We start from the raw sequence: 84,243 nt of genomic DNA, 5'->3' as shown, positions 1-84,243 counted from the left end.
CTAAAAGGGAGGGGAACGGCTTAAGCCCACCCCAAAGCCGCCACCGCGCCTCAATGCCCCGCCGTGCCCAGCCCGTCGATCTTCTTCGACTGGCGCACGATCAATCCCGGGAACCAGCGCGCGATGCGCGACAGCCGCCTGGCCATCTTGCCGACGGGCATATGCACGCGGTCGCCATGCACCGCGTCCCATGCCGCGCGCGCGACATCCTCGACCGGCGAAATCTCGAACCCGCTTGCCGACAGGCGGGTTCGCGCGGGTTCGTTGCTGTCGGCGCTGACCTGATCGAGCAGCGGGGTGTCGATGAAGCCGGGCATCAGCGAGCGCACCTTGATGCCGTGCTTGGCGAATTCGATCTCGAGCGCCTCGGTCAGCCCGCGCACCGCGAATTTGGTCGCCGAATAGACCGCGAGGCCCGCGACGCCATAGAAGCCCGACGCCGATCCGGTGTTGAGGATCGCCGACCCCGGCGTCGCCCTGAGCAGCGGCAGCGCCGCATAGATGCCGTTGACGACCCCGCCGAAATTGATCGCGATCAGGCGGTCGGCTTCGGCCGGATCCATGTCCATATATTGCCCGCCCGACCCGATGCCGGCGTTGTTGAAAAGGACGTCGAGGCGGCCGCCGCTCGCCGTGGCGAATTCGTCGAGCGCGGCCTTCCATTGGTCGCGGTCGCGCACGTCCATGACGTGGCGCGACGACGCGCCTTCGGGAAGCAATGCCGCGGTCTCGTCGATTCCGGCGCGGTTGACGTCGGCGATGCCGATGAACCAGCCCTGCCCGGCGAAATGGCGCGCGACCGCGCGGCCGATGCCCGATCCGCCCCCGGTGATGAAAATCGCCTTCCGTGCCATCCGCTCCCTCCTTACATCGATGTCAATGAGACATGGTGCGAAGTCGGTGCCGCGGTCAAGCGGCAATCGCGGCTTGGCAAGATCGGGCGCCGCTGGCTAAGAGGGCGGGAATGACCCGCGGCCTTCGCTTGATCCTCCTGTCGCTGCTGATGCTGTGCGCGGGCCTCACCACCCCGGCGCGCGCCGAAGTGGTCGTGAGCTTTTACAGCCATGATTTCGGCGATCGCTTTCCGCACGCCTTTATCGTGATGAAGGGAACGCTCGACGCGACGGGCGAGGCGGTCGACGCCAATTACGGCTTCACCGCGGTTTCGGTCAGCCCCGCGATCCTGTTCGGGTCGGTGAAGGGCAAGGTCGAATCGTCGAAACCCGACTATATCGAAAAGAGCGACCGCCAGTTCGACGTGACGGTGGACGATGCGACCTATGGCCGGATTTTGGCGAAGGTCGCCGAATGGCGCGACCGCGAGCAGCCGAGCTATAGCCTCAACAAGCGCAATTGCGTCCATTTCGTGATGGAGCTGGCCGAAGTTGTGGGCTTGCAGGTCAATCGCAAGAGTAAATTGTTCAAGAAGCCCAAAAGCTTTCTGATCGAAGTCCGCGGCTTGAACCCCGAACTGACCGACCCCGCGGCGGCGGCAGCCCCCTAGACGCGCCGCGGCTTTCACCCTATGTTCAGGGGACGGGGCGCAATATTCCACGCTCCGGACGTATAGAGGGGCGATTCTTGCGGTTGTTTTTGACCCTTTTGGCATTGCTGACCGGCTTGGCGACCGCCGACCGGGCCGCTGCCGCGCCGGCCGTTCCGGCGGCGATGGGGGCGCTGGTCCTGCTTGCCGAAACGACGGGCAAGACCGAAGCGAGCGATACCGAACGCCGCCCGACCACCAACACGGCGCCGCGACGTACGTCGAGCGGCGGCGGCAAGCCGCGCAAGGCGGCGCCGCCGCATCTTCCCGGCCTTCTCACCGGCAGCGACCGCGCGCTCGAATAGGGCGAGCTTGCCTGCGCCTGTTTCAGGGCGCCGCCCATACCGGGCCTCTTTGCACATATGCGCGACCCGATGGTTGCCAACTCAATTGATATTTCAAGGAAAAATAGATGTTTGCTGGCCTTGCCAAGAGCCTGTTCGGCTCGTCCAACGACCGTTACGTCAATTCGATCCGCAAGATCGTCGACAAGATCAATGCTTTCGAGCCCGCAATGCAGGCGCTCGATGATGCGGGGCTGCAGGCGCAGACGCAGGCATTCCGCGACCGGCTGGGCGCCGGCGAGACGCTCGACGACATCCTCCCCGAAGCCTTTGCGACGGTGCGCGAGGCGGCGGTCCGCACGCTTGGCATGCGCCATTTCGATGTGCAGCTGATCGGCGGCGTCGTCCTCCACCGCGGCGAGATCGCCGAAATGGCGACGGGCGAGGGCAAGACGCTGATGGCGACCTTGCCCTGTTACCTGAACGCGCTCGAGGGCAAGGGCGTCCATGTCGTGACCGTCAACGACTATCTCGCGCGCCGCGACGCCGAATGGATGGGCGCCGTTTACGGCTTCCTCGGCCTCACCACCGGGATCATCGTCCCCAACCTCAACGAGACGCAGCGCCGCGACGCTTATAACAGCGACATCACCTATGCGACGAACAACGAGCTCGGCTTCGATTACCTCCGCGACAATATGAAGTTCGACCGCGCGCAGATGGTGCACCGCGAATTCAACTTCGGCATCGTCGACGAGGTCGACTCGATCCTGATCGACGAGGCGCGCACCCCGCTGATCATCTCGGGCCCGACCGACGACAAGTCCGAACTCTATATCCGCGTCAACGAGGTCGTCCTCCAGCTCGGCGAAGAGGATTATGAGAAGGACGAAAAGTCGAAGTCGATCAGCCTGACCGAGGACGGTACCGAGCATGTCGAACGCCTGCTCGAAGCCGCCGGCCTGCTTCAGGGCAACAATCTCTACGACATCGAAAATACGCAGGTCGTCCATCACGTCAACCAGGCGCTGAAGGCGATCCAGATGTTCCGGATCGACACCGACTATATCGTCAAGGACGGCAAGGTCGTGATCATCGACGAGTTCACCGGCCGCATGATGGACGGGCGCCGCTGGTCCGACGGGCTGCACCAGGCGGTCGAGGCGAAGGAAGGCGTGCAGATCGAGCCCGAGAACCAGACGCTCGCGTCGATCACCTTCCAGAATTATTTCCGCATGTATCCGAAGCTTTCGGGCATGACCGGCACCGCGGCGACCGAAGCGGCCGAATTCTTCGACATCTACAAGATGAATGTCGTAAACATTCCAACCAACCGCCCGATCGCGCGCGTGGACGACGAAGACGAGTTTTACAAGAATATCACCGACAAGTTCGGCGCGATCGCCAAGACGATCCGCGAGGCGAACGAGCGCGGCCAGCCGGTGCTCGTCGGCACGGTGTCGATCGAGAAATCGGAGCTGCTCTCTTCCTACCTCGAAAAGGAAGGCGTGCCGCACAGCGTCCTCAACGCGCGCTTCCACGAAAGCGAAGCGCATATCGTAGCGCAGGCGGGCCGCACCGGTGCGGTCACGATCGCGACGAACATGGCGGGCCGCGGCACCGACATCAAACTCGGCGGCAACGAGGAATTCCGCATCGACGACGAGCTCAAGGACCTGCCGGAAGGTCCCGAGCGCGAAGCGGGCATCGCGCGCATCCAGGCCGAAGTCGCGGCCGAGCGCGAAGCCGTGAAGGCCGCGGGCGGGCTGTTCGTGCTCGCGACCGAACGCCACGAAAGCCGCCGCATCGACAACCAGCTGCGCGGCCGCTCGGGACGTCAGGGCGACCCCGGTCTGTCGAAATTCTACCTCTGCCTCGACGACGACCTGCTGCGCATCTTCGGTCCCGACACGCTCTTCTCCAAGATGATGAACAAGAATCTGGAGGATGGCGAGGCGATCGGGTCGAAATGGCTGTCGAAGGCGATCGAGACCGCGCAGAAGAAGGTCGAGGCGCGCAACTACGATATCCGCAAGCAGGTTGTCGAATATGACAACGTCATGAACGACCAGCGCAAGGTCATCTACGAGCAGCGCGGCGAGATCATCGACAGCGAGACCGTCGACGAGGTGATGACCGCGATGCGCGCCGAGACGGTCAATTCGATCGTCGCCGACGCGTGCCCCCCGGGCAGCTATCCCGAACAATGGGATGTCGAGGCGATGAAGGAGCGAGTCGCGGACATCCTCGACCTCGCCCCGCCGATCGACGACTGGATGCAGGAGGACGCGGTCGACGCCGAAATCTTCGAGGAGCGCATCCAGCAGGCGGCCGACGCGGTCGCGGCCGAGAAGGCGGGCCTCGTCGATGCCGAGACGTGGAAGGGGATCGAAAAGTCGATCCTGCTCCAGACGCTCGACCATCACTGGAAAGAGCATCTCTCGACGCTCGACGCGCTGCGCCAGGTCGTGTTCCTGCGCGCCTATGCGCAGAAGCAGCCGATCAACGAATATAAGCAGGAAGCCTTCGCGCTGTTCGAACGCATGTTGTCGAATATCCGCGAGGATGTGACGCGCACCGTCGCACGCATCGACCTGCGCTTCGAAGAGCCCGAGCCCATGCCGCTCCCCGACCTGCCCGATTTCCTGACGACGCACATCGACCCCTTCACGGGCGAGGATAACAGCGGCGACGTCGATGCGGGTGCGCTCGGCGTGATCGCGAACACGCTGCCGCCGATGCAGGTGCCCAAGCCCGATTTGCCCGAGGGCGAAAATCCCTATGCCGCACTGGAGATCAGCCGCAACGCGCCGTGCCCTTGCGGTTCGGGCCGCAAGTACAAGCATTGCCACGGGGCGATTTGATCTGCTGTCCGCCGCGCGCTTTCGGGCGCGCGGCAAGCCCTTGATGTTACCGTATCAATCGGCCCCACAAGCCCGCTTGCCAAGGTGCGCGGGCGCGATTAGCATCGCCGACATAAGCTTGACGGCCGCGTAGCCAGACAAGCGACGCAGCAGGCAGGAACGACGGGGCCGCGCACGCCCGAAGCATCGCGGCCGGACCGGTGGCATGTTGCGTGGAAAGGGCGGCGCATTCATTTTTTCGACGAGATGACGGGACAGCCAAGTCACGGGCAGGGGGGCGAGGTCCGGTCGCCCTATCGCGAATATTCGGACTGGTTCGGCCGCGAGGATGCGGCGCGCATCCAGCGCAAGGCGAAACAGGCCGAAGCCTTTTTTCGCACCACCGGCATCACCTTCAACGTCTATGGCGAGGATGAGGCCGACGAACGCCTGATCCCCTTCGACGTCGTCCCGCGCATCATCGCGGCGAATGAATGGCGGCGGCTGTCGCGCGGGATCGAGCAGCGCGTGCGCGCGCTCAACGCCTTCCTCCATGACATCTATCACCGGCAGGAGATTTTGCGCGCGGGCCGGGTGCCGGTCGAGTTGATCGCGCGCAACGAGGCGTTTCTGCCGATGATGATGGGCATGGACCCGCCGGGCGGGATCTATACGCATATCAGCGGCATCGACATCGTGCGTACCGGCGCCGACGAATTTTATGTGCTCGAGGACAATGCGCGGACGCCATCGGGCGTGTCCTATATGCTCGAGAACCGCGAGACGATGCTCCAGATGTTCCCCGAACTGTTCGCGAAGATTTCGGTGCGCGAGGTCAGCGATTATCCGCTCAAGCTCCTGAAGTCGCTCGCGGCGTGCGCCCCGCCGGCATGCGGGGGCACGCCGACGGTCGCGGTTCTGACCCCGGGCATCCACAACAGCGCCTATTTCGAGCACAGCTTCCTCGCCGACCAGATGGGCGCCGAACTGGTCGAGGGGCATGATCTGCGCGTCGTCGAGGGCCGGGTCGCGATGCGCACGACGCAGGGTTACACGCCGATCGACGTCCTCTATCGCCGCGTCGACGACGATTTCCTCGATCCGCTCAATTTCCGGCCGGACTCGATGCTCGGCGTGCCGGGGATCTGGGACGTTTACCGTGCGGGCGGGATCACCATCGCCAATGCGCCGGGCACGGGCATCGCCGACGACAAGGCGCTTTATTCGTACATGCCCGACATCATCGAATTTTATACGGGCGAAAAGGCGCTGCTGCCCAATGTGCCGACCTGGCGATGCAGCGAACCCGAGCATCTGAAGGAAGTGCTGGACCGCCTGCCCGAACTGGTCGTGAAGGAGGTGCACGGGTCGGGCGGTTACGGGATGCTCGTCGGACCCGCGGCGAGCAAGAAGGAGATCGCGGCGTTCCGCGCCAAGCTGGAAGCGAACCCGCGCAATTATATCGCGCAGCCGACGTTGTCGCTGTCGACCGTGCCGATCTTTACCAAGGCGGGGTTGGCGCCGCGCCACGTCGACCTGCGCCCCTTCGTGCTGATGTCGCCGCAGGGCATCCGTATCACGCCCGGCGGGCTGACGCGTGTCGCGATGAGCAAGGGATCGCTGGTCGTCAATTCGAGCCAGGGCGGTGGGACGAAGGATACGTGGGTGTTGGAGGATTGATGGGGTGGCGGCGATGATGTCTTTTGACTTCAGCCCCTCTCCTTCAGGGGAGGGGCAGCGAGACTTGGCAGCTTGCTGCCTAGTCGCAGCGGGGTGGGGGGTATCGGCCTTACGCCACCTCGCCAGCCCCCACCCCAACCCAGTGTCAAGTCGGTCATGCCCCCGGCATGACCTAAACTGTCCGGGGGACGGTTTACCTGACACTCCTGAAGGGGAGGGGCTTTAGGATGCTGGGAAAAACCGCAGGCTCGCTTTACTGGATGGCACGCTATCTCGAACGCAGCGAGAATAATGCGCGGCTGATCGACGCCGGTTTCCGCATCGCGCTGACACGGTCGAACACCGCCGCGGCCGAATGGCGCTCGGTGCTCGTTACGGCCGGACAGGATTATTATTTCCGGCAGGCGCATGGCGCGGATTATAGTTCGCAGCGCGTCGTCGATTTCATGCTGCGCGATCCCGCCAACCCGTCGAGCATCATGTCGGTAATCAAGCAGGCGCGCGACAATGCGCGGACCGCGCGCACCTATCTGACGCGCGAGGCGTGGGAGGCGGTCAACACGAGCTGGATGACATTGGGTGCGCTGCTGAGGCGACAGGTGCGCGAGGACGACCTGCCCGATGTGCTCGCGGCGATCCGCCAGCAAAGCGGGCTGGTGCGCGGTGCCTTCGCGGGGACGATGCTGCGCAACGACGGCTATAATTTCGCGCGGGTCGGCACCTTCCTCGAACGCGCCGACAACACCGCGCGCATCCTCGACGTCAAATATTATCTGCTGCTGCCGTCGGTCGCGCATATCGGCAGCTCGATCGACAATGTGCAGTGGGAGACGATCCTGCGATCGGTATCGGCGCACCGCGCCTATCACTGGCTTTACGGGGCCGAGATCAGCGCGCTGAAGATCGCCGAATTTTTGATCCTCTATAAACAGATGCCGCGCAGCCTGTCATTTTGCTGCGACAAGATGAACGACAATCTTGCGTGGCTGCAGCACGCCTATGGCGAGGAGACCGAGGCGGTGCGGATGGGCGCCTCGATCTGCCGCGACCGGCTGTCGCGACCGATCGCGTCGATATTCGACGGAGGGCTGCATGAATTCATCACCGATTTCCTCCGCGCCAATGCCGCACTCGCGCAGCAGATCGAGCGCGATTACCGGTTCGTGGAGTAAGGGTCCGTAATCAGTTCCAGCGGCGTCGAGGTTTGAAGCAAAATGGCCCAGTGCGAGGAGAGAAGGCGAAGATATATGTCGATATTTCGAGGCTTCTCGACGAAGCAATGGACCATTTTGATCAAATCCCTTCGGGACGTCCAAATGGCTTCCATCTCGGACCGAAAGCCGCTTGGAAAGGCAACCAGCCTTCCTGGCGCGTCTTTCGGCCCGAGCTGTTCGCCATTTGGACGCCTCGACGACGCTGGAACTGAGTACGGACCCTGACATGAGATTGCGTGTCGAACATAGCACCCATTATCAATATGACAGCCCGGTTCGCTATGCGCTGCAACAGGTCAAGCTGACCCCGAAGGAGCGGCCGGGGCAGCAATTGATCCACGGCTGGACGATCGCGATCGAGGGCGGCGGGCACCAGCTTCATTATACCGACCATCATGGCAATGGCGTCGATCTGGTTGCGGTCGACAGCGGTGCGAGCGAACTCGTCATCCGCTGCACGGGCGAAATCGAATTGATCACTTGGGACGGGGTGATCGGCCCGCACCGCGGCGCGATGCCGCTCTGGACCTTTCTCCGCCCGACCCCGCTGACGCGCGCGGGACGTGGGGTGCGCTCGCTGGCCGCCGAACTCGGCCGCGATTTCGCCAACGACATCGAGCGCGCACACGCGCTGTCGGCGCTGATCCTGGGCAGATTGCCTTACCGGATCGGTGTCACCGATGCCGAGACGAGCGCCGAGCAGGCGCTCGCCGGCGAAGGCGGGGTGTGTCAGGACCATGCGCATATATTCATCGCCGCGATGCGCCATCTCGGGCATCCGGCGCGCTATGTCTCGGGCTATCTGATGATGAACGACCGCACGCATCAGGATGCGACGCACGGCTGGGCCGAGGCGCATTTCGACCATATCGGCTGGATCGGTTTCGACGTGAGCAACGGTCATTCGCCAGACCAGCGTTACATTCGCGTCGCGACGGGGCTCGATTATCGCGACGCCGCCCCGGTTCGCGGCATGCGCTATGGCGCCGCGCAGGAAAATCTGGTTGTCCAAGTGCAGGTCCAGCAATAAGCGAGCCGGGGCGGCCGAGAATTATCCGCGGGGAAAACGGGATACGATGACTTATTGCGTTGGCATGCGATTGAACAAGGGGCTGGTGTTCATGTCGGACACCCGCACCAATGCGGGCGTCGACGACATCTCGCAGGTCCGCAAGATGCGCAGCTGGACCGTCCCCGGCGAGCGCGTGATCACGCTGATGTCGGCGGGCAACCTCGCGACGACGCAGGCCGTCGTCAGCCTGCTCGACGAGCGCACCAAGGCCCCCGAGGAACGCCACCCGTCGATCTTGGCCGCGCCGTCGATGTTCGCGGTGGCGAATATCGTCGGCGAGACGCTGCGCAGCATCGTGATGCGCCACAATGACGAAGGCCCGGCGGCCGAATCGCTTTTCCGCGCGTCGCTGATCGTCGGCGGGCAGATCAAGGGATCGGACCCGCGGCTGTTCCTCATCTATCCCGAAGGCAATTTCATCGAGGCGGGCGAGGACAATCCTTTCTTCCAGATCGGCGAGACGAAATATGGCCGCCCGATCATTGTGCGCAGCTATGATCCGGCGATGTCGTTCGAGGATGCGGTGAAACTGCTCTGCGTCTCGTTCGATTCGACGATCCGCGCCAATGCGGGGGTCGATTTGCCGATCGACCTCAAGATCCATGAGCGCGACGAGTTCACCACGGTGCGCGAGCGGCGTTTCGAGCGCGACGACGCCTATTTCCAAAGCGTCTCGCACGGCTGGGCCGAGGCGCTGGGAATCGCGCTGGCCGAGCTTCCCGACTTCCATTTCTGATCGGCTTCGGCCACCGTCGCGTCTTTCGGGACGGACGGAGAGGACGCCGATGTTGCGCCGGATTGTTGCTGCACTTGCCCTGATCGCCAGTCCGGCCGCTGCCGAGGATGCCGCGCTTGAGGCCGCGCTCCGCGATTTTCGCGAACTGCATCGCGCCGAGACCCACCGCGCCCGGATTGCGGGGAGCAGTTTCTATTTCGTGCGCGACGGGCAGACGATCGCCGCCGATCATCTGGGCGAACAGGATGCCGAGACGCACGTCCCCGTCGATGCCCGAACGATCTATCACTGGGCCTCGGTGACCAAGACGATGACCGGGATCGCGATCATGCAGCTGCGCGACCGCGGGCTGTTGTCGCTCGACGATCCGGTCGTCAAATATGTCCCCGAACTTGCGGCGGTGCATAATGTCTATGGCGACACCGGCGCGATCACGCTCCGCCAGCTGATGAGCCACAGCGCGGGGTTCCGGAGCGGTACCTGGCCGTGGCGCGAGCATGACTGGCAGCCGTTCGAGCCCAGGGGCTGGGCGCAGCTGGTCGCGATGCTTCCCTATACGACGGTCGAGTTCAAACCCGGTTCGCGCTTCGGCTATTCGAATCCCGGTATCGTCTATCTGGGGCAGGTGATCGAACGGCTGTCGGGCGAGGATTATGAAGTCTATATCGACAAGAATATCCTGAAGCCGCTGGGCATGCACGCCAGCTATTTCGACCGCACGCCGCCGCATCTGTTGCCGCACCGGTCGCACAGCTATTATGTCAGGAACGGCAAACGCGTCGCGGCGCCCTTCGACGTCGATACCGGCGTCACCGTGTCGAACGGCGGGCTCAATGCGCCGATGCCCGACATGGCGAAATATGCCGCCTTCCTGCTCGGCGATGCGGCGCGCGCGGCCGACTATGATCGAGTGCTGAAGCGCGCGTCGCTCGAGGAAATGTGGGTGCCGCAGATTTCGGCGGGCGGTGATTTCACGCAGGGCCGCATGGCGACGACGACGATGAGCGGGCTGTCCTTCTTCGTCGATCGCAGCGCCGGGGTGCGCTTTGTCGGCCACAATGGCGACCAGAACGGCTTTCGCGCTTATTTGAGCCTCTGCCCCGAACAAGGCGCCGGCAGCCTGCTCGCGTTCAACACCGAGACGAAGGGCATCGCGAACAGCCCCGCCAATCGCGACACCGCCGAATCGCGGATCGCGCTCGCCACCGACAGGCTATGCGCGGCGCTGGCGAAATAGCTTTCTCGTCACCCCGGACTTGATCCGGGGCCCAAGGAAGCGCCGTCGCAAATGGATCCCGGATCAAGTCCGGAACGACGAGGGTTGTCAGCGGTTCTTTCGCCCTTCGATCAGCCCGTCGACGAGGCTCGGATCCGCGAGCGTCGAGGTGTCGCCCAATGACCCAAAGTCGTTCTCCGCGATCTTGCGCAAGATGCGGCGCATGATCTTGCCCGAGCGCGTCTTGGGCAGCCCGGGGGTCAGGTGGATATGATCGGGGGTCGCGATCGGGCCGATTTCAGTGCGGACCTGCTGTTTCAGCGCGGCGGCAACCGCATCGGTCGGTTCGACCCCGGCGTTGAGCGTGACATAGGCGTAGATGCCCTGACCCTTGATGTCGTGCGGGAAGCCGACAACCGCGGCCTCGGCAACATCCTCGTGCAGCACCAGCGCGCTTTCGACCTCGGCGGTGCCCATGCGGTGCCCCGACACGTTGATGACGTCGTCGACGCGGCCGGTGATACGCCAATAGCCGTCGGCATCGCGGCGGCAGCCGTCGCCGGTGAAATACTTGCCCTTGTAGGTCGAGAAATAGGTCTCGGCGAAGCGTTTGTGGTCGCCATAGATCGTCCGCGCCTGCCCCGGCCAGCTGTGCGTGATGCAGAGATTGCCCTCGGCCGCGCCGCCGGTCTGCTCATCGACGAGCACGCCGCCCTCGGCATCGACAAGCTGCGGGCGGATGCCGAAAAAGGGCTTGCCCGCGCTGCCCGGCTGCATCGGATGTGCACCGGGCAGGGTGGTGATCATGATGCCGCCCGTCTCGGTCTGCCACCAGGTGTCGACGACGGGAACGCGGCCCTTGCCGACGATCTGGTGATACCAGCGCCACGCCTCGGGATTGATCGGCTCGCCGACGCTGCCAAGCAGGCGAAGCGACGACAGGTCGTGCCGCGTCACATAATCGTCGCCCTCGCGCATCAGCGCGCGGATCGCGGTCGGGGCGGTGTAGAGGATATTGACCTTGTGCTTGTCGACGACCTGCCAGAAACGGTCGTGATCGGGATAGTTGGGCACGCCCTCGAACATCAAAGTCGTCGCGCCGTTCTGGAGCGGGCCATAGACGACGTAGCTGTGTCCGGTGACCCAGCCGATATCGGCGCTGCACCAGAAGATCTCGCCGGGACGATAGTCGAAGCCGTACCAGAAGGTGCTCGCGGTCCACACCGAATATCCGCCGACGGTGTGGAGTACGCCCTTGGGCTTGCCCGTCGAGCCCGAGGTGTAGAGGATGAAGAGCGGGTCCTCCGCCCCCATCGGCTCGCACGGGCAGTCGGCATCGACATCGGCCGACAGCGCGTCGTACCAATGGTCGCGGCCTTCCTTCATCGCGACGTCGCCGCCGGTGTGCGCGATGACGAGCACCGCTTTCACCTCGACGCGCTCGAGCGCCTTGTCGACATTGGCCTTCAGCGGCACCACCTTGCCGCCGCGCAGTCCTTCGTCGGCGCAGATCACCCAGTCGCTGCCACAATCCTCGATCCGGCCGTGGATCGCCTCGGGCGAGAAGCCGCCGAAGACGACGCTGTGCACGGCGCCGATGCGCGCGCAGGCGAGCATCGCGACCGCGCCCTCGGGGATCATCGGCATATAGATGGTGACGCGGTCGCCCTTCTGCACGCCCATCTTCTTGAGCGTATTGGCAAAGCGGATGACGTCGGCGAGCAGTGCCTTGTAACTGATGTGTCGCGTTTCGCCGTCGGGCGCGTCGGGTTCGAAGATAATCGCGGTGCGGTCGCCGTTCCCCGCGGCGACGTGGCGGTCGATCGCGTTATGGCAGAGGTTGAGAACGCCGTCCTCATACCATTTGATCTCGACGGGGTCGTAGGACCAGCCCGAAATCTTCGTCGGCGGCGTGATCCAGTCGACCCGCTTCGCCTGTTCGGCCCAGAAAGTGTCGGGGTCGTTCACGCTCTGCGCATAGAGCCGATCGTAGTCGGCGGCGGTACAGTGGGTGTTCGCGGCGGCGTCGGCGGGAACGGGAACCAGCGGTTCGGACGGCGGCAACTCGGACACAGGCGACTCTCCCATTCGGGTTTGCATTGTTCGCCCGCTGCGATAACCCGCGAGCCACAAACTGCAAGGCGCATGCGTGCCAATGAAGGGACGGAATATGGTTGAATTGGGCCAAGAGGTAGGCGGGTTGCTAGACCGGCTCGGCGTCGATCGCGCGTTGTGGAGCGAAGGATCGATGCCGTCGGTGACGCCGCTGACCGGCGAGCAGATCGGCATGGTGCAGGTCGTCGAGGCGGCAACGATCGACGAGGTGCTCGATAGCGCGAGCGCGGCGTTCCGCGCGTGGCGCAACGTGCCGGCGCCGCGTCGCGGCGAGCTGGTGCGGCTATGGGGCGAGGAATTGCGCGCCGCCAAGGACGATCTGGCCAAGCTCGTCACGATCGAGGCGGGCAAGATTCCGTCCGAGGGCGCGGGCGAGGTGCAGGAGATGATCGACATATGCGACTTCGCGGTCGGGCTTTCGCGGCAATTATACGGCCTCACCATCGCGACCGAGCGACCTGGGCACCGGATGATGGAGGTCTGGCATCCGCTCGGCGTCGTGGGCGTGATTTCGGCGTTCAACTTTCCGGTCGCGGTATGGGCGTGGAACGCCGCACTCGCGCTCGTCTGCGGCAACAGCGTCGTCTGGAAGCCCTCGGAAAAGACGCCCCTCGCAGCTTTGGCCACGCAGGCGATTTTCGCGCGTGCGCTGGCGCGCTTCGGCGATGCGCCCGAAGGCTTGGCGCGGCTGCTGATCGGCGGGCGCGAGGCGGGGGAAGCGCTGGTCGATGACAGGCGTGTGGCGCTGGTGTCGGCGACGGGCTCGACGCGGATGGGCCGCGCGGTCGCGCCGCGGCTCGCGCAGCGCTTCGCGCGCGCGATCCTCGAACTCGGCGGCAACAATGGCGTGATCGTCGCGCCCTCGGCCGATCTCGACCTCGCGCTGCGCGGCGTCGCGTTCGGGGCGATGGGTACGGCGGGGCAGCGTTGCACGACGACGCGTCGCCTGTTCCTGCACGACAGCATCTACGATGGCTTCGTCGCGAAGTTGAAGACCGCCTATGGCAGCGTCGGCGTTGGCAACCCGCTGGAGAGTGAAGTGCTTGTCGGACCGCTGATCGACCGCGCGGCCTATGAGATGATGCAGGACGCGCTGGCGGCCGCCAAGGCGGCGGGTGGCGTCGTCCATGGCGGCGAGCGCGTCGGCGATGGTGCGAGCTTCTATGCGCGGCCCGCGCTCGTCGAGATGCCGGGACAGGTCGGCCCGGTGCTCGAAGAGACATTCGCGCCGATCCTCTATGTGATGCGCTATTACGACCTCGATGCGGTGATCGAGCAGCACAACGACGTCGCGGCGGGCCTGTCGTCGGCGATCTTCACCACTGACATGCGCGAGGCCGAACGCTTCCTCGCCGCGAGCGACTGCGGGATCGCCAACGTCAATCTCGGCACCTCGGGCGCCGAGATCGGCGGTGCATTCGGCGGCGAAAAGGAAACGGGCGGCGGGCGCGAGTCGGGCTCGGACAGCTGGAAAGCCTATATGCGCCGCGCCACGAATACGGTGAATTATTCGGATGCGCTACCGCTGGCGCAGGGGGTGAGCTTCGAGATTTGAGGATGTTCCCCTCCCGCTTGCGGGAGGGGCAGCGAGAGTTGCGAGCTTGCTCGCTACTCGCAGCGGGGTGGGCATCTGCCCCGTCGCTGGCGCACCCCCAGCCCCTCCCGCAAGCGGGAGGAGAGAGGTTTACACCTGCCAGCCATAGCCTTCATCAAGCGCGACGACTCGCCCTTCCGTGCCGACCGGCTCCACCTTGCCGTCGGTCAGGAATGCCAGCATCGCGGCGTCGCTCACGTCCACATGCGCGAGCGTGCGCTTAGCATCGGCCGTCCGCGCGATGACAACGCCCGCCTCCGGCGCCCCGTCGCGGTCGTAAAACACGGTATAGCTCTCGATCATCGCCGGCCCGGCATAATCCTCGACCAGCTCGGGCACCGCGCCGCGCTTCGCCTCGGCCTCGGCCTGATAGTCGAAATCCTGCGGGAAGCTGGCTGCCGCGATCGGCTTATTTCCCAGCACGATGCAATGATTGTCGGTGGCGAAACCGCCGTTGGCGAAGAGGAAGCCATAGCGGCCTTCGTTCCGCAACTTCTCGACCATCGAGACGATCGCATGGCTCATATAATTGGCGATCGGCCCTCCGCCGAAGGTCAGCCCGCCGAACACCGTCGCGGGGCGGTCCCACGGCCAGCCGAGGATACGCCGCGCCATCTTGGGGACGCAGGGGAAGCAGCTGTAGAGCTCGACGCAGTCGAAATCGTCCGCCGTCATGCCGTTGAGGTCGAGCGTGCGGGTGATCGACGTTTCCATGCTGACGCTCCCGTCGTAGCGGTCGCGGTGCAGGATGCTCGCGGGTTCCTTCGCGGCGGCGCCCATGCCGACGTAGATGAGCCGGTCTTCGGGAATGCCGCGGCGGCGCGCTTCGGCGAGGCTGGCGAGGATGAAACCTGCCCCCTGGTTCACCGACGAATTGGCGACCATCAGCTTCGAATAGGGGAAGGCGATCGGGCGGTTGCGCTCGTCGACGCGGAGGATGTCGGCGGGCGAGGCGGGTTTGCGGATCCAATCGCCGTCGTTCGCGGCGGCGACTTCCGAAAAGCGCGACCAGATTTCGGCGCTTTCGAACTGCGCATCCTCGAGGCTTTCGCCCCATGCGGCGCGCGTCGCATTCTCGTAGAGCGGATAGACGTCGACCGGCGCGGCGAGGCCGTGCTTCTGTGCATAGTTGGGCTCGCGCCGCGTCGCGACCTTGCGGATCGCATTATAGCTTTTGTCCTCGCCGGTTGCCGCCTTGGCAGCGCGGCCGGCGGCGGTGCGCAATGCTTCGCCGCCGACGATCGCTGCGAGTTTGACCTCGCCCGCGCCGATGCGGTTCGCGGCTTCGTTGAGCAGACGCACTGGGGTGTCACCGTGCGGCGCGGCGGACTGGTAGTTGATTGCGGGGCTCGCACCGATCGCGGCGGCGAGCGGCTCGCAGAGCTTGCCGAGATGATGGAAGCTGATCTGGTCGACGATCGCGAGGCTGCCGATCTCGGCGAGCGGCACGCCCGCGTCGTCGGCCGCGACCTCCAACGCCGCGACCATCAGCCCGAGCGAGTCGAGCCCCTGATCGGGGTCGCTAGGCCGGTCATTGACTTGTCCGACGCCGATGATGACGGGAGTGCGCTCGGGATCGGTCATCAGCGCGCCTTCCATTCGGGTTTGCGCTTTTGCGCGAAGGCGAGCGGGCCTTCGCGTGCATCCTCGCTGCGCATCAGCACCGAGCGTTCGCGCGTATTGTGATCCCAATATGGCGCGTCGGCCGCGATCCGGCCCTGCTCGATGCCGAGCGCGACGCGCTTCGATGCCTGCACCGACAATGGGGCGTTACTCGCGATCTTCTCGGCGAGCGCGAGCGCGGTCGGCATCAGGTCGGCGAGCGGGACGACATGGTTGACCAGCCCGAACTCGGCCGCGCGCGCGGCGGGGATCGGATCGCCGGTGAGCATATATTCCATCGCGAGCTTGCGCGGCAGCTGCTGCGCAAGGCGGAACGCGCCGCCCGCCGCGGCGAACAGCCCGACCTTGACCTCGGGCAGGCCGAACTGGGCGTGGTCGGCGGCGATAATGATGTCGCTCATCAGCGCGATTTCGCAGCCGCCGCCGAAGGCGAAGCCATTGACCGCGGCGACGATCGGCTTCGAGATCGGGTGCGACACCATGCCCGCGAAACCCCACGCCTGTTGCGCGGGATCGTCGGGATAGAGGCTTTCGCCGCGCGACAGGGCGACGAGGTCGGCGCCGGCGCAGAAGCTCTTGTCGCCCGCGCCGGTGATGATGACGACGCGGATTTCGGGGTCGGCTTCGGCCTCTTCGAGCGCGGTACCGATGCCGGTGTGGACCGCGGCGTTGACCGCGTTGCGCGCTTCGGGCCGGTTGATCGTGACGATCAGCACATGGCCGCGGCGTTCGGTGAGGATGGTGGTGTCGGTCATCGCGAATCTCTCCCTTTCGGGGGAGTATCGCGATGACTTGACGTTTACGTCAACTGTAATCCTCCCTGTCGCGCAGCGATGGGGAGGGGGACCATCCGCAGGATGGTGGAGGGGCCGCGACTCGACGCAAAAGCCCCTCCGTCAGCGGCTACGCCGCTGCCACCTCCCCATGCCTGTGGCACAGGGAGGAGTTTTTCAAATCGACTGGCCGGTCTTCGCCCAGTCGGCGAGGAAGCCTTCGATGCCCTTTTCGGTCAGAACATGCTTGAACAGCCCCTTGATCACCGACGGCGGTGCGGTCATCACGTCGGCGCCGATCTTCGCGGCTTCGAGTACATGGATGCCGTGACGCACGCTCGCGACCAGGATCTCGGTCGCGAAGCCGTAATTGTCGTAAATCAGCCGGATATCCGAAATCAGCTGCATGCCATCGAAGCCATTGTCGTCGTGGCGGCCGACGAAGGGCGAGACGAAGGTTGCGCCGGCCTTGGCGGCGAGCAGCGCCTGCGTTGCCGAGAAGCAGAGCGTGACATTGACCATCGTGCCGTCGCCGGTCAGCGCCTTGCAGGTCTTGAGGCCGTCGATCGTCAGCGGCACCTTGATGCAGACATTGTCGGCGATCTTCCGGAGGATTTCGGCCTCCTTCATCATCGTTTCATGGTCGAGCGCCACGACCTCGGCCGAGACGGGGCCGTCGACGATGGCGCAGATTTCCTTGGTTACTTCCTTGAAGTCGCGGCCCGACTTGGCGATCAGCGAGGGGTTGGTGGTGACGCCGTCGAGCAGGCCGGTCGCGGCGAGCTCCTGAATGTCGGCGATTTCTGCGGTGTCGGCGAAGAATTTCATGGGAAGGGCTTTCGTTTGGGAAGGTGATTCGGCTGTTGCGTTCGCCCTAGAGCAACAGCCGGGAAAACTGAACCGTCCTCACCCCTCTTTCGTCACCCTCGAACGAGACACGTGGCTCGTTCGACTTGATCCGGGGTCCACAACGACCGGGCAGCGATGGATGCCGGATCAAGTCCGGCATGACGAACAAGGAAACCGCTGGCGTTCCATCTTTGTTCCGATTATGCGGCGATCATGGCCAAAGCGAAACGTCAATATGTCTGCCAGAACTGTGGCTCCGCCACCTATCGGTGGCAGGGCCAGTGCGCCGACTGCGGCGAATGGAACACGCTGGTCGAGGAGGCCGCCGAAACCGCCTTTTCGGCGAAGCACGACCTTAGTCGTGGCGGGCGGACGCTCGCGCTCGAAACGCTCGATGCCGACAGCCGGATGCCCGAGCGGATGCTGTGCGGGATCGCCGAGTTCGACCGCGCGCTGGGCGGCGGCTTCGTCGCGGGGTCGGCGACGCTGATCGGCGGTGATCCGGGGATCGGCAAGTCGACGCTGCTGTTGCAAGCGGCAGGAAGGCTCGCGAAGGCGGGCAAGTCGGTCGTCTATATCAGCGGCGAGGAAGCCGCGGCGCAGGTGCGGCTGCGCGCGCAGCGGCTGGGGCTCGGCAATGCACCGGTCGCGCTCGCGAGCGCGACGTCGGTGCGCGACATCCTTGCGACGCTCGACAAGCAAACGGCCGATTTCGTCGTGATAGATTCGATCCAGACGATGCACAGCGACCTGATCGACAGCGCGCCGGGGACGGTGAGCCAGGTGCGCGCGAGCGCGCAGGAACTGATCCGCTACGCCAAGGACAGCGATGCCGCGATCGTGCTCGTCGGCCATGTCACCAAGGACGGGACGATCGCCGGGCCGCGCGTGCTCGAACATATGGTCGATACCGTGCTGGCGTTCGAGGGCGAGCGCAGCCACCAATATCGCATCCTGCGCGCGGTGAAGAACCGCTTCGGCGGCACCGACGAGATCGGCGTGTTCGCGATGGGCGAGGAAGGGCTGGGTGAAGTCAGCAACCCGTCGAGCCTGTTCCTGACCGACCGCAGCCGCGACGTGCCGGGCTCGGTGGTGTTTCCGGCGCTCGAAGGCACGCGTCCGGTGCTCGTCGAGGTGCAGGCGCTGACCGTGCGGCTTGCGAGCGGGGCGACGCCCCGTAGAGCCGTCGTCGGTTGGGACAGCGGGCGGCTCGCGATGGTGCTCGCGGTGCTCGAAGCGCGCTGCGGGCTCCAGATGGGCGCCGCCGAAGTCTATCTCAACATCGCGGGCGGCTACCGGCTCACCGATCCGGCCGCCGACCTCGCGGTCGCGACGGCGCTGATCTCGGCGTTTAGCGAGCGGCCCGTACCCGCCGATGCGATCGTCTTCGGCGAGCTGTCGCTGTCAGGCGAGGTGCGGCAGGTCGCGCACGACGCGCTGCGCCTCCGCGAGGCGGCGAAGCTCGGTTTCTCGCGCGGTTGGGGTCCCAAGGGGATGAAAGGTGTCGGCGGGATTTCGGTGACAGGCTTCGGCCGTCTTGGCGAACTCGTTGACCTGATGCTCGGGCGCGACTAGCGACCGGCAAATGGGAAGTCTGACGGCTATGGATATCATCGTGCTGACGCTCGTGGGCGGCGGTGCGGTGCTCGGTTTTTCGCGCGGCCTCGTGCAGGAAGTGACGACGCTGCTTGCATGGGTTCTGGCGATCGCGGCGGTGCGCTTTTTTCATCCGCTCGTGACGGACTTGCTCGCGGGATGGGTCGGGACCGAGGGCGGTGCGGCGATGCTGGCGTTCGTGCTGCTTTTCGGGGGCGTCTTCGCGCTCGCCAAATGGGGATCGCGTGCGATGGGACAGCGCAGCCGCGCCTCGCTCGTCGGCGGGTTCGACCGCGGGCTCGGCGCGGGCTTCGGCGCGGTGAAGGGCCTGCTGATCGCCTCTATCGGCTTCATGCTCGTGACGCTGCTTTACGACATCGGTTACGGCAATGCGCAACGCCCCGCGTGGATGACGGGCAGCCGCACCTATCCGGCGCTCAACGCGACGAGCAGCGCTATAAGCAAAGTGATCGCCGAGCGGCGCGCCGAGGCGCGCGAAGCCGAAGCCGCGAATGGCGACGCATCATGAGCGCGCCGCTCTACAATCGCGACATATTGGCGCTGGCGGTCGCGACCGCCCAATATCTGCCGCTCGCCGATGCGCGCCACCGCGTCAGCAAGCGCGCGCCGCTGTGCGGCAGCGCGATCATCCTCGATCTCGACACCGACGATGCGGGCCTCGTGACGCGCGTCGGCCTGCATGTCGAAGCGTGCGCGCTGGGGCAGGCGTCGGCGGCGCTGCTCGCACGCCATGCGCCGGGGCTGGGGCTCGCCGAAATCCGCGCCGCGCGCGACGGTATCGCGGGCTGGTTCGCCGGCGCGGGCGAACGGCCCGACTGGCCGGGCTTCGACCTGCTCGCGCCCGCGCGCGACTATCCCGCGCGCCACGGCGCAATCCTGTTGCCCTTCGATGCCGCGATCGCCGCGCTCGAGGATCAGGCGGCGGCGGCATGAGCCTGGTCGCCCTTTCTGCCGGGGCCTCCGAGGCGGCCGGGAAGGTTACCGAAACCGCGACCGATACCGCGCTCGTCGAAGGGGCGATCCTGCTCGGCGTCGCGACCTTGTTCGTATTGATTTTCCGCCGGCTCGGACTCGGCGCGGTGCTGGGTTATCTGATCGCGGGCGCGATCGTCGGGCCGCACGGGTTCGGCCTTGTCGGCGGCGGCGAATCGAAGCTCGCCTTTGCCGAACTCGGCATCGCCTTCCTGCTCTTCCTTGTCGGGCTCGAACTCTCGCCGCGCCGGCTCTGGGATATGCGCCGCGCGATCTTCGGGCTTGGCATGGCGCAGGTCGTAGTGACAGGGCTGGTGCTCACCGCGCTCATCCATCTGACGCTGGGGTTCAGTCCTGCGGCCTCGCTCGCGCTCGGCTTGCCGCTCGCGCTGTCGTCGACCGCGCAGGTTTTGCCGGGGCTCAAAAGCTCGGGTCGGATCAATTCGCCGTTCGGTGAAAAAGCCTTTTCGATCTTGCTGTTCCAGGATCTCGCGATCGTCCCGATGATCACCATCGTCGCGGTGCTGTCGCGCGCGCCGGCCAACCCCTCGGCGCCGCCGGGGTGGCAGATGGCCTTTTTCACGCTGTGGGCGATTGTCGTGCTGGTGCTGGCGGGGCGCTTCATCGTCAACCCGCTCCTGCGCATCGTGGGGCGCTATGGCGAGCGCGAACTGTTCGTCGTCGTCGGGCTGCTGACCATTCTCGCGAGCGCCGCATTGATGCACAGTCTGCATCTGTCGACCGCGCTCGGAGCATTTATCGCGGGCGTGATGCTCGCCGATTCGCCTTACCGGCACGAAATCGAATCGGACGTCGAGCCCTTCCGCCTGATCCTGCTCGGGCTCTTCTTCCTTGCCGTTGGCATGGTGCTCGATGTCGGCGCGGTCATGGAACGTCCGTTGCTGGTGCTCGCGCTGGCGCTTGGGCTGGTGGCGGTGAAGGCGTCCGTGCTGACGCTGATCGTGAAAGCGTTCGGCAAGAGCTGGCAGGCTGCGCTCGGCCTTGGTCTGCTGCTCAGCCAGGGCGGCGAATTCGGTTTCCTGCTCTTCGCGCAAGCGGCGGACGCGCTGCTCATCGACCCCGAGGCTGCGAGCCTGTTCAGCGCGGTGGTGACGCTGTCGATGGTAACGACGCCGTTTCTGATGCTGTTCGCGCGCAATCTGGAATTCTCGCCCGGCGCCGCCGAGCCCGACCTCGACGATCCCGAGGGCGCGCCGCGCGGGTCGGCGATCGTCGTCGGCTATGGCCGGTTCGGACAGATCGTGTCGCAGATGCTGCACGGCGTCGCCTGCTCGGTGACGCTGATCGACAAGAAACCGAGCCAGATCGAACTGTCGAGCCGCTTCGACACCAAGGTCTATTTCGGCGACGGGCTGCGCGTCGACCTGCTCCGCCGCGCGGGGGGCGAGGAAGCGCGGCTGATCATCTTCTGCATCGACGATTCATCGGTCGATGCCGCGGCGCTCAAGCCGATCGTCGAAGCCTTCCCGAACGCGAAGATATTGATGCGCGTGTTCGACCGCCGCCAGATGCTTGCGATCGACGGATCCGGCGTCGACGGCGTCATTCGCGAGGTGTTCGAAAGTTCGGTCGCGATGGGGCTGACGGCGCTGCGTCATCTCGATGTCGACCCGGCGGAGATGGACGACGTCGAGGCGACCTTGCGGCACCTCGACGAAACGCGGCTGCGGGCGCAACTCGACGAGGGCGACCTGTCGGCGGGAATGGATCATCGCTTCAAGCCGGGCGGCGGACGCGAGGCCGACAGCGTGCTCGAGAAATTCCGCCGCAAGCGACAGGAAGCGAAAGCGGCGCGCGAAGAGAATGAGGCGATGGGATTGACGAGCGAGAGTTAGCCGTTCCTATGCGGCACGCTGTCCGTCGAGGAACGCCGCGACCCTATCGAGACCATATTCGTCGGTGACGAAGCTTTGCCCGATACCGCGGGTGAGGATCAGCGGCAGTTTGCCGCTGCGCACCTTCTTGTCGTGCGCCATATGCGCGGCGAGTTCGACGCCGCCGGTATTCACGCCCGCGCTCGCCAAGCTGTGGGGCAGGTCGACGCTCGCAAGGTGCGCACGTACGCGGTCGGCATCCGCGGCCGGGCAAAGGCCGTTCGCGGCCGAAAATTGGTGCGCGAGGACCATGCCCGCCGCGACCGCTTCGCCGTGCAGCAGCCGGTCCGAATAGCCCGTCTCCGCCTCGAGCGCATGGCCAAAGCTGTGGCCGAGGTTGAGCAGTGCGCGGATATCCTGCGTCTCGCGCTCGTCGGCGGCGACGATGCGCGCCTTTGCCGCAACGCTATGCGCGATCGCCTTGTGACGGGCGGCACTGTCGCCCGCGAGCAACGCCGCGCCGTTCGCCTCGCACCAGGTGAAGAAATCCGCGTCGTCGATCAGGCCATATTTGACGACCTCGGCATAGCCCGCGCCGAGGTCGCGGCGCCGCAGCGTTTCGAGAGTCGTCGGGTCGATCACGACCATCGCCGGCTGATGGAAGGCGCCGATCAGATTCTTGCCCGCGGGCACGTTGATCGCGGTCTTGCCGCCGACGCTGCTGTCGACCTGTGCGAGCAAGGTGGTCGGTACCTGGATGAAATGGCAGCCGCGTTTGACGATGCTGCACGCGAAGCCGACGAGATCGCCGATCACGCCGCCACCGAGCGCGATGACATGGTCGCCGCGTTCGACGCCTTCGCCGATCAGCCATTCGGTAAGCCGCGCGAGGCCGGCCCAGCTTTTCGTGCTTTCGCCGGGATCGAGCACGAAGGAGGAAAAGGAGATATTCTCCATCGCCAGCGAGGTGCCGAGCGGGATCAGATAATGGTCGGCGACATGGGCGTCGGTGACGATCATCGTGCGCGGGCGCTTCAAGATCGGCGCGACATGCGCGCCGATCTCGCGGATCAGCCCGTCGCCGATCAGGATCGGATAGCTGCGGCTGCCGAGGTCTACGGTTAGCTTTTCCATTGCGGATCTCCCCCCTTTGACAGGGCCTCCAGGATCGCGCGCACCGTGTGGTCGTGCGGCGTGCTTGCCGAACTGACGCGCAGATGCGCCTCGGCGTAAATGGGATTGCGGACCGCCGCGAGTTCGCGCAGCACTTCGCCGGGATCGCGGTCCTTCAACAGCGGACGGTGGCTGCGGCGGCCGACGCGTTCGACGAGCGTCGGAATGTCGGCGTCGAGCCAGATGCAGAGGCTATCCTTCAGGATCAGCGTGCGCGTCTCGCCGTTGACGAAGGCTCCGCCGCCGGTCGCGAGCACCATCGGCTTCCCGGCCAGCAGGCGCGCGATCACGCGGCGCTCGCCGTCGCGGAAATGCGCCTCGCCGAAGCGCGAAAAAATGTCGGAAATCGTCATGCCGGCGGCGCGTTCGATCTCGTCGTCGGCGTCGGCGAAGCGCATGCCCAGCCGCTGCGCGAGGCGGCGGCCGATCGTCGACTTTCCCGACCCCATCAGCCCGACGAGCACGATCGACCGGTCGCGGATCGACGCGGGGATGGCAGCGGCCGGGCTTTTCGGGTTTCGCGACATGGTGCGCGCGGCTATACCGCCCGTTCGGCGCGGAACAATGGTTTTGCGCGATATGGGACGAACGGCGGGCATGGGATATTGCGCGTGCCGGGCAGATCGGGAAAAGGCTGGGTTGCGGCGTCATGACCGATCGGGCCGGAATGATTGAGGTGAATGTGATCGACAAGTTTGCCGAAGGCGCGACGCGATGAAAAAAAACACGCTGTCGTTGACGTTGGGCCTGTCGGCCACCGCGCTCGCCGCGATATTGGTGCTGCCCGCGATCGCGCAGGAATCGCTGTTGCCCGAAGGGTTCGGCGCTCCCGCCGAGACCCCCGCTCCGAAATCGTCACCGACGCCGTCTCCATCACCCACCCCGACCACTGCACCCGGTTCGCCGTCGGCGAACGGCGCCGCGCCGCCGCCGGTTGCGCCGACGCTCGATACCACCACGGTCGGCGCAGCAGATGAAGAGGACGAGGAAGAGGTCGAATCGGGCGGGCTGAAATATGACCTGCCGCCCGGCGCGCGCCGCCTGCTCACCCGCATCGGGCCGCTCACCCCCGAAACCGGCGGGCTCGCCCCCGATGCGTTCGGGGTTCGCGGGCAATATGCCGCGGCGATCATGCGCAAGACGAGCGGCCAGTTCGCATCGCGCTGGGGCCAGATATTGCTTCGCCGCGCGCTCGCGTCGGCGATCGATACACCCGATACCATCAACGGCGCGGACCTCGCGGCCGAGCGCGTGTCGCTGCTGCTTCGCATGGGCGAATCGATCACCGCGCGGCGGATCGTCCAGTCGGTCGACTACGACCGGGCAAGCCCGCGTCTCGTCGCCGCGGCGCAGCAGGTCTATCTCGCCAACGCCGATCCTGCGGGTATGTGCCCCTATGTGCCGGCGGGGCTTGCGCATGGCGACGAGCAGGCGTGGCGTCTTGCGGCCGCGATCTGCGCAGGCCTGTCGGGCGAGGCCGGGCCGGCGGGCTGGGCCGTCAGCCGCGTGCGATCGCGCGGGAAGATTTCGAACTTCGACATATTGCTCGCCGAACGCGTGCTCGGCGCGACCGGTGCGGGGCGGCGTTCGACCACGATCGAATGGGACAACATCGACCGGCTGACGAGCTGGCGTTTCGGCATGGCGACCGCGACCGCGATCGAGGTTCCCGAGGCGCTCAGGACCTCGGCACCTTATTATATGAAGGGCTGGACGGTTCTCGCGCCGATGACGGACATGGCGAACCGAGTGGCCGCGGCGCCTGAGGCGGCCGCGCGGGGCGTGCTGTCGAGCGAGGCCTATGTGTCGCTGCTCAGCGCCGCAGCGAGCGAGGAAGAGCCCGCCGAAGCCCTCGCGGCGCAGACCGATCAGCTTCGCGGTGCCTTTCGCCTCGCGACCGGCGCCGAGCGCTACGCCGCGATGGAGCAGCTGTGGGGCGCGGGCGGCAGCGCGTCGCAAAGCTATGCCGCGATGGTCGCAACCGCACGCGCGGCGGCCGCGCTTTCGCCCAGCACCGAAACAGGCGGCGATCCGTGGCAGCTTCTGGGATCGATGCTCGCGGGCGGTTATGACGCGAATGCGCTCGCCTGGGTTCCGACCGTGTCGGTGGGCAGCCGCGCGTGGGGCGTGCTCGCGGTCGGATCGCCGCGCGCGCTCAGCGGCATGAGTGCGGGCGCGGTCGAGCGGTTTTCGGACGATGACGACAGCGCCGACACCCTGCGCTCGAAATTCCTGCTCGCGGGACTTGCCGGTCTCGGGCGGCTCGATGCCGATGCGGCGGCTTCGGCGGCGGACGACCTGGAGGTCGACCTGGGCCGGCAAACGCGCTGGTCGCGCGCGATCATGACGGCAGCCGCGCGGCGCGAGCCGGGCATGGTGGCGCTGCTCGCGGCGACAGGTATGCAGGGCGAATGGTCGAAAGTGCCGCCCTATCATCTCTATTATATCGTCCGCGCGCTGCGCGAGGTGGGCCTCGACGCCGAAGCGCGCATGATCGCCGCCGAAGCAGTGGTGCGTGTCTGAGTTTCTTTTGAAGGATGCGGCTGGCGCCGCTTTCGTCAATGTCTGACGCCGCTTTAATCGGCCGCTTTCTGGAAATGATGGCAGCCGAGCGCGGGGCGTCGCGCAACACGCTGGCGGCCTATCGCCGTGACCTCGAACAGGCGGCAGAGTGGATCAAAGGCCCGCTCGGCGACGCCGATGCTGCGGCCTTACGCAAATTGATGGCGGATTATCAGCCGCTTGCGGCGAGCAGCGCGGCGCGCAAATTGTCGGCGCTGCGGCAGTTCTTCGCGTTCCTGCTCGACGAGGGCGAGCGGGCGGATAACCCTGTGCTCGATATCGCGCGCCCTTCAACGCGGCGGCCGTTGCCGCGCATCATGACGCACGCCGATGTCGAACGGCTGTTCGAGCGAGCGGAGGAGGAGGCAGCGGGAGAAGCCCCGCCCGCGAGCAAGGTGCGGATGCTGCTGCTGCTCGAACTCCTCTATGGGTCGGGGCTCCGCGCGAGCGAGCTCGTATCGCTCCCGCGCCGGGCCGTGGCGGGCGAGCGCGAATATCTGATCATCCGCGGCAAGGGCGACAAGGAACGGCTGGTGCCCCTGTCCGAGCGCGCGCGCGCGGCATTCGATCGCTGGCTGCCCTTGCTGACCGACGGATCGCCCTGGCTCTTTCCGTCGGGCAAGGCGCATGTCTCGCGCGTGCGGCTGTTCCAGATGCTGCGCGAACTCGCCGCACGCGCGGGGATCGACCCGACCGCGATCAGCCCGCATGTGCTGCGCCACGCCTTTGCCACCCATTTGCTGGAGGGCGGCGCTGATCTGCGCGCGTTGCAATTGATGCTCGGCCACGCCGATATCGCGACGACCGAAATTTACACGCATGTCGATAGCCGCCGCCTCGTCGAGCTCGTCAACAAGCGCCACCCGCTCGCCCGCATGGATGGCGTTGACCTAGCGGAGCCTTCGTCCTAGCGACTCCGCATGACAGCCTTTCTGGACTTCGAAAAACAGGTCGCCGCGCTCGATCGGCAGATTGCCGAGCTGCGCGAAATGGGCGATGATCCGTCGCTCAACATCGACAACGACATCGCACGGCTGGAGGACAAGTCCTCGAAACTGCTGCGCGAAATCTATTCCAAATTGACGCCGTGGCAAAAGACGCAGGTCGCGCGTCATCCCGACCGCCCGCATTTCAAACATTATGTCGCGGGGCTGTTCGACGACTGGATGCCGCTGGCGGGCGACCGCAATTTCGGCGACGATCAAGCGATCCTCGGCGGACTCGCGCGCTTTCGCGGCCGCCGGGTGATGGTGATCGGCCATGAAAAGGGCGACGACATCCCGTCGCGCATGAAGCATAATTTCGGCATGGCGAAGCCCGAGGGCTATCGCAAGGCAATCCGCCTGATGCAGCTCGCCGACCGTTTCGGCCTGCCGGTGGTGACGCTCGTCGATACCTCGGGCGCTTTTCCCGGCATCCAGGCCGAGGAACGCGGGCAGGCCGAGGCGATCGCACGTTCGACCGAGCAATGCCTCGCGCTTGGCGTTCCGATGGTCGCGGCGGTGGTCGGCGAGGGCGGATCGGGCGGGGCGATAGCCCTGGCGGCCGCCAACCGCGTGCTGATGTTCGAGCACGCGGTCTATTCGGTGATCTCGCCCGAAGGCTGCGCCTCGATCCTGTGGCGCACGTCGGACAAGGCGGCGGACGCCGCCGCGGCGATGAAAATGTCGGCGCAGGACCTGCTCGGCCTCAAGGTCATCGACCGGATCGTTCCCGAACCCGTCGGCGGCGCGCACCGTGCGCCCGAAGTCGCGATCGCGTCGCTGGGCGATGCGATCGAGCAGGAACTGGGCGCGCTGGCGGGGCTGCCGCAGGGCACGCTGCTGGCCGCGCGCGAGGAAAAATTCCTCGCGATGGGGCGCGCTTAGGCGGATCCCTGCCGGAACCCGATCGCGGGTCATGGCGTTCCCATTTTCAGGAAACCGACGAGCTGCGAAGGGTAGCGCGGCTTGCCTTGCCGCGCAGGGTGGATATCCCTCGGCAAGAGAGAAAATGGGAGGCATTGCGATGAGCTGGAAGACGGGAAGGACATTTGCGGCGGCGCTGGCGATGGGCGGCATCGCCTTTACTGGCGCGGCGGATGCGCAGCTGAAGGCGATCAAGACCCAGACCAATATCTCGCCCGCCGAGCGCAAGCAGGGCGACGAGGCGCATCCGCAACTGCTCCAGGAATTCGGCGGTGCATATAAGGGGCCGCAAGCGGCCTATGTGAACCGCGTCGGGCAGAATATCGCGGTGCAATCGGGCCTGTCGCGCTCGCCCAGCGATTTCACCGTCACCCTGCTCAATTCGCCGGTAAACAACGCCTTCGCGATCCCCGGCGGCTATGTCTATGTCACGCGCCAGCTGATGGCGCTGATGAACGACGAGGCCGAACTGGCCGGCGTGCTCGGACACGAGGTCGGCCATGTCGCCGCGCAGCACAGCAAGAAGCGGCAGTCGGCGGCGACGCGCAACACGATCCTCGGCGTCCTCGGCGCGGTGCTCGGCGGTGCGATCGGCGATAATGGCGGGCTGCTCGGCGGTCTCGGCGGGCTGCTCCAGAATAATTCGATGCGCGTCGCGCAGCTTGCGACGCTGGGCTTTTCGCGCAGCCAGGAATTGCAGGCCGACCAGCTCGGCGTCCAATATCTCAGCAGCGCGGGCTATGATCCGCTCGCGCTGTCGACGATGCTCGCGAGCCTCGCCAACCAGACGAACCTCGACGCGCGCCTGTCGGGCGGCGATGCGCGATCGCTGCCCGAATGGGCGAGCACGCACCCCGACCCGGCGTCGCGCGTCCGCAACGCACAGACGCTCGCCAGCCGCGTCGGCGGCCGGGGCGGAAATCGCAATGCCGACGCATTTCTCGCATCGGTCGACGGCGTGCTCTATGGCGACGATCCGGCGCAGGGGGTCGTCGAGGGACGCGATTTCCTGCACCCCGACCTTCGCCTTCGGTTCACCGTGCCGAACGGCTACGGGATGCAGAACGGAACCGATGCGGTGTCGATCAGCGGCAACGGCGGGCAGGCGCAATTTTCGACCGGCCCCTATAATGGCGACATGAACGCCTATATCTCGGCGGCTTTCCGGGCGGTTGCCGGCAATGCGTCGATCAGCCCGAGCGCGATCCAGCGCACGACCGTGAACGGCATTCCGGCGTCCTACTCGACCGCGCGTGTGAACAGCCAGTCGGGACAGGTCGACGTCACCGTCTTCGCCTATGAATTTTCGCGTGGGCAGGCGTTCCACTTCGTCGCGCTGACACAGGCGGGCCGGGGCAGCGTCTTCAATCCGATGTTCACCAGCGTGCGGCGGCTGAGCACCGCCGAGGCGGCGGCGATCCGGCCGCGGCGGGTCGACGTCGTCACCGTCGGCCGCGGCGACACGGTCGCCAATCTGGCGCGGCGGATGGCATACAGCAATTACCAGACCGAACGGTTTCAGGTGCTCAACCGCTTGACCGCATCGAGCCGGCTGACGCCGGGGCAGAAGGTAAAGGTCGTGGTCTACGCGAACCGATAGGTCCGAAGGCGCGAAAAAGGGCGGTGGGATGACCCACCGCCCTTTCCGATCTTGTTCGCGCGCCCGAAGCCGCGCAAACCAACGCGATTAGTCGAGGTTCGACGCAACCGAGTTGAAGGTGTTGCTGACGCTGTTGCCGACGAGGCCCATGGCCGAGATGCCGGCGACGGCGATGAGGGCCGCGATCAGGCCATATTCGATGGCGGTGGCGGCTTTGGTGTCGCGGACGAACTTCTTGATGAACTTCATGACTGGTCTCCTGATTTCACTTACCCTGTTGACGGTCTGGTCTGGGTCAACATCTGCGGTTTAGGGCGAATAGGTTTTGAAAATCTTAATGTGGCCGGGCCGTGAGCGGGCCAGAAATAGCCCCGAAAGGGGACAGTCGCTGCCGCTACATATTCGCGTCTGCGGCGTTCGAAACCTCGCCCCACATATTGCCGGTGGAGTTGGCTACGTTGCTGACAGCGACGACAGCCGCCAGAAAGACAAGGGCCAGGATCAGCCCATATTCGACGGCCGTGGCGGCCCTGGTCGACCGCATCAGCCTGTAAAAGTTTCGCATTGTTCCACCCCTGACTGAAATATAGTTCCCGAGGGTTCCAGCATTCGCACAGGAAGGTTAACAATTTGTCCGCGCTTATCCCCGGAAAACCGCCAAAAACATCGCTTGTCGTCGTTGCTGCGGCGCTGGTTGACCGCGATGGGAGGCTGCTCGTCCAACAGCGTCCCGAAGGGCTGGCGATGGCTGGATTGTGGGAATTTCCGGGCGGCAAGCTCGAGCCCGGCGAAACCCCAGAGCAGGCGCTGATTCGCGAGCTCGCCGAGGAGCTGGCGATCGACGTCGACCATGCCTGCCTTGCGCCCGCCTGCTTTGCGAGTGACATGCTTGGTGAAAGGCATCTGCTGCTTTTGCTTTACGTCTGCCGCAAATGGCGCGGAACGCCGATCGCGCAGCATGCGAGCGCGCTCCGCTGGGTGCGCCCGGTCGAGCTGCACGGCCTCGACATGCCGCCCGCCGACGCGCCGCTGATCGGGCTGATCGAGGCGCTGATCTGAACAAGGCGTCGCCCCGCGCAGGCGGGGGCCGCCATCGGCCTTGCGCTAACCCTCCATTGGTCCCCGCCTGCGCGGGTGCGACGTTCATTCCTTGGGCTTCAATGCCTCCGCCAGCGAGGCCGTGCCGCTGCCGCGCCGCGCGGGCTGCGGCTGATCGGGATGCGGCGCCCAGCCGCTGAAATGGACGATGCGGAAGCTTTCGGCGATGCGGCCGTCGGGGTCGGCCTGCGCCGCGAACGCCGCGGCGATCCGCGCCGCTTCGTCGCGGGTCAGCGGCGGCGGTGCGGGGGTGAGGCGGCTCGACAGGCCAGCGGCGCGCAGGTCGCGCACGAGCGCGAACCATTCGCCATAGCGCACCGTCAGCGCCTCGACGTCGACCACCGGAAGCGCGAAGCCGACGCGCTGGAGCAGATTGCCCATCGCGGCCAGGTCGATCTGGGGATGCAGCCGCGCGATCGACCGTACGCCGTCGGCCATCACCGCGCGGCGCAGGCGCGGCAGGCTGCCGTCGCCGACGAAGGCGCCGAGGAGCAGGCCGTCCGGTGCGAGCAGTGCGCGGAGCCGCACGAGCGCGCCCGGCACGTCGTTGACGCTGTCGAGCCCGCCCGGCCAGACGATGAGGTCGAAGCTGCCGAATGGCAGATCGACCGCGTCGGCTTCGACCGCGATCGCCGCCGTCCGGCTTGCGAGCCCCGGCGCCGCTTCGATGATCGTGAGGTCGGTGCCGGTGCCGCGGAGCCGATCGGTCAGCGCCGCGTCGTGTGCGCCGACGAGCAGCGTGCGCGAAAATTCGCGCGTCACCATCGTCAGCCGGTCGAGCAGGGTTTCGGCGATGATCGGCGCGAGGAAATTGGCGGTCGCGGGCAGGCGCGCCATACGGTCGCGCTGGGCACGGTGGCGGGCGGGCGAGAAGAGCGGGCGCGGGGATTGCGACATGCGCCGCTTGTGCCGTCCCGGGCGATGCTTCACAACCCGCCTATGGCAAGGACGACGGGGGAAGCCGAAAAAACGGGCGAGAGGGCCGCGGCATGGTTCGGCGGTCTGCGCGCGATCGGGCGCGCAATCGTCGATTATGCGTTGCCCCCGCGTTGCCCAGGCTGCGGTGTCATCGTCGGCGACGACCGCCAATTCTGCCTCGCCTGCTGGTCGTCGCTCGATTTTCTGAGCGAGCCGGCGTGCGCGCATTGCTCGATTCCTCTACCCACCGCCGCGCCCGGCGGAGCACTGGCGTGCGGCGCTTGCCTGGCCGAGCCGCCGCCATTCGACGGCGCGCCGGCGGCGCTCGTCTACGGCCCGGTCGCCCGCACCGTCGCGCTGCGGCTCAAATATGGGCGGCGGACCGGGCACGCGCGGCTGATGGCGCGGCTGATGGCGCGCCGCCTCGTCGCGGCGGGCGACATCGACGCGGTCCTGCTCGTTCCGGTGCCCTTGCACCGCTGGCGGCTCTGGTCGCGCGGGTTCAACCAGGCCGCGTTGCTCGCCGACGAACTGGCGCGGCTGACCGGCGCGCCGCGCGATCATCATCTGCTGCTCCGCGTCAAGCCGACCGCATCGCTGCGCGGTAAGGGCCGCAGGGAGCGCGAGCGCATCGTCGCCGGCGCCTTTGCGCTGGCGCCGGGTGCCAAGGCGCGCGCGGCGCGCAGGCATCTGGTGCTGGTCGACGACGTTCATGCGAGCGGGGCGACGCTGCGCGCCGCGGCGCGGGTGCTGCGGCGGAGCGGTGCCTCGCGCGTGTCGGCGCTGACCTGGGCGCGCGTCGTTCCGGACGCGGCCGGGGGCAACATATTTGACTTTGCTTCGTTGGATTCCGATATGCACAGCGAAAGGACGACAGGATAGCCGCATGGCCCAGATCGAAGTTTATACGAAGGCTTTCTGCCCCTATTGCACGCGGGCGAAGATGCTGCTGGGCGGCAAGGGCGCCGATTTTCGCGAAATCGACGTGACGATGGACCGCGCGGGGTTCGAGGCGATGGTCGAACGCGCGAACGGGCGGCGCACCGTGCCGCAGGTCTTCATCGACGGGAAGCATGTCGGCGGCAGCGACGACCTCGCCGCGCTCGACGCGAAGGGCGAACTCGACGCGCTGATCGGAGCCGCCTGACCCGTGATCGTGTTCGATCTTTGCTGCGCCGCCGGCGATCACCGGTTCGAAGCCTGGTTCGCAAGCAGCGACAGCTTTGCCGACCAGCAGGCGCGCGGGTTGATCGCGTGCCCGGTCTGCGGCGACAGCGCGGTGAAGAAGGCGGTGATGGCGCCGCGCGTGGGCGCGAAGTCCAATCAGGCCTCGATCGCGCCGGTTTCGGCAGCGGCGGAGCCCGAACCCGGCCCCGAACTGGTGCGCAAGCTGCTCGCTGGCATCGCGGCAAAACAGGCCGAAATGCTGCCGCAATCGCGCTGGGTCGGCCGCGAGTTTGCCGATGCCGCCCGCGCGATGCACGAAGGCCGCGCCGCCGAGGACCTGATCCACGGCCAGGCCTCGCCCGAAGAGGCGGAAGCGCTTCGCGACGACGGGATCGCCGCGATGCCCCTGCTGGTGCCGATCGTGCCGCCCGAAGCGGCCAATTGATCCAAGCCCGATTGACGCTCCGCGCGCTCCGCCGCTACACGAGCGGCGGCGCACCCGTAGCTCAGCAGGATAGAGCATCAGATTCCTAATCTGGGGGCCACTGGTTCGAATCCAGTCGGGTGCACCACTTCGGAACTAAGCTATCCGCCGCTCCGCGGTTTCGGCGGCTCCCGTGACCTGCACTTGCGGCGAGGGACCGATATGGTCGACCGAGTGGATCGAGGCCAACGGGCGCGAGGATCGCGCACCGCATAAATATGCACTTGAAGATTTCGATCTGGTCCGCTCCGATGTCGAACAAAGTTTCGCGGCCTATCGAGCCGCCTTCCTGGAGGGGAAATAGATCATGACCGAAGCCGTCAACCTCGCCGCGATCGAGGAGATCAGGCTGCTCAAGGCGCGCTATCTGCGCGCGCTCGACACCAAGGACTGGCCGCTGCTGCGCAGCCTGCTCACCGACGACATGGTCGGCGATTTCCGCGAAATGCCGGGCGGCGAGCCCGACGAGCAGTTGCTGACCACCGGCGCCGATAATTTTGTGGCGGGAGTCACCGCGGCGCTCGAAGGAGCCTCGACCGTCCATCATGTCCACAGTTTCGAAATCCGCTTCACCGGCGCGCGCGACGCCGAGGGCATCTGGGCGATGGACGACCATTTCTGGGCAGGCGAGGGAAGCGACCTTGCCGGTCGCTCGCGCCATGGCTTCGGACATTATCATGATTGCTACCGCAAGGCGCGCGGCCGCTGGCTAATCGCGAAGACGCGGCTCAGCCGCATCCGCGTCGAGCGCAGCTGACGCGTCAACGCAGGCGCCCCGGTCATTTGAGTTCGAAGAGCGTCGGCTCGTCGGGCGCGGGGGTTTCGATGACCAGCAGGCCGAGGTGCATCGCCTGCGTGATCAGGTGCGCGCGGTTGCGGGCATTGAGTTTCAGCCGCACATTTTCGATATGCCGTTCCACGGTACGCGGCGCGATATTGATCTCGAGCGCGATCTGCTTGGCCGAGCAGCCGACAGCTACCAATTCCAGTATTTGATGCTCACGAAAGGTCAAATGCGGTTCGACGTTCAAAGCATTTCGATGCACGGTGCAATCCCCTGACACCCAAGGCGTGGACACTTTGCGACCGACGAGCATCTTTTGCGCGGCAAAGCCGCCACCCACCTGCTCTGGTGAGGAGCATATCGCTTTGCGAGCTGTTTAGCAATTAACGCAAGCTAATTAAGTATATGGCGGCACTCGTTGTGCCGATACAGCTATGGTGCTGGAATCCAAATGTATATTCCCCGAAAACGCTAAGGAATTATACGTAAGTGATTCATCTAAGCCATCCTTACACACGAATTCCTAGGTCTTTCCCCGGATGGATTCGACGTCCGCAAAGGCAGATGAGACTCGCAAACGGGGTCGCCGCAAATACCAATTCCAGATTGGAGACGTGGCGTGCAAGGTCTGTCGGCAGAAGTTCATCGCGGGGCGATTCCGCAGGATGCCATCCTGAAATTTCGTAAGGGCGAAATCATATTTTCGCAGGGCGATCCCGGCGATTGCTGGTTCGAAGTCATCTCCGGCACCGTCCGGACCTGTCATTTTCACGTCGACGGTCATCGCCAGCTGACCGGCTTTTTCTATCAGGGCGACGTGTTCGGCGTCGAATATGGCGCGCGCGACGCCGCGGCCGAGGCTGTGACGAACGCCGTCCTGGCGCGCCGTCCCGCATCGAACGGCGGGCCCGACGCGCCGCGGCAGAGCCGGGCCCTCGAACGCGCGCTCGACAGCGCCAACCAATGTATATTCCTGCTCGGCCGCCGCAACGCGAACGAACGCGTCGCGGCGTTCCTGTTGATCGCTGCGAAGCGGTTGTCGGCGATCGGCAGCGTTCCCCTGCCGATGACGCGCGGCGACATCGCCGATCATCTGGGGCTGACGATCCACACGGTCAGCCGCACCATATCGGGCTTCGTTCGCCAGGGCCTGATCGAGCTCGACGGCCCGCAATCGTGCCGGCTGCTCGATCCGGGCGGACTGCGCGCCATTGCCGGCGAAGAGGCGGGGATGGCGATCGACAGGATGGGAGGAATGCGGATGCGGCCACCCTTCGCCGGGCAGGAGTTGGGAGCATGAGCATCGTGTCCGCCCCGCCCGCGCTGCGCCATTTGGGCGTGGCGGCCGCCGGCTTTTCGGCCGTCTTCATGCCCGCGCAGGCACGCGCGCATGAGGCGCCGGCGCTCGAATGCCTTTGCGAGACGCTGCCGTTCCTCGACACCGCGCCGACCTGGCGCGCCGCGGCGTTGGCACCGGCAGGCGCTGCCGCGGGCGATCCCGCCGCGAGTTCCGAGAGCGAGATCGACGCGCAGCGCCGGATCATCGCCGAACAGCGCGCGCTGATCGACCGGCAGAGCGCCATGATCGCCGAGCAGGGAGAGCAGATCGCGAAGCTCCAGCAACAGATCGTGACCCAGCAGGCGCAGGTCGACCGGCTTTCCTCCTTCGCGCTCGCCGAAGCGCCGCTCGACATCTTCCGCGGCACGGGCATGGGGGGTGTCGGGGGGCAGGGCGTCGGCGCCGGACCCGCGCTTCCCGGCCCCGGCAGCGACGCGGTCGCGCTGCCCGATGCGCCGGTCGGCGAAGCGCCGCCGCCGGAAGAGCCACCCCAGCAACGCGTCGCGGCGGTTCCCGAAGGGCAGGGCGTGCTCACGCGCGCCGGCGAACTCTTTTTCGAACCCTCGTTCGAATATACGCGCTCGTCGACCAACCGCCTCGTGTTCCGCGGGATCGAGCTGATCCCCGGCATCCAGATCGGCCTGATCGAGGCGACCGACGCCGATCGCGACACGCTCGTCGGCACGGCGTCGCTGCGTTACGGGATCACCGACCGGCTCGAAGCCGAAGTGCGGCTGCCCTATTTGTATCGCAACGACCGGATCGAGGTCGTCCAGCAGCGTGACGAAGGCATCGTCCGGCAAATCGCGTTGCGCGAGGACGGATTCGGCGACGCCGAATTTTCGCTTCGCTATCAATTCAACCGGCCGGTCGGGCAAAAGCCGATTTTCGTCGGAACGCTGCGCGTCAAATCGGACACGGGCAAGGGGCCGTTCGAGATCGGCTATGACGAATTCGGCGTCGCGACGGGGCTCGCCACCGGGTCGGGATTCTGGGCGGTCCAGCCGGGCCTCAACTTCCTGATGCCGTCGGATCCCGCAGTGATCTATGGCGGCGCGGCCTACCTTTATCACATCCCGCGCGACGTGAACGAAATGGTCGGCGATGTGCTGATCGGGCGCGTCGACCCGGGCGATGCGGTGTCCGCCAACATCGGCTTCGGCTTTGCGCTCAACCCCCGCTTTTCCTTCTCGCTCGGCTATCGCCACAATTATATCTTCCCGACGAAGACCGAGATCGGCGATACGCGCCAGAAATCAAACTATCTCCACGTTGGTTCGCTCAATTTCGGCATGTCGTACCGGCTGACCCAGCGCGACGTGCTCAACCTCGGTTTCGAAATCGGGGTGACCGAGGATGCGCCCGACGTGTCGATCACGCTGCGGATGCCCTTCGGCGGCAAATAGACCTTTTCAAAGCGACCCGGAAAGAAGCCCCGCCAATGATGGCGGGGCCAGGTGAACCGTCCCTGTCGAAACGGGGGCGGGGGGTCGTTCAGAATGATCCCTAGTTTCCGAGTGCGCCGACGGTCTGGGCGCCCATTACGGCGCCGATCGAGTCGCTGAGCCGTGTCGTCGCGAGCGCATCGCGGAAGCCTTCATAGCCGCTGATGTCGAGCACGGCGTCGACCTGCTGGTTCAGCGAGACGTTGCTGGCGGTGTTGATCAGCACATTCTGGATCGCGTCGGTGCTCTGGATCAGCGCCGTCTGGCCGTTGTTCGCGAGGAACACCGTCTCGTCGCCGACGCGCATCGAGATGCCGCCGCTGGTCAATATGCCGCCCTGTATCTGCGCCGCGTCGACCGCGGTCAGCGCGGGCGAGACGAAACGTTCGATCGTCTGCCCCTCGGGCGTCCAGCTGACGATCGTGCGCAGCGCGAGCTCGTCGTTCACATAGCTGCGGATGTCGGCGCCGAAGGCGATCACCATGCCCTGAAAGGCAAAGCCGCCGCGCTGCGCGGCCAGCACCTCGTCCGGTACCGTCTGCGCGCTGGCCAGCAGGTCGCCGTCCTCGGGCTCGCTTGCCGCGAGGAGCAGGGGCGCGAAGGCGAGGATGAGGATGCGTGGGGACATGGTTTTTCTCATTTCACGGTGCCGACGCGCACGTCGAGCAGGATCTGCGGCGTCAGCTGATATTGGGGGGGAAGGTGGGTGGTAAGGTCGCCGGCCGCGACGTGGAGCGATCCGTCCTTTTCGAGTGGAGCCTGCGACCAGGGCCCCCAGTCGCCGGCGAGGTTGAATTCGGGGCGTTTCTTGCCCCCTTCGACGATCGCCAGGGCGATGCCGTTCCAGTGCTTCTCGAAATCCTCGAGCGAATATTCGTTGAGGCCGAGTACCGAATCGCCGGTGAGCACACGATCACCGAGAACGCCCTTGATCACGACGAAATGCTTGAAGCCCTTTAGGTCCATCAGGACGATCGTCGGGCGCTTCACCTGCTTCAGCTGGTCGACGGTCAGGCGGAAGCCCTCGGCGCGATAGCCGCGCGAGGCGAGATAGGTCTTCATGTCGAGCATCGAGAAGCCGACCTTGCGGATCGCTTCGCGGTCGCCCTTTTCCCACATCGCGCGGAAGGGCATCGCTTCGGACGTCGGTGCGCCATAATGATAGGTGAGCAGCGTTGCGAGCGCGGCCGAACCGCAGCTGAAATCATAACGCTGGCGGATGACCGAACGAAAGGGAATGTCCCACCAGGTCATCACCTGAAGCTGGTAAGTGCCGCCGGTTTCGGGTCCGGTCAGCCGGACCTCGGCGGCGGCGGGTGCCGCGGCGAGGGCGCACAGCATGCTCGCGATCAAGGCTCGCATGGGCCGCACGGCGAATTCAATCGCCGAGGTTGATGGTCAGGTTCATGCCGCTCTGGGCGCTGACCTGCGCGCCGGTGTTGATCAGCAGGTTGCCGACACCGTTGAAATTCGACAGGGCGAAATCGCTGAGCGCGACCGATCCTGCGGTATAGTCGCCGTTCAGGACATTGCCGGCGACGAGCGACTCCATCGTCTGGTTGGTGATGACGAGCGATTGGCCGCCGCGTTGCGTGTCGAGTTCGCTGTCGTTCAGCATCGGCGATTTGCGTTCGGGCCGCGCCGGAATGGCCGACGCCGCAAGGGCCTCAGCCGGGGCGGAGTGCGCCACGACGGGCAGCGCCGCATCGGGCGGAGGCAATTGGGCCGATACCGGCGCGGACAAGCCTGCCATGACCAGCAGAACCGGGACGATCGGGGGTTTCATGATGCGCTCCTCGAAAGCGATACGGGAAGAAATGGCCGGCCCGCCAGTGGGGCCGGGCCGGCCATCCGGGGGGACCGATCAGTCGCCGCCGCCGCCGCCACCACCGGCCGGAGCACTGTCGCCGAAGCTGACGGTGCCTTGCGCGGCGATGTTGGTCGCAGCCTGGGCGTTCGAGTTGATGCCCGTGTTCCAGGCAGCGTTCAGGATGCCCGCATAAGCCGCGAAGGCATTGCCGCGCACCGAGTTGTTGCCGCTGTTGTAGCCGACAGCGGTATCGGTGTCGTCCTCGCCGTCCAGATCGACGAGTTCGTCCATATTCTGGTTGGTGTTGGTCGCGCTGAGCGACTGCGTCGCGACAACGAGCGTGTTGCTGTTGAACGAGCCGTTGCCATCATTGTCCTGGTCGTCGTCCGAGAAGGTGTCGGCCGCATTGTCCTGGACGAACAGGTCGATCAGGTCGTTCACAACGACGGTGTCATTGTCGCTGTTGTTGCCCGACGCACCGGTCGTGTTGGTCCCGCCGCCGAGAGTTTGTGCATAGGCGGGAGACCCCGCCATCGCGAGCGCCAGAACCGACGCTGCAAGCATGACTTTCTTCATGATCGTCTCCTTACATTGGCAAAAGGGAATTCGCTCACGCCGCGTGGCGCGATGGTGCGGACCTCCCCACAGTTGTCCGCATCCTTGCGAACAAGCGCACCATGCTCCCCGCCCGGCGCATCCGCTTTGCGAATTGGCAATGTCGGAGGTGAAGAATTACCCAGATGATAACAGTAGGAGGAATTGCGCGCGTTCGATCCCGCTCCGAATCCGCTGTTTTCAGGCGAGACCCGCGCGCATCGCCGGGCGCCCGGCGGCATCGCGCGCCCACAATCTGACCCCGTCGTCGTCGCGCGTCAGGCAGAGGTCGAAGGGCGCGCCGTCGATCAGCGGCGCCTCGGCGCGGAAGGCGAAATGGCGGGGAGCGAGGTCGGGCGCGGAACGCAGCGCATGATCCATCAACAGCGTCGCAATCAGCGGACCGTGGACGACCAGCCCGGCATAGCCTTCGACGTCCCGCGCATAATCGCGGTCGTAATGGATGCGGTGCGCGTTGAAGGTCAGCGCCGAATAGCGGAAGAGCAGCACCGGATCGGGCGAAACGCTGCGGACTACGTCGGCGGGTTCGGCGGGTGCGACCGGGGTCGGTGCCTGCGGCGCGGGCGATGCCGGGGCGGGTTCGCGAAAGACGATATCCTGTTCCTCGCGGATCGCGGGCACGCCGCCGGCCGCGATGTCGTGGCGCAGGGTGACGAAGAGCAGATCGCCGCTCGCCCCGCGCTTGGGCTTGATCGCGTCGACCGTGGTGACGCGGGTCAGCGCGGCGCCGACCTTGATCGGAGCGAGGAATTCGATGCGGCTTCCCGCCCACATGCGGCGCGGAAGCGGGACGGGCGGGAGCAGACCCGCGCCGTCGCGGCGCGGGTGGCCGTCCTCGCCGATCGCCGACTGCCGGGCGTCGGGAAGGAAATAGAGCCAGTGACCGAGCGGCGGGAGAATATCCGGCACGGCGTCATGGTCGAGCAAGGCGGCGAGACCCCGCAGCGGCGCTTGGGTCGCGATATCCTCGCGCGTTTCGCTGCGGCCGACCCAGGCGGAAAAATCGTCCATCGCTCAAAAGCTTTTGGGCAAGCCAAGCGCGTGGGTCGCGACATGGCTCAGGATCAGGTTCGTGCTGATCGGCGCGACCTGATAGAGACGCGTTTCGCGAAACTTGCGCTCGATGTCATATTCCTCGGCGAAACCGAAGCCGCCGTGCGTCTGGACGCACATGTCGGCGGCGTACCAGCTGGCTTCGGATGCGAGCATCTTCGCCATATTGGCTTCGGTCCCGCAATCGGCGCCGGCGTCGAACATCTGCGCGGCCTTGTCGACCATTCCGGCGGCGGCGGCGATCTGGACCCAGGCGCGCGCGATCGGAAACTGGACTCCCTGATTCTCGCCGATCGCGCGGCCGAAGACCGACCGGTCCTTGGCATAGGCGGCCGCGCGGTCGACGAAGAAGCGGCCGTCGCCGATACATTCGGATGCGATCAGGATGCGCTCGGCATTCATGCCCGACAATATGTAGCGGAAGCCCTTGCCTTCTTCGCCGATCAGGTTCGCGGCGGGGACTTCGAGATCGTCGAAGAAAAGCTCGGTCGTCGCATGGTTGAGCATCGTGCGGACGGGACGGACCGTCAGGCCCTTGTCCACCGCCTCGCGCATGTCGACGAGCAGCACGCTCATCCCGTCCGACGGTTTCGCACAATCTTCGCGCGGGGTGGTGCGGCAGAGCAGGACCATCAGATCTGAATGTTCGGCGCGGCTGATCCAGATTTTCTGGCCGTTGACGATATATTTGTCGCCGACCCGCTTTGCGAAGGTGCGGATGCGCGTCGTGTCGGTGCCCGCGGTCGGCTCGGTGACACCGAAGGCCTGGAGGCGGAGCGCGCCGCGTGCGATCGCGGGCAGATATTCCCGCTTCTGCGCCTCCGACCCGTGCTTGAGCAGCGTGCCCATGGTGTACATCTGCGCGTGGCACGCGCCGCCGTTGCAGCCCGAGCGGTGGATTTCCTCGAGCACCGCGGTCGCGGCACCGAGGCCGAGCCCCGATCCGCCATAGTCTTCGGGAATCAGAACCGAGAGAAAACCCGCCTCGGTCAGCGTGCGCACGAATTCGGTCGGATAGATGCGGTCGCGGTCGAGCCTCTGCCAGTATTCGCCGGGAAACGCAGCACAGAGGCGGCGCACCGCCTCACGGATTTCGGGGTGGCTCTGCGACTGGGCTTCGGACATCGGCGTTCGGCTCTCCCCTGATCGTAGGGGAGAGCCTTAGAATGCGAAGCATCACCCGCCAAGCACTATTGGCGCTCTGCACTTGATCGTCATCCCGGCGAAGGCCGGGATCTCGCCGGTGCGAATTTCCGATAGGGTAAGATCCCGGCCTTCGCTGGGATGACGGAAGAAGAGAGAGATGACCGCGCCTCAAATGCTCGGCAGGTCGAGGCCCTTCTCACGCGCGCACTCGATCGCGATATCATAGCCCGCGTCGGCGTGGCGCATCACGCCGGTGCCGGGGTCGTTCCACAGCACGCGTTCGAGCCGCTTCGCTGCCTCGGGGGTGCCGTCGGCGACGATCACCATGCCGCTATGCTGCGAATAGCCCATGCCGACCCCGCCGCCGTGGTGGAGCGACACCCAGGTCGCGCCCGATGCCGTATTGAGCAGCGCATTGAGCAGTGGCCAGTCGCTGACGGCATCGCTGCCGTCGCGCATGGCTTCGGTCTCGCGGTTGGGCGAGGCGACCGAGCCCGAATCGAGATGGTCGCGGCCGATCACCACGGGTGCCTTGAGTTCGCCCGACGCCACCATCTCGTTGAACGCGAGGCCGAGCCGGTGGCGGTCGCCGAGCCCGACCCAGCAGATGCGCGCAGGCAGGCCCTGAAACCGGATCTTCTCGCGCGCCATGTCGAGCCAGTTGTGGAGATGTGCATTGTCGGGCAGCAGCTCCTTCACCTTGGCGTCGGTCTTGTAGATATCCTCGGGATCGCCCGACAGCGCCGCCCAGCGGAACGGTCCGATGCCGCGGCAAAAGAGCGGGCGGACATAGGCGGGGACGAAACCCGGAAAGTCGAAAGCATTTTCGACGCCTTCATCCTTCGCCATCTGACGGATGTTGTTGCCATAGTCGGTCGTCGGCACGCCCGCGGCCTGCAGGTCGAGCATCGCCTGCACATGCACTGCCATCGACGCCTTCGCGGCTTTTGCTACCGCCGCCGGATCGCTCTCGCGCTTCGAAAACCACTCGTCGAGGCTCCAGCCGGCGGGGAGATAGCCGTTCACCGGATCGTGCGCCGAGGTCTGGTCGGTGAGCAGGTCGGGACGGATGCCGCGGCGGACCATCTCGGGCAGCACTTCGGCGGCGTTGCCGAGCAGGCCGACCGATACCGGCTTGCCCTCGGCATGGCTCGCCTCGATCATCGCAATGGCTTCGTCGATGGACGAGGCCTGCTTGTCGAGGTAGCCGGTGCGCAACCGCATCTCGATCCGGCTCGGCTGGCATTCGATCGCGAGGCAGCTTGCGCCCGCCATCACCGCCGCGAGCGGCTGCGCGCCGCCCATGCCGCCGAGACCGGCGGTAAGCAGCCAGCGGCCCGCAAGACTGCCGCCATAATGCTGGCGCCCCATTTCGACGAAGGTTTCGTAGGTGCCCTGAACAATGCCCTGGCTGCCGATATAGATCCAGCTTCCGGCCGTCATCTGGCCGTACATCATCAGGCCCTTTTTATCGAGCTCGTGGAAATGCTCCCAATTCGCCCATTCGGGGACGAGGTTCGAATTTGCGAGCAGCACGCGCGGCGCATTCTCGTGGGTCTGGAAGACGCCGACGGGTTTGCCCGACTGGATGAGCAGAGTTTCGTCGCCTTCGAGCCGCTTCAGCGTCTCGACGATCTTGTCATAGCTCTGCCAGTCGCGCGCAGCGCGGCCGATGCCGCCATAGACGACGAGCTCGTGCGGCGCTTCGGCGACGTCGGGGTGCAGATTGTTCATCAGCATCCGCATCGGCGCTTCGGTGAGCCAGCTTTTCGCGCTGATCTCGGGGCCGGTCGCCGGGCGAATCACGCGGCTGTTGTCGAGACGGGTGGTCATGAATGTCCTTTCGCAAAATCGAGTGTCGCAGCGATGACCTGTTCGAGCACGGGCCGGATCGCGGGATTGGGGTCGAGGGGGCTGGGCCAGTTGACGTGCGTGATCGTATCGGGCTCGGCCATATAGCCGCGCTGCGCCAGCTCCATCTGGATCGCATGGATGCCGCTTTCGGGGCGGCCATAGTGGCGCGTCGTCCAGCCGCCCTTGAAGCGGCCGTTGACGACATGACCATGGCCACTCGCGGCGCAAATGTTCGCGACGATCGTTTCGAGCTCGGGGGCGGAGGTCGCGCCGCCGTTGGTGCCGATATTGAACTGCGGCAGTTCGCCGTCGAACAGGCGCGGGACATGGCTGCGGATCGAGTGGGCGTCATAGAGGACGACCTTGCCGTGCGCGGCTTTCAGACGGTCGAGTTCGGCGGTCAGCGTGTCGTGATAGGGACGGTGGTAAAGGTTGAGCCGCTGGGTGATCGACGCCTCGTCGGGCTGGTCGAAACGATAGAGCGGCTCGCCGTCGAAGGTCGTCGTCGGGCAGAGTTCGGTCGTCGCCTGCCCCGGGTAGAGTGACGCGCCCGACGGATCGCGATTCATGTCGATCACGCTGCGCGAAATGTCGGTCGCGACCAAAGTCGCGCCGAGATCGGCGGCGAAGGCGTAAAGCTCGGCGATCCACCAGTCGGTGTCGATCTGCGCGTGCCAGGGCGAAACAAACTGCGCGTCGAGCCCAGCAAGATCGGTGCCGCCGTGCGGGAAGGCGATGACGAGCGGCGCGTCGCCGCGATGGACGCGCAGCCAGTCCATCAGCCGAGACCCGGCAGACTGGCGGGAACCGCGGCGACGAGGCTGCCTGAGCGGATCAGCGCGGTCGCGGCCTCCATATCGGGGTGGAAATGCCGGTCGTCTTCGAGCGTCGGCACATTCGCGCGGAGATGCTTGTGTGCGGCTTCGAGCGCGTCGCTCGATTTCAGCGGCGCGTGGAAATCGATGCCCTGGCACGCCGCGAGCAGTTCGATGCCGATCACCGCGCTGGCGTTGTCGGCCATGTCGAGCAGGCGGCGCGCGCCGTGCGCGGCCATCGAGACATGATCCTCCTGATTGGCCGAGGTCGGGATCGAATCGACGCTAGCCGGATAGGCACGCTGCTTGTTCTCGCTGACGAGCGCTGCCGCGGTGACCTGCGGGATCATGAAGCCCGAGTTGAGGCCGGGACGCGGGGTGAGGAAGGCGGGCAGGCCCGAGAGCGCGGGGTCGACGAGCATCGCGATGCGGCGCTCCGAAATCGAACCGATCTCGCACAGCGCCATCGCAATCATGTCGGCGGCGAAGGCGACGGGCTCGGCGTGGAAATTGCCCCCCGACAATGCCTCATCGGTATCGGCGAAGATCAGCGGATTGTCCGAAACGCCGTTCGCCTCGATGCCGAGCGTCGTCCCGGCTTGTCTTAGCAGATCGAGCGCGGCGCCCATCACCTGGGGCTGGCAGCGGAGGCAATAAGGGTCCTGCACGCGCGGATCGTCGACCGCGTGCGAAGCGCGGATCGCCGACCCCGCCATCAGGCCGCGCAGCGCATCGCCGACCTCGCGTTGTCCAGCATGGCCGCGCAGCGCGTGGATGCGTGCGTCGAAGGGCGCGTCGGAGCCTTTGGCCGCTTCGGTCGAGAGCGCGCCGGTGATCAGCGCCGAGCGGAAGACGGTTTCGGCACGGAAGAGACCCGCCAGCGCATTGGCGGTCGAGAATTGGGTGCCGTTGAGGAGGGCGAGACCTTCCTTTGGGCCCAGGTCGAGCGGCGCGAGACCCGCCTGCTTCAGCGCGTCGGCGGCGGGCAGCGTCTGGCCGCCCACCTCGATCGCGCCGACGCCGATCATCGCCGCGGCCATATGCGACAGCGGCGCGAGGTCGCCGCTCGCGCCGACCGAGCCCTGCGAAGGGACGACCGGGGTGAGCCCCTTCGCCAGCATCGCCTCGATCATCGCGACCGTTTCGCGCTGGACGCCCGAAGCACCCATGCCGAAGCTCGCGAGCTTGAGTGCCATCATCAGGCGGACGATCTTCGTCGGCGAGGGTGCGCCGGTGCCCGCGGCATGGCTGAGCACGATATTGCGCTGAAGCGTCGCCAGATCGTCGTTGGCGATGCGCACGCTCGCGAGCTTTCCGAAGCCGGTGTTGATGCCATAGACGGGCGCGCCCTTTGCGACGATCCGCGCGACCGCGGCGGCGCTCGCATCAATCGCATCCCATGCGGCGTCGCTGAGTTCGGCGCTCGCGCCCTCATAGATTTCGCGCCAGTCGGCGAGCGAAATATTTCCGGGCTCGATGATCATTGTCCGTCCTTGATGCGTTGGTGAAGCGGGTTGAAGCCGATGCGATAGACAAGCTCGGCGGGTTCAGTGACGTCCCAGATCGCGAGGTCGCACGCCTTGCCGGCTTCGAGCGTGCCGATCCCGGCGCCCAGCCCGAGCGCGGCGGCGGCGTTGACCGTGACGCCGCGCAATGCCTCGACGACGGTTAGCCCGAACAAGGTGGCGCCCATGTTGAGCATCAGCAGCAGCGAGGTCGTGGGCGAGGTGCCGGGGTTGTTGTCGGTCGCAAGCGCAATGCGCGTGCCGTGGCGGCGCATCGCGTCGACTGGCGGCAGCTTCGTCTCGCGCATGAAATAGTAGGCGCCGGGGAGGAGAACCGCGACGGTGCCCGCCGCTGCCATCGCGCGGACATCGTCGTCGGTCGCATGTTCGAGATGATCGGCCGACAGCGCGCCGTGCAGCGCGGCGAGCGCGCTGCCGTGCAGCGCCGACAATTGTTCGGCGTGGAGCTTGGCCGAAAGGCCGTGCGCCTTCGCCGCCTCGATCACGCGCCCGCATTGCGCGGGGGAGAAGCCGATGCCCTCGCAAAAGGCGTCGACCGCGGTTGCGAGCGGCGCGGCGGCGGGAATCATCTCGTTCACGACGAGGTCGATATAGGCGTCGCTGTCTCCCTTATATTCGGGGGGCAGGGCGTGTGCGCCGAGGAAAGTGGGTTCGACGCGGATCGCTCGGCGCTCGCCAAGCGCACGCGCAGTGCGCAGCATCTTGAGCTCGTCGTCCGTCGACAGGCCATAGCCCGACTTGATCTCGATCGTCGTCACGCCCTCGGCGATCAGCGCGTCGAGGCGGGGCAGGGCGCTTTGGATCAACTCGGCTTCGCTCGCCGCACGCGTCGCGCGCATGGTCGAGACGATCCCGCCGCCCGCTCGCGCGATTTCTTCGTAAGTCGCCCCTTCGAGGCGCATCGCCCATTCGTTCGCGCGATTGCCGCCGTGGACGAGGTGGGTGTGGCAATCGATCAGCCCGGGCGTGATCAGCCGGCCCTCGCAATCGGTAACCGTCGCGGCGGTTGCCGGCGCGCCTTCGGCCGGCCCCGCATAGGCGATGCGCCCATCCTTCGCTGCCACCACGCCATTGTCGATCAGGCCGAGCGCGTCATCGGCCATCGTTGCGAGTCGGGCGTTCGTCCAAAGCTGCTCCATCTGGACAGCATCGTTCTTATGCGCCATTATGTCTAGACATAATATGAGGACGGATGATGGTTTCGCTCTGGTTCGAACGTGCATGGATCGGCAACCGCTGGGAAAAGGACGTGCGGCTGCGTATCGCGGACGGGCGGATCGCTTCGGTCGAAACGAGCGTTGCAGCGGACGGCGCCGACGAACGGCATCGCGCCGGCCTGCCCGGCCTCTGCAACGTCCACAGCCACGGCTTCCAGCGCGGCATGGCGGGATTGTCCGAACGCCGCAGCCGCCCCGACGACAATTTCTGGAGCTGGCGCGAAATCATGTACCGCTTCCTCGACCGGCTGACGCCCGAGGATGTCGCGGCGATCACCGCGCAGGCCTATGCCGAGATGCTCGAGACCGGCTTCACGCGCGTCGGCGAGTTTCATTATCTCCATCACGATCCGGCGGGCGCGGCCTATGCCGACTCCGCCGAGATGGCGGGCGCGATCGCAGCGGCGAGCGCGGCGACGGGGATCGGGCTGACGCTGCTTCCCGTTTTCTACGCGCACGGCAATTTCGGCGCTGTGCCGCCTAGCGCGGGGCAGCGGCGTTTCCTCAATGACATCGACGGCTTCGCCGCGCTGCTCGACGCGGCGCGAGGCAAGCTCGCGGACGACGCCAATATCGGCGTCGCGCCGCACTCGCTTCGCGCCGTGACGCCCGAAGAGCTCCGCGCGCTGCTCGAAATGTCACCGGCCGGGCCGGTGCATATCCATGCCGCCGAACAGGTGAAGGAGGTCGCCGATTGCGTCGCGTGGAGCGGCGCACGGCCGGTCGAATGGCTGCTCGACAACGCCGGTGTCGACGAACGCTGGTGCCTCATCCACTCCACCCACCTTGCGGCGCACGAGGTCGCGCGCCTCGCTGCAAGCGGCGCGGTCGCCGGGCTCTGCCCGGTCACCGAAGCCAATCTCGGTGACGGCATCTTTCCGGCGACCGATTATCTGGGCGCGGGCGGGCGCTTCGGGGTCGGCACCGACAGCAATATCCTCGTCGATGCGGCGCAGGAGCTTCGCGCGCTCGAATATTCGCAGCGTCTCGCGGAGCGCGCCCGCGCCTTGCTGGCGAGCGAGGAAGCGCCCTTCGTCGGCGCCAACCTCTTTGCGCGGGCCGTCGCGGGCGGAGCGCAGGCGCTCGGCGTGCCCGCGGGGCTCGCCGCCGGCCATGCCGCGGACATCGTCTCGCTCGACTTGGAGCATCCCTCCTTCGCTGGCAACGACGATGCGACGCTGCTCGACCGCTGGATTTTCGCCGCTCGCGCGGGCGCGATCGACAGCGTGTGGCGCGCGGGCGTAAAGCGCGTTGCAAAGGGGCGCCATCTGGATGCCGAGGCGATCGGAACCGCCTATCGCGCCTGCCTCGCACGGCTGCTCGCGTGAATCCCGCGCGCCGCATCCGCGACGAGATCGCCGCTGCGATCCGCTCGGGCGAATGGCGTCCCGGCGACCGCGTGCCCACCGAACAGGAACTCGCCGCGCGATATGAATGCGCGCGCGCGACGGTGAGCAAGGCGCTGGCGGAACTCGCGGCATCGGGTCTGGTAGAACGCCGCCGCAAGGCGGGGACGTTCGTCGCGCATCCGCCGGTTCATTCGGCGGTGATGACGGTGCCCGACCTTGCCGAACTGATCGCGGCGCGCGGCGACGCCTATCGCTGGGCGCTGACCTCAGCGACCCACGAAGCCGCGGGGGACGAGCTTTGCGCCGGGCCGGCGCTCCGCATTGCGGGTATTCATATGGCGGCGGACGAGCCCTTTGCGCTCGAGCGCCGCTTCATCGCGCTCGACGAGGTTCCCGCCGCTGCGGGCGCCGATTTTGCGGCCGAAGCACCCGGCACATGGTTGCTCGGTCATATCCCCTGGACGCAGGCGCGCCACGTCATTCGCGCGGTGAACCCGGCGCGCAAGGAAGCGGCGCTTCTGGGAATCGGGGCCGGCGCGGCGTGCCTCGAACTCGACCGCACGACGTGGCGCGCGGGCCGCGTCGTCACGCACGTCCGGCAATTGTTCCGCGGTGATCGCTTCGATCTGGTTGCCGAATTCAACGCGGGTCCGTGACGCCGCCCCGGCCATGCGGAACCATCGGGACGATGCGCAGCATCGCGATCGCGGCGATCGCCCACGCGGCCGCCGCGAAGCCCATCGTATAAACCGGCTCGCCGGGGAACAGCGCCTTCATCACCTGACCCATGACTGTGGCGACCAGAAGCTGGGGTATGACGACGAATATATTGAACAGCCCCATATAGATGCCGAGCTTTGCCTGCGGCAGGTTGGATGCGAGGATCGCATAAGGCATGGCGAGGATCGAGGCCCATGCGATGCCGATCGCCACCTCGGCGACGAGCAGGGCCTGCGGATCGCGCAGGAAGAGGAAGCTTACGAACCCGGCAGCACCGACGAGCAGGCAGATCATGTGCGTGCGCGCCTGCCCGACGCGCCGCGACAACCATGGCAGCAGGGTCAGCGCGGCGATCGCCGCGACGGCATTATAGGTCGCGAACAGGACGCCGACCCAATTTCCCCCCGCCTGATAGGCAGGCGATGCGGGATCGCTGCTGCCGAACATATATTGCGCGACGACGGGGGTGGTGTTGATCCACATGATGAACAGCGCCGACCAGCTGAAGAACTGGACGAGCGCGAGCTTCTTCATCACCGGCGGCATGCCCGCGAAGTCGCCGACGATATGCGCGAGCATATTGTTGCTGCGTCCCGCGCGGGCGAGCGCGATCGCGGCCGCGCTGGCGAGGCCATAGCCCGCGACGAGCGCGGCGAGCAGATACATCTCCTTTTCGAGCCCGAACTCGGCGACGAGGAAGGCGATGGCAAGGCCGGCGCCAGCCCAGATGGCGCTGCCCGTAAAGCTGCGCGCGGCGAGCAGGCGGTGGGTGGCGGGGTTGTCGGCAACGGCATCGCTCCCGGCAAAGGCCGCCATTTCTTCGGGCGAATATTCGCGCGTCGTGAGCACGGTCCACAGCACCGAGAGGAAGAAGACGAGGCCGCCCGCCCAGAAGCTGTAGCGCACGGTGTCGGGGATCTCGCCCGGCGCCGCCGTGTTGGCGACGCCGAGATGGTCGAGCAGCCAGGGGAAGGCCGATCCCGCGACCGCGCCGACGCCAATGAAGAAGGTCTGCACCGCATAGCCGATGCTGTGTTGGTCGCGGCGCAGCATGTCGCCGACGAAGGCGCGAAACGGCTCCATCGAGACGTTGATCGACGCGTCGAGAATCCAGAGCATCAGCACCGAGAACCAGAGCACCGAGGATTCGGGCATGATCAGCAAGGCGAGCGCGGCGAGGATCGCGCCGGCGAGAAAATAGGGACGCCGCCGCCCGAGGCGCCCGAGCCAGGTGCGGTCGGACATATGGCCGATGACCGGCTGGACGAGCAGGCCGGTGAGCGGCGCGGCGATCCAGAGCGCGGGCAGCGATTCGAGTTCGGCGCCGAGCGTCTGGAAGATGCGGCTCATATTGGCATTCTGCAGCGCGAAGCCGATCTGGATTCCCAGAAAGCCGAAGCTGATGTTCCACAGGCCGCGAAAGCCCTGTGCCGGCTTTTCCATATCTCTCTCCCCGGCGGCGCTGGCGCGGCGCGCGGCGTGACGATTGCAGCGCGGGGGAGCGAGGGCAAGCCGCGCGGCTGGTGCGTATACGAATACGTTCGTCGGGCGGGCTAGACCGCCGTGCTCTGCCGCTTGATCAGCCGCGTCGGCAGGATGCTGCGTTCGACAGGCAGATTGTCGAGGCGGCGGAGCAGCGCGTCGACGAGCAGTTCGCCCGCGCTCTTCATATCCTGCATCACCGTGGTCAGCGTCGGCGAGGTCAGGTTCGCCGCCGGGATATCGTCGAAGCCGATGATCGCGACATCTTGGGGCAGGCGGCGCCCCGCCTCGGTCAGTGCGCGCATCGCGCCGATCGCGATCAGATCGCTGGCGGCGAAAATCGCGTCGAACGCGCGCCCGCTTGCGAGCAGCGCCCGCGCGGCGGCGTGACCCGATTCCTCCGACGACACGGCGTCGCGCTGTAGCGCGGGGTCGGGCGACAGGCCTGCGCCCTCCATCGCCCGGCACAGGCCGGCGTAGCGATCCTGAAACTCGGGCGCATGGTCCGACGCGTCGCCGAGGAATGCGATGGTGCGTCGCCCGATTTCGATCAGGTGCCGTCCCGCCTGCATCCCCGCACCGACATTGTCCGATCCGACCGTGAGCCCGATGCTGTCGTCGGACACCGATCCCCAGCGGACGAATTTCGTGTCCATTTCGACCAGATGCTCGAGCTTTGAACGATAGAGTTGATAATCGCCGTATCCGAGCAGGATGATGCCGTCGGAGCGGTGGCTGTCCTGATAGGCGACGTGCCAGTCGTTGTGCATCTGCTGGAAGCTGATGAGCAGGTCATAGCCGCGCAGCGCGCACTGGCGCGTGATCGACCCGAGCATCGACAGGAAAAAGGGGTTGATCATCGACTGGTCGGGGGTGGGGTCTTCGAAAAAGAGCAATGCGAGCGTGTGGGTGCGCTGCGAGCGCAGGCTCGACGCATTTTTGTCGACGGTGTAGTTGAGCTCGCGCGCAATGCGTTCGATGTTCGCGCGGGTCGCGGCGCTCACCGACTTGCTGCCGCGTAGCGCGCGCGACACGGTCGGCTGGGACACGCCGGCCAGATAGGCGATATCGAAGCTCGTCGGCTTAGCAGAGGGCTGGCGCCCCATCTCTCTCTCCCTGAGGCCGCGGCTCTCGTCGATGGCCGCCGCCGATGCCGGAGACTAGCGATTGGTCCGCTCGATGCCAAGAATTTGCACGGGGCCGACACTCGCGGTTTCCCGCGCCGAAAGCGTGGTATTTCTGCGACAGTAGGCGGGTCTGCATATTATGCGTATACGTATACCCTATGGCAGCACGCCGCGATTGGTTTCAATTGCGAGGCTCAAGATGGGAAAGCCCACGCATCGGAGAGGAGCCTGACGGACGCCCCGCGTCCCCGGTCCGATGCACGGGTCAAGACCGCCCGTCCGTGCCAGGGGAGCCACAAATGACCATGCCGACCAAGTTTCGCCGGGATGCCAGCGCCATTGCGCTCGGCCTCGCCTTGACCGCCTTCGTGCCCGGCGCCGCGATGGCGCAGGATGCGGACACCGCACCCGCAGGCGAAGCGCCGACCGAAGACGCCATCGTCGTCACCGGCATCCGCGGCGCGATCAACAATTCGGTGCAGGCCAAGAAGGCGAACACCTCGATCGTCGAGGTGATTTCGGCCGAAGACATCGGCAAGCTGCCCGACCTGTCGATCGCCGAATCGCTGTCGCGCCTGCCGGGCCTCGCGACGCAGCGCCTCGACGGCCGCGCCAACGTCGTCTCGATCCGCGGCCTCGCCCCCGATTTCACCACGACCCTGCTCAACGGCCGCGAACAGGTTTCGGCGGGCAACAACCGCGGCGTCGAACTCGACCAATATCCGTCCGAACTCTTGAACGGCGCCGTCGTCTACAAGACCCCCGACGCGTCGCTGATCGGGCAGGCGCTCGGCGGCACGATCGACATGCGGACGGTGCGGCCGCTCGCTTATGGCCGCCGCGCGATCGCCGCGGGCGCGCGCTTCGAGGTCAACGACCTCGGCAAGCTCAACCCCGATATTTCGAACAAGGGCTATCGCGCCAATATCTCCTATATCGACCAGAATGCCGATGGCACGCTCGGCTGGGCGATCGGTTACGCGCGCATGCAGTCGCCGACCGCGGAAGAACGCTTCAACGCCTGGGGCTATCCCGAGCTGACCGACGGGACGAACACCGCCTTCCTGATCGGCGGTGCCAAGCCCTATGTGAAATCGAACGAGCTGAAGCGCGACGGCGTGATGGCGGTTGTCGAATGGGAGCCGAGCGACCGGTTGCACATGACGATCGATGGCTATTGGTCGAAGTTCAAGGACGACCAGCGGCTGCGCGGCATCGAACTGCCGCTGGCATGGGGCAATTCGACTCTGACCGATTTCACGATCGAAGATGGTTTGGTGACGTCGGGCACGTGGTCGGGCACCGAAGCGGTGATGCGCAACGACGTCGTCCACCGCGACTCGACGATCATCGCCGGCGGCTGGAACACCCAGTTCAAGCCCAATGAACGACTGACGCTCGAACTCGATCTCGGTTATTCGCGGCTCAAGAAGACCGAGGAAAATCTCGAAATCTATCTCGGCACCGGGCGCGGTGCGGGCGTCGGCGCGCGCGAAACCGCGCTCGGGTTCCAGTTGCGGCCGAAGGGCGGCATCATCCTCGATCCGTCGCTCGACTATGCCGATCCGAACCTGTTCCTCATCACCGATCCGCAAGGCTGGAACAGCTGCGGCGGCGCGGTTCCCAATTGCCAGGACGGCTTCGTCAACACGCCCAAGATCAAGGACGAGCTGAAATCGCTGCGCCTGCAGGCGACCCAGGAACTCGATGGGGTGATCAGCAGCCTGCGCGTCGGCGCCAATTATTCGGATCGCGAAAAGAGCCTCGACGATCGCGGCTTCGTGCTGACCAGCAACGCTTATCCGGCCAACACCGCGGTGCCCGCCGATTATCTCTACGACCCGGTGTCGCTCGACTTCATCGGCATCCCCGGCATGGTCGCGTTCGACAGCTGGCGCTATTACAACGACGGCAACTATGTGCTCACCGACGAAGCAGGCTGGACGCCGGGCCGCATCTTCAACGACTATAATGTCCGCGAAAAAGTGCTGACCGGCTTCATCCAGGCCAATTTCGACGCCGATACGGGCGACACGCCGATCCGCGGCAATGTCGGTCTCCAGATCGTCCATAGCGACCAGACGGCATCGAGCTTCTATGCGCAGGTCGTCGGCGGACAGGTGCAGTCGACGCCGGTGACCGACGGCGCGACCTATACCGACTTCCTGCCCAGCCTGAACCTGACGGTCGAATTCGCCGACAACACTTTCCTGCGCTTCGGGGCTGCCCGTATGCTGGCGCGGGCGCGCATGGATCAGCTGAAGCCCGGCGGCGGCGTCAATTTCGACGCGTCGAAGCGCAACAACACCGACATCGAAGCGTCGCCCTGGTCGCTCGATCTGGGTAATGCGAAGCTGCGGCCGCTGATGGCCGACACGGTCGATATCGCGTTCGAAAAATATTTCGGCCAGGGCGCCTATGTGTCGGTGGGCGGTTTCTACAAATATCTCGAAAATTATATCTACCGCCAAAGCGACGCGTTCGACTTCACCGGCTTCGAAATTCCGGACGGCGGCACGGTCGCCACCTATCAGGGGTTGGCCAACCAGTGGCGCAACGGCAACGGTGGGCGCGTCTATGGCGCCGAAGCGTCGCTCTCGCTGCCCCTTGCGACCTTCACACAGGCGCTCGACGGGTTCGGCGTGCTGGCGAGCGGCTCTTATACCCAGAGCCGCGTCCGCGAAGGAAGCGCCGATCCGATCGCGTTGCCCGGCCTGTCGCGCTGGGTCGTGAACGGTACCGCCTATTTCGAAAAGGCGGGCTTCCAAGCGCGCATTTCGGGCCGCTATCGCTCCAAATTCCTCGCCGAGGTTTCGGGTCTCAGCCTCAAGCGCGATCTGGTGACGGCGAAGAGCGAAATGGTCGTCGATGCGCAGATCGGCTATACCTTCCAGAGCGGCGCGCTAGAGGGGCTGGGCATCCTGCTCCAGGCGTCGAACCTGACCAACGAACCGTTCGTGACCTATTACAACAATGATCCGCGCCAGATCCGCGACTATCAGAATTATGGTCGCAACTTCATGGCGGGCGTCACCTACAAGTTCTGATCCGATGCGCGGGCCGGCACGTCCGGCCCGCTCGTCGCAGGTGCCGGACGAGAGGGAAGGAACAGCGTGGGCGATAGTCGCATCACGAAGGTGGTGATCGTGGGTGGCGGCACCGCGGGCTGGATGGCGGCCGCGGCGCTGTCGCGCACGATGGATAACCTGTCGATCCGGCTGGTCGAGAGCGACGAAATCGGCACCGTCGGCGTCGGCGAGGCGACCATCCCGGCGATCCGGCTGTTCAACGCGCTGATCGGCATCGACGAGGATGAATTCGTCCGCGAGACGCGGGGTACGTTCAAGCTCGGCATCGAGTTTCGCGACTGGGGCCGCCTCGGCGATAGCTATATGCACGCCTTCGGGCAGATCGGGCGCAGCCTCGGCATGCTCCAGTTTCCGCAATATTGGCTGCGCGGCCGGGCCGAGGGCGTCGCGGGCCGGCTGGGCGACTATTCGCTGAACGAAACGGCGGCGCGTCAGAACCGCTTCGCGCGGCTGCCCCAAATCCCGAACACCGGCCTCGACGGCATCGCCTATGCCTTTCATTTCGACGCCGCGCTCTATGCTGCCTATCTGCGCAAGGTCGCAGAGGGTGCAGGCGTCGTGCGAACCGAGGGCAAGATAGAAAGCGTCAAACGCAATGGCGCGAGCGGCCATGTCGGAGCCGTTGTCCTCGAAAATGGCGAGGAAATCGGCGGCGAGCTTTTCATCGACTGCTCGGGCTTTCGCGCGCTGCTGATCGAGCAGGCGCTCGAAACCGGCTTCGAGGATTGGGCGCGCTGGCTTCCGTGCGACCGCGCGATCGCGGTACCGAGCGAGAACGTCGGCCCGGCGCGACCCTATACGCAGGCGATCGCGCACAAGGCGGGCTGGCAATGGCGCATCCCGCTCCAGCACCGGACGGGCAACGGCCATGTCTTTTGCAGCGACTTCATCGGCGAGGATGAAGCGACTGCGACCCTGCTCGCCAATATCGAGGGACGCCCGCTAGCCGAACCACGCACACTGCGTTTCAAGACGGGCATGCGCAGCAGGGCATGGAACGGCAATGTCGTTGCGCTGGGGCTGGCCTCGGGTTTCCTCGAACCGCTCGAATCGACGAGCATCCATTTGATCCAGAACGGCATCGCCAAGCTGCTCGCGCATTTTCCCGATCGCGATTTCGACGCCGCCAATATCGACGCCTATAACCGCCGCGTGCGTTTCGACTACGAGCGTATCCGCGACTTCATCATCCTCCACTATCACGCCAATCAGCGCACCGACGCGCCCTTCTGGATCCGCTGCCGCGAGATGGAAATTCCCGAAACGCTCGCGCGCAAGATCGCGCTGTTCAAAAGCCAAGGCCAGATCGTCCGCGAGGGCGACGAACTGTTCATCGAAATCGGCTGGTTTCAGGTGCTGACAGGGCAGAATATCATGCCCGACGGCTATCACCCGATGGCCGACCAGCTCACCGACGACGAACTGGCGGGCTTTTTCGCCGACATCGAAACGATCGTCGCGCGCACCGCGTCGCATCTGCCCCGCCACGAAGAATTCATCGCGCAGCATTGCGCGGCAGGAGTGCCCGCATGAGCCTGTTCGCCCCTTTGATCGCGCTGAGCCTCGCCGGCGCCGCGCCCGCCGCCGATTACCGCCAGCGGCCGCCCGAGGACGAGGTCATCTATTTCGTCCTTCCCGACCGTTTCGAGAACGGCGATCCGAAGAACGACAAGGGCGGGCTCAAGGGCGACCGGCTCGCGACGGGCTATGATCCCGCTGCGAAGGGCTTCTTCCACGGCGGCGACCTTGCGGGTCTGACGAAGCGGCTCGATTATATCGAGGGACTGGGCGCCACCGCGATCTGGTTCGCGCCGATCTTCAAGAACAAGCCGGTGCAGGGGCCGAAGGGCGAGGAGAGCGCGGGCTACCACGGCTATTGGGTCGCCGATTTCACCCAGGTCGATCCGCATTTCGGCACCAATGAAGAGTTCAAGGCCTTCGTCGACGCGGTGCACGCGCGCGGCATGAAGGTCTATATGGACATCATCGCCAACCACACCGCCGACGTGATCACCTACCGCGAGGATGCGGCCGGAGGCTTCCGATACCGCAGCCTCGCTGACTATCCCTTCTCGCGGCGCGGCGGGGTCGAAGGCGCGCCGATCAACCCGGACTTCGCGGGCGATCATGTCGCCGATGCCGAAAACTGGTCGAAGCTGACCGACCCGGCCTTCGCCTACACCCCCGTCGTCCCAAAGGACGAGGAGCGGGTGAAGGTGCCGGCCTGGCTCAACGACCCGATCTATTATCACAATCGCGGCAACAGCGACTGGGTCGGCGAGTCCGCGCTGTACGGCGACTTCTCCGGGCTCGACGATCTCGCCACCGAACATCCGCAGGTGGTCCAGGGCTTCATCGACATATATGGCCGCTGGATCGACGAATTCGGGATCGACGGCTTTCGCATCGACACCGCCAAGCATGTGAACCCCGAATTCTGGCAGGCGTTCGTCCCCGCGATGCTTGCGCGCGCGAAGGCCCGCGGCATCCCCAATTTCCATATCTTCGGCGAAGTCTATGTCGATGCCGTCGATCCCGGCGCGCTCGCCTGGTACACGCATGCCGCGGGCCTGCCCGCGGTGCTCGACTTCGGCTTCGCGCGCGCCGCGATCGACGCGGTCAGCGGCACGAAGGGCACGGATCAGTTTGCGCGGCTGTTCGACGGCGACGCGCTCTACAAGGGCGGGGCAGGGGCGGCGCAGCAGCTGCCGACCTTCCTCGGCAATCACGACATGGGCCGCTTTTCGATGTTCGTGAAGGCGGCGAACCCAAAGGCGAGCGAGGCCGAACTGCTCCAGCGCGTGATGCTCGGCCATGCGATGCTGCTGACGCTGCGCGGCGTGCCGACGATCTATTATGGCGACGAGCAGGGTTTCGTTTCGGACGACAAGGATCAGCTCGCGCGCGAGGACATGTTCGCGTCACAGATTGCAGCCTATAACGACAACGACCTGATCGGCAGCGACGCGACGACCGCGACCGCCAATTTCGATCCCGCGCACCCGCTCTATCGCCATATCGCCGCGCTCGCCGAAATCCGCCGCAAGACCACCGCATTGACGCGCGGCGCCACCAAGGTCCGCGCCTTCTCCGACAAGCCGGGCCTGCTCGCCGTTTCGCGTTTCGACCCCGACACCGGGCGCGAGGTGCTGCTCGCTTTCAACACGTCTGCGGCGCCGCTGTCGGCGAATATTGCCATCGATATGAAAAGCGCGGGCTTTACCGCGCTCCTCGGCGATTGCCCGGCCGCACCCGCCGCGCCGGGCAGCCTCCATCTTTCTCTCCCCGCCTTCGGCACGATCATCTGCCAGGCCAGCGAATAAGCGAAAGCAAGCGTGACGACGAACAGCCCCCTCGTTCAGGACCAGACCATGACCGCCGCGGCGACCACGCCTTGGTGGAAGGGCGCGGCGATCTATCAGGTCTATCCGCGCAGCTTCGCCGATTCGAACGGCGACGGCATCGGCGACCTTGCCGGCATCACCGCGCGGCTCGACTATATCGCCTCATTGGGCGTCGATGCCATCTGGCTGTCGCCCTTCTACCCCTCGCCGATGGACGATTTCGGTTACGACATCGCCGATTATCAGGGCGTCGATCCGATCTTCGGCACGCTCGAGGATTTCGACGCGCTGGTCGCGCGCGCGCATGCGCTGGGGCTAAAGGTCACCACCGACCTCGTCTTCGCGCACACGTCGGACAAGCACGGCTGGTTCGCGACAAGCCGCGCGAGCAAGCATGGCGACAAGGCCGACTGGTATGTCTGGGCCGATGCCAAGGCGGACGGTTCGCCGCCGACCAACTGGCAGTCGGTATTCGGCGGGCCGGCGTGGACGTGGGACGCGCGGCGCGGCCAATATTATATGCACAATTTCCTCGGCTCGCAGCCGCAACTCAACGTCCACAACCCCGATGTGCAGGACGCGCTGCTCGATGTCGTGCGCTTCTGGCTCGACCGCGGCGTCGACGGCTTTCGCATCGATGCGATCAACTTTTCGATGCACGACCCCGAATTTCGCGACAATCCGCCTGCGCCGCCGTCGAACAAGCCGCGCACCCGGCCGTTCGATTTCCAGAAGAAAATCCATAATCAGTCGCACCCCGACATTCCGCTGTTCCTCGAACGCATCCGCGCGCTGACCGACCAATATCCGGGCCGCTTCACCGTCGCCGAGGTCGGCGGCGACGACGCGGCGCGCGAGATGAAGCTGTTCACCGCGGGCGACCGGCGGCTGAACAGCGCCTATGGCTTCGACTTCCTCTATGCGGGCCAGCTGACGCCGCAGCTCGTGCGTGAGGCGGCCGAGAGCTGGCCCGACGCGCCGGGGATCGGCTGGCCGAGTTGGGCGTTCGAAAATCACGACGCGCCGCGCGCGCTGTCGCGCTGGACCCCCGAAGGCGTCGATCCCGCCGCCTTCGCGCGGATGAAGATGGCGCTGCTTTGCGCGCTGCGCGGCAATATCATCATCTATAATGGCGAGGAACTCGGGCTCGATCAGGTCGAGATTCCGTTCGAACTCGTCAAGGATCCCGAAGCGCTCAAGAACTGGCCGCTCACCCTGTCGCGCGACGGCGCGCGGACGCCGCTGCCTTGGGCGGCGGGCGAAAGCCATGCGGGTTTTTCGAGCGTCGATCCCTGGCTGCCGCTCGGCGCTGCGCACGGCGATCTCGCGGTCGACCGGCAGCATGGCGACCCCGTCTCGCTGCTCAACCTCACGCGCCGCCTGGTCGCGCTGCGCGCGGCGCACCCGGCGCTGCGGCTCGGCGCCAACGCGAACTGGATCGCCGAGGGCGACCTCCTCGGTTTCGATCGCGTCGCGGGCGGCGAATCTATACGCTGCCTCTTCAATCTCGGCGGCGGGACGCTCGACATCGCCTCCCATGGCACCGGCGCCGAGCCGATCGTCGCACTCAACGGCGCCGATCCGGCGCAATTGCCGCCGTGCGGCGCCCTCTGGCTGAAACTCGAAGGAAAAAATGATGCGTAGCCTGTTCGTCGCCCTTCCGCTGCTCGCCGCCGCGGTTCCTGCCGTCGCGCAGGACGCGCGGCCGCAGCAGACCGCCGCGTCGCCCGACGGCAACATCGTGCTGACCGTGTCGACCGACAACGACCAGCGGCCGACCTGGTCGCTGACGCGCAAGGGCAAGCTGCTGATCGCGCCGTCGAAGCTCGGTTTCCTGCTGACCGACGGCATCGCGCTCCAGCGCGGTTTCGCGATCGAGAGCGTCGAACGCGCGAGCGGCGACACGCGCTGGGAACAGCCGTGGGGCGAACGCCGCTTCGTGAGCGACCGCCACAACGAACTGCTCATCCGCTTCCGCCAGAATGAAAGCTGGGGCGGACACGCGATGAACGTCCGTTTCCGCCTGTTCGACGACGGCATCGGCTTCCGCTATGAACTCCCCGAGCAGGCGGGACTCCAGACCGCCAAGATCGCCGACGAAATCACCGAGTTCGATATCGCACCCGAAGGCACCGCCTGGTGGATCACCGGCGGCGAATGGAACCGCTACGAACAGATTTACCAACAGACTCCGATCGACGCGGTGTCGACCGCGCACACGCCGATCACGATGCGGCTCGACGACGGCACGCACTTGTCGTTCCACGAAGCCGCGCTCGTCGACTATGCGGGCATGTGGTTCAAACGCGTCGAGGGGCGGAAATTCCGCACCACCCTGTCGCCGTCGTCGCAGGGCGCGCGCGTCATCCGCGACCTGCCGTTCGCGACCCCATGGCGAACGATCCGCATCGCCGACGATGCGGCGGGCCTCGTCGAAAGCGATCTCGAACTCAACCTCAACGAGCCGAACAAGCTGGGCGATGTCAGCTGGGTTAAGCCGATGAAATATATCGGCATCTGGTGGGGCATGATCCGCGGACCGTGGAGCTGGGCCGAAGGCCCGCAGCATGGCGCGACCACCGAACGCACCAAGCAATATATCGACTTCGCTGCGAAGCACGGCTTCGGCGGCGTGCTCGTCGAGGGCTGGAATAAGGGTTGGAACGGCAACTGGTTCGGCCATGGCGACGAGTTCAGCTTCACCGAAGCCTATCCCGATTTCGACCTGAAGGCGGTCACCGATTACGCGCGCAAGAAGGGCGTGACGCTGATCGGTCATCATGAAACCGGCGGCAATATCGCGGTTTACGAGGCGCAGCTCGACGATGCGATGAAGCTTTATGGCGAGCTTGGCGTCAAGGCGGTGAAAACCGGCTATGTCGCCGACGCCGGTGGCATCATCGCGCCGGGTGACACGCCGGGGACGACGCGCATGGAATGGCACGACGGCCAGCGCCAGGTGCAGCACCATCTGAAGGTCGTCCAGACCGCGGCGAAGTACAAGGTCGCCGTCAACCCGCACGAGCCGGTGAAGGATACCGGGCTTCGCCGGACCTATCCGAACTGGGTGGCGCGTGAGGGCGCGCGCGGCATGGAATATAATGCGTGGAGCGATTTCGGCAGCGGCCCCGACCATGAACCGACGCTCGTCTACACGCGCATGCTCTCGGGACCGATGGACTATACGCCGGGGGTGCTGAGCCTCGAAGGCTCGAACAAGGCGCCCTTCGCGTCGACCCTCGCCAAGCAGCTCGGCCTCTATCTCGCCCTCTATTCGCCGATTCAGATGGCCGCCGACTTCATCGAGAATCTCGAGGCGCATCCGCGCGAGCTCGAATTCATCAAGGCGGTTCCGGCCGACTGGGCCGAAAGCAAGCTGATCGCGGGCGAGGTCGGCGACTATGCGATCTTCGCGCGCAAGGACCGCAAAAGCGCCGACTGGTATGTCGGCGGGGTCAATGACGCGACCGAACGCACGCTGACGCTGAGCTTCGATTTCCTCGACCCGGGCAAGACCTATACCGCGACGATCTGGAAAGACGGCGAGGGCGCCACCTATCTCAACGAAGCGCGACACCGGATCGCTTATGAGGTGATCAAGGTGAAGAAGGGCGACACCTATAAACTATGGCTCGCCCCGGGCGGCGGCGCCGCGATGCGCGTCGCGCCGGGGAAATAGTTCGAAGGACTCTGGAACGCGTCATTTATCCCGTCATCCCGGCGAAGGCCGGGATCTCATCGCCCCGGCCTGACGCACCGGCGAGATCCCGGGCCTTCGCCGGGATGACGATTCAATTTGGAATGATCGTGCCGTCTAGCGTCGCGGCGGCGCGCGATAGACGGCCTGGTCGAGCTCGCCTTCCCAGCGCGCGACGGTGGTTGCGACGGTCAGGTTGGCGCTGGCGCTCGGCACCGTGCGCGTCATGTCGAGCAACCGGTCGAAGGGAAGCACGAAGCCGACGATCAGCGCGGTCTGTTCGGGCGGAACCCCGACCGCCGAAAGCACCGCGGCGAGCATGAAGAGCGACGCCGAGGGAACGGGGGCGGTGCCGAAGGCGGCGAGCGCGCCGGTCAGCAGCACGATCGCGAGGGTCCCCGCGTCGATCGGCACGCCAAAGGCCTGCAGGCTGAAGATGCTGAGCAGCCCGACATACATGGCGGTGCCGTCCTTGCCGATGCTCGCGCCGAGCGGCAGCACGGTCGAATAGACGCTCGATGATATGCCGAGGTTCTTGCCCGCGACGGTCATCGCAACCGGCAAGGTCGCCGATGACGAGGCGGTCGAAAAGGCGACGACGAGTGCATCGACGATGCCGCGAAAGAAGGTGAGGACGGGCAGACGCGCGAGCAGCCGCAGGATCAGGCTGTGGACGAGGACGATCTGGATCGCCGACCCCAGGACGACGGCCAGCGCCAGCCAGCCGATGTTGACGAAGACCGCGGAGCCATTCGCGGCGACGGCGTTGGCGATCAGCGCGAACACGCCGATCGGGGTCGCCTCCATCACCAGCCCGACGATCTTCAGCAGCACCGCCGACAGCGACTGCAACAGGCCGGCGAACGGCTTGCCCGCCTCGCCCGTGAGCACGGTGCCGACGCCGACGAGGATCGCGACGAAGATCAGCGCCAGCATGTCGCCTTTCGCCAAGGCGTCTACGATGTTGAGCGGGATGATGCCGACAAGCTGGTCGTAGAGCGGCACCGGGTCGCCCAGCGCCTTCGGTGCCGCGGTGCCGACGGGGGCGGCGACGCCCGGCTCGACGAGCAGCGCGACCGCCATGCCGACCGATACCGCGATCGCCGTCGTCAGCGCGAACAGCCCGACCGTCCGCCCGCCGAGCGGACCGAGGCGCTTGGGATCGGCGAGCGAGGTGATCCCGGCCGCGATGGTGACAAGAACGATCGGCGCGACAAGCATCCGGATCGCGCGCACGAACAGGTCGCCGAACACCGCGACTTTCGGCGCCGCTTCGGGCCAGACGAGCGCGAGCAGCAGTCCGAGCACCAGCCCGCCGAGCACGCGCTTCCAGAGCGGAATGGCGAACCAGCGCCGCATCATCGTCCGGCCGCCCGTCGGGCGGGATGGGATGGAAGACAAGTCATGGCCGGCAAGCCTAGTCGGGCTCGCTGCCCGGACGGCATAGCGAATGTGCGTCTATCCATAACCCGTCGCTATATCCCGTCGATGATTTCTGCCACGACTTTCAGGAAGTCGGTCGTCAGCGCGGTGGGGGGGCGATTGTGATAATACATCGCATAAAGGTCGAAAGTCAGCGGCGGCGTCAGCGGGCGGATCGCCAGCCCCGGCGCCAGCGCGGCCTGCGCGGTGAAGCTGTCGACGACCGTCAGCCCGACGCCCGCGCGAACGAGCGCGGTCGCGATATAGAAGGTGCGCGCCGACATCGCATGGTCGAATTCGAGCCCGAGCCGGCGCTGTTCTTCGACGAATATCTCTCCGATCGGCCCGCTCGCCGCGACGCTGATGAAGCGATGTTCGCGCAAGTTCCCGAGCGCGAGGCGCGGCGGGGCGTCGGGAATGTCGGCTTCGCGGTAGAGAACGACCAGTTCGCCTTCGCCCAGCCAGCGGCTGCCGATCGGCGCGTTCTGCGGCACTTCGACCGCGATCGCGACGTCGGTTTCGCGTTCCTGGAGCTTGCGGACCAGATCGTCGTGGTGGACCGTCTGCAGGTCGAAATTGACGTGCGGGTGGCTGATGAGGAAGCGCGCGACGGCTTCGGGGAGGACGCCGAGCGCCAGCGACGGAAGCGCCGAGATGCGCAGCTTCATCCCCGCGCCGCGTCGCAGATTGCGCGCACCTTCGCGCAGCGCGTGAACGCGATCTTGGATCTCGCTGACCTCGGCGAACAGCGCGTGCGCGTCGTCGGTCGCGACGAGGCGCCCCGCCGAGCGTTCGAACAGCGGAAAGCCGAGGATCGATTCGGCGTGGCGCAGCGTCTTCGACACCGACGGCTGCGAAATATTGAGCGCGCGCGCGGCGGCGCTGACCGACCCGTTGGTATAGACCGCGTGGAATATCTCGATATGGCGCAGATTCATCCCCGGCATGGTTCAGACCCTAACCGTGCCCCGGCCTGCGGCAAGATATTTTCAATGCAGCACCGCGGGGTTCCGGCGTCAGCGCGGCCGCAGCAGCACGCGGCCATGGCGATCGGCGGTGGGCCTGCCCTTCGCCAGCGCCGCCTTGCCGTTGACGAAAACATAATCGACGCCGACCGAATAGGCGTGCGGCCGTTCATAGGTCGCAAGGTCGCGTATCTTGTCGGGATCGAAGACGATCACATCGGCGAACGCCCCTTCGCGCAGCAGGCCGCGATCGGGGACGCCGAGGATTTTAGCTGGCAGGCCGGTTGCGGCATGGATCGCCTGCGCCATCGGGATCACCGGCTTGTCGAGCACATAGCCTCGCAGCTTGCGCGGGAAAGCGCCATAGGCGCGCGGATGCTCGGACGTCTTGCCGAAATGCGGCAGCCCGCCATCGGTCGAGGTCATCGTCCACGGCTGGCGCATGAAGGCCTCGACATCGGCGTCGCTCATGTTGAACGACACCGTCGGCGCGCCGCCGGCGATCAGCATCTCGATCGCGGCGTCGAGCGGGTCCATGTCCTTGATCCGGCCGACCTCGTCGAGCCTCTTGCCCTCGAGCGAGGGATCGGGCGCGAAGCTGCGGATCATCAGCGCGTGCGGTCCCGCGCGCCGTTCGAGGTTGGGCACCATCTCGGCGCGGATCTTCGCGCGCATCGCCGGATCCTGCAGCCGCTTGGCGAGCGCCGCCGCGCCGCCCTCCTGCGCCCAGCCGGGAACGAGCGAGGCCATCAGGCTCGATCCCGATGCCGAATAGGGATATTGGTCGGCCCAGATTTCGAGCCCTCCGGCGCGCGCTTTTTCGATATGCGCGATGACGTCGGCCGACTTGCCCCAGACCTGCGGCCCCAGCACCTTGATATGGGTAACGACGCCCGGAATTTTCGCCTCGCGCGCGACGGTGATCACTTCGTCGACCGCGGCGACGACGCCGATGTCGTAATTGCCCTCGTCGCGGATATGGCTGATGTAGAAGGCGCCGGGGAAACGCGCCGCGGCCTTCGCGAGCCCGACGATTTCGGCGGTGTTCGAATATTTGCCGGGAATGTAGAAGGGGCCGTCGGACAGGCCATAGGCGCCCGCCGCCATCGCCGCGGTGACCAGCCCCTCCATCTTTGCCTGCTCATCGGCGTGGGCGAGGCGCGCGACATCTCCCATCACCGCGCGCCGCACCGCGTTGTGGCCGATCAGCGGGATGACGTTGACGCCGGGAATATTGGTCTTGAGGTCGGCGATCTGCGGACCGAGTTCGGCTGGCCCGCCGCCATCGGGGTTGATCGCCAGCGTCGTGATCCCCTGATGCAGCATCGGCAACGCGGCGGCGAGCTCCCTCGTCTGGATGTTCGGCGCCGCGTGCGAATGGGGATCGATGAAGCCCGGCGCGACGATCCGGCCGGCGGCATCGACCAGCGTCGTCGCGGTCGCTCCTTCCGGGATCGCCCCCACCGCCGCGATGCGATCGCCCGTGATGGCGACATCGGCGGTGCGCGCGGGCGCGCCCGTGCCGTCGTAGAGCGTGCCGCCGCGGATCAGCACGTCATAATGCTGGGCGAGGGCGGGCGCGGTGGTGGCGAGCAGCGCCGCGAGCGAGAGCGTCAGGCGTTTCATCGACCGTCCTTTCGTCACAGCTTGAAGCGGATGCCGACGCGATAGGTGCGCCCGAGCAGGTCATAGAGCGTCTGGTTGGTCGCCGGCGTCGCATAGGCGCTGCCCGCCGGCCCGGGCGCGACGATCGCGGGATCCTTGTTCAAGAGGTTGTTCACCGCGAGATAGAATTCGAGCTCCTTGCCCGCCATCGCGACGTCGAAGGTCAATGACGTGTCGAGATAGAAGGCGCCCGCGATATGATTGTCGTTGATCGTCCGGTTGGTGACCGTCGACGCCGGGCAGCCCGAGGTGCATTCGACGAAGCTGGTGTCATAAACGCCGCTCGAAATGCCGCGCCCCGTCAGGTTGAAGTTGAAGTCGTCGGTCGCCCAATTGGCCTGGATGCGGTAAAGCCATTTGGGCGTCCCGCCGGGCGCATTCTGTCCCACCGTGTCGGTCGGCGCATCGATGCCATTGTCGAAATAATTCTTGATATAGCGCGTCGCCATCGCGCGCAGCGTCAGGTCGCCGCTGCCGACGGGCATCCGGTAGGAGCCTTCGAAGTCGATCCCCGTCGCACGCTGAACCGCGAAGTTGAACGGGCTTTCAAAGACCTGGAGGTTGTTGCCGAAAGCATTGGGGCCGCGCACTACGGCCGTGCAAAAGGCCTGCACGCCTTCGGCGCAGCGGTCGACGATCGTTTGCGCCGCGACGGTGCCGATCGCGCCGTTGATCTTGATGTCATAATAGTCGGCCGACAGCGCGAGGCCGGGAATGAAACGCGGCTGCAGCACCACGCCGACGCCCCATTGGTCGGCCTTTTCGGGGTCGAGCAACGGGTTGCCGCGCGTTGTTCCGGCGAATTGCACCGACGCATCATCTTGCGTCGGGTCGAGCAGCACATTGATGCGCGTCGATCCCGCGGTGAACAATTCGCCGAGGTTGGGCGCGCGGATGTCGCGCGATCGCGTCGCGCGGAAGCGGATGTCGGGGATGGGTTCCCAGGTCAGCCCCGCCTTCCATGTCGTGACATAGCCCGAGGTCGAATAGTCGGTGCCGCGCACCGCGCCGTTGAGATCGAGCCCCTCGAACACCGGAACCGCGAGTTCGAGATAGGCCTCGCTGACATTGTAGGAGCCGAAGCTGGGCAGGAAATTGCCGACGAACCAGCCCGACCGGAACTCGTCGGCCACTTCGCCCGACACCTTCTCGCGCCGGTGCTCGCCGCCGATCGCGACCGACACCGGCCCCGCGGGCAGCTCGAAGGCGTCGAACGACAGGTTGGCGGCGAATACGTCCTGCTGGAATTTCTGGCGGCGGAACGGGTTGCCGAGCACATAGTCTAGCCCTTCTTGGCTCGCGGTGCCGATACCGATGCGGTTGAACGGCACGCAGCCATTGTCGGGGCTGGTGAGCGACGAGCGGCAGACGATCGTGCCCGCGGGCACGCCGAGCGCGTTGCCCGCGGGGGCGAACACCGCATCCTGCGCGAGCGCGAGGCGCGCATTGTTGCTGATGTCGCGCGCCATTTCGCGGGTGCGGCTGATCCCCTTCTGATAATAGACGTCCCAGCGCGCGCTCGATCCGAAAAGGTCGAATTCGCCGTTGGCGCCGACGACATAGCGTTGCAATTCGCGCCGCGTGTCATTCTTGCGGACCGGCAGATTGGCGTTGGTCGTGCCGAGCTTGAACTCGGGAATCCCCTGAAGCGCCAGTTCGTCGCGCACCGATTGCGGCAGGAAGGCATTGTCCGATTTGATCGTGACATTGCCCTGGTTGAGCTGGATGCCGAGGTGTCCGAGATTCTTCGACTTGGCGTAGGAGGCCTGGACGAAGAGGTTGAGCCCGTCGGAAACCTCGAAGCTGAGGCGCCCGAACAGGCTCTTGCGGTTTTCGGCCGGGTCGAGCGACTGGAAGCTGTTCACCTGCGTCGATTCCCAGTCGCCGCCGATCATCCACGGGTCGCGCACGGTGCCATAGTCGAACTGGCCGACCGCTCCGCCGGGGCCGAAAACGGTGCCGCGCAGCGCGGTGTCGGTGATGATCCCGCCCGGCGTCGCGAGGCTGAGCCCCGCGCCCGACACGACGAGCCGCTCGGGTTCGCCGTTGCCCGCGGCATAGGCGGGGTTGGTGATCATGTACGACCCGCGCTGGTTCCAGTCGCGCGGCACGCTGTGCAGCCCGTCCTTGATCGCGATCTCGCCGTTGAGCAGCAAGTGGCCGCGTCCGCCGGCAAAGGCGGTGCCGGCGGTCAGCGTCGCGCGATAGCTGGGAGCGTCGCCATAGGTAGTGATGCCATATTCGGCCGATCCCTTGATCCCGGTGTAGTCCTTGTCGAGGATGAAGTTGACGACGCCCGACACGGCGTCGGAGCCATAGGCAGCCGAGGCGCCGCCGGTGACGATCTCGACGCTCTTGATCAGGCCTTGCGGAAAGGTGTTCACATCGACCAGCCCGGTCATCGTCGACCCGACCGAACGCTGACCGTCGAGCAGTACGAGCGTGCGCGCGGTGCCGAGCGCGCGCAAGTTAAGCGCGTTGACCCCGGCGGTGCCCGCGCTGATGTTGAGGTTCGAGCTCGCGGGCGTGACGCTGCCGACGAGCGAGGGGATGTCGTTGACATAGTCGGCGATATTCGCCGGCGCCGAACTTTCGATATCCTCCGAATTGAGCACGGTGAGCGGGGTCGGGGCGCGGAAGCCGTCGCGCTGGATGCGGCTGCCGGTCACGGTGATCTCGGCGTCGGCATAGGTTTCGGCGGCGGGCGCGGGCGGCGCGTCCTGCGCCAGCGCGGGCGCGCTCCAAAGCAGCGCGGTGGCGAGCGCCGCGGTCGATACGATCGGCGTTGATCTGGTCATGTGTCTTACCCCTTGTTTTGTTTGTTTATTGTGCGTGAAGGACGCCTCCGTTCCGCCGGCGAGGCCGGCGCATTTCCCTGGATTATTCGCATTGACCCGTTGGCGTGCGCGGCAACGGCTTGCCGCCCGCGGCGCCTGTCGGCTCGCCATTTTCGAGCGCGAGCACGCCGTTGACGAGGACGAAGCGCATTCCGGTGGAGAAGAGCGCGGGATGCGCATAGTCGGCGCGCGGAGCGAAGGTCGCGGGATCGAAGGCGATGACGTCGGCGAAGGCGCCCGCCTTCAGCTCGCCGCGTCCCTCCAGCCCGAACAGGCGCGCCGTGGCCGTCGTGCTCTGCGCGATGAAGCGCTTGAGATCGAGCACGCGCTTGTCCTTCACATAGGTGGCATATTTGCGCGCGTAGGAGGCGTAATAGCGCGGATGGCCGCGCGAGGCGTCCGAACTGGTGACGACCCAGGGACGGGTCATGAAGGCGGCGATGTCGGCCTCGCTCTGGTTGAAGGACGCGACCCCCGCCTCGCGCTGACGAAGCACGGCAATCGCGGCATCGACCGGATCGACGCCCTGTTCCTTGGCGACATCCTCGAGCGTCTTGCCCTCTACACCGGCAGGGCCCGAGGTGATGAGCAGCGACGCGGGGCCGCCGCGACGGCGAAGATTCTCGGCGATCTCGGGCCGCATCCGCGCCATCGTCGCGCCATCGTCGAACCGTTTCAGCATCGCGGCGCGCCCGCCGTCCTGCGCCCAGCGCGGCAGGAGCGCGGCCGAAAGCCCGGTCCCCGATGCCGACCAAGGATATTGATCGGCGTGGACGATCTGACCTGCCTTTTGCGCCTTCTCGATCTGCGCGATGATCGCGGGCGCCTGGCCGTGGACATCGACGCCGAGCGCCTTGATATGTGCGATATGCACCGGAATGCTCGCGTCGCGGCCGATCGACAGGGCTTCATCGACGGCGGCAGCGAGGCCGATCGTATAGCTCGATTCGTCGCGCAAATGGCTGTCGTAGATGCCGCCCTTCGCCGCCGCCGCCTTGGCGAGCGCGACGACCTCGTCGCGCTTGGCGAAACTTTGCGGCGCATAGAAGAGGCCGGTCGAAAGGCCTAGCGCGCCATCGCACATCGCTTGGTCGACGAGGTCGGTCATCTGGCCGAGTTCGGCGGGGGGGGGCGCGCGGTCGGCGGCGCCGATGACCTTTGCGCGAACGGCGCCAAGGCCGACATAGGCGGCGAAATTGATCCCGAAGTCGCGCGTCGACTGGCCGAGCCCCGCTTCGCCTTCGCCCCCCGCACCGGCCTTTGCGGTGCCGAAGGTGCGGGCGATGTCGGGATCGCCGCCGCCGTCAACGCCGATGAAGGCCGTGGTGACGCCCTGCGTCACGAAGGGGAGCACGAGCCGCGCGGCGGGATCGGAGGAGGCAAGCGCCTCGCCCACATGCGTATGGGGGTCGATGAAGCCGGGGGCGACGATCAGCCCGGTGGCGTCGATCGTTCGCATCGCCGTTCCCGGCGCCTTGGGGCCGACATAGGTGATGCGGTCGCCGCGGATCGCGACATCGCCGCGAAAGGGTTCGGCCTCGCCGCTATAGATGGTGCCGCCGCGCAGGATCAGGTCGGCGGCGCCGCCGGACTGGGCAGCGCCTTGCGGCGCCGCTAAGGCGCCCGCCGCAAGAATAGCGACGATCCCGGTAGTTGTCCTGAGAGAGCGGATCATTGTGCGACACCCCTTTTTCTTACATAGCTAAGGACTTTATGCCGTTCCCCAAAAGCCTCGTGCGGGCGGCGTCAAGACACCTGTGCCGTGTCCGACGCCGCCCGGCCGATCGTTCGCCAGCCACAAGGGGCCGTCGAGATCGACGAAGGCCGATCGCGCCGCGATAATCAGCGCGGGCGCGATCGACAGGGACGAGGAAATCATGCTGCCGGTCATCACGCCGAGCCCCGCGGCGGCGGCGGCGTCGGCGAGCGCGAGCGCGCCGGTCAGCCCGCCCGTCTTGTCGAGCTTGATGTTGATGACCTGATATTTTTCGGCGAGCGCGCCGACGTCGCCCGCGACATGCGCCGATTCATCGGCGGCGATCGGGACGAGCGGCGCGAAACCCGCAAGCGCGTCGTCCTCGCCCGCCGGGAGCGGCTGTTCGAGAAGGTCGATCCGCAATTCGGCGAGCAGCGGCTGGAGTCGCTCGACCTCGGCAAAGGTCCAGCTTTCATTGGGATCGACGATGACGCGCGGCGCCGGCGCCGCATTGCGCACGGTGCGGATCTGCGTTTCGGGATCGCTGCGGTCGACCTTGATCTTGATCAGCGGCGCGCGGGCGAGCGCGCGGGCGGCGGCGCCCATCGCGGCGGGGGTGTCGAGGCTGACGGTGATCGCGGTCGGGGTGGCGCCGAGCGGCGGGCGGCCGAGCCGGTCGGTGACGCTCTGCCCCGATGCCTTGGTTTCGAGGTCCCACAGCGCGCAGTCGACCGCGTTGCGCGCCGCGCCCGCGGGCATGATTTCGGCCAGCTCTTCGCGCGTCGCTCCCGCCTCGATCGCGCCGCGCGCTTCTTCGATCGCGGCCAGCGCGCCCGCGATCGATTCGCCATAGCGCGGATAGGGCACGCCTTCGCCGCGCCCGGCAAAGCCGTCGTGCCCGATTTCGACCGTCACCACATCCGCGACGGTCTTGACCCCGCGCGAGATGCGGAACGGCCTGGCTAGAGGGAAAGCGTCGTTTTGCGCGGCGAGGGTTCGAAGCATTTGGCGATCCAGTCGATGATGGGGTCGACGCCCATGGAAAAGGGGTCGGTGCAGGGCAGGCCGAGCGCGTCGGCGGTTTCGGCGCACAGTCGTTCGGCCTCGGCGGGCGAGAGCTTGGAGGTGTTGAGCGCGACGCCCACGGCGCGAACGTCGGGATTGGTGAGCCGCGCGACCTGCAGGTTCGCGTCGAGCGTCTCGCGAAGACCCGGCATCGGATAATGCGGCAGCCCGCGCATGTGCGGGCGCACGGGATCGTGGCACAGCACCAGCGCATCGGGCTGCGCGCCGTGGAGGAGGCCGGTTGAAACGCCGGCGAAAGAGGGGTGGAAGAGCGATCCCTGACCTTCGATCAGGTCCCAGCCGTCATCGTCGCGCGGCGGCGACAATTGTTCGATCGCGCCCGAGATGAAATCGGCGATCACCGCGTCGAGCGGCACGCCGCTGCCCGCGATCAGGATGCCGGTCTGGCCGGTCGCGCGGAAATCGGCCGCCATGCCGCGCGCGCGCATCGCGCGTTCGAGGCAGAGGGTCGCGTACATCTTGCCGACCGAACAATCGGTGCCGACGGCGAGCAGCCGCTTGCCCGCGCGCCGCTTGCCGTTGCCGATCGGGATGTCGGGGCGCGGGTCGCGGACGTCGTGGAGCGTGCGGCCATGGCGTGCGGCAGCCTCGACCAGCGCCGGCTCGTCGCGCAACCGGTTGTGTAGGCCCGAGGCGACGTCGAGCCCGGCCTCGATCGCCGCGACCGCGTCGCGAACCAGATCTTCGCCGAGCTTGCCTCCGGCATTGGCGATGCCGAGCACCAGCGTCCGGGCGCCCGCGGCGACCGCTTCGGCAAAGCCCATGCGGGGAAGGCCCAGCGACAGCTCGCAATCGTCATGGCGAAATTCGCCGACGCAATCGTCGGGCCGGAAAACCGCGAGGCCGCGCGACGTCTTGATGCCGACTTCGTCGTTCACATGGCCAAGATAGAGGAGATAGGGGCTGGCGATCATGAAAGGCCTCTCAGGTGGGGACGGGAGTATCATGCTCGAAGCGTCCGGACCGCGCGTCTTCAAAGGCGGGGGAGGGCCATAACCGGTGGCTATGGACTTGGGCGGTGGGGCTGCGCGCCGCTGGCGGCGCCGGTTTTCGGGCGGGGCCGCAACTTTGTCCGGCAGCTAACATACTTCTGCGACAATTATTGTAAGATAAATAGGCCAATTCAACTGGCCATAGGGGAATATGTATGAACATCGTGAAGTCCGTGCGGCGGGCCCTGCGCGGCACCGCGACGACCGCGACCGCGCTGGCGCTGCTCGCGGGACCCTGCGCTATTCCCGCGACCGCGCAGACCCCGGCCCCCGTGGCGCCCGCCGCGGCCGAGCAGGCGAAGCGCCCCAATGTGATCGTCATCCTCGTCGACGACATGGGCTTCTCGGACATCGGCCCCTATGGAAGCGAGATCCCGACCCCCAACCTCGACGCGCTGGCCAAGAACGGCCTCCGCTTCACACAATTCTACAATACGGCGCGTTGCAGCCCCTCGCGCGCGTCGCTGTTGACGGGCCTCTATCCGCACGAAGCGGGAATGGGAGGGCTCGACAGCGTTGTGCGCCCCGGGGTGGGCGGTTTGCAGGGCCGCATCGCCGATCGCGCGGTCACGATCGCCGAAGTGCTCAAGCCCGCAGGCTATTTCACGGGAATGGCGGGCAAATGGCATGTTGGCGCGCAACACGGCACGCCGCCGAAAGAGGTGGGGTTCGACCGATCCCTCTTTCACAAGGGCGGGACCTATTTCCCGAATCAGCCGGGCCGCGAGTTCGCGATGATCGACGGCCAGCGCACGCGGCTCGATTCGCCCGAGGTGGGCAAGGGCGAATGGTATGCGTCGGACATGCTGGTCGACTGGACCGTGCGTTTCGTCGACGAGGCGAAGGCGCAGGGAAAGCCCTTCTTCCTCTATTTGCCGTTTACCGCTGTCCATTTTCCGGTGATGGCGCCGGCCGACGAGATCGCGAAGTTCAAGGGCAAATATATGGCGGGCTGGGACAAGCTGCGCCGCGACCGTTTCGAGCGCCAGAAGCAGACGGGGTTGATCGCCGCCGATGCGACGTTGTCCGAGGTTTTGCCCGAGGCCTATGACTGGGACAAGATGTCCGCGGCCGACAAGGAGCGGTTCGACATGATGATGGCGGTCTATGCCGCTGCCATCTCGCGGATGGACAAGGCGATCGGCACGCTGGTTGCCGATTTGAAGGCGCGCAGCGAATTCGACAACACGCTGATCCTCTTCATGTCGGACAATGGCGGCAACGCCGAAAGCGGCCCTGATGGGCGCACCGGCGTAGCGCCGTGGGGCGGAAAAAATTCGAACGTCTTCGTCGGGCTCAATTGGGCGACACTGCAAAACACGCCGTTCCGCTATTTCAAACATTATGCCGAGGAAGGCGGGATCGCGACGCCGCTGATCGCGTCATGGCCGGCCGGGATCGACGCGAAGGTTCGCGGCACGACGGTGCGCGAGCCCGGCCACCTGATCGACGTCATGCCGACGCTGGTGGAGCTTGCCGGCGCGAAATATCCGGCGCGGTTCGATGGGCACGACATCCGCCCGATGTCGGGGCGCAGCTTTGCCGGTGCGTTCGAAGGCGAGCAGCTGATGCGCAGCCTGCCTATATTCTGGGAGCATGAGGGCAATAAGGCGGTGCGCGAAGGCAAATGGAAGCTGGTCGCGCAATTCGGCACGCCCTGGCAGCTTTATGACATGAGCAGCGACCGGACCGAGACGCGCGACCTTGCCGCCGCGCACCCCGACATCGCCGCACGCATGGCGAAGCAGTGGGAGGACTGGGCGGCGAAAAGCTTTGTTGACCCGTGGCCGAACAAGATCGACGGCGGCGTGGTGAAGGGCCGGCTGGAAGGCGGCAAGGCGCCGGGGCCCGGAAGGGCCAAGCGCGGCAAGGGGAAGCGCAAGCGTGCGCGGGCCGCGGCGGGCGAATGACACGCACGGCGCCCGGTGCGCCCCAAAAAGAAGCCCGCAATCGCCAGCTGGCGATTGCGGGCCAATGGGACCCAAGGAGGTTGGGATCAGAAGCGGAAGCGGACGCCGACGCGGTAGATCGTCTCGAGGAAACGCGTCTGCCACGGATAGCTATGGCCCTCGGCGTCATATTGCCGGCGGTTCGTCGCCGCCGCGCCGAGCAGGTTCGTTGCGCTGAACGCGATCGTCACATTCTTCGTCGGATCGAGCGTCGCGTTGAAGTCGAGGCTGCCGCGGCCGTCCTCGATGATCGGCGTCGTCGGACCGAGCACCGCATTCCCGAGCGACGGATCGTTGACCCGGTTATAGTCGGTGACGAAGTCCGAACGGTAATTGTACGACAGCCGGGCCGAGAAGGACTGGTTCTCGTAAAAGACCGACGCGTTCGCGATATGGTTCGACACGCCGGCGATCCGCTGTTTGCCCGGCAGGGTCGCCGCCAGCGCCTCGGGCAATTCGGTCCCATGGTCGATATAGGTATAGTTCGCGAGGACGCCGAAATTTTGAAGCCATTCGGGCAGTTGCGGGAAGCGAAGGAAGGTGCGGAAGGCGGCTTCGATGCCGCGCAGCCGGCCTTCGCCGCCGTTGAACGGCCGCGTGACGCGCAGCCGGCCGAATTCGGCATCTTCGACATCGGTTGTGAAATCGGAGATGAAGCCGGTCACGTCGCGCTGGAAGGCGCCGAAGGTCAGCGAACCGCCCCGCGAGAAATACCATTCGAGCGACGCGTCGTAATTTTGCGATTTGATCGGTTCCAGATCGGCGTTGCCGCCCGAAGCATTGCGGACGCAATCGACATCGTTCGGATCGGTGTTGCAGATCGCCGAGGGCGCGCCGATGGTCAGCGACGGGTTGAGGTCGCCGAAACCGGGACGCGTGCGCGTTTCGGTGAAAGCGAGGCGAAGCTGCAGCTTCGGTGCCAGGCGAATGCGCGCGCTGATGTTGGGCAGGAAGTCGGTGTAGCTATTCGACTGCGACACCGGGGTCACCGTGGTGACGCCGCCCGTGGTTACCCGGTCGAAGCCGTTGATTTCGGTCTCGGTGCGAACGGCGCGGAGGCCGACGAGGCCGTCGACCGTCATGCTGCCGATGTCGAAGGCATAGCGGCCCTGGACATAGCCCGCATATCCCTTTTCGTTGCCGAAATAGACGCGGTCGAGCGGCGGGACCTCGGTGCGGTCGCCCGTGAGGTCGCGCAGGAAGTCCAGATTGTCCATGATGCTGTCGGTGGTCGGGGTCAGAAAGACGCGCGTGACCGGCACCTTGTCGCCGCGAAAGCCCGGTGCAACGGTATTATATTCGAGCGGCAGCAGCGAATAGAATTGGCCGGCGGGCGCGTTGCCGCTTTCCGAATAATTGGCAAAGTCGAAATCGCGGCTGTTGAAGCGGACGCCGGCCTGGACGTTGGTAATGCCCGTCGGACCCATCCGGTAATCGAAGTCGAGCCGCCCCTGCCAGTCGCGGCCGTGGTTGCGCTCGCCATTCTCGCCGAGCCCCACCATGCGATAGCGCGACGGGTCGTTGACGGGGAAATCGTCGACGACGACGGTGCCGCCACCTGCGCCGATATCGGTGTCGAAATCATAGGTGCGCGTCGGTTGCGGCACGACGAGCGAATAGTTGAATTGGGTCGTCCGCCGCGTGAAGGTCGAATCGGTGAAGGCGACGTCGCCCGTGATCTTCAGGCCGTCGCGCTTCCAGATGAAACCGGTGCCCGCCTGATAGGTGTCGGTCTTCCCCGTCACGACATTCTGGTTGCCGGTCGGGATGCCGCCGGCGGTCGCCGTCATGCTTTTGACCTGGTTGGTGCCGGGGAACAGCTCGATGTCGGTCAGGTTCGCCTGCACGCCCGAGTTGATCTGGAGGTTGCTGCCGTAGCCGCTGCTGCGATAGCCTTGGAACAGGAAGTCGGCATAGAGTTCGAGTTCGTTGCTCGGGCGCCACTGCAGCGCGGTCGCCACCGACGGGCGGTAGCGATCGGCGGTGTTATAATTGATGTTGACGAACGACGGATAGCGGATCGTGCCGAGGCCCGCGACGTTGCGGCTGAGAATCGCCTGCGCGACGTTGCGCGATGAATCGAGGAATTTGAGGTCGGTGTAGGACCCCTCGATCAGGAAGCCGATGTCGCCGATGCCGGTTTCCCAGCGCTTGCTGAGCAGCAGGTTCGCATCGACGCCGAGTTTCTGCGACTGCTTCCAGTGCACGCCGCTGACGCCGCCGGCGATGCGGTCGCCCTTGAAATCGAGCGGCTTGCGCGCGCGCACGTCGATCAACCCAGCGACGCCGGGTTCGAGCAGATTGGCACTGCCCGATTTATAGACGTCGATGCGCGCGATGGTGCTCGACGGAAAATCCTGAAGCGCCACCGCCCGGCCCTGACCCGTGAAGAGTTCGCGGCCATTGTAGGTGGTCGCGATATTGGGCAGGCCGCGGACGCGGGTGCCGGCGGCGGTGCCGTTCGCATAGTCGACCTGCACCCCGGTGATGCGCGCGAGCGATTCGGTCGCGGTCACGTCGGGCAGCTTGCCGATATCCTCGGCGACGATCGAATCGACGATCTGATCGGAGTCTTCCTTGATCGCCTGCGACGTCGCGAGGCTGCGCTGGATCGCGGTGACGACGATCGCGTCGTCGGCCTGCGGATCTTCGGGCGCCGACTCGACGGTGACCTGCCCGTCCTGGTCCTGTGCCAGTGCCGCCGAAGGCATGGCGATGAGCCCCAAGGCCGACGTCGTGCACGCCAGGATTATCTTGTTTCGCATTATGAACTTCTCCCCCCTTCAAATCGGATAAGTATAGAATTAATATGATAAAATTCGGCGCGAAGCCGCCGGTTAGCTGGCCGTGCGCTATCTGGCGCGGCGCCGGGGCAAGGCTGGTTGCGGCAAGCTCGCGATCCACTTCGAAAGCTTCGTCGAGAGCTTGGCGGCGATCGCGGGATCTTCGGTCTTTCGATCACGCTGTTCCCGCGGATCCTCTTCGATATTGTAGAGTTCGACGCCACCGCCGTCGGCGTTCATCAACAGCTTCCACGGACCCGAGCGGATCGAATAGAGCGGGCCGAAGGCTTCGCCGCCGGGGCGTGCGATATGGCTGTAGATGTCGGGGCGCGAGGCGATCGGCCGGCCGCGCCAGGCGGCGGACATATCGATGCCGTCGATCCCCGCCGGCTTTTCTGCGCCTGTGATCGTCGCGAGCGTCGGCAGCAGGTCGACCGCTTGCACCACGCTTTTCGCGTCGCGTCCGCCCCCAGCGATATGGCCGGGCCAGCGGACGATCAGCGGCTGGCGCACACCGCCTTCATAGAGGCTCGCCTTCCGGCCGCGGTAGGGCGCCGCCGATCCCGGCGTGTTGGCGCCGATGGTGGGGCCGTTGTCGGAGGTGAAGACGATCAGCGTGTCGTCGAGCTCGCCTCTCTGCCGCAGGCCGTCGACGAGCCGGCCGATCTCGGCATCCATCGCCACGAGCACGGCGAGGAACTGGTCCTCGCGCGGCGTGGCGCCCTTGCCTTTTGTTGCGGCGAGCTGCTCGGCGCTGGGAACCCACGGCGTGTGCATGTCGGTGAGCCAGAGCTGCGCGAACCACGGGTGGTCCTTGCTGCGCCCGACGAAATCGAGCGTCTTGTCGACGAAGCGGCCGGTGATTTCGGCACGCGGCAGCCATTCGACCGGGCCCTGACCGAGTTCGGCGCTCTGCTGGCCCAGCTTGTTGGTGAGGTCGGTCGGCAGGACGCGCGGGCCGAGGCCTTCCCACTGGGTGTAGCTTTCGTCAAAGCCATAGGCAGACGGGAGCGGCGCGTCGCCTATGTCGCGTCCGCCGCCGAGGTGCCATTTGCCGAAATGGCCAGTGGCATAGCCGACCTGCCGCATCATGCGCGGCAGGACCGGAAGCGACGGGTCGAGCCAGTCGGCCTGGCCGAAATTCCGGTTGCGCTTGCGGTCGTGAATATAGGTGACGAAGCGGTCGCGCGCGGGGAAGCGGCCCGTCATGAAGCCGGCCCGCGACGGCGAGCAGATCGGCGCCGCGTCATAGAATTGCGTCATCACCATCCCGTCGCGCGCGAGCGCGTCGATGTTGGGCGTCGCGACCAGCTTGTTGCCGGTCAGCGACAGGTCGGCATAGCCCATGTCGTCGATCAGGATGAACAGGATGTTCGGCTTCTGCGCTGTTGTGCGGGGAGTCGATTCCGCTGGCGCCGGAGCGGAGGCGAAGCCGTGGGCTGGAAGGATGCCGGCGCCCAGCATTGTGAAAAGGGCGGCCCCCGCCGCCCCGATCGTCCACCGCCGTGCATGCCGTGCCGATTTCATCCGTTCCTCCCTTGTCCGGCTCTGCGCCTTCGTTATATCTGTATTATCGTATAATTCAGACGAGTCAAGTTTATGGCGCAGGACGGGAGGGTGAGATAGTGAGGAAATGGGTTGGGCTTGCAGGTGCGGTGCTGGCGCTGCAGTCGGGTGCGGTAATGGGGCAGGGCGCGCTCGGCGCCAATTTCAACGAGCATTATGAAGATGTCGATTATCGCGAGCTCGATAGCGCGGGCGCGAAATGGATTCGCCTCTTCCTGCCGATGCCGCAGGTCGATCGCGGGGCAGCCGAACATGGCGCGATCCGTACCACGCTGGAGGCCGGCGCACGCGGATACCAGACGATCTTCACATTAAAATGGCCGCAAAACGACCGTGATTTCCCCAAGGCGGGAAGCGCGGAGTTTGTCCGCGAACTGGCGCGGCTCGATGCCGTATTGCCGCTGGTGATGGGCAAGGTCGACATATTGGTGATCGGCAACGAGCCCTATTTCGAAACGCGCGAGCAGGACCGCGACCTCGACCTCAATGCCTTTTACGAGGCGATGGCGGGTCGTATCATCGCCTATCGCAAGGCCAATTGCGGCAGCGATTGCAAGACGAAGCTCTATATGGGCGCGCTCAACCGGCTCGACCTCAAGAAGAATAGGACGCCATCGACCGAACGCTGGCTGGCTTATGTGAAAGCGACGCCCGAGATCGAGGGCGTGAACATCCACCCGCATGTTCCGAAGATCGAGCTGTCGAAAGCCTTTCTCGATTATATCCTGCCACGGATGCGCCCTGAGCAGACATTCATCGTCACCGAATTTTCGCTCGTCGGCTGGTGGCAGCAGAATCTGACCAAGCCGGTCGCGCCGGCCTTTGCCGACAAATATCAGGCGCCGCGGGATGCGCAAAACTGGCAGATCATCAAGGCGGCGCTCGAAAAGCCCTTCCCCAAGGAGCAGTGGGATGACTTCCTGCGGATGAGTCCGTGGTTCGAAAACCGCAAACATTATATCGCCAATCAGATGAAGATATTCCGCGACACCGGCCGGCTGGCGGTTGCGACCTATGGATTCAAACAGGGCAGCTCGATGTCGAGAAATTTCGGCCCGAAGAAGACGCCGTGGTTGCTCAACAGTGTCTACGCGGGACGGACGATCCGTCCCAATCCCGACGGCACAGCGCCGTTCAACTATGCCTGGATCGACGATTTCCGGCGAATGCAGGCGAAATAGCGCCGCCGCGTTGCGTGCCCGTAATAAATCAGATATATCCTACTCAAGCCGATAGGGAGGGCGTCTTGAAATCCACATTGTCGCGTCGGGCGCTGCTGCTGGCTGGCGCGGGAGTGGCCGCGCTGCCGCGTGTCGCCCTGGCCGCCGCGCCGCGCACCAAGCCCAATATCATCCTCATTTACGCCGACGATCTCGGATATGGCGACCTCGGCTGTTATGGCGCGACGGCGCTCAGGACGCCCCATGTCGACCGTCTCGCAGCGCGCGGAACGCGCTTCGTCAACGCGCACTCGCCCTCGGCGACGTGTACGCCGTCGCGTTATGCCTTGCTGACCGGCGATTATGCTTGGCGCGCGTCGGGAACGCAGATACTGCCCGGCGATGCACCCGCGCTGATCCGGCCGGGGCAGTTCACCTTGCCGCATATGCTGAAGAAGGCGGGCTATGCCACCGGCGTCGTCGGCAAATGGCACCTCGGCCTCGGCGACGGCAAGGTTGACTGGAACGGCGAGATCGCGCCTGGGCCGCTCGATATCGGGTTCGACTATGGCTATTTCATGCCCGCGACGCTCGACCGCGTCCCGACGGTATTGATTGAGAACCGGCGCGTGGTGAACCTCGTTCCCGCCGATCCGATCCGCGTCGACTACAAGGCCAAGATCGGCGACGAGCCGACCGGCGCCGAGCATCCCGAGCAGTTGAAGTTCAAGGGCGATCCCGAACATTCGAACACGATCGTCAACGGCATCAGCCGCATCGGTTATATGACCGGTGGTAAGGCCGCGCGCTGGAAGGATGAAGAGCTTACCGACCAGCTGCTCGGCAAGGCGATCGATTTCGTTGCCGAGCGCAGGGATAAGCCCTTCTTCCTCTATTTCGCGATGAACGAGCCGCATGTTCCGCGCGCGCCGCATCCGCGCTTTGTCGGCGCGTCGGGCATGGGACCGCGCGGCGACACGATCGTCCAGTTCGACTGGACCGTCGGCGCGCTGATGGAAAAGCTCGCCGAGATCGGCATCGCCGACGACACGCTGGTTGTCCTCAGCAGCGACAATGGTCCGATCCTGTTCGACGGCTATGACGATCGTGCGGTCGAGCTGGCGGGCGACCACAAACCGTCGGGCCCGTATCGCAGCGGCAAATACAGCATCTACGAAGGCGGCACGCGGGTGCCGATGATCGTCAGCTGGCCGGGGCATGTGCGCGAAGGGCATGTGTCCGAGGCGCTGGTCGATCATGTCGACATGGTCGCGTCGCTGGCGGCACTGGTCGGACAGGCGCTACCGCGCGATGCCGCCGTCGACAGCTTCGACATGCTGATGCCGCTGATGGGGCGGAGCGAGCCTGGGCGCGACCATGTGATCGAGGATACAAAGCTGATGGTGACGACGGGATCGACCGTCGCGAGCAGCGGCGCGCGCATCCTCGCGCTGCGCACCGGCGACTGGAAGTTCATTCGCGGCAGCGTGAAGCCGCATGAATTCCACGGCAACGCGATCGGCACGCTGCGGCGGCACCAGCTCTACAATCTGGCGAACGATCCGGGCGAGCGGGAGAATCTGGCCGGAAAGATGCCCGACCTTACCGCCCGGCTGGCGGCGCGGCTCGACAAAATCGAAAAGGACGGCCGCAGCCGGCCGTGATCAGGATCTAGAGGAGATGAGGATGCGGGGATTATTGGCCGCCGCCGCGGCGATGGCTTGCCTGCCGGGCGTGGCGCAGGCGCAGGGGGCGCTCGGCGCGAATTTTAATGAGCATTATGAAGATATCGATTACCGCGACCTTGAAAAGGCCGACGCAAGCTGGGTTCGCCTGTTCGTGCCGATGCCCCAGCTCGACCGCGGCGCCGCAGAGCACGGGGCGGTTAAGGCGATCCTGGGCGCGCATGCGCGCGGCTACAAGACGATCCTGACGCTGAAATTCCCGTATAACCGTGGTGATTTCCCCAAGGCGGGCACCCCAGCTTTCGCGCGCGAACTGACGCGCGTCGATGCGGTGCTGCCGCTCGTCGTCGGCAAGGTCGATATCCTCGTCGTCGGCAACGAGCCTTATATCGAGAGCCGCGAGAAGGATCGCGACTTCGACCTCAATGCCTTTTACGAGGCGATGGCGAAGCGCGTGATCGACTATCGCGCGAAGGCGTGTCCCGGCGACTGCAAGACCCGCCTTTATATGGGCGCGCTCAACCGCATGGATATCAAGAAGAACCGGACCACCTCGACCGAACGCTGGATGGCCTTCGTCAAGGCGACGCCCGAACTCGACGGGGTCAACATCCACCCGCATATCCCGGCAATCCAGGCCTCGAAGCCCTTCCTCGACTATATCCTGCCGCGCATCCGGCCCGAGCAGAAATTCATCGTCACCGAATTCTCGCTCGTCTGGTGGTGGAAGCAGAATATGAAGGGCGTCGTGGCGCCCGCCTTTGCCGATAGATATGCAGCGCCGCGAAATGCGCAGAACTGGCAAATCATCAAGGCGGCGCTCGAGACGCCTTTTCCCAAGGAGCAGTGGGACGACTTCCTGCGGATGAGCCCGTGGTTCGAGAACCGCAAACATTATGTCGCGAACCAGATGAAGATATTTCGCGACACCGGCCGGCTCGCGGTCGCCACCTACGGCTTCAAGCAGGGCAGCTCGATGTCGAACAATTTCGGTCCCGACAAGACGCCTTGGCTGATCAACAGCGTGTTCGCGCCGGCGACGATCCGCAAGAATGCGGACGGCAGCGCCGCGCCCAACTATACGATCTTCGACGATTTCAAGGCGTTCCAGAAGGATAAATGACCGTGCAGATGAAAAGCTGGATCACTGGCCTGTCGTTGGCGGCGCTGTCGCTGGCGCCCTCGGCCGACGCGCAGCAGAAACTGAAAGCCGCCGTCGCCGACGATATTTTCGCCGACCATCCGTCGATGGACAAGAATGCGACCGTGATGCCCGCGCCCGACGCGAAGCCCGTCGCGCCGGTCTTCTCCGAACGGCCGATCGGCGACGCGTCGATCGCGCGATTGCCGGGGGGCGGCTGGATATTGACCGGGACATCGCTGCGCACCGGCGCGCGCCACGGCGTCGAACTCTGGACCTCGCCCGACTCAAAGAAGTGGACGCGCATCGGCTCGGCGAAGATTTCGGGCGAGGGCATCGCGCCGGGGGACGTGTCCGAACGCTATCTCGCGCCGTCGGCGACGGTCGCGGGCGACGAGCTTTATCTCGCTTTCTCCGACAAGACGGGCTGCGCGCGCGTCGCGACGGGACGGGCGACACAGCCGGGCGGCGCGTTCAAGGCTTCGCCCTGCCTCGTCGAGGACGCGTCCGACGTATCGCTGTTCGTCGACGAGGACGGCACCGGCTATCTTCTATGGGGGGGCGGCTATATCGCGAAGCTCGTCCCCGGTTTTGCCAAGCTTGCCGAGGCGCCGCGCTTCCTGAAGCCCGATCAGGCGCTGTTCGCCAAGCATCCACCGGTCGGCAAGGATTGGCCGGTGCGCACGCGTGTCGGCACGCGCGGTGCGACGATGGTCCGCGACGGCGACCGCTATGTCCTCGCCGCGAGCGAAGCGACGGGGCGGATGCGCACCGCGACCGAAGATCTGTTCGTGGCCGAGGCGCCGACACCCTATGGTCCCTTCACGATGCGCTCGCTCGCGGTGCCGCACGCCGGGCGCGGTTCGATCGTGCGGTTGGAGGACGGCAAGCTCGCCGCGGCCTATAACCCGAAATGCGACGACAGCTTCGCGATGTTCTGCGAGCAGATCGGGCTGGTACCGCTCGAACGCGCACCCGATGGGCGGCTACGGCAGGCCGCATCGGTGATCACCGAGGACAGCGCGGTCGCGGCACGGCAAGCGCTGGTGACGAGCGAGACGATGCGCGATCCGTCGGTGACGCTCGGCGGCGACGGCAATTATTATCTCGTCGGGACGCTCGACGGCTATGGTTATCACAAGCCCGACGGCGGGGTGAAATTATGGCGCTCGTCGGACCTCAAACAATGGGACGAGGTCGGCTTCATCTGGAAATGGGAAGACATGGGCTATGACTTCGGCAAGAATATCGCCGAACTCTGGGCGCCCGAGATCATGTGGTCGGCGCGCGACAAGACCTATTATCTCGCTTTTTCGGTGATGGAGAAGGGCGTCGGCGGCAAGACCTGGCTCTATCGTTCGAAGACCGGCAAGGCCGATGGACCATATGAGAATGTGACCAGGAGTTTCTTCGTCAAAGGCATCGACGGATTCCCGTTCGAGGATGACGACGGCCTCTATTTCCTGTGGGGCGGCGGCAATATCGCGAAGCTCAACGCCGCTCGCAGCGGTTTCGAGGGATCCGTGCGCCAGCTTGTCGACGCCGACGGCGATCATGTCGGTTACGAAGGCAACGGACTGATCAAAGCGAACGGCGTCTATTTCCTTACTGGTGCCGAATGGCACGGCCCGCTGCGCACGCACGGCACCTACGACATGATGTACGGCACGTCGAAGAAGCTGTTCGGTCCCTATACGCAGCGCCGCATGGGCGCGCCGCACGGCGGCCATGGCACGGCGTTCCGCGATAAGGAGGGGCGCTATTGGTACACGATGTTCGGCAACGATCCGACCGCGCCGTGGCGCATGCAGTTCGGGCTGGTGCCGATCGACATTGGCGATGCCGAATCGATCGGTATTCCGCGGATCGACGCCGCGCGAGACTAGGTGCTGAACCCATAAATTGGATTCCGTGTAAGGCTGGACTGTGATTCACTGAGTTTGGAGGTGGATCATGGCGCGTTTTGATTTGAGCGATGCGGAGTGGGCGATTATCGCACCGCTGTTGCC

Annotated in this window: 67 protein-coding genes and 1 tRNA gene; 37 read left to right on the top strand and 31 right to left on the bottom strand. The window is 65.7% G+C overall.

Annotated features, from left to right (window positions below):
• Positions 1-50: 50 nt before the first annotated feature.
• Positions 51-854 carry an SDR family oxidoreductase gene (locus FG95_RS04395; protein WP_037554209.1) on the bottom strand — a complete coding sequence of 268 codons (804 nt, stop codon included), beginning with the start codon at positions 852-854 and terminating at the stop codon, positions 51-53.
• Positions 855-964: 110 nt separating this feature from the next.
• On the opposite strand from FG95_RS04395, the gene FG95_RS04390 reads away from it, so the two are divergent.
• The 8 genes from FG95_RS04390 to FG95_RS04355 all read left to right on the top strand — a co-directional run bounded on the left by FG95_RS04390 (position 965) and on the right by FG95_RS04355 (position 10,609).
• Complete coding sequence (locus FG95_RS04390) at positions 965-1,504, top strand: hypothetical protein (RefSeq protein WP_037554208.1); 540 nt, start codon at positions 965-967, stop codon at positions 1,502-1,504.
• A gap of 77 nt (positions 1,505-1,581) precedes the next feature.
• Positions 1,582-1,848: a hypothetical protein gene (locus FG95_RS04385; protein WP_037554207.1), complete on the top strand. Its 267-nt coding sequence runs from the start codon at positions 1,582-1,584 to the stop codon at positions 1,846-1,848.
• A gap of 107 nt (positions 1,849-1,955) precedes the next feature.
• The gene (gene secA, locus FG95_RS04380) at positions 1,956-4,691 is read left to right on the top strand and encodes a preprotein translocase subunit SecA (protein ID WP_037554206.1); all 2,736 of its coding nucleotides are present in this window, start codon (positions 1,956-1,958) and stop codon (positions 4,689-4,691) included.
• 246 nt (positions 4,692-4,937) lie between these two features.
• Complete coding sequence (locus FG95_RS04375) at positions 4,938-6,350, top strand: circularly permuted type 2 ATP-grasp protein (RefSeq protein ID WP_037554205.1); 1,413 nt, start codon at positions 4,938-4,940, stop codon at positions 6,348-6,350.
• Positions 6,351-6,577: 227 nt separating this feature from the next.
• On the top strand, positions 6,578-7,522 hold the full coding sequence (locus FG95_RS04370; protein ID WP_037554204.1) for an alpha-E domain-containing protein: 945 nt from the start codon (positions 6,578-6,580) through the stop codon (positions 7,520-7,522).
• Positions 7,523-7,790: 268 nt separating this feature from the next.
• Positions 7,791-8,594 carry a transglutaminase family protein gene (locus FG95_RS04365; protein WP_037554203.1) on the top strand — a complete coding sequence of 268 codons (804 nt, stop codon included), beginning with the start codon at positions 7,791-7,793 and terminating at the stop codon, positions 8,592-8,594.
• A gap of 46 nt (positions 8,595-8,640) precedes the next feature.
• Positions 8,641-9,372 carry a peptidase gene (locus FG95_RS04360; protein WP_037554202.1) on the top strand — a complete coding sequence of 244 codons (732 nt, stop codon included), beginning with the start codon at positions 8,641-8,643 and terminating at the stop codon, positions 9,370-9,372.
• A 49-nt stretch (positions 9,373-9,421) separates the two neighbouring features.
• Positions 9,422-10,609: a serine hydrolase domain-containing protein gene (locus FG95_RS04355; RefSeq protein WP_052182073.1), complete on the top strand. Its 1,188-nt coding sequence runs from the start codon at positions 9,422-9,424 to the stop codon at positions 10,607-10,609.
• Between the two features lie 87 nt (positions 10,610-10,696).
• Here FG95_RS04355 and acs read toward each other — a convergent pair whose 3' ends face one another.
• A complete protein-coding gene (gene acs / locus FG95_RS04350; protein ID WP_052182072.1) occupies positions 10,697-12,661 on the bottom strand; it encodes an acetate--CoA ligase in 1,965 nt (654 codons plus the stop codon).
• Positions 12,662-12,758: 97 nt separating this feature from the next.
• Between acs and amaB the strand changes: the two genes are divergently transcribed.
• On the top strand, positions 12,759-14,258 hold the full coding sequence (amaB, locus tag FG95_RS04345; RefSeq protein ID WP_200880147.1) for an L-piperidine-6-carboxylate dehydrogenase: 1,500 nt from the start codon (positions 12,759-12,761) through the stop codon (positions 14,256-14,258).
• Positions 14,259-14,387: 129 nt separating this feature from the next.
• Here the strand turns inward: amaB and FG95_RS04340 are convergent, their stop codons facing one another.
• The 3 genes from FG95_RS04340 to fsa all read right to left on the bottom strand — a co-directional run bounded on the left by FG95_RS04340 (position 14,388) and on the right by fsa (position 17,521).
• Positions 14,388-15,881, bottom strand: coding sequence for an acetyl-CoA acetyltransferase (locus tag FG95_RS04340; protein ID WP_037554230.1), 1,494 nt, complete (start codon positions 15,879-15,881; stop codon positions 14,388-14,390).
• Positions 15,881-16,675 (bottom strand): crotonase/enoyl-CoA hydratase family protein, encoded by a 795-nt coding sequence (locus tag FG95_RS04335; RefSeq protein ID WP_037554200.1) that lies wholly within the window; start codon positions 16,673-16,675, stop codon positions 15,881-15,883. The genes FG95_RS04340 and FG95_RS04335 overlap by 1 nt, the downstream gene beginning before the upstream one ends.
• 195 nt (positions 16,676-16,870) lie before the next feature.
• Positions 16,871-17,521, bottom strand: a complete 651-nt coding sequence (gene fsa, locus FG95_RS04330; protein ID WP_037554199.1) for a fructose-6-phosphate aldolase — start codon at positions 17,519-17,521, stop codon at positions 16,871-16,873.
• A gap of 234 nt (positions 17,522-17,755) precedes the next feature.
• Between fsa and radA the strand changes: the two genes are divergently transcribed.
• From radA to FG95_RS04310, 4 genes are read left to right on the top strand one after another with little or no spacing between them, the layout of a single operon-like run.
• The gene (radA, locus tag FG95_RS04325; RefSeq protein ID WP_037554198.1) at positions 17,756-19,117 is read left to right on the top strand and encodes a DNA repair protein RadA; all 1,362 of its coding nucleotides are present in this window, start codon (positions 17,756-17,758) and stop codon (positions 19,115-19,117) included.
• Positions 19,118-19,127: 10 nt separating this feature from the next.
• Positions 19,128-19,667 carry a CvpA family protein gene (locus FG95_RS04320; protein ID WP_081932999.1) on the top strand — a complete coding sequence of 180 codons (540 nt, stop codon included), beginning with the start codon at positions 19,128-19,130 and terminating at the stop codon, positions 19,665-19,667.
• Positions 19,664-20,092: an iron-sulfur cluster assembly scaffold protein gene (locus tag FG95_RS04315; RefSeq protein ID WP_037554196.1), complete on the top strand. Its 429-nt coding sequence runs from the start codon at positions 19,664-19,666 to the stop codon at positions 20,090-20,092. Before FG95_RS04320 ends, FG95_RS04315 begins: the two co-directional genes overlap by 4 nt.
• A complete protein-coding gene (locus FG95_RS04310) occupies positions 20,089-21,987 on the top strand; it encodes a cation:proton antiporter domain-containing protein (RefSeq protein ID WP_037554195.1) in 1,899 nt (632 codons plus the stop codon). Before FG95_RS04315 ends, FG95_RS04310 begins: the two co-directional genes overlap by 4 nt.
• Positions 21,988-21,993: 6 nt before the next feature.
• Here FG95_RS04310 and aroB read toward each other — a convergent pair whose 3' ends face one another.
• Positions 21,994-23,100 (bottom strand): 3-dehydroquinate synthase, encoded by a 1,107-nt coding sequence (gene aroB, locus FG95_RS04305; RefSeq protein WP_037554194.1) that lies wholly within the window; start codon positions 23,098-23,100, stop codon positions 21,994-21,996.
• Positions 23,088-23,666 carry a shikimate kinase gene (locus FG95_RS04300; protein WP_037554228.1) on the bottom strand — a complete coding sequence of 193 codons (579 nt, stop codon included), beginning with the start codon at positions 23,664-23,666 and terminating at the stop codon, positions 23,088-23,090. Before FG95_RS04300 ends, aroB begins: the two co-directional genes overlap by 13 nt.
• A gap of 187 nt (positions 23,667-23,853) precedes the next feature.
• Between FG95_RS04300 and FG95_RS04295 the strand changes: the two genes are divergently transcribed.
• The 4 genes from FG95_RS04295 to FG95_RS04280 all read left to right on the top strand — a co-directional run bounded on the left by FG95_RS04295 (position 23,854) and on the right by FG95_RS04280 (position 29,208).
• Positions 23,854-25,662: a hypothetical protein gene (locus FG95_RS04295; protein ID WP_037554193.1), complete on the top strand. Its 1,809-nt coding sequence runs from the start codon at positions 23,854-23,856 to the stop codon at positions 25,660-25,662.
• Between the two features lie 38 nt (positions 25,663-25,700).
• Positions 25,701-26,612, top strand: a complete 912-nt coding sequence (locus tag FG95_RS04290; protein WP_037554192.1) for a tyrosine recombinase — start codon at positions 25,701-25,703, stop codon at positions 26,610-26,612.
• Between the two features lie 9 nt (positions 26,613-26,621).
• Positions 26,622-27,569 carry an acetyl-CoA carboxylase carboxyltransferase subunit alpha gene (locus tag FG95_RS04285; RefSeq protein ID WP_037554191.1) on the top strand — a complete coding sequence of 316 codons (948 nt, stop codon included), beginning with the start codon at positions 26,622-26,624 and terminating at the stop codon, positions 27,567-27,569.
• A gap of 139 nt (positions 27,570-27,708) precedes the next feature.
• Complete coding sequence (locus FG95_RS04280) at positions 27,709-29,208, top strand: M48 family metalloprotease (RefSeq protein ID WP_443027699.1); 1,500 nt, start codon at positions 27,709-27,711, stop codon at positions 29,206-29,208.
• A gap of 87 nt (positions 29,209-29,295) precedes the next feature.
• On the opposite strand, the gene FG95_RS04275 is transcribed toward FG95_RS04280, so the two are convergent.
• The gene (locus FG95_RS04275; protein ID WP_037554190.1) at positions 29,296-29,457 is read right to left on the bottom strand and encodes a Flp family type IVb pilin; all 162 of its coding nucleotides are present in this window, start codon (positions 29,455-29,457) and stop codon (positions 29,296-29,298) included.
• A gap of 381 nt (positions 29,458-29,838) precedes the next feature.
• On the opposite strand from FG95_RS04275, the gene FG95_RS04270 reads away from it, so the two are divergent.
• Positions 29,839-30,267: a (deoxy)nucleoside triphosphate pyrophosphohydrolase gene (locus FG95_RS04270; RefSeq protein WP_081932997.1), complete on the top strand. Its 429-nt coding sequence runs from the start codon at positions 29,839-29,841 to the stop codon at positions 30,265-30,267.
• An 84-nt stretch (positions 30,268-30,351) separates the two neighbouring features.
• Here the strand turns inward: FG95_RS04270 and FG95_RS04265 are convergent, their stop codons facing one another.
• Entirely contained in the window at positions 30,352-31,236 is an 885-nt protein-coding gene (locus FG95_RS04265; protein WP_327195720.1) for a class I SAM-dependent methyltransferase, read from the bottom strand.
• Positions 31,237-31,245: 9 nt separating this feature from the next.
• Here FG95_RS04265 and FG95_RS04260 point away from each other — a divergent pair, with 9 nt between their 5' ends.
• The 5 genes from FG95_RS04260 (at position 31,246) to FG95_RS04240 (ending at position 33,632) form a co-directional block, all read left to right on the top strand.
• The gene (locus tag FG95_RS04260; RefSeq protein ID WP_235211456.1) at positions 31,246-32,106 is read left to right on the top strand and encodes a ComF family protein; all 861 of its coding nucleotides are present in this window, start codon (positions 31,246-31,248) and stop codon (positions 32,104-32,106) included.
• A 4-nt stretch (positions 32,107-32,110) separates the two neighbouring features.
• Positions 32,111-32,371: a glutaredoxin 3 gene (grxC, locus tag FG95_RS04255; RefSeq protein WP_037554187.1), complete on the top strand. Its 261-nt coding sequence runs from the start codon at positions 32,111-32,113 to the stop codon at positions 32,369-32,371.
• 3 nt (positions 32,372-32,374) lie between these two features.
• Positions 32,375-32,836, top strand: a complete 462-nt coding sequence (locus FG95_RS04250) for a DUF1178 family protein (RefSeq protein WP_037554185.1) — start codon at positions 32,375-32,377, stop codon at positions 32,834-32,836.
• A 50-nt stretch (positions 32,837-32,886) separates the two neighbouring features.
• Positions 32,887-32,963 (top strand) — tRNA-Arg (locus FG95_RS04245).
• Positions 32,964-33,182: 219 nt separating this feature from the next.
• Positions 33,183-33,632: a nuclear transport factor 2 family protein gene (locus tag FG95_RS04240; protein ID WP_037554184.1), complete on the top strand. Its 450-nt coding sequence runs from the start codon at positions 33,183-33,185 to the stop codon at positions 33,630-33,632.
• A gap of 22 nt (positions 33,633-33,654) precedes the next feature.
• Here the strand turns inward: FG95_RS04240 and FG95_RS04235 are convergent, their stop codons facing one another.
• The gene (locus FG95_RS04235; RefSeq protein ID WP_235211455.1) at positions 33,655-33,999 is read right to left on the bottom strand and encodes a response regulator transcription factor; all 345 of its coding nucleotides are present in this window, start codon (positions 33,997-33,999) and stop codon (positions 33,655-33,657) included.
• 279 nt (positions 34,000-34,278) lie between these two features.
• Between FG95_RS04235 and FG95_RS04230 the strand changes: the two genes are divergently transcribed.
• Together FG95_RS04230 and FG95_RS04225 are read left to right on the top strand one after the other, a co-directional pair.
• A complete protein-coding gene (locus FG95_RS04230; protein WP_052182071.1) occupies positions 34,279-34,959 on the top strand; it encodes a helix-turn-helix domain-containing protein in 681 nt (226 codons plus the stop codon).
• On the top strand, positions 34,956-36,404 hold the full coding sequence (locus FG95_RS04225; RefSeq protein ID WP_052182070.1) for a hypothetical protein: 1,449 nt from the start codon (positions 34,956-34,958) through the stop codon (positions 36,402-36,404). The genes FG95_RS04230 and FG95_RS04225 overlap by 4 nt, the downstream gene beginning before the upstream one ends.
• A gap of 100 nt (positions 36,405-36,504) precedes the next feature.
• Here FG95_RS04225 and FG95_RS04220 read toward each other — a convergent pair whose 3' ends face one another.
• The 10 genes from FG95_RS04220 to hutI form a co-directional block, all read right to left on the bottom strand.
• On the bottom strand, positions 36,505-37,071 hold the full coding sequence (locus FG95_RS04220) for a hypothetical protein (RefSeq protein ID WP_037554183.1): 567 nt from the start codon (positions 37,069-37,071) through the stop codon (positions 36,505-36,507).
• A gap of 8 nt (positions 37,072-37,079) precedes the next feature.
• On the bottom strand, positions 37,080-37,805 hold the full coding sequence (locus FG95_RS04215) for a C39 family peptidase (protein WP_052182069.1): 726 nt from the start codon (positions 37,803-37,805) through the stop codon (positions 37,080-37,082).
• A gap of 16 nt (positions 37,806-37,821) precedes the next feature.
• Positions 37,822-38,229, bottom strand: a complete 408-nt coding sequence (locus tag FG95_RS04210) for a hypothetical protein (RefSeq protein ID WP_037554182.1) — start codon at positions 38,227-38,229, stop codon at positions 37,822-37,824.
• A 78-nt stretch (positions 38,230-38,307) separates the two neighbouring features.
• The gene (locus tag FG95_RS04205; RefSeq protein ID WP_037554180.1) at positions 38,308-38,829 is read right to left on the bottom strand and encodes a hypothetical protein; all 522 of its coding nucleotides are present in this window, start codon (positions 38,827-38,829) and stop codon (positions 38,308-38,310) included.
• A gap of 219 nt (positions 38,830-39,048) precedes the next feature.
• Positions 39,049-39,879 carry an FAS1-like dehydratase domain-containing protein gene (locus FG95_RS04200; RefSeq protein ID WP_037554179.1) on the bottom strand — a complete coding sequence of 277 codons (831 nt, stop codon included), beginning with the start codon at positions 39,877-39,879 and terminating at the stop codon, positions 39,049-39,051.
• 3 nt (positions 39,880-39,882) lie between these two features.
• On the bottom strand, positions 39,883-41,046 hold the full coding sequence (locus tag FG95_RS04195) for an acyl-CoA dehydrogenase family protein (RefSeq protein ID WP_037554178.1): 1,164 nt from the start codon (positions 41,044-41,046) through the stop codon (positions 39,883-39,885).
• Between the two features lie 189 nt (positions 41,047-41,235).
• On the bottom strand, positions 41,236-42,900 hold the full coding sequence (gene hutU, locus FG95_RS04190; protein WP_037554177.1) for a urocanate hydratase: 1,665 nt from the start codon (positions 42,898-42,900) through the stop codon (positions 41,236-41,238).
• Positions 42,897-43,700, bottom strand: a complete 804-nt coding sequence (gene hutG / locus FG95_RS04185) for an N-formylglutamate deformylase (protein WP_037554176.1) — start codon at positions 43,698-43,700, stop codon at positions 42,897-42,899. The genes hutU and hutG overlap by 4 nt, the downstream gene beginning before the upstream one ends.
• A complete protein-coding gene (gene hutH, locus FG95_RS04180) occupies positions 43,700-45,220 on the bottom strand; it encodes a histidine ammonia-lyase (RefSeq protein ID WP_037554175.1) in 1,521 nt (506 codons plus the stop codon). Before hutH ends, hutG begins: the two co-directional genes overlap by 1 nt.
• The gene (gene hutI, locus FG95_RS04175; RefSeq protein ID WP_443027698.1) at positions 45,217-46,401 is read right to left on the bottom strand and encodes an imidazolonepropionase; all 1,185 of its coding nucleotides are present in this window, start codon (positions 46,399-46,401) and stop codon (positions 45,217-45,219) included. Before hutI ends, hutH begins: the two co-directional genes overlap by 4 nt.
• 56 nt (positions 46,402-46,457) lie before the next feature.
• On the opposite strand from hutI, the gene FG95_RS04170 reads away from it, so the two are divergent.
• Both FG95_RS04170 and FG95_RS04165 read left to right on the top strand, forming a co-directional pair.
• Positions 46,458-47,807: a formimidoylglutamate deiminase gene (locus tag FG95_RS04170; protein ID WP_037554218.1), complete on the top strand. Its 1,350-nt coding sequence runs from the start codon at positions 46,458-46,460 to the stop codon at positions 47,805-47,807.
• Complete coding sequence (locus FG95_RS04165) at positions 47,804-48,484, top strand: UTRA domain-containing protein (RefSeq protein ID WP_037554172.1); 681 nt, start codon at positions 47,804-47,806, stop codon at positions 48,482-48,484. Before FG95_RS04170 ends, FG95_RS04165 begins: the two co-directional genes overlap by 4 nt.
• On the opposite strand, the gene FG95_RS04160 is transcribed toward FG95_RS04165, so the two are convergent.
• Complete coding sequence (locus FG95_RS04160) at positions 48,468-49,991, bottom strand: MFS transporter (protein WP_037554171.1); 1,524 nt, start codon at positions 49,989-49,991, stop codon at positions 48,468-48,470. The two genes, FG95_RS04165 and FG95_RS04160, sit on opposite strands and share 17 nt — an antisense overlap.
• A gap of 110 nt (positions 49,992-50,101) precedes the next feature.
• Positions 50,102-51,136, bottom strand: coding sequence for a LacI family DNA-binding transcriptional regulator (locus tag FG95_RS04155; protein ID WP_037554170.1), 1,035 nt, complete (start codon positions 51,134-51,136; stop codon positions 50,102-50,104).
• Between the two features lie 320 nt (positions 51,137-51,456).
• Between FG95_RS04155 and FG95_RS04150 the strand changes: the two genes are divergently transcribed.
• The 5 genes from FG95_RS04150 to FG95_RS04130 all read left to right on the top strand — a co-directional run bounded on the left by FG95_RS04150 (position 51,457) and on the right by FG95_RS04130 (position 61,269).
• Positions 51,457-54,204 (top strand): TonB-dependent receptor, encoded by a 2,748-nt coding sequence (locus tag FG95_RS04150; protein WP_081932996.1) that lies wholly within the window; start codon positions 51,457-51,459, stop codon positions 54,202-54,204.
• Positions 54,205-54,270: 66 nt separating this feature from the next.
• Positions 54,271-55,779: a tryptophan halogenase family protein gene (locus FG95_RS04145; protein ID WP_037554168.1), complete on the top strand. Its 1,509-nt coding sequence runs from the start codon at positions 54,271-54,273 to the stop codon at positions 55,777-55,779.
• Complete coding sequence (locus tag FG95_RS04140; protein ID WP_152567571.1) at positions 55,776-57,569, top strand: alpha-amylase family glycosyl hydrolase; 1,794 nt, start codon at positions 55,776-55,778, stop codon at positions 57,567-57,569. The genes FG95_RS04145 and FG95_RS04140 overlap by 4 nt, the downstream gene beginning before the upstream one ends.
• 48 nt (positions 57,570-57,617) lie before the next feature.
• A complete protein-coding gene (locus tag FG95_RS04135; protein WP_037554216.1) occupies positions 57,618-59,234 on the top strand; it encodes an alpha-amylase family glycosyl hydrolase in 1,617 nt (538 codons plus the stop codon).
• Positions 59,227-61,269 (top strand): glycoside hydrolase family 97 protein, encoded by a 2,043-nt coding sequence (locus FG95_RS04130; RefSeq protein WP_037554165.1) that lies wholly within the window; start codon positions 59,227-59,229, stop codon positions 61,267-61,269. The genes FG95_RS04135 and FG95_RS04130 overlap by 8 nt, the downstream gene beginning before the upstream one ends.
• Positions 61,270-61,404: 135 nt before the next feature.
• Here the strand turns inward: FG95_RS04130 and FG95_RS04125 are convergent, their stop codons facing one another.
• The 7 genes from FG95_RS04125 to dgcN form a co-directional block, all read right to left on the bottom strand.
• Positions 61,405-62,649, bottom strand: a complete 1,245-nt coding sequence (locus tag FG95_RS04125) for a dicarboxylate/amino acid:cation symporter (RefSeq protein WP_037554164.1) — start codon at positions 62,647-62,649, stop codon at positions 61,405-61,407.
• Between the two features lie 113 nt (positions 62,650-62,762).
• Complete coding sequence (locus FG95_RS04120; RefSeq protein ID WP_037554162.1) at positions 62,763-63,647, bottom strand: LysR family transcriptional regulator; 885 nt, start codon at positions 63,645-63,647, stop codon at positions 62,763-62,765.
• A 78-nt stretch (positions 63,648-63,725) separates the two neighbouring features.
• Entirely contained in the window at positions 63,726-65,300 is a 1,575-nt protein-coding gene (locus tag FG95_RS04115) for an N-acyl-D-amino-acid deacylase family protein (protein WP_037554161.1), read from the bottom strand.
• A gap of 14 nt (positions 65,301-65,314) precedes the next feature.
• Positions 65,315-68,137, bottom strand: coding sequence for a TonB-dependent receptor domain-containing protein (locus FG95_RS04110; protein ID WP_037554160.1), 2,823 nt, complete (start codon positions 68,135-68,137; stop codon positions 65,315-65,317).
• Between the two features lie 82 nt (positions 68,138-68,219).
• A complete protein-coding gene (locus FG95_RS04105; protein ID WP_037554159.1) occupies positions 68,220-69,851 on the bottom strand; it encodes an N-acyl-D-amino-acid deacylase family protein in 1,632 nt (543 codons plus the stop codon).
• Between the two features lie 36 nt (positions 69,852-69,887).
• Positions 69,888-70,877: an N-acetyl-D-Glu racemase DgcA gene (gene dgcA / locus FG95_RS04100; protein WP_037554158.1), complete on the bottom strand. Its 990-nt coding sequence runs from the start codon at positions 70,875-70,877 to the stop codon at positions 69,888-69,890.
• Entirely contained in the window at positions 70,835-71,872 is a 1,038-nt protein-coding gene (dgcN, locus tag FG95_RS04095; protein ID WP_037554157.1) for an N-acetyltransferase DgcN, read from the bottom strand. The genes dgcA and dgcN overlap by 43 nt, the downstream gene beginning before the upstream one ends.
• A 233-nt stretch (positions 71,873-72,105) precedes the next feature.
• Between dgcN and FG95_RS04090 the strand changes: the two genes are divergently transcribed.
• The gene (locus FG95_RS04090; RefSeq protein WP_081932995.1) at positions 72,106-73,860 is read left to right on the top strand and encodes an arylsulfatase; all 1,755 of its coding nucleotides are present in this window, start codon (positions 72,106-72,108) and stop codon (positions 73,858-73,860) included.
• Between the two features lie 86 nt (positions 73,861-73,946).
• On the opposite strand, the gene FG95_RS04085 is transcribed toward FG95_RS04090, so the two are convergent.
• Together FG95_RS04085 and FG95_RS04080 are read right to left on the bottom strand one after the other, a co-directional pair.
• Positions 73,947-76,664, bottom strand: coding sequence for a TonB-dependent receptor (locus tag FG95_RS04085; protein WP_037554156.1), 2,718 nt, complete (start codon positions 76,662-76,664; stop codon positions 73,947-73,949).
• 87 nt (positions 76,665-76,751) lie between these two features.
• Positions 76,752-78,209, bottom strand: a complete 1,458-nt coding sequence (locus FG95_RS04080) for a sulfatase-like hydrolase/transferase (RefSeq protein WP_052182068.1) — start codon at positions 78,207-78,209, stop codon at positions 76,752-76,754.
• 98 nt (positions 78,210-78,307) lie between these two features.
• On the opposite strand from FG95_RS04080, the gene FG95_RS04075 reads away from it, so the two are divergent.
• The 4 genes from FG95_RS04075 (at position 78,308) to FG95_RS04060 (ending at position 84,120) form a co-directional block, all read left to right on the top strand.
• Positions 78,308-79,429: a hypothetical protein gene (locus tag FG95_RS04075; RefSeq protein ID WP_200880146.1), complete on the top strand. Its 1,122-nt coding sequence runs from the start codon at positions 78,308-78,310 to the stop codon at positions 79,427-79,429.
• Positions 79,430-79,494: 65 nt separating this feature from the next.
• A complete protein-coding gene (locus FG95_RS04070) occupies positions 79,495-81,072 on the top strand; it encodes a sulfatase family protein (protein ID WP_235211454.1) in 1,578 nt (525 codons plus the stop codon).
• Between the two features lie 22 nt (positions 81,073-81,094).
• Positions 81,095-82,216 carry a hypothetical protein gene (locus tag FG95_RS04065; protein ID WP_200880145.1) on the top strand — a complete coding sequence of 374 codons (1,122 nt, stop codon included), beginning with the start codon at positions 81,095-81,097 and terminating at the stop codon, positions 82,214-82,216.
• Entirely contained in the window at positions 82,213-84,120 is a 1,908-nt protein-coding gene (locus tag FG95_RS04060; RefSeq protein ID WP_037554154.1) for a family 43 glycosylhydrolase, read from the top strand. Before FG95_RS04065 ends, FG95_RS04060 begins: the two co-directional genes overlap by 4 nt.
• Positions 84,121-84,243 lie beyond the last annotated feature (123 nt).

It is taken from the genome of Sphingopyxis sp. LC363, from assembly GCF_000756385.1.
Taxonomy (GTDB): domain Bacteria; phylum Pseudomonadota; class Alphaproteobacteria; order Sphingomonadales; family Sphingomonadaceae; genus Sphingopyxis.
The sequence above is the reverse complement of the archived record's forward strand: the minus strand, read 5'-3'. Positions and strand labels throughout refer to the sequence as shown.

Coding starts and splice junctions, on each gene's coding strand:
- aroB (WP_037554194.1), bottom strand. CDS start 23,100: ATGGAAAAGCTAACCGTAGACCTCGGCAGCCGCAGCTATCCGATCCTG.
- FG95_RS04315 (WP_037554196.1), top strand. CDS start 19,664: ATGAGCGCGCCGCTCTACAATCGCGACATATTGGCGCTGGCGGTCGCG.
- FG95_RS04110 (WP_037554160.1), bottom strand. CDS start 68,137: ATGACCAGATCAACGCCGATCGTATCGACCGCGGCGCTCGCCACCGCG.
- dgcA (WP_037554158.1), bottom strand. CDS start 70,877: ATGCTTCGAACCCTCGCCGCGCAAAACGACGCTTTCCCTCTAGCCAGG.
- hutH (WP_037554175.1), bottom strand. CDS start 45,220: ATGATCATCGAGCCCGGAAATATTTCGCTCGCCGACTGGCGCGAAATC.
- FG95_RS04285 (WP_037554191.1), top strand. CDS start 26,622: ATGACAGCCTTTCTGGACTTCGAAAAACAGGTCGCCGCGCTCGATCGG.
- FG95_RS04115 (WP_037554161.1), bottom strand. CDS start 65,300: ATGAAACGCCTGACGCTCTCGCTCGCGGCGCTGCTCGCCACCACCGCG.
- FG95_RS04200 (WP_037554179.1), bottom strand. CDS start 39,879: ATGGACGATTTTTCCGCCTGGGTCGGCCGCAGCGAAACGCGCGAGGAT.
- FG95_RS04120 (WP_037554162.1), bottom strand. CDS start 63,647: ATGAATCTGCGCCATATCGAGATATTCCACGCGGTCTATACCAACGGG.
- FG95_RS04195 (WP_037554178.1), bottom strand. CDS start 41,046: ATGTCCGAAGCCCAGTCGCAGAGCCACCCCGAAATCCGTGAGGCGGTG.
- FG95_RS04390 (WP_037554208.1), top strand. CDS start 965: ATGACCCGCGGCCTTCGCTTGATCCTCCTGTCGCTGCTGATGCTGTGC.
- fsa (WP_037554199.1), bottom strand. CDS start 17,521: ATGAAATTCTTCGCCGACACCGCAGAAATCGCCGACATTCAGGAGCTC.
- FG95_RS04260 (WP_235211456.1), top strand. CDS start 31,246: ATGGCAAGGACGACGGGGGAAGCCGAAAAAACGGGCGAGAGGGCCGCG.
- FG95_RS04140 (WP_152567571.1), top strand. CDS start 55,776: ATGAGCCTGTTCGCCCCTTTGATCGCGCTGAGCCTCGCCGGCGCCGCG.
- amaB (WP_200880147.1), top strand. CDS start 12,759: ATGGTTGAATTGGGCCAAGAGGTAGGCGGGTTGCTAGACCGGCTCGGC.
- FG95_RS04130 (WP_037554165.1), top strand. CDS start 59,227: ATGCGTAGCCTGTTCGTCGCCCTTCCGCTGCTCGCCGCCGCGGTTCCT.
- FG95_RS04340 (WP_037554230.1), bottom strand. CDS start 15,881: ATGACCGATCCCGAGCGCACTCCCGTCATCATCGGCGTCGGACAAGTC.
- FG95_RS04220 (WP_037554183.1), bottom strand. CDS start 37,071: ATGTCCCCACGCATCCTCATCCTCGCCTTCGCGCCCCTGCTCCTCGCG.
- FG95_RS04160 (WP_037554171.1), bottom strand. CDS start 49,991: ATGGAAAAGCCGGCACAGGGCTTTCGCGGCCTGTGGAACATCAGCTTC.
- FG95_RS04395 (WP_037554209.1), bottom strand. CDS start 854: ATGGCACGGAAGGCGATTTTCATCACCGGGGGCGGATCGGGCATCGGC.
- FG95_RS04065 (WP_200880145.1), top strand. CDS start 81,095: ATGCGGGGATTATTGGCCGCCGCCGCGGCGATGGCTTGCCTGCCGGGC.
- FG95_RS04300 (WP_037554228.1), bottom strand. CDS start 23,666: ATGTCGCGAAACCCGAAAAGCCCGGCCGCTGCCATCCCCGCGTCGATC.
- FG95_RS04355 (WP_052182073.1), top strand. CDS start 9,422: ATGTTGCGCCGGATTGTTGCTGCACTTGCCCTGATCGCCAGTCCGGCC.
- FG95_RS04275 (WP_037554190.1), bottom strand. CDS start 29,457: ATGAAGTTCATCAAGAAGTTCGTCCGCGACACCAAAGCCGCCACCGCC.
- FG95_RS04085 (WP_037554156.1), bottom strand. CDS start 76,664: ATGCGAAACAAGATAATCCTGGCGTGCACGACGTCGGCCTTGGGGCTC.
- FG95_RS04125 (WP_037554164.1), bottom strand. CDS start 62,649: ATGATGCGGCGCTGGTTCGCCATTCCGCTCTGGAAGCGCGTGCTCGGC.
- FG95_RS04090 (WP_081932995.1), top strand. CDS start 72,106: ATGAACATCGTGAAGTCCGTGCGGCGGGCCCTGCGCGGCACCGCGACG.
- hutU (WP_037554177.1), bottom strand. CDS start 42,900: ATGACCACCCGTCTCGACAACAGCCGCGTGATTCGCCCGGCGACCGGC.
- FG95_RS04225 (WP_052182070.1), top strand. CDS start 34,956: ATGAGCATCGTGTCCGCCCCGCCCGCGCTGCGCCATTTGGGCGTGGCG.
- FG95_RS04370 (WP_037554204.1), top strand. CDS start 6,578: ATGCTGGGAAAAACCGCAGGCTCGCTTTACTGGATGGCACGCTATCTC.
- hutG (WP_037554176.1), bottom strand. CDS start 43,700: ATGGACTGGCTGCGCGTCCATCGCGGCGACGCGCCGCTCGTCATCGCC.
- FG95_RS04105 (WP_037554159.1), bottom strand. CDS start 69,851: ATGATCCGCTCTCTCAGGACAACTACCGGGATCGTCGCTATTCTTGCG.
- FG95_RS04215 (WP_052182069.1), bottom strand. CDS start 37,805: ATGCGAGCCTTGATCGCGAGCATGCTGTGCGCCCTCGCCGCGGCACCC.
- FG95_RS04240 (WP_037554184.1), top strand. CDS start 33,183: ATGACCGAAGCCGTCAACCTCGCCGCGATCGAGGAGATCAGGCTGCTC.
- FG95_RS04135 (WP_037554216.1), top strand. CDS start 57,618: ATGACCGCCGCGGCGACCACGCCTTGGTGGAAGGGCGCGGCGATCTAT.
- FG95_RS04280 (WP_443027699.1), top strand. CDS start 27,709: ATGAGCTGGAAGACGGGAAGGACATTTGCGGCGGCGCTGGCGATGGGC.
- FG95_RS04060 (WP_037554154.1), top strand. CDS start 82,213: ATGACCGTGCAGATGAAAAGCTGGATCACTGGCCTGTCGTTGGCGGCG.
- FG95_RS04365 (WP_037554203.1), top strand. CDS start 7,791: ATGAGATTGCGTGTCGAACATAGCACCCATTATCAATATGACAGCCCG.
- secA (WP_037554206.1), top strand. CDS start 1,956: ATGTTTGCTGGCCTTGCCAAGAGCCTGTTCGGCTCGTCCAACGACCGT.
- FG95_RS04155 (WP_037554170.1), bottom strand. CDS start 51,136: ATGGGGCGCCAGCCCTCTGCTAAGCCGACGAGCTTCGATATCGCCTAT.
- dgcN (WP_037554157.1), bottom strand. CDS start 71,872: ATGATCGCCAGCCCCTATCTCCTCTATCTTGGCCATGTGAACGACGAA.
- FG95_RS04295 (WP_037554193.1), top strand. CDS start 23,854: ATGAAAAAAAACACGCTGTCGTTGACGTTGGGCCTGTCGGCCACCGCG.
- hutI (WP_443027698.1), bottom strand. CDS start 46,401: ATGGAGCAGCTTTGGACGAACGCCCGACTCGCAACGATGGCCGATGAC.
- FG95_RS04375 (WP_037554205.1), top strand. CDS start 4,938: ATGACGGGACAGCCAAGTCACGGGCAGGGGGGCGAGGTCCGGTCGCCC.
- grxC (WP_037554187.1), top strand. CDS start 32,111: ATGGCCCAGATCGAAGTTTATACGAAGGCTTTCTGCCCCTATTGCACG.
- FG95_RS04360 (WP_037554202.1), top strand. CDS start 8,641: ATGACTTATTGCGTTGGCATGCGATTGAACAAGGGGCTGGTGTTCATG.
- FG95_RS04320 (WP_081932999.1), top strand. CDS start 19,128: ATGGGAAGTCTGACGGCTATGGATATCATCGTGCTGACGCTCGTGGGC.
- FG95_RS04205 (WP_037554180.1), bottom strand. CDS start 38,829: ATGAAGAAAGTCATGCTTGCAGCGTCGGTTCTGGCGCTCGCGATGGCG.
- FG95_RS04335 (WP_037554200.1), bottom strand. CDS start 16,675: ATGACCGACACCACCATCCTCACCGAACGCCGCGGCCATGTGCTGATC.
- FG95_RS04290 (WP_037554192.1), top strand. CDS start 25,701: ATGTCTGACGCCGCTTTAATCGGCCGCTTTCTGGAAATGATGGCAGCC.
- FG95_RS04310 (WP_037554195.1), top strand. CDS start 20,089: ATGAGCCTGGTCGCCCTTTCTGCCGGGGCCTCCGAGGCGGCCGGGAAG.
- FG95_RS04080 (WP_052182068.1), bottom strand. CDS start 78,209: ATGAAATCGGCACGGCATGCACGGCGGTGGACGATCGGGGCGGCGGGG.
- FG95_RS04210 (WP_037554182.1), bottom strand. CDS start 38,229: ATGAAACCCCCGATCGTCCCGGTTCTGCTGGTCATGGCAGGCTTGTCC.
- FG95_RS04150 (WP_081932996.1), top strand. CDS start 51,457: ATGACCATGCCGACCAAGTTTCGCCGGGATGCCAGCGCCATTGCGCTC.
- FG95_RS04170 (WP_037554218.1), top strand. CDS start 46,458: ATGGTTTCGCTCTGGTTCGAACGTGCATGGATCGGCAACCGCTGGGAA.
- radA (WP_037554198.1), top strand. CDS start 17,756: ATGGCCAAAGCGAAACGTCAATATGTCTGCCAGAACTGTGGCTCCGCC.